This window comes from Bacillus sp. 179-C3.3 HS (assembly GCF_047229225.1).
GTDB lineage: Bacteria > Bacillota > Bacilli > Bacillales > Bacillaceae > Bacillus.
The window spans coordinates 1-99784 of record NZ_JBFEFT010000011.1; the positions used below are offsets into that span (position 1 = coordinate 1).

General features: G+C 40.2%; 103 protein-coding genes and 7 pseudogenes. 77 read left to right on the plus strand and 33 right to left on the minus strand.

Annotated features, from left to right (window positions below; translation table 11 throughout):
• Window positions 1-110 precede the first annotated feature (110 nt).
• The 3 genes from AB1K80_RS08715 to AB1K80_RS08725 all read right to left on the minus strand — a co-directional run bounded on the left by AB1K80_RS08715 (window position 111) and on the right by AB1K80_RS08725 (window position 3300).
• Window positions 111-707, minus strand: a complete 597-nt coding sequence (locus AB1K80_RS08715; protein ID WP_412856230.1) for a biotin transporter BioY — start codon at window positions 705-707, stop codon at window positions 111-113.
• A gap of 116 nt (window positions 708-823) precedes the next feature.
• A complete protein-coding gene (gene ald, locus AB1K80_RS08720; protein WP_412856231.1) occupies window positions 824-1960 on the minus strand; it encodes an alanine dehydrogenase in 1137 nt (378 codons plus the stop codon).
• A 110-nt stretch (window positions 1961-2070) separates the two neighbouring features.
• Window positions 2071-3300: a PucR family transcriptional regulator gene (locus AB1K80_RS08725; protein WP_412856232.1), complete on the minus strand. Its 1230-nt coding sequence runs from the start codon at window positions 3298-3300 to the stop codon at window positions 2071-2073.
• 401 nt (window positions 3301-3701) lie between these two features.
• Between AB1K80_RS08725 and AB1K80_RS08730 the strand changes: the two genes are divergently transcribed.
• From AB1K80_RS08730 to AB1K80_RS08765, 8 genes are all read left to right on the plus strand, one after another.
• The gene (locus AB1K80_RS08730) at window positions 3702-3995 is read left to right on the plus strand and encodes a WXG100 family type VII secretion target (RefSeq protein WP_412856233.1); all 294 of its coding nucleotides are present in this window, start codon (window positions 3702-3704) and stop codon (window positions 3993-3995) included.
• Between the two features lie 94 nt (window positions 3996-4089).
• The gene (locus AB1K80_RS08735) at window positions 4090-4329 is read left to right on the plus strand and encodes an EsaB/YukD family protein (RefSeq protein ID WP_412856234.1); all 240 of its coding nucleotides are present in this window, start codon (window positions 4090-4092) and stop codon (window positions 4327-4329) included.
• A gap of 14 nt (window positions 4330-4343) precedes the next feature.
• Complete coding sequence (gene essB, locus AB1K80_RS08740) at window positions 4344-5657, plus strand: type VII secretion protein EssB (RefSeq protein ID WP_412856235.1); 1314 nt, start codon at window positions 4344-4346, stop codon at window positions 5655-5657.
• Between the two features lie 51 nt (window positions 5658-5708).
• Complete coding sequence (gene essC, locus AB1K80_RS08745) at window positions 5709-10184, plus strand: type VII secretion protein EssC (RefSeq protein WP_412856236.1); 4476 nt, start codon at window positions 5709-5711, stop codon at window positions 10182-10184.
• Window positions 10181-13075: a type VII secretion protein EsaA gene (gene esaA / locus AB1K80_RS08750; protein WP_412856237.1), complete on the plus strand. Its 2895-nt coding sequence runs from the start codon at window positions 10181-10183 to the stop codon at window positions 13073-13075. Before essC ends, esaA begins: the two co-directional genes overlap by 4 nt.
• Before the next feature lie 7 nt (window positions 13076-13082).
• The gene (essA, locus tag AB1K80_RS08755) at window positions 13083-13550 is read left to right on the plus strand and encodes a type VII secretion protein EssA (RefSeq protein WP_412856320.1); all 468 of its coding nucleotides are present in this window, start codon (window positions 13083-13085) and stop codon (window positions 13548-13550) included.
• Between the two features lie 97 nt (window positions 13551-13647).
• Window positions 13648-14394: a (S)-benzoin forming benzil reductase gene (locus tag AB1K80_RS08760; protein ID WP_412856238.1), complete on the plus strand. Its 747-nt coding sequence runs from the start codon at window positions 13648-13650 to the stop codon at window positions 14392-14394.
• 154 nt (window positions 14395-14548) lie between these two features.
• Window positions 14549-15082, plus strand: coding sequence for an HD domain-containing protein (locus AB1K80_RS08765; RefSeq protein WP_412856239.1), 534 nt, complete (start codon window positions 14549-14551; stop codon window positions 15080-15082).
• Here the strand turns inward: AB1K80_RS08765 and AB1K80_RS08770 are convergent.
• Entirely contained in the window at window positions 15079-16563 is a 1485-nt protein-coding gene (locus AB1K80_RS08770) for an esterase/lipase family protein (protein ID WP_412856240.1), read from the minus strand. The genes AB1K80_RS08765 and AB1K80_RS08770 overlap by 4 nt on opposite strands.
• Window positions 16564-16743: 180 nt before the next feature.
• Here AB1K80_RS08770 and AB1K80_RS08775 point away from each other — a divergent pair, with 180 nt between their 5' ends.
• The 9 genes from AB1K80_RS08775 to AB1K80_RS08815 all read left to right on the plus strand — a co-directional run bounded on the left by AB1K80_RS08775 (window position 16744) and on the right by AB1K80_RS08815 (window position 23120).
• Window positions 16744-16980: a YuzF family protein gene (locus tag AB1K80_RS08775; protein ID WP_099681761.1), complete on the plus strand. Its 237-nt coding sequence runs from the start codon at window positions 16744-16746 to the stop codon at window positions 16978-16980.
• Between the two features lie 182 nt (window positions 16981-17162).
• A complete protein-coding gene (locus AB1K80_RS08780; RefSeq protein ID WP_412856241.1) occupies window positions 17163-18266 on the plus strand; it encodes an AI-2E family transporter in 1104 nt (367 codons plus the stop codon).
• 69 nt (window positions 18267-18335) lie between these two features.
• The gene (locus tag AB1K80_RS08785) at window positions 18336-18557 is read left to right on the plus strand and encodes a spore germination protein (protein WP_412856242.1); all 222 of its coding nucleotides are present in this window, start codon (window positions 18336-18338) and stop codon (window positions 18555-18557) included.
• A gap of 97 nt (window positions 18558-18654) precedes the next feature.
• The gene (locus tag AB1K80_RS08790; RefSeq protein WP_412856243.1) at window positions 18655-18876 is read left to right on the plus strand and encodes a spore germination protein; all 222 of its coding nucleotides are present in this window, start codon (window positions 18655-18657) and stop codon (window positions 18874-18876) included.
• 95 nt (window positions 18877-18971) lie between these two features.
• Entirely contained in the window at window positions 18972-19220 is a 249-nt protein-coding gene (locus AB1K80_RS08795) for a YueH family protein (RefSeq protein ID WP_412856244.1), read from the plus strand.
• A gap of 26 nt (window positions 19221-19246) precedes the next feature.
• Complete coding sequence (locus tag AB1K80_RS08800) at window positions 19247-19654, plus strand: YueI family protein (RefSeq protein ID WP_412856245.1); 408 nt, start codon at window positions 19247-19249, stop codon at window positions 19652-19654.
• 60 nt (window positions 19655-19714) lie between these two features.
• Window positions 19715-20266, plus strand: a complete 552-nt coding sequence (locus AB1K80_RS08805) for a cysteine hydrolase family protein (RefSeq protein WP_412856246.1) — start codon at window positions 19715-19717, stop codon at window positions 20264-20266.
• 17 nt (window positions 20267-20283) lie between these two features.
• Complete coding sequence (locus AB1K80_RS08810) at window positions 20284-21753, plus strand: nicotinate phosphoribosyltransferase (protein ID WP_412856247.1); 1470 nt, start codon at window positions 20284-20286, stop codon at window positions 21751-21753.
• A 140-nt stretch (window positions 21754-21893) separates the two neighbouring features.
• Window positions 21894-23120, plus strand: coding sequence for an EAL and HDOD domain-containing protein (locus AB1K80_RS08815; RefSeq protein WP_412856248.1), 1227 nt, complete (start codon window positions 21894-21896; stop codon window positions 23118-23120).
• A gap of 34 nt (window positions 23121-23154) precedes the next feature.
• Here AB1K80_RS08815 and AB1K80_RS08820 read toward each other — a convergent pair whose 3' ends face one another.
• Window positions 23155-23508 (minus strand): inner spore coat protein, encoded by a 354-nt coding sequence (locus tag AB1K80_RS08820; RefSeq protein ID WP_412856249.1) that lies wholly within the window; start codon window positions 23506-23508, stop codon window positions 23155-23157.
• A gap of 503 nt (window positions 23509-24011) precedes the next feature.
• On the opposite strand from AB1K80_RS08820, the gene degQ reads away from it, so the two are divergent.
• The 7 genes from degQ to AB1K80_RS08855 all read left to right on the plus strand — a co-directional run bounded on the left by degQ (window position 24012) and on the right by AB1K80_RS08855 (window position 29461).
• A complete protein-coding gene (degQ, locus tag AB1K80_RS08825; RefSeq protein WP_003213123.1) occupies window positions 24012-24152 on the plus strand; it encodes a degradation enzyme regulation protein DegQ in 141 nt (46 codons plus the stop codon).
• A 149-nt stretch (window positions 24153-24301) separates the two neighbouring features.
• Window positions 24302-25225, plus strand: coding sequence for a polyprenyl synthetase family protein (locus tag AB1K80_RS08830; protein WP_412856250.1), 924 nt, complete (start codon window positions 24302-24304; stop codon window positions 25223-25225).
• Entirely contained in the window at window positions 25203-25376 is a 174-nt protein-coding gene (gene comX, locus AB1K80_RS08835) for a competence pheromone ComX (protein WP_412856251.1), read from the plus strand. The genes AB1K80_RS08830 and comX overlap by 23 nt, the downstream gene beginning before the upstream one ends.
• 13 nt (window positions 25377-25389) lie before the next feature.
• Window positions 25390-27681 carry an ATP-binding protein gene (locus AB1K80_RS08840; RefSeq protein ID WP_412856252.1) on the plus strand — a complete coding sequence of 764 codons (2292 nt, stop codon included), beginning with the start codon at window positions 25390-25392 and terminating at the stop codon, window positions 27679-27681.
• 80 nt (window positions 27682-27761) lie between these two features.
• Window positions 27762-28403: a response regulator transcription factor gene (locus AB1K80_RS08845; protein WP_412856253.1), complete on the plus strand. Its 642-nt coding sequence runs from the start codon at window positions 27762-27764 to the stop codon at window positions 28401-28403.
• Window positions 28404-28426: 23 nt separating this feature from the next.
• The gene (locus AB1K80_RS08850) at window positions 28427-28816 is read left to right on the plus strand and encodes a hotdog fold thioesterase (protein ID WP_412856254.1); all 390 of its coding nucleotides are present in this window, start codon (window positions 28427-28429) and stop codon (window positions 28814-28816) included.
• A gap of 123 nt (window positions 28817-28939) precedes the next feature.
• Complete coding sequence (locus AB1K80_RS08855; protein ID WP_412856255.1) at window positions 28940-29461, plus strand: hypothetical protein; 522 nt, start codon at window positions 28940-28942, stop codon at window positions 29459-29461.
• A gap of 43 nt (window positions 29462-29504) precedes the next feature.
• On the opposite strand, the gene mnhG is transcribed toward AB1K80_RS08855, so the two are convergent.
• Genes mnhG through AB1K80_RS08890 form a run of 7 tightly spaced genes read right to left on the minus strand, consistent with a single transcriptional unit; the run spans window position 29505 to window position 35278 of the window.
• Window positions 29505-29879: a monovalent cation/H(+) antiporter subunit G gene (gene mnhG / locus AB1K80_RS08860; protein WP_412856321.1), complete on the minus strand. Its 375-nt coding sequence runs from the start codon at window positions 29877-29879 to the stop codon at window positions 29505-29507.
• Window positions 29863-30144 (minus strand): Na(+)/H(+) antiporter subunit F1, encoded by a 282-nt coding sequence (locus AB1K80_RS08865; RefSeq protein ID WP_412856256.1) that lies wholly within the window; start codon window positions 30142-30144, stop codon window positions 29863-29865. The genes mnhG and AB1K80_RS08865 overlap by 17 nt, the downstream gene beginning before the upstream one ends.
• Window positions 30144-30623 (minus strand): Na+/H+ antiporter subunit E, encoded by a 480-nt coding sequence (locus AB1K80_RS08870; RefSeq protein WP_412856257.1) that lies wholly within the window; start codon window positions 30621-30623, stop codon window positions 30144-30146. Before AB1K80_RS08870 ends, AB1K80_RS08865 begins: the two co-directional genes overlap by 1 nt.
• 6 nt (window positions 30624-30629) lie before the next feature.
• Window positions 30630-32111 (minus strand): Na+/H+ antiporter subunit D, encoded by a 1482-nt coding sequence (locus AB1K80_RS08875; RefSeq protein WP_412856258.1) that lies wholly within the window; start codon window positions 32109-32111, stop codon window positions 30630-30632.
• Window positions 32104-32445: a Na(+)/H(+) antiporter subunit C gene (locus AB1K80_RS08880; RefSeq protein ID WP_412856259.1), complete on the minus strand. Its 342-nt coding sequence runs from the start codon at window positions 32443-32445 to the stop codon at window positions 32104-32106. The genes AB1K80_RS08875 and AB1K80_RS08880 overlap by 8 nt, the downstream gene beginning before the upstream one ends.
• The gene (locus AB1K80_RS08885; protein ID WP_412856260.1) at window positions 32445-32876 is read right to left on the minus strand and encodes a Na(+)/H(+) antiporter subunit B; all 432 of its coding nucleotides are present in this window, start codon (window positions 32874-32876) and stop codon (window positions 32445-32447) included. The genes AB1K80_RS08880 and AB1K80_RS08885 overlap by 1 nt, the downstream gene beginning before the upstream one ends.
• Complete coding sequence (locus AB1K80_RS08890) at window positions 32873-35278, minus strand: Na+/H+ antiporter subunit A (protein WP_412856261.1); 2406 nt, start codon at window positions 35276-35278, stop codon at window positions 32873-32875. The genes AB1K80_RS08885 and AB1K80_RS08890 overlap by 4 nt, the downstream gene beginning before the upstream one ends.
• A gap of 220 nt (window positions 35279-35498) precedes the next feature.
• Here AB1K80_RS08890 and AB1K80_RS08895 point away from each other — a divergent pair, with 220 nt between their 5' ends.
• Window positions 35499-35708, plus strand: coding sequence for a hypothetical protein (locus tag AB1K80_RS08895; protein WP_412856262.1), 210 nt, complete (start codon window positions 35499-35501; stop codon window positions 35706-35708).
• 74 nt (window positions 35709-35782) lie between these two features.
• Here the strand turns inward: AB1K80_RS08895 and AB1K80_RS08900 are convergent, their stop codons facing one another.
• The 7 genes from AB1K80_RS08900 to malK form a co-directional block, all read right to left on the minus strand.
• On the minus strand, window positions 35783-37120 hold the full coding sequence (locus AB1K80_RS08900; RefSeq protein WP_412856263.1) for a 2-hydroxycarboxylate transporter family protein: 1338 nt from the start codon (window positions 37118-37120) through the stop codon (window positions 35783-35785).
• 173 nt (window positions 37121-37293) lie between these two features.
• Window positions 37294-38253 (minus strand): ABC transporter permease, encoded by a 960-nt coding sequence (locus AB1K80_RS08905; RefSeq protein ID WP_412856264.1) that lies wholly within the window; start codon window positions 38251-38253, stop codon window positions 37294-37296.
• Window positions 38254-39300, minus strand: a complete 1047-nt coding sequence (locus tag AB1K80_RS08910; protein ID WP_412856265.1) for an ABC transporter permease — start codon at window positions 39298-39300, stop codon at window positions 38254-38256.
• Window positions 39293-40828, minus strand: coding sequence for an ABC transporter ATP-binding protein (locus AB1K80_RS08915; protein ID WP_412856266.1), 1536 nt, complete (start codon window positions 40826-40828; stop codon window positions 39293-39295). The genes AB1K80_RS08910 and AB1K80_RS08915 overlap by 8 nt, the downstream gene beginning before the upstream one ends.
• Window positions 40829-40985: 157 nt before the next feature.
• Window positions 40986-42065 (minus strand): BMP family lipoprotein, encoded by a 1080-nt coding sequence (locus AB1K80_RS08920; RefSeq protein ID WP_412856267.1) that lies wholly within the window; start codon window positions 42063-42065, stop codon window positions 40986-40988.
• A 405-nt stretch (window positions 42066-42470) separates the two neighbouring features.
• Window positions 42471-43178, minus strand: coding sequence for a response regulator (locus AB1K80_RS08925; protein WP_412856268.1), 708 nt, complete (start codon window positions 43176-43178; stop codon window positions 42471-42473).
• Window positions 43171-44769: a malate sensor histidine kinase MalK gene (gene malK / locus AB1K80_RS08930; protein ID WP_412856269.1), complete on the minus strand. Its 1599-nt coding sequence runs from the start codon at window positions 44767-44769 to the stop codon at window positions 43171-43173. The genes AB1K80_RS08925 and malK overlap by 8 nt, the downstream gene beginning before the upstream one ends.
• 189 nt (window positions 44770-44958) lie before the next feature.
• Here malK and AB1K80_RS08935 point away from each other — a divergent pair, with 189 nt between their 5' ends.
• Window positions 44959-45516: a DUF5366 family protein gene (locus AB1K80_RS08935; RefSeq protein ID WP_412856270.1), complete on the plus strand. Its 558-nt coding sequence runs from the start codon at window positions 44959-44961 to the stop codon at window positions 45514-45516.
• A gap of 42 nt (window positions 45517-45558) precedes the next feature.
• On the opposite strand, the gene AB1K80_RS08940 is transcribed toward AB1K80_RS08935, so the two are convergent.
• From AB1K80_RS08940 to AB1K80_RS08950, 3 genes are all read right to left on the minus strand, one after another.
• Window positions 45559-45969, minus strand: coding sequence for a thiol-disulfide oxidoreductase DCC family protein (locus tag AB1K80_RS08940; protein ID WP_412856271.1), 411 nt, complete (start codon window positions 45967-45969; stop codon window positions 45559-45561).
• 19 nt (window positions 45970-45988) lie between these two features.
• Window positions 45989-47890, minus strand: coding sequence for a transglycosylase domain-containing protein (locus AB1K80_RS08945; RefSeq protein WP_412856272.1), 1902 nt, complete (start codon window positions 47888-47890; stop codon window positions 45989-45991).
• Window positions 47891-47997: 107 nt separating this feature from the next.
• Window positions 47998-49176, minus strand: coding sequence for an MFS transporter (locus AB1K80_RS08950; RefSeq protein ID WP_412856273.1), 1179 nt, complete (start codon window positions 49174-49176; stop codon window positions 47998-48000).
• Between the two features lie 217 nt (window positions 49177-49393).
• Between AB1K80_RS08950 and kapD the strand changes: the two genes are divergently transcribed.
• Window positions 49394-50011, plus strand: a complete 618-nt coding sequence (gene kapD / locus AB1K80_RS08955; RefSeq protein WP_412856274.1) for a 3'-5' exonuclease KapD — start codon at window positions 49394-49396, stop codon at window positions 50009-50011.
• On the opposite strand, the gene AB1K80_RS08960 is transcribed toward kapD, so the two are convergent.
• A complete protein-coding gene (locus AB1K80_RS08960) occupies window positions 50008-50400 on the minus strand; it encodes a kinase-associated lipoprotein B (RefSeq protein ID WP_412856275.1) in 393 nt (130 codons plus the stop codon). The genes kapD and AB1K80_RS08960 overlap by 4 nt on opposite strands.
• 90 nt (window positions 50401-50490) lie before the next feature.
• On the opposite strand from AB1K80_RS08960, the gene AB1K80_RS08965 reads away from it, so the two are divergent.
• Window positions 50491-50670, plus strand: coding sequence for a hypothetical protein (locus AB1K80_RS08965; protein ID WP_412856276.1), 180 nt, complete (start codon window positions 50491-50493; stop codon window positions 50668-50670).
• Here the strand turns inward: AB1K80_RS08965 and AB1K80_RS08970 are convergent, their stop codons facing one another.
• Window positions 50671-51963 (minus strand): ATP-binding protein, encoded by a 1293-nt coding sequence (locus AB1K80_RS08970; protein ID WP_412856277.1) that lies wholly within the window; start codon window positions 51961-51963, stop codon window positions 50671-50673. It abuts the gene before it with no gap.
• A gap of 137 nt (window positions 51964-52100) precedes the next feature.
• Complete coding sequence (locus AB1K80_RS08975; protein WP_412856278.1) at window positions 52101-53267, minus strand: MalY/PatB family protein; 1167 nt, start codon at window positions 53265-53267, stop codon at window positions 52101-52103.
• An 83-nt stretch (window positions 53268-53350) separates the two neighbouring features.
• Between AB1K80_RS08975 and AB1K80_RS08980 the strand changes: the two genes are divergently transcribed.
• Window positions 53351-53611: a DUF1871 family protein gene (locus AB1K80_RS08980; protein WP_412856279.1), complete on the plus strand. Its 261-nt coding sequence runs from the start codon at window positions 53351-53353 to the stop codon at window positions 53609-53611.
• Here the strand turns inward: AB1K80_RS08980 and AB1K80_RS08985 are convergent.
• A complete protein-coding gene (locus AB1K80_RS08985; protein WP_412856322.1) occupies window positions 53608-54408 on the minus strand; it encodes an alpha/beta fold hydrolase in 801 nt (266 codons plus the stop codon). The two genes, AB1K80_RS08980 and AB1K80_RS08985, sit on opposite strands and share 4 nt — an antisense overlap.
• A 202-nt stretch (window positions 54409-54610) precedes the next feature.
• Between AB1K80_RS08985 and AB1K80_RS08990 the strand changes: the two genes are divergently transcribed.
• The 3 genes from AB1K80_RS08990 (at window position 54611) to yugI (ending at window position 56896) form a co-directional block, all read left to right on the plus strand.
• Complete coding sequence (locus tag AB1K80_RS08990) at window positions 54611-55111, plus strand: Lrp/AsnC family transcriptional regulator (protein ID WP_412856280.1); 501 nt, start codon at window positions 54611-54613, stop codon at window positions 55109-55111.
• On the plus strand, window positions 55112-56305 hold the full coding sequence (locus AB1K80_RS08995) for an aminotransferase (RefSeq protein ID WP_412856281.1): 1194 nt from the start codon (window positions 55112-55114) through the stop codon (window positions 56303-56305).
• A 198-nt stretch (window positions 56306-56503) separates the two neighbouring features.
• Complete coding sequence (gene yugI, locus AB1K80_RS09000; RefSeq protein ID WP_412856282.1) at window positions 56504-56896, plus strand: S1 domain-containing post-transcriptional regulator GSP13; 393 nt, start codon at window positions 56504-56506, stop codon at window positions 56894-56896.
• Window positions 56897-56944: 48 nt separating this feature from the next.
• Here the strand turns inward: yugI and AB1K80_RS09005 are convergent, their stop codons facing one another.
• On the minus strand, window positions 56945-57175 hold the full coding sequence (locus AB1K80_RS09005; protein ID WP_412856283.1) for a DUF378 domain-containing protein: 231 nt from the start codon (window positions 57173-57175) through the stop codon (window positions 56945-56947).
• Between the two features lie 145 nt (window positions 57176-57320).
• On the opposite strand from AB1K80_RS09005, the gene AB1K80_RS09010 reads away from it, so the two are divergent.
• The 10 genes from AB1K80_RS09010 to AB1K80_RS09055 all read left to right on the plus strand — a co-directional run bounded on the left by AB1K80_RS09010 (window position 57321) and on the right by AB1K80_RS09055 (window position 66369).
• Window positions 57321-58484, plus strand: coding sequence for an iron-containing alcohol dehydrogenase (locus tag AB1K80_RS09010; protein WP_412856284.1), 1164 nt, complete (start codon window positions 57321-57323; stop codon window positions 58482-58484).
• Window positions 58485-58605: 121 nt separating this feature from the next.
• Window positions 58606-59778, plus strand: a complete 1173-nt coding sequence (locus AB1K80_RS09015) for an iron-containing alcohol dehydrogenase (protein ID WP_412856285.1) — start codon at window positions 58606-58608, stop codon at window positions 59776-59778.
• Between the two features lie 126 nt (window positions 59779-59904).
• Window positions 59905-61260, plus strand: a complete 1356-nt coding sequence (locus tag AB1K80_RS09020; protein ID WP_412856286.1) for a glucose-6-phosphate isomerase — start codon at window positions 59905-59907, stop codon at window positions 61258-61260.
• A 115-nt stretch (window positions 61261-61375) separates the two neighbouring features.
• The gene (locus AB1K80_RS09025; RefSeq protein WP_412856287.1) at window positions 61376-61597 is read left to right on the plus strand and encodes a spore germination protein; all 222 of its coding nucleotides are present in this window, start codon (window positions 61376-61378) and stop codon (window positions 61595-61597) included.
• 29 nt (window positions 61598-61626) lie between these two features.
• Window positions 61627-62034, plus strand: a complete 408-nt coding sequence (locus AB1K80_RS09030; RefSeq protein WP_412856288.1) for a YugN-like family protein — start codon at window positions 61627-61629, stop codon at window positions 62032-62034.
• 476 nt (window positions 62035-62510) lie between these two features.
• Complete coding sequence (locus AB1K80_RS09035; protein ID WP_412856289.1) at window positions 62511-63188, plus strand: zinc metallopeptidase; 678 nt, start codon at window positions 62511-62513, stop codon at window positions 63186-63188.
• Window positions 63189-63238: 50 nt separating this feature from the next.
• A complete protein-coding gene (locus tag AB1K80_RS09040; protein ID WP_412856290.1) occupies window positions 63239-64531 on the plus strand; it encodes a hemolysin family protein in 1293 nt (430 codons plus the stop codon).
• 117 nt (window positions 64532-64648) lie between these two features.
• The gene (locus AB1K80_RS09045) at window positions 64649-65050 is read left to right on the plus strand and encodes a secondary thiamine-phosphate synthase enzyme YjbQ (RefSeq protein ID WP_412856291.1); all 402 of its coding nucleotides are present in this window, start codon (window positions 64649-64651) and stop codon (window positions 65048-65050) included.
• Between the two features lie 18 nt (window positions 65051-65068).
• Window positions 65069-66100, plus strand: coding sequence for an NAD(P)H-dependent flavin oxidoreductase (locus AB1K80_RS09050; RefSeq protein ID WP_412856292.1), 1032 nt, complete (start codon window positions 65069-65071; stop codon window positions 66098-66100).
• A 20-nt stretch (window positions 66101-66120) separates the two neighbouring features.
• Window positions 66121-66369, plus strand: a complete 249-nt coding sequence (locus tag AB1K80_RS09055) for a hypothetical protein (protein ID WP_412856293.1) — start codon at window positions 66121-66123, stop codon at window positions 66367-66369.
• 21 nt (window positions 66370-66390) lie between these two features.
• On the opposite strand, the gene AB1K80_RS09060 is transcribed toward AB1K80_RS09055, so the two are convergent.
• Window positions 66391-67131 carry a protein-glutamine gamma-glutamyltransferase gene (locus AB1K80_RS09060; RefSeq protein ID WP_412856294.1) on the minus strand — a complete coding sequence of 247 codons (741 nt, stop codon included), beginning with the start codon at window positions 67129-67131 and terminating at the stop codon, window positions 66391-66393.
• A 300-nt stretch (window positions 67132-67431) separates the two neighbouring features.
• Here AB1K80_RS09060 and AB1K80_RS09065 point away from each other — a divergent pair.
• The 13 genes and pseudogenes from AB1K80_RS09065 to AB1K80_RS09125 form a co-directional block, all read left to right on the plus strand.
• Window positions 67432-68337 (plus strand): annotated as a pseudogene (locus tag AB1K80_RS09065) (cache domain-containing protein); the annotation flags it as partial.
• A 114-nt stretch (window positions 68338-68451) separates the two neighbouring features.
• Window positions 68452-69276 carry a methyl-accepting chemotaxis protein gene (locus AB1K80_RS09070; protein WP_412856323.1) on the plus strand — a complete coding sequence of 275 codons (825 nt, stop codon included), beginning with the start codon at window positions 68452-68454 and terminating at the stop codon, window positions 69274-69276.
• Between the two features lie 272 nt (window positions 69277-69548).
• A pseudogene (locus tag AB1K80_RS09075) lies at window positions 69549-70451 on the plus strand (cache domain-containing protein); the annotation flags it as partial.
• Complete coding sequence (locus AB1K80_RS09080) at window positions 70446-71393, plus strand: methyl-accepting chemotaxis protein (RefSeq protein WP_412856324.1); 948 nt, start codon at window positions 70446-70448, stop codon at window positions 71391-71393. The pseudogene AB1K80_RS09075 and the gene AB1K80_RS09080, both read left to right, overlap by 6 nt.
• A gap of 276 nt (window positions 71394-71669) precedes the next feature.
• Window positions 71670-72557: pseudogene (locus AB1K80_RS09085) on the plus strand (cache domain-containing protein); the annotation flags it as partial.
• Complete coding sequence (locus AB1K80_RS09090) at window positions 72552-73499, plus strand: methyl-accepting chemotaxis protein (RefSeq protein WP_412856325.1); 948 nt, start codon at window positions 72552-72554, stop codon at window positions 73497-73499. The pseudogene AB1K80_RS09085 and the gene AB1K80_RS09090, both read left to right, overlap by 6 nt.
• Before the next feature lie 130 nt (window positions 73500-73629).
• Window positions 73630-74676, plus strand: a pseudogene (locus AB1K80_RS09095) (cache domain-containing protein); the annotation flags it as partial.
• Window positions 74671-75621: a methyl-accepting chemotaxis protein gene (locus AB1K80_RS09100; protein WP_412856326.1), complete on the plus strand. Its 951-nt coding sequence runs from the start codon at window positions 74671-74673 to the stop codon at window positions 75619-75621. The pseudogene AB1K80_RS09095 and the gene AB1K80_RS09100, both read left to right, overlap by 6 nt.
• Before the next feature lie 305 nt (window positions 75622-75926).
• Window positions 75927-76823, plus strand: a pseudogene (locus tag AB1K80_RS09105) (cache domain-containing protein); the annotation flags it as partial.
• A complete protein-coding gene (locus AB1K80_RS09110; RefSeq protein WP_412856327.1) occupies window positions 76815-77762 on the plus strand; it encodes a methyl-accepting chemotaxis protein in 948 nt (315 codons plus the stop codon). The pseudogene AB1K80_RS09105 and the gene AB1K80_RS09110, both read left to right, overlap by 9 nt.
• A gap of 252 nt (window positions 77763-78014) precedes the next feature.
• Window positions 78015-78971 (plus strand): annotated as a pseudogene (locus AB1K80_RS09115) (cache domain-containing protein); the annotation flags it as partial.
• On the plus strand, window positions 78963-79916 hold the full coding sequence (locus AB1K80_RS09120; protein ID WP_412856328.1) for a methyl-accepting chemotaxis protein: 954 nt from the start codon (window positions 78963-78965) through the stop codon (window positions 79914-79916). The pseudogene AB1K80_RS09115 and the gene AB1K80_RS09120, both read left to right, overlap by 9 nt.
• A gap of 97 nt (window positions 79917-80013) precedes the next feature.
• Window positions 80014-80538: a type 1 glutamine amidotransferase domain-containing protein gene (locus tag AB1K80_RS09125; protein ID WP_412856295.1), complete on the plus strand. Its 525-nt coding sequence runs from the start codon at window positions 80014-80016 to the stop codon at window positions 80536-80538.
• A 49-nt stretch (window positions 80539-80587) separates the two neighbouring features.
• Here the strand turns inward: AB1K80_RS09125 and AB1K80_RS09130 are convergent, their stop codons facing one another.
• Window positions 80588-81580: a Gfo/Idh/MocA family protein gene (locus tag AB1K80_RS09130; protein WP_412856296.1), complete on the minus strand. Its 993-nt coding sequence runs from the start codon at window positions 81578-81580 to the stop codon at window positions 80588-80590.
• A gap of 353 nt (window positions 81581-81933) precedes the next feature.
• On the opposite strand from AB1K80_RS09130, the gene AB1K80_RS09135 reads away from it, so the two are divergent.
• A complete protein-coding gene (locus AB1K80_RS09135; RefSeq protein ID WP_412856297.1) occupies window positions 81934-83076 on the plus strand; it encodes an AI-2E family transporter in 1143 nt (380 codons plus the stop codon).
• Window positions 83077-83196: 120 nt separating this feature from the next.
• A complete protein-coding gene (locus AB1K80_RS09140; RefSeq protein WP_412856298.1) occupies window positions 83197-84030 on the plus strand; it encodes an undecaprenyl-diphosphate phosphatase in 834 nt (277 codons plus the stop codon).
• A 72-nt stretch (window positions 84031-84102) separates the two neighbouring features.
• On the opposite strand, the gene bioB is transcribed toward AB1K80_RS09140, so the two are convergent.
• From bioB to AB1K80_RS09155, 3 genes are all read right to left on the minus strand, one after another.
• Window positions 84103-85098 (minus strand): biotin synthase BioB, encoded by a 996-nt coding sequence (gene bioB, locus AB1K80_RS09145; protein ID WP_412856299.1) that lies wholly within the window; start codon window positions 85096-85098, stop codon window positions 84103-84105.
• A 151-nt stretch (window positions 85099-85249) separates the two neighbouring features.
• Window positions 85250-85600, minus strand: a complete 351-nt coding sequence (locus AB1K80_RS09150; RefSeq protein WP_412856300.1) for a hypothetical protein — start codon at window positions 85598-85600, stop codon at window positions 85250-85252.
• 265 nt (window positions 85601-85865) lie between these two features.
• Window positions 85866-86243 (minus strand): helix-turn-helix domain-containing protein, encoded by a 378-nt coding sequence (locus tag AB1K80_RS09155; protein WP_412856301.1) that lies wholly within the window; start codon window positions 86241-86243, stop codon window positions 85866-85868.
• Window positions 86244-86609: 366 nt separating this feature from the next.
• Between AB1K80_RS09155 and AB1K80_RS09160 the strand changes: the two genes are divergently transcribed.
• The 17 genes from AB1K80_RS09160 (at window position 86610) to AB1K80_RS09240 (ending at window position 97598) form a co-directional block, all read left to right on the plus strand.
• Window positions 86610-86762: a hypothetical protein gene (locus AB1K80_RS09160; protein WP_412856302.1), complete on the plus strand. Its 153-nt coding sequence runs from the start codon at window positions 86610-86612 to the stop codon at window positions 86760-86762.
• Window positions 86737-86937, plus strand: coding sequence for a hypothetical protein (locus AB1K80_RS09165; protein WP_412856303.1), 201 nt, complete (start codon window positions 86737-86739; stop codon window positions 86935-86937). Before AB1K80_RS09160 ends, AB1K80_RS09165 begins: the two co-directional genes overlap by 26 nt.
• 93 nt (window positions 86938-87030) lie before the next feature.
• A complete protein-coding gene (locus AB1K80_RS09170) occupies window positions 87031-87432 on the plus strand; it encodes a RusA family crossover junction endodeoxyribonuclease (protein ID WP_412856304.1) in 402 nt (133 codons plus the stop codon).
• 50 nt (window positions 87433-87482) lie between these two features.
• Entirely contained in the window at window positions 87483-87635 is a 153-nt protein-coding gene (locus tag AB1K80_RS09175; protein ID WP_412856329.1) for an XtrA/YqaO family protein, read from the plus strand.
• A gap of 122 nt (window positions 87636-87757) precedes the next feature.
• Window positions 87758-88276 carry a sigma-70 family RNA polymerase sigma factor gene (locus AB1K80_RS09180; RefSeq protein ID WP_412856305.1) on the plus strand — a complete coding sequence of 173 codons (519 nt, stop codon included), beginning with the start codon at window positions 87758-87760 and terminating at the stop codon, window positions 88274-88276.
• Between the two features lie 152 nt (window positions 88277-88428).
• Window positions 88429-89076, plus strand: a complete 648-nt coding sequence (gene terS, locus AB1K80_RS09185) for a phage terminase small subunit (RefSeq protein ID WP_412856306.1) — start codon at window positions 88429-88431, stop codon at window positions 89074-89076.
• A complete protein-coding gene (locus AB1K80_RS09190) occupies window positions 89073-90386 on the plus strand; it encodes a PBSX family phage terminase large subunit (RefSeq protein WP_412856307.1) in 1314 nt (437 codons plus the stop codon). The genes terS and AB1K80_RS09190 overlap by 4 nt, the downstream gene beginning before the upstream one ends.
• Window positions 90383-91864 (plus strand): phage portal protein, encoded by a 1482-nt coding sequence (locus AB1K80_RS09195; RefSeq protein WP_412856308.1) that lies wholly within the window; start codon window positions 90383-90385, stop codon window positions 91862-91864. Before AB1K80_RS09190 ends, AB1K80_RS09195 begins: the two co-directional genes overlap by 4 nt.
• Before the next feature lie 4 nt (window positions 91865-91868).
• Window positions 91869-92954, plus strand: a complete 1086-nt coding sequence (locus AB1K80_RS09200; RefSeq protein ID WP_412856309.1) for an XkdF-like putative serine protease domain-containing protein — start codon at window positions 91869-91871, stop codon at window positions 92952-92954.
• The gene (locus AB1K80_RS09205) at window positions 92917-93900 is read left to right on the plus strand and encodes a phage major capsid protein (protein ID WP_412856310.1); all 984 of its coding nucleotides are present in this window, start codon (window positions 92917-92919) and stop codon (window positions 93898-93900) included. The genes AB1K80_RS09200 and AB1K80_RS09205 overlap by 38 nt, the downstream gene beginning before the upstream one ends.
• Window positions 93901-93913: 13 nt before the next feature.
• Window positions 93914-94297: a DUF3199 family protein gene (locus AB1K80_RS09210; RefSeq protein WP_412856311.1), complete on the plus strand. Its 384-nt coding sequence runs from the start codon at window positions 93914-93916 to the stop codon at window positions 94295-94297.
• Window positions 94294-94650, plus strand: coding sequence for a YqbH/XkdH family protein (locus AB1K80_RS09215; RefSeq protein WP_412856312.1), 357 nt, complete (start codon window positions 94294-94296; stop codon window positions 94648-94650). The genes AB1K80_RS09210 and AB1K80_RS09215 overlap by 4 nt, the downstream gene beginning before the upstream one ends.
• Window positions 94647-95144 carry an HK97 gp10 family phage protein gene (locus AB1K80_RS09220; RefSeq protein ID WP_412856313.1) on the plus strand — a complete coding sequence of 166 codons (498 nt, stop codon included), beginning with the start codon at window positions 94647-94649 and terminating at the stop codon, window positions 95142-95144. Before AB1K80_RS09215 ends, AB1K80_RS09220 begins: the two co-directional genes overlap by 4 nt.
• A gap of 4 nt (window positions 95145-95148) precedes the next feature.
• Window positions 95149-95604, plus strand: coding sequence for a phage portal protein (locus AB1K80_RS09225; protein ID WP_412856314.1), 456 nt, complete (start codon window positions 95149-95151; stop codon window positions 95602-95604).
• Complete coding sequence (locus AB1K80_RS09230; protein ID WP_412856315.1) at window positions 95591-95803, plus strand: hypothetical protein; 213 nt, start codon at window positions 95591-95593, stop codon at window positions 95801-95803. The genes AB1K80_RS09225 and AB1K80_RS09230 overlap by 14 nt, the downstream gene beginning before the upstream one ends.
• A gap of 3 nt (window positions 95804-95806) precedes the next feature.
• Complete coding sequence (locus AB1K80_RS09235) at window positions 95807-97153, plus strand: phage tail sheath family protein (RefSeq protein ID WP_412856316.1); 1347 nt, start codon at window positions 95807-95809, stop codon at window positions 97151-97153.
• A gap of 1 nt (window position 97154) precedes the next feature.
• Complete coding sequence (locus tag AB1K80_RS09240) at window positions 97155-97598, plus strand: phage tail tube protein (protein WP_412856317.1); 444 nt, start codon at window positions 97155-97157, stop codon at window positions 97596-97598.
• Between the two features lie 290 nt (window positions 97599-97888).
• On the opposite strand, the gene AB1K80_RS09245 is transcribed toward AB1K80_RS09240, so the two are convergent.
• Window positions 97889-97978, minus strand: a complete 90-nt coding sequence (locus AB1K80_RS09245) for a putative holin-like toxin (protein WP_412856318.1) — start codon at window positions 97976-97978, stop codon at window positions 97889-97891.
• Between the two features lie 151 nt (window positions 97979-98129).
• On the opposite strand from AB1K80_RS09245, the gene AB1K80_RS09250 reads away from it, so the two are divergent.
• From AB1K80_RS09250 to AB1K80_RS09260, 3 genes and pseudogenes are all read left to right on the plus strand, one after another.
• On the plus strand, window positions 98130-98570 hold the full coding sequence (locus tag AB1K80_RS09250) for a phage tail assembly chaperone (RefSeq protein WP_412856319.1): 441 nt from the start codon (window positions 98130-98132) through the stop codon (window positions 98568-98570).
• A gap of 29 nt (window positions 98571-98599) precedes the next feature.
• On the plus strand, window positions 98600-98749 hold the full coding sequence (locus AB1K80_RS09255; protein ID WP_412856330.1) for a hypothetical protein: 150 nt from the start codon (window positions 98600-98602) through the stop codon (window positions 98747-98749).
• A gap of 1 nt (window position 98750) precedes the next feature.
• Window positions 98751-99784: pseudogene (locus AB1K80_RS09260) on the plus strand (transglycosylase); the annotation flags it as partial.

Consider the following 99784-nt stretch of genomic DNA (forward strand, 5'->3'; position numbering starts at 1 on the left):
CGATACATTTCATTCAACATATATACCTTTAAAATAAAAAAGATTGTAGAAAAACATGAGTTTCTCTACAATCTGAAGGTTCCTCCCATGGAGGAACCTTTTTTGTTCATTTATGAAGCCGTTTGCTCTTTTCGAAAGGATGTAGCTTTCGAAACGGAACGGTAAATTTTCGGTGCCAGCATGGCAAGTAAAATCGTAAAGGCATAATCTTTTACCATGAACCAAAGCATCGAGAGCCATATGATTTGGTAGGAGATTGGTGCATTCAACCATATATGTAAGGCAACATACATATAGGTGACGCCAATCACATAGATCACGGTCGTTCCAGTAATGGCTGCCAATAGAAAGCTTGCAAAACCAGGGTTCTTTCTCTTTTCAAGAATCCATCCGGTAAGCCATGCAGCAGGAATATATGATAATACAAATCCACCACTTTTCCCTAAAATCACTCCGAGCCCTGCTGAGAAGCTGGCAAATACAGGTGCGCCAGCGATGCCCACCAAGGCATATACGATCATGGCTAATGCCCCGAGACGTCTGCCAAGTAAGAGTCCCGCAAGCAAACAAAAAAATGGTTGCATCGTGAGTGGAATTCCGCCGACCTGTAAAAATGGGACGACTGATGTGATATTTGCACCAATGGCCATGAGTGCAGCAAACATTCCGACTAACACAAAGTCAGCAGTTCTTGTCTTCTTTTGCATGATGTTTCCCCCTGTCTCATCTGTACAAATAGAGTAATCGGAAGGGGATAGTTTGTCAACCTATTTTTATTTTAGGTTAACAATAAAAACCGCCCAATAAAGGACGGTTTAGGTTCTTATGCTTCTGTCATCGAGGAACGGTCAATGGCATCCATTAATGGGACATAATCAAGCCCGAGGTCATGTGCAACAGCTTCATACGTGATATGTCCATTCATCACATTCACGCCTTCAGCGATCATTTGATTTTCCTTGATAGCCTTTGCAGCCCCTTTGTTCGCAATTTGGAGGGCATAAGGAACCGTGACATTGGTTAATGCGACAGTTGATGTTCTTGGAACCGCACCAGGCATATTTGCGACTGCATAGTGTACAATCCCATGTTTTTCATACGTCGGTTGATCATGTGTCGTGATATGATCGACTGTTTCGACAATCCCGCCTTGGTCAATGGCCACATCTACAATGACGGAGCCAGGTGTCATTTGTTTCACCATTTCTTCTGTCACAAGTGTGGGTGCTTTGGCACCTGGTATGAGCACTGCACAAATCAGAAGATCCGCGTCCCTAACAGCATCTGCAATATTGACGGGATTGGACATTAATGTTTTCATTTGATGACCAAATTGATCGTCAAGCTGTCGTAATCTTTCTGCATTGACATCAATGAGTGTGACATCTGCGCCAAGTCCGATGGCCATTTTCGCTGCATTGGTTCCTACAACACCTCCGCCAATGATCGTGACTTTACCTCTTGATACGCCCGGTACGCCTGCCAGCAAAATACCTTTTCCGCCTTTTGGCTTTTCTAAAAACTGTGCACCGATTTGAGCGGCCATTCTGCCAGCTACTTCAGACATAGGGGTGAGAAGAGGGAGTGATTTTCCGTCCGTTACGGTTTCATAAGCAATGGCTGTGACGCCTGTTTGTTTTAATGCTTCAGCCAGGGAGGGTTCTGCTGCGAGATGCAAGTACGTAAATAAGATGAGTCCTTCTCTAAAATATGCATATTCTTCAGGTAATGGTTCTTTCACCTTCATAATCATATCAGAAGCTGCCCATACATCTTTTGCAAGTGGAACAATCGTTGCACCAACAGATACATAATCGTCATCGTTGAAACCGCTTCCATAACCGGCGTTTGTTTCAATTAAAATCTGGTGTCCAGCAGAAAGTAATTGAGAAGCCGCTCCTGGTGTTAATGCCACACGGTTCTCATTGTTTTTAATTTCTTTCGGAATGCCGATGATCATGTTTATTCCTCCTATGCTTATGTATTGATATTGTATGTTTAGTGTATCCTGAAAGTTTGAAAAATGCTTCGGTTGAAATAAAAAATAAAAAAACGCCTCTTTGTGAAATTTCACAAAGGGACGTTTCTTAGCTTCATATCAAGATAAATCGTCATTTTCTCATTCATATTTTTCAAATCAATTTCTGCGATGTCTGTAATTCGCTTTAGCCGATAATTCAAGGTATTGATATGGATATTTAATTGCTTGGCAGCAATGTTGGCATTACTATCACAGTCAATAAATCGTTCAAGTGTCTCCACCAAATTTGATTGATGCTTCAAGTCGTAATCTTCAAGTTTTGATAAAGAGTAACTTGAATAAGACGACCCTTTCCTCTTCTCCGCAAGCACATCCAAATATTGATAAATGCCGAGTTCAGAAAAGCTGTTTAAACGCTCAGTTTCAATCGGAAAACGATCCTTTGTTTTCAAGACAGCGAGTGCTTCCTTATAGGAAGGTTGGATGTGTGAAATATGATCATAGATCCCACCAATAGCTGCTTGAACGTGATGGATTTGATAGCGATCCGCCAATTGTTGTAACATGCTGTTGGTGAATTGCTTCATATCTTGAAGCGGATATTCCGTTTTTGGCGAAACAAGGATGATCAATTCGCGAAAATCAACAGTCGTTAATAACACTTGTACTCGCTGTGTTGTTTCAAGTAGATAAGACAGCTTCTTTTCTGTCTCCTCTGTGAGCTCATCATGTAGGCGGAAGATAAGAATGGCAAACGTATCCGGGCACCTCATGCCAAGTCTCATAAAGAGATCGAGCATCTCATCTTTTTCATGAATATGACCTGTGAGCATTTTCCAAAAAAGTTCTTGATTTCGCTCTTCTGTTTTTGTTTTTCGAATTTGTAAATTGAGCAATTTGTTTTTAACGGCATTCGCCGCCATCTTCAGTAGTTCCATTTCTTCTTCTGTAAAAGGGCGTGACGATTCTATCGCCCAAATAAACCCGAGTACTTCTTTGTCTTTCCAAATAGAAATGGCGACTCTGCTAGAAAGACCTACTTCGGCAATTTGATCGACACGAAGTGGTACGTCTGTTTTAAGAAGAGTTGGTATGATCCCGTCTTTCCAAAGCCGGTTGATGACCTTTTCTGGTACACGACGGGAGATAATGGTTGAGGTTCTAGCGGGATCAGTGAAATCATTGTGTGTACTGTAGGCTAATAATCGGTGATGAGTATCTTCTATCGTAATTGGACAATGAAGCACATCACTAATTTGATCAGCTACATCCTCTAAACGATCAAGACTATACTTAAACGGATCTGTCTTTTTTTTCATAAAAAATCCCTGCTTTATTGAATATGTCATGTACTTATATTATGAAGAGAAGCAGATCCGTAAATCAATAGAAATGTCATAAAATAAAAAAAAGATTCAAGAAGTGCTAAAAATTCATGGTGATAAAGTAGTTGGCAAGAAATAGTACATTCATAACATAGTAAAAAGATAATAGGAGGAAAGATTCACCTAGATGAAGCTGGTTTTATTGAGAAGAAATGACTAATAATATGTAAAATAATAGATAAACATCAAAAATAGAGTAATTCTATAGACTCATTTTGTAAAATAAAAACAGATTTGTTTGACTGTGTATCATTTCTGTTTTTATAATGATAACGTCAAAAAATAAGTGGATTAGCCCATTATATGGTGGCTAAGCACAGGAGGTAATGAGGAATATGTCAGGAATTATTCGCGTAACCCCAGAAGAACTAAGAGCAACCGCTAAGCAATACGGTGTTGAAAGTCAAGAGGTGTTAAACCAAGTTGATCGTCTAAATAGAATGATCACTGACCTAAAAGGAATGTGGGAAGGTGCTTCTAGTGAAGCATTCGCTGATCAATACGAGCAGTTAAAGCCTTCATTCATTAAAATGTCTGATCTATTAACAGATGTCAGCAATCAGCTTGAACAAACTGCAAATACACTTGAGAGCACTGACCAAGACATCGCTAGCCAAATCCGCGGCTAATCTTAGTCATTTCCTATCTAGTGTAAAATGCAGAAAAAGCGCCGAGTCTGTCAGTTGATATCGGCGCTCTTTCTATTGTGTGAGGTGGAAATTTGTGTATATCGATATTACCATCGACTTAAAAAATTATGATGGTAGTGTGTTTGATTTGAGACTATCAAATTATTTACAGATTAAACAAGTCATTCATATTACCTGGCAAGCCAAACAAATCTCACTGCCGAAACGAGAAGGTGGATGGGTACGTGTCGTCAATAAGAAAGCTGTGTTTTCAGGCGAATATAAGCTGTCAGACTGTGGGATTACGACAGGGGACAGGCTGGAAATACTATGAAAGGACTTTTGTAAATGGTAGATAAAAAGAGTTCCTATTTAGAAGAACAATTAGAAGCAGTCATGAAAAAGGAGGAAGGAACGTATACCTTCATTTTTCAAAAAGAGACCATTAAGCTCTTAGACGGTTTAGAAGCGGCACCAATTAAAGATATCAATCCTTCCTTTAAAAAAGAGATTCAAGTAACTGAAGGTGAGGTCATCATCTCAATTGAACCGCCTTCTTCCTATCAGGAATTCCGTTTCATCCATGCAAAAGATGAAAAAAGCAAATGGATTTTTTCATACCAGCTTGTCGATGCAGTTTGCAAACACGACGTGAAGCGTCTGCATCTCATTGTTTCTCCTGAAAACATCGTTTTTCATCAGGGCTTAGCACCTGCATTTTTGCATTATGGAGTCAAGGAAAGCATTCCACCATACGAAACGGATGAGAATCGTCTTTTAAAAGAGGTCAAAGCTGTTGTCCTACGAGTCGTTGATCACGAATATCAGTTTCAAGAATATTTGACTTACCATGATACGTTGAAATTATCAGAACTGGCAAAAGAGATCAGTGAAGCGAGTTCGTTGGAAGAACTATCGGCTCTCATTCAACAAAAGATAAAAGCCATCGAAACGAAGGAAAAAACGCTCTTAACCATTCCGAAAAAGAAATGGAAAATAGAACGATACATTGGACTAGGACTTCTTGTTCTCTTAATTCCGGCGCTGGTGTATACCGTTTATACATTCTTTTTCGCGATGCCGAAGCAAGAAGCATATGTCGAAGCCAATAAATATTATCTCAACAAACAGTACAGCCAGGTGGTGGATACATTAGAGAAATATCCACCGCATAAAATGCCGGTTTCACTACAATACGAACTGGCCATTTCGTATGTGCAAACGAACCAAGGCAATCTGCTATTAGATCAGCATAAAAAAGAAATTGCAGATACGTATACTTTGCAAACAGATCCGCAATACTTCCTTTTCTGGATTCACATCGGACAAGGAAATAGCAAAGAAGCGCTTGATATGGCGCGGGTACTTGGGGACGATCGTTACATCTTCACAGCACTCGTCGCTTATCGCAATGAAATTCAAAGTGATGACAGTCTATCGGCTGAAGAAAAACAAAAACAAATAGATCCAATCATAAAAGAAATGGAAAAATACGAAGAGAACGAAACGACTGAGACAAGCACCAATGACTCTTCAGACACAGGTCAAACCGAAGAAACAACTGAACAAAAAGAACAGGCGAAACCTGATCAAGAAAATAAAGAAAAAGAATTGAATGAGAAAAAGAAAACCTCTGAGACGAAAAAAGATGAGAAAAAATAATCCTTTCAATACAATTGGCAGTTGGTGCTGTCCTACGAGGAGGTGGAGCGTTTGAGTCTGCTTTGGGTTTTTTATAAGGATGATTATCAAACGGTCCGGTTAGATGAACAGTTCAATCGAGAAGCTGTGATTGGACCTGAACTAGAACATACAGTGACGATTCCGACGATTTCATTTGATGAGGGAGAGATCCGTTTATCTCCAGATGAACAGAAAGACCATTTTCTTGTATATCGAAAAGAACATCAGGAAGGCAGATTACTCCCGAATGAGCCGTACAAGATAGGGGAAATCACCCTCGTTTTAATGGATGCACAGCATGATCAGAATCTTTATTACCTAGGAAATAGAGTAGAAGTTTCCTTTGCGAGTACAGAACAAGATGATGCAGATATATGGAAAGAGCAAGCTCATTCGATGTCTCAAGATGCCAAACAATTCATGCTTGAGCAGATTGAAGGTACTTGGTATGTCATGCCTCAAGATGAGACGATTTATTTGAATGGGAAGAAAATAAACGGACCAGAGAGGATCCAGGCCGGAGATGAGCTGTTCTGGAACTTTTTAACGATTTTATTCAAAGAGAATGATTTATTACAAGTGACAGGATACGAGCCATTTCAAACGCGCTTAGAAAAAACAACACAACCAAGCACGGAAACAAAACAAAAATACCCATTATATAGACGTACACCACGTTTGATCTATGATCTGCCTGATGATCGGGTGTCGTTTAGCTTTCCTTCACAGGAGAGTGAGAATAACAACAGAGGACTATGGCTAGTTGTCCTCCCGCCACTTGTGATGCTTCTTGTCATGGGAATTGTCGCACTAGTGCAGCCACGAGGCATCTTTATTATCGTGTCGATGGCGATGTTTATTATGACGTTAATTACATCGTCTGTTCAATACTTTAAAGAGAAGTCACAGCGTAAGAGACGTGAAGAGAAAAGGCAACGCGTATACTCTCTCTATCTAGAAAATAAGCGGAAAGAGTTACAGGAGTTATATGATCGCCAGCAATACATTCTCAAGTATCACTATCCGTCATTTGAACAAATGAAGTACCTCACGTCAGAAATTAGTGGACGGATTTGGGAAAAGACGCTTGTGAGTGATGACTTTTTACAGTTGCGTCTTGGAACGGGCTCTGTTCCATCAAGCTATGAGTTATCAACGAGTGGTGGAGATTTAGCCAATCGTGATATCGATGATTTAATGGAGCAAACACAACACATGCAGCGCGTCTATCGAGAGGTTAAGGATGTTCCAATTACGTTTGGTCTTGCTGACGGCCCTACAGGATTAATTGGAAAACCAGCAATTGTAAAAAAAGAGCTTCACCAGCTTGTTGGTCAGCTTGCTTTTTCACATAGCTATCATGATTTGAGATTTGTTTTTATCTTTCATGAACATGAGTATGAGAATTGGGAATGGATGAAGTGGTTGCCGCATTTCCAGCTACCCCATACATACGGGAAAGGCTTTATTTACAATGAACAAACGCGAGATCAGCTGCTGTCCTCCATTTATGAAATTTTGCGAGAGCGTGATTTAGAAGAAGAGAAAGAGAAAAAAATCTATTCGCCTCACTTTGTGTTCATCGTGACAAATCATGAGCTCATTGCTGAGCATGTCATTTTAGAATACTTAGAAGGTAGTCGAACAGATCTTGGTATCTCCATTATCTTTGCAGCAGAAACGAAAGAAAGCTTGGCTGAGAATATCTCGACTTTGGTTCGTTATATTAACGATGAAGAAGGCGATATTCTAATTCAGCATAAGAAGGCTGTAAGAATTCCCTTCCAGCTTGATAGACATCAGCGAGATGACAATGAACAGTTTGCTAGAACATTAAGAACGTTAGAGCACCAAGTCGGAATGACCAACTCGATACCAGAGACAGTCTCTTTCCTTGACCTCTTTCATGCCAAACAGGTAGAGGAAATCGGCATTCGAGAAAAATGGTTGACTAGTGAAACAGCAAAATCATTATCTGTCCCAATTGGATATAAAGGGAAAAATGATCTTGTCGATCTGAACCTGCATGAAAAAGCACATGGACCACATGGTCTATTAGCTGGAACAACGGGTTCAGGGAAAAGTGAATTTTTACAGACGTATATTTTGTCGTTGGCAGTACACTTTCATCCGCACGAAGTCGCTTTTCTCTTGATTGATTATAAAGGTGGAGGAATGGCACAGCCGTTTCGAAATATTCCACATTTACTTGGGACCATCACCAACATTGAAGGCAGTAAGAACTTTAGTGAAAGAGCACTTGCCTCAATTAAGAGTGAGCTTAAGAAAAGACAGCGATTGTTTGATCAATATCAGGTGAATCACATCAATGATTATACGAAGCTCTATAAGGAGAAAAAGGCTGAAAAGGCGATGCCACATTTGTTCTTAATCTCTGATGAGTTTGCTGAACTAAAAAGTGAGGAGCCAGATTTCATTAGAGAGCTCGTCAGTGCAGCACGTATTGGACGAAGCCTCGGTGTTCATCTCATTTTAGCCACACAAAAACCAGGCGGAGTGATCGATGATCAAATTTGGAGTAACTCGCGCTTTAAGGTTGCCTTAAAAGTACAAGATGCTTCAGATAGTAAGGAAATTTTGAAAAATAGCGATGCGGCGTCCATTACCGTCACAGGTCGAGGCTATCTACAGGTTGGAAACAATGAGATCTACGAATTGTTCCAATCGGCTTGGAGTGGTGCGCCTTATATGGAGGATGGCTACGGGTCAGAAGATGACATTGCCATTGTGACCGATACTGGTTTGATTCCGTTATCAGGTGTAAGTACAGAACCAAAACAGAAAAAAGAGACCGTGACGGAAATTTCCGCCGTTGTGGATGAAATTGAAAGAATGCAAGAGGAGCTAGGGATTGAGAAGCTTCCAAGTCCATGGCTTCCACCGCTTGAAGAGCGTATACCGAAATCGCGTTATGCGTCGAGCGAAGAACATGTCTTCCATTTTGCGCTTGTGGATGAGCCGGATCAGCAGAGCCAGCACCCGTTGTCCTATCAAATGATGGAAGATGGGAATATTGGCATCTTTGGGTCATCTGGTTATGGTAAATCCATTGCCGCTACGACGTTGCTCATGAGTTTTGCTGAGAGATATTCACCGGAAGAATGGCATGCTTACATTTATGATTTCGGGAATGGAACCCTGCTTCCACTTGCCAAGCTGCCACACACAGCGGACTACTTCTTAATGGATCAAATGCGAAAGATTCAAAAGTCCATGAAGCGTCTGCGTGAAGAGGTTGAATATCGCAAGCGATTATTTAGACAGCAAGAAATGAGTCATATCAAAATGTACAATGCCTTAAACGAGAAGAAACTACCATTCATCTTTATCGTCATTGATAACTTTGACATTGTAAAAGATGAAATGCACGATCTCGAATCTGAGTTTATTCAACTGAGTCGTGATGGGCAGTCACTTGGCATTTACTTTATGATCACAGCGACTCGTGTAAACGCAGTACGTCAATCCTTGATGAACAACTTGAAAACAAAGATTGTTCATTACTTAATGGATCAAGGTGAGGCATATTCAATGATTGGTCGACCGAAATTCAGCTTAGAGCCGATCCCAGGTCGCGTCATCATCAATAAAGAAGAGCTTTATTTTGCCCAAATGTTCTTGCCAGTTGAGGGTGATAATGACCTTGAGTTGTTTGAGCATTTGAAAGAAGACATCCAGCTGCTTCATGATCGGTTTGCAGAGAATGAGAAACCAAGGCCTGTGCCAATGTTGCCTGACAAGCTCACAGTATGGGAGCTTGAAAGCCGTCTAGATAAACGGACAAACCTTTACGATATTCCAGTAGGACTAGATGAGGAATCTGTTGCACCTGTGTACTTTGATCTGAAGAAGAATAAGCATTGTCTCATTATAGGTCAAACACAGCGAGGCAAAACGAATGTCACAAAAATCATGCTCGATCAGCTATTAGAAGCAAAGCCTGAAAAATTAGCAGTGTTTGATTCGATTGATCGTGGTCTATCTCATTATGCAAAAGAAGACAACATCGATTACCTTGAAACAAAGGATGACATCACAGAATGGGCCGAGGAAATTGATCGCATATTTAAAGTGCGAGAAGAGATGTATGTCGAAGCTGTTCGCCAAGGAGAGACAGACCAGTTAGCATTCTCACAAATTGTACTCGTGATAGATGGCATCACACGCTTTCAACAAACGGTCGATTCACGCTTGCAAGACCAACTGGCTGATTTCATGAAATCCTATGCACATTTAGGATTTAGCCTCATTGCGTCAGGGAACCATACAGAATTTAGTAAAGGCTATGATGCATTGACAAATGAAATCAAACAAGTTCGTCATGCAATGTTGCTCATGAAAAAATCAGAGCAAAACATTATACCGCTTCCGTATGCAAGACAAGAACCAGAGATACAGCCAGGCTTTGGGTATCTCGTTGAGAATGGAAAAGAAATTAAAATCCAGGTTCCTTTATGTGCGGTAGAAAGGAAGAGTGTTCAATGACAGAACAGCATAAAAGCTCAATAAAAATGATATCCACCATGATCTTGATTCTGGTTTTGCCGATTTTGTTTTTCAACCTCATAGGGGATGATCCGGCGAAGCAGAAGAAGAATGCCACACGTAATATTGCGGTGGTGAATGAGGATATGGGAGCGAGCGAAAGTGAAAACACTGCTCGCTTTGGACAAGATGTGGTTGCAGCATTATCGGAACGACCTGATTATACATGGACAGTCGTCAATCGGAGTGCAGCAGAAAATGGACTGAAGAACAGAAAATACGATGCAGTCCTCTACATTCCGTCTGATTTCTCAAAAAACGTGCTCAGTTACGATAAAGACCATCCAGAAAAGGCGGCCATTGAATTTTCAATCCAAGATCAGCTCAATGCAGTCAATAAAGAAAAAGTGCAGCGAGAGCTTGAAAATGCCCAAAAGAAAATGAATGAACAAATGTCGACCTTATACTGGAGTTTTGTGTCACAGGAAATTGATCATGTCAGAGAAGAGTTTGAGAATATCGTCGGTAAAGAAGTTGAATTCCAGAATACGATGTATAACTTCTATAAACCAAACTCAAACAAATTATCTGACGCGGTCCAGCAGCAAAAGAGCCAAATTGAAGAATTGAAAAATGCAATGGCTGAGTCACAAAAGCAGTATAAAGACGGCTTGAGTACAACTGAAGAAGCAAAGAGTCAGCTAAAGGATTTCATTCAAGTGGTTGATCAATACCAACAATATCAAGAAAAGAAAAAAGATCTATTGATCAAAGCGCAATCTGCGAGTCAAAAACAAATCCAGCAAGGGCTCAAACAGCTAGCAGACATTCAAAGCCAAAATACCCGCAGCTTTAGCGAGCAAATGAGCGGGCTAAAAACAGATATGAATGACGTGCAAAATCAGCTGAAAACAACGGATAGTGCCATTCAATCTGTTCAAAAGTCGAGAGAAGAAGCCATACCTGTGCAGATGAAAGGATTAACAGCCCTTGTGGAAGACTCTCAAAAAGAGCTGATTAAAGAGTATGAAGCTCAATACCTGGAATACTACGGGAAGAAAATGGAGACATTGCAGGCTAGGTTACAGGTGAAAAGAGATGAACTCATCGATGCACCTGAACAACCGGATGATCCAGGTGAAGATGGGCAAACAGATCAAGATGATGAAAACCCTGAAGAAATCGGCATTAACTTAGATGAGGAAACAAACGAGCTCTCACAAATTTCAACAGAAATGGATGAGCTAGCCGATCAATTGGCTGAACAAGGGACGACACCTCCAACGAATGGGATCGATGGAACACCGAATGATGGATCCCCTCAGCCAGATACCGGAAATACGAATCAATCGAAAGATGATCTAAAAGCACTCTCTCTACGTCTAGAAGAAGTGAAAAAGAACATTCAAGAAAAAGCGACTGCACACAATGATCAACTAAAAAGTAAAGTGAGTCAGCTAAGTAAGGAGCTTGAGGCTCTTTCAAAACAAGTAGAGAAACTTGAAAAGACGATTCAAAGGTGGCTAGATAGATATAATGTGCTTCCAAATGAAATCAAAAATCAAGAAACCTCTATAACAAGAAAGGTGAAAGAGCTGAAACAAAGCAACTCACCAATCTATGGATTCTTTAAGAAAGATCTCTTTGAGAGAGAGTTTAAAACAAGTACAACAAGAACCAAAAAGTTAATGGATTATTCCAATCAGCTTTCACAGTTAGAGATGATGCTCAATCAATTCTATCAACCATCGAATCATTCAGCTTTACTTGACACGAAAAAAGACAGCATTCAGTCCATTCTCACAATCAAACAAGAGGAGACGGATCGCTGGGATACGTTAAAGAATCAGATGCTCACATCGAATGATGATGTGTCTGCATTTATTGATGAGATGAAACAATTTTCAGAGGGCTATGCAGAATATATCACAACTCAGCATGCCAGTATGGAGCAGGAATTAGATACGATCTCTGAAAGTGCGAACAATGTGGCAGAGCAAATGGCTGATCAAGGTGATGCAGTGTATACAGCAGATCTTGCAGGTAGCTCCATTGTGGTCAGTGCCCAAGACTCAATTGGTCAAGAAGTGCTTCGCTTGTCCGAGAACATGAGCTCTTTAACAGACCGCCAAAAAGGTGTGGCTGATTATACGAGCAACATTGAAGAGAGTGTCACGACGGTTCAAGAAAAGGCTGATACGCTCAATGAAAACTGGGGCAAAAACGTTGACTCAACGAAGCTTGTTCAACAAGATTTAAATGGCATTTTAGGCAATACTTTAAGTGATCAAGGGAACAGCAACTATGTGTACAACCACTTAGCCAATCCATTGAAAATCAGTGGTGATGTGCCTGAAGAAAAAACGCAAACTGTACCGCCAGTCGTTATTTTGGTCATTATTATGATCAGCAGCTTATTGATTGGTTATTTTAGCTCGTATTATTCAAACGTTCCAATGCTAGTCAAAGCCGCGCTGTTTGGCCTATTGAATCTAATGGTTGGCCTGATGATCAGCTTATTTGGACTCAATATTTATAAGCTCGCAGATGATCAAGCCATTCAATGGTCAATCTTTACGATCTTGCTATTGGTGACATGTTCTGCCTTTATTCGTACGGCCTTCCTGTTCGGATCAATCGCAGGTTGGATGGCGACAACTGCACTGATCTTCTTCTTTGTAGCGCCGTTAATTGATTTGGTCATGCCGAATTTCTATTTCACAAACCCGGTTACGGATGTGTATATGTCCATTCAATACGGAAGTGGTGACGAATTCGGAATAGGCATCATCGGTTTAATCATTTTAACTGTCGTGTTGATGCTTATACCATTTGTACCAAAGCTCATGAAAGATAAAACAGAGGATCGTGATGTAACACATGAGGCTTAATCTGTTGGTGAAGGGAATGGCACTTTGTGTCATCTCCCTTACTCTCCTCATGCCCACTGTAGCTGCTACTGGAGAAGATACGGATACGAATATAAAGCCAAATGAATACAAGCAAAAGGAACTCAATATTAACTCAGGTATATTGAGGGACCAAACCAAATACGAACAAAGCAAAACAACACCGAATGTAAAAAAAGACATTCAGTTCACTGAACCACCTAAACCTTCAGGCGGACAATTGAGTCCGGATTTATTCAGTGACTTGAAAGAAAATCCGCCTAAAACACCAGCCCGTATGATGGAAGAGATGGACATCTCTTTTAGTGATTCGGCTGCATCAGCACCTTCTGTAGATGATCAAGAAAAGCAAAACTCGGCCATGCTACCGATGATCTTTGGTTTCCTCATTGTCATAGGCATCATCATCATGATTGTCTTGATCCTTAAGGTGAGTGTGAAGGTTGAAAAGAAATAGTCTGCCCCGTCTGTTAAGAGGGGCAGGCTTTTTTATGTAGATCGCTTGATGTCAATCTGAGAAACTACGTACAATAGGGTGGACAAAGGAGGAGATTGTGATTCGAATTTCAATCGTTACAGGAGGATCAAAAGGGTTTGGTCTAGCACTTGTGAAGCGGCTGCTTTCACGTGGTGATCTTGTTTATTCTGCGGCAAGAAGTGTTGCACCAATGTCTCATCCAAAGCTGACTCATTCTCAGGTCGATCTATTGGATGAAAAAGTAGCTAGCGAATGGCTGCGCGGTATACTTTCCCTAGAAACAGTGACAGAAGCGAATGAAGTCCTACTCGTCAATAATGCGGGAATGGTGACACCTATCAAACGGGTAGGGCAGGGAGGGGAAGGAATGTATCATCAACATTACATGTTGAACCTTGTGACCCCGGTCATGCTGAGCCATTTGTTTGTCGAACAGACTCAGTCACTCAAAAGTAAGAAAACGATCGTCCACCTTTCTTCTGGAGCGGCGAAGAATCCATATAAAGGATGGAGTGGGTATTGTAGCTCAAAAGCAGGACTCGATATGTTTATGAGAACTTTACATGAAGAACAAAAAGACGAGACATTTCCTGTAAAGACATTTTCATTTTCACCAGGCACGATCGACACAGATATGCAGGGAGACATCCGAAAAGCAACGAAACAGGATTTTGAACAACTTGATCGTTTTCAGCATTTATATGAAGCAGGCGCATTGAAAAGTCCAGATGAAGTGGCAGGTATTTTGCTTGATCTGTTAGCGAACGACCCAACTGGTGGATGTGTATATGATGCACGTGAGTATGTGAAAAAGCAGTCATGATGACTGCTTTTTTTTCATCTGGTACAAGCAAACAAGCAACCTTTGTTCACAGTGCATAAGCTAATGTTGAGACGTAAATAAAATATGTCAGAACATTTGAGTTTCTATTCAGAATATGTTAGGATGCTAAAAATATAGATAAGGAGGGGGTTCCATGAGAAAGGTGACATTAATGGATGTATACACCCATCCAATCGCCCAAAAATATTTAAATCGTTCGGGGAAAGCTCATGCCATTGCTTGTGCTTATCATGCATTCAAGCTAGCTGTACAAGCTGGAGTCAATCCAGATCTCGCTGTGAAAGCCGCACTCTTGCATGATATGGGTCATTATGAATGGTATACTGCTGGCGGAGAATGGGATTATGAGACATATAGACGGAATGATATTCATGCCATTAAAGGGGCAGAGCGCGCCCACAAATTGCTCATACGTCTCGGCGAGGAGCGAAAAGCAGCCAAAGATGTTGCACTCGCCATCTTGCTTCATACAGATTCTTATTTGCCAGAGGGCGACCTTCATAAGGACACACTCCAGCAAATTGTAAAGAAAGCGGATGAAATGGATGAAGAGCCTGGTGGACATCACCATTACAGGCAAATCGAAGAATCTCTCGCTTTGAAAAAAATTGCGGACTTAGATCAGAAGGTGCAACAGGCACTCGAGCCTATGAAACACTCTGTTTAGTACGGAATGTCACCATGTACCTTTCCGTCCTGATCCACATACAATGTGCGAATCACAGTACGATTAAACGCTGATGTACCAGAAGTGGTGAGGCCAGTGTAATTGACTGTGACTGAATAGGCACCTTCTTGATTCAATTGAGTGGATGATGAAGATCGCATTTTGAATTGGTGATCTTTTTGTTTATCTTTAAAATAGACCGTTTCGACTGTTTTACTTAAGCGTTTGATCAGACTGCTTGAGTGTGTGGATGCATCTCCTGCTTTCATTGCTGCTTTTTTGATTTCCTCATTTAATGGAGAGTCAAAAGAGACAAGCAGCAAATAAGGAGATTTTTTTCCTGAATTTGATCGAACCATCCATTTTCCAGGAACGGGTTTATTGATCTGTACTTGATGTGAAAATGCGCCTTCATATGGGAAAGAAGCTTCTGTGGATGTGAATTTCGTTAAGACATCTCCATTAGGGGCGACGATTTCCAGCTCTGCTTCCTGACTTTGGTTTAACCACTGAATCGATAAACCATTCGTTCCTTCCTCTACATAAAATGCTTCTGTTTTATCTTTTTCACTTTCCCCGCCTCTTACATAAACATCCGTATTCAATTCATTCGTTTCTGGTTCAAGTTCAGAATCGTCTTCTATTTCGGTATTTGCGACATTAGCTCGAAGCTGATTTTGTAACACAGGGAACATGTTTGTGCCGTCTTTGATTGAGAAGTGATCCCATTTTCCTGTTAAAATATTATTTGCGTACGATAGCTTTGTGCTACTCACTGTCACTGCGCCATCGTTTGCTCCAAAGCTCTTTAAATACATGCCGCCCAAATATAAAACCCCGCCAAACCTTCCCCATTCTGAACCTGAATAAGTGACATATTTATGCGGGAATGTCTCTAATCGATCCGTTTCATTTCGGTAAGCAGCCATGATCCCTGTTTGTAGGGAATAAAGTGCTTCGCTTTTTTGGCCAAGGAGCTGCGCTAGCCAACTTCCGCCCTTACTATAAGCTAAATCCGCTAACGGCGTCCCATAATGAGGCGATCCGAGCGTAATGACTTTACTGACATATTGATGGGCATTGTGATAAACAAGTGCGGATTGTGTATCGACTCCGCCTTTACTATGACCGATCACGATGAGTTTTCGCCCAAAAAATTGATAGATTTCTTTTAGCTTTTCTGCTAATAGTTTTCCATTCTTTTTCGAGTCTTGATCAGGATATAAATCTACGAATGCGCTTTCGTATCCATTCTGAACAGCCTGTTTTGCCATATCGTTTTCGTTGAACCAAGTGGAGGAAGAACTATTAATGCCATGGACAAAAACAAGAGGGGGCTTTGATTGATCCTTTTGAATCGGTTCTTCTCCTCTAAACCATTTCCCTGGCGTACCAGGTTCATCTCCAAATGTGCCTGCATACGCATAACTTGCAGAGGATAAAAAGAACATAACAGCAATCATAAAAATTAATTTTTTCAAGATACTTCACCTCTTCAAATGATATAATTTGTTGGCACCACGAAACTATTATACTTCTAAAAAATGTAAAAGAATATCGTTTGTAAAAATATGGTATTAATGTTGTGGGTTTGCTGAGTGACATTCCCATTGTTTAGTGCATACGCTATGGGTAAATACACAAGTAAAGGAGCATGTAGGATGGCACAACAAGGAAGTCCGCAGCTTGTTTCGTTAGTTGATCCATATGTTTATCAAACATTGCAAAAAGTAGTCGGTATGAGATTAATTGTTCAAACAGTGAAAGATACAGTGCGTGGAAAATTGAAGGAAGTCATGCCAGATCATATTGTGATCGAGGCGGGAACAAAATCGGTTTTTTATGTGAGGATCCAGCAAATCGTGTCGGTGATGCCTGACCATAGTGAAAGAGTGTAACAAGCAGACGCATAGCTGTCTGCTTTTTTTATGCTTACTGATGTATATCTGAAGAAAACAAATGATATACCAATTGTTATTATTTTTTCGAAAAATAGGGTTCTAAAACAAGAAGCAGTTGACAGAAGGTGGGTTGAATAGTAGTTTTTTATTAAGATCAAAACGTAACAGGAGGAGCACCTTTGTTAAAATCTAAAGTTCACTTTTGGACATTCCAGATACTGTTAGTTCTACTTATTGTGTATGTATCAACAAAAGTCTCGTTTTTATTTCAGCCGATTTTCTTATTTGCGTCAACACTGTTTGTCCCAATTTTACTTGCGGGGATTCTCTTTTTTATCTTTAATCCCATTGTTCGTTTCTTGTCGAAGAAGATTCCTAGAACCGCCGCAATTCTCATCATTTATCTCCTGTTCATCGGCATCATCACGGTTCTAGTCAATGCGGCTGGGCCTGTCATTGTCTCTCAGGTAGGAGGGCTTGTGAAAAGCTTCCCTGGTTATATCACGGATATGCAGAAATTTATCAATGATTTCTCACATTCTAAAACATTTACCTGGATGATGAATCAAGATTATGTGTCTGTCTCAAAATTTGAGCAGTCCATCGTTTCAACATTAAAAGACTTGCCAGAGAATATTGCATCAAGCATGTCTGCTGTTTTTGGCGTGATTGCCAATATTGCATTAGCTGTGATCACGGTTCCATTCATCTTATTTTATATGCTGAAGGACGGCCATAAGTTTCCGGACAAGCTCGTGCAATTTTTACCTATCCCTTACCGCAAGGAAGGGCTGAAGATTTTCAAAGAATTAAATGATACCCTTGCTGCCTATATCCAAGGACAAATCGTTGTGTGTTTATTTGTCGGTGTCGCTTGTTTTATTGGGTACTTACTAATTGGTGTAAAATATGCGCTGATTCTTGGTATCATCATTGCGGTCACAAATGTCATTCCATATCTTGGGCCATATCTTGGAGCGGCGCCAGCCGTGCTGATCGCCTTTCTTGACTCACCTGGAAAAGCCATCGTGACAGTGATTGTGATTTTGGTCGTACAACAAATCGATGGAAACGTGATTTCTCCATTAATCATTGGGAAGCGATTGAATACACATCCGCTGACCATTATTCTCCTATTGATTGGGGCAGGTAGTTTTGGAGGAATTGTTGGGATGATCTTCGCTGTCCCAGTCTACGCGTTGTTAAAGGCGATTACGTTGAATATTGTCAGACTCATTCAGCTACGTCAGCGCTCTCGAAAAGAGCAACATTTACACGTGTAGGTAGAAGCACAATCATTTCTCTCGTTGCATAAGATGACTTAAATGAGTCAAAAAGGGAGGAAGAGCTAGATGCCTGCAATTATTGGACCCATTCATATTGAATCATTAGGTGGTAACGGTTCGGCTACATTTGGTGATGTACTCGCCATTGCGCCGCTTGCTGTAGACCATTCTAGTGGGGGAGCGGGAGCGTTTAATTCGGGAGACTATATGGCCCTCTCAAGTGATCCAAACGCCACCATGCTATGGGATTTCACTCTACTTGGCCAGCCTCAAGCGTTCAATGCATAAGAAGCAGCTGATGATACGACATATCAGCTGTTTTTTTATTTTAAGACACAGATTGGTGTGTTAGGCATATGATGAGGAGAGAAAAGGGGGTGGAAAGATGCCAGCGATCGTTGGACCAATCCATATTGAACGTTTGCTTGGAAACGGAGCAGCTCAATTTGGAGATGTATTTGCCATTGCGCCTAAAAGTGTCGATCATTCCACTGGTGGCACAGGTACGTATAATACAGGTGACTTTAATCGATTTTGCAACAGCCCGAACGTGACATTTGTTTGGGATGTCAACCTCATCAGTCAACAAAAGAGCTTTAATGCATAGACAGCTTCGAAAAGGATTCCTTTGCAGAAGCTGTCTTTTTTTATGGTACAATAGATATGGAAATAAGAAGACAAAAGAGGTGTCAAAAGAGGCAAATGAAAATCAGGAAAGCACATATCACAAGTGAAAAGCCGAAGACTTACAATGTATATTTACATGAAAATAAAAAAGAATATAAAACACTTGTCGCAGTCCCTGATATTGAATGGAGTATTTCCATTGCATATGAGGATGAGAAACAAATACTTGCACAATCTTTAGAACAATCCTTAATCGCAAGAATGGAGAAAGACGAAGCACGTGAACTGGCGCAAAAAATTGTGCACTGGGTCACAGAAATGTAAATTTTTTATCAGGAGTGGAAGCAGCGATGAAAGAAGAATCCGTCGATTTTTATTTGCAGCAAGGGATATTTGGACATGCTGAAACAAAGCCCGATGAACGAAGAATGTTTCTCGGTTCATTGAGAGAACGCGTCCTGCTTGCCTTAACAAAAGGACAGGTGTCGAGGAATCGACCGTATCAAGAAGTAGAACAAATATTGAAGGCTCATCGACAAGCTACTGTTCTTTTAAATGCAGAACTGTCGTATCAATCTTATTCTCAATATGTGAAAACCGCAAATGCTGCCGGCTGTTCATTTAAAGTTGTGAATCAACTCGAGGCACAATCTCCTTTTGGTCTCGTGATTGCCATGCCGCACGCGATCAATAAAGAACAGGTTTATATAGAAGACGAGCTATTTCAAAAAGCGATTTCTCGTGAATCTGCTGAATAGGTTCCCCTAGTGAAATGAATAGGCTATAATGATTCAAAAGAGACAAATGGAGAGATGTCGATGGGAAAAGCATTGATTTGTATTGATTATACTGTTGATTTTGTTGCGGATGAAGGGAAATTGACTTGCGGCAAACCTGGACAGGAGATTGAATCACATATCACAGAGATCACGTCTTCATTTATCGATGAAGGACACTTTGTTGTCTTTGCGGTCGATCATCATGAAGAGCAGGATCCATATCATCCAGAGACAAAACTATTTCCACCTCATAATATTCGCGGGACTGAAGGAATTGAGCTTTTTGGTAAACTAAGTTCACTATTTCACACGTCAAAGCATTTGAAACACGTCTACTATATGGAAAAAACAAGATACTCTGCTTTTGCAGGCACTCAATTAGAAATGAAACTACGCGAGCGAGGCATTACTGAACTTCATTTAGCCGGAGTATGCACTGATATTTGTGTTCTTCATACAGCTGTGGATGCTTACAATAAAGGCTTTCAGATTGTCATTCATCAAAACGCTGTCGCGAGTTTTAATGAAGCAGGTCACGAGTGGGCACTTTCTCACTTTGAGAATACACTCGGGGCGAAGGTGGTTAAGTAAGGGAAGGAGAATTGAAGTTGGAGAATCGGTTTATTGACGACAGTTTATCACTACATACAGATCTTTATCAAATAAACATGGCAGAAACATATTGGAGAGATGGCATTCATGAGAAGAAGGCAGTCTTTGAACTCTTCTTTCGAAAGCTGCCATTTGACAATGGCTTTGCCGTATTTGCAGGATTAGAAAAAGCGATTGAGTACTTATCAGAATTCTCCTTTACCGAAAGTGATCTTGCTTATTTAAAAGATGAACTTGGATATAAAAGCGATTTCATCGAGTATTTAAGCGGCTTGTCCTTTTCAGGTACACTTCATTCCATGCGAGAAGGAGAAATCGTTTTTGCCAATGAGCCGATCATGCGAATTGAAGCGACACTCGTTGAAGCACAGTTAATTGAAACAGCTTTACTCAACATCGTGAACTTCCAAACATTGATCGCAACAAAAGCGGCACGGATCAAGGGAATCATTGAAGATGAAACGGCCCTTGAATTTGGAACAAGACGTGCACATGAAATGGATGCAGCAATGTGGGGGGCTAGAGCGGCGCTTATCGGCGGTTTCCAAGCGACAAGTAATGTTCGTGCGGGCAAGCGCTTTAACATCCCTGTATCAGGAACACATGCACATGCGCTTGTACAAGCATATCGTGATGAATATACAGCGTTTAAAAAATACGCCGAAACCCATCATGATTGTGTCTTTTTAGTGGATACATATGATACGGTCAGATCAGGTATTCCTAATGCCATTAAGGTAGCGAAAGAATTCGGGGATAAGATTAACTTCATTGGTGTCAGACTTGATAGCGGAGACCTTGCGTATTTATCTAAAAAAGCGAGAGCCATGCTTGATGAAGCAGGATTCCCAGAGGCAAAAGTCATTGCATCAAGTGACCTTGACGAACACACCATCATGAATTTAAAATCACAAGGCGCCAAAATTGATGTATGGGGCGTTGGAACAAAACTGATCACTGCGTTTGACCAACCAGCACTCGGTGCGGTGTATAAACTTGTGTCTATCGAGGAAAATGGGGAAATGACGGATACGATTAAAATTTCATCTAACCCAGAGAAAGTCACCACACCAGGACGCAAGCGCGTGTATCGTATCATCAATCAGTTGAACCATCACTCTGAGGGAGATTACATTGCCCTTGAAGAAGAAGATGTTCATAGTGAAGATAAGTTGAAAATGTTCCACCCCGTCCACACATTTATTAGCAAGTTTGTGACAAACTTTGTCGCAAAAGACCTTCATGTGACCATTTTCGAAAAAGGGAAGCTTGTGTATGATAATCCAGATATTCAGACGATTCAAGCATACGTACAAGACAGCCTTGGGCTCTTCTGGGAGGAATATAAACGAATCAGCAAACCAGAAGAATATCCAGTCGATCTAAGTCAAAAATGCTGGGACAATAAAATGCAATTCATCCATGATGTGAAAAATAAAATCAAAAAAGGCCTTTATGAAGGCTAACCTTATGTGAAAAAGAGAGACCATGTGCACAAATGGTCTCTTTTTTTAATGAAACCGAATGAAATGAAACGAAGAGCGTCATCATTTGGTATACTGAAAACACATCTTGTTTGTCTTCGAATAAAGGAGGATTGGGGCAGTTGAGGGTGTTTGTTGCAAGGCAGCCTATTTTTAATAGAAAAGAACAAGTCGTATCATACGAGCTGCTATATAGAGATAGTGAAACCAACACATATAACGCTGAAGATGGTGATCAAGCAACAACAGACCTCATTATTAACAGTTTTTTAAACATTGGTATCGAAACACTTACAGAAGGAAAACGATGCTACATTAATTTCACCGAAAGCTTGCTATCATCTGATCTGCTGACGTATTTTGACCCACATCAGCTTGTGATCGAGATATTAGAAGATGTCCCCATTACCCCGGCACTGATTATGAGATGCAAGCAATTAAAAAAGTGGGGATATACGATCGCACTCGATGATTTCTTTCTCGATGGCTCACATTGTGATGACAAGTGGCTTCAAGAACTCCTCTATTGCATCGATATTTTAAAAATTGATTTTCTGAAGACAACGAAGGAAGAACGAAAAGAGATCCTGACTACATTCAAAAAATATAGGCTGCGATTCCTTGCGGAGAAGGTTGAGACACGAAAAGAATATGAAGAAGCATTAAAAGCTGGATTCCACTTGTTTCAAGGATATTTCTTTAGTGAGCCGCATGTAATTTCAGGGCGGGCATTGTCGACTAGCTTTCACGCGTATCATCAGCTTTTAAATGAGCTAAGCAAGGAACAGCCGAATATACAGATAGTGACCCATTTTATTGAAAGTGATCTTTCCCTTTCATATCAATTATTAAAAATGCTAAATTCAGGTGGCTTGAGACGTCTTTATCAAATTAAAAGTATTAGACAGGCGATTATTCTACTTGGTTTCAATGAGATTCGGCGGTGGATTTTCATTCTGTCATTTAAAGAATTGAATGTCCAAGTCAACTCAAGCCAAAAAGAAATCATCAAGATGTCGTTCATTCGAGCGAAAACGTGTGAACTCATGGCTAGACGTACCGGAAGAGACAATCCCGCTTCTTATATGCTGACAGGTATGTTTTCATTAATCGATACGCTGGTCAGAGCAGACATCAAAGAGCTTTTAAAAGAATTGCCTCTGTCTGATGAGGTCGGTGAAGCACTCCTAGGCTACGAAAATGATTATTTTTCTGTTTTACAAGTGGCGAAGCAAATTGAACGAAATGAATGGGATCAAGCGATGCTAGATGAAAATTTTCCAAAACAAGAAGCCTACAGTTGCTATGTAGAAGCCATTGAATGGTGTCATAAAATGTTCGAAACGTAAAAAAAGCCGCTCGCGTTAGAGCGGCTTTTCTTTGTCATCCCCAGCGTAAAAGGAGAAACAACCTGCTTGAAGTCAGGGATAAAAAGATGCGAATACCTTCAGGACTGAAGCGAATATCAACATTGCTCTTTACACCGATTTGCTTCAGCATTCTGATCACTGTGGCCGTATCAGAATGTTCAGCAGCTTGCATAATCCGCTGACCAAATGAAAGTGAGTTAGCAATCTGCTGTGTAATGAGTGATGCATCGGTGACGAGTCGCGTCGATTCCTTTGCGGCTCTTTGAAACGAATGGGCATCAACAGGTGGATAGGTGACAGGTGCGCGCTGATGTGCGCTATTCATTGCGGGAAACTGCAAACCAGGATAAGGGACATAGTAAAACAATAGGACACCTCTTCTCTTATCGTAGTGAAATTGGACGGATATCTGTTCTAAATGTATGTAAAAGATCAGAATAAAGAATGAAAAAAACATTCTATGTTTGTACATTCACCATAAAAATAGGTATTTTTGCGGTCGATTTCGGTGATTGTCGTCAAAAAATTGCGGTGTCCACAGTAGTGCCCAACAACTGATCCCGCTTAAGGAAAACCGCAGAAACGAATGGGATCATACGTTCTGTTGTAGGTGATTTAAGCCGAATGTTGCCTTTTTTGTTGTGGAAATGACAGGTTTGCTTTGAATTTGAGATAAAAGTATGATTTGAAAAGTCAGAAAATGATGAAAAAAGACCTATTGAATTTTGCGGTATCACGCATGTGTTTTGTGCATAGTTTTCGGTGAAAAAATACTCAATAGCATTTACACTGTTAGTAACAGATCAAATACTTATGACCCAATCACCATACACAAATACATTGATCTTCCAAAAAAGGAGAGTGGAATCGATGGAAAAGTATGAAATCGAAGAACTTAAACAATTATTATGGAAACTTGAAAACGAAATTAGAGAAACAACGGCTTCTCTTCATAACATTAACAAAAGCATTGATCAATACGACAAATATGAATATGTGAAAATTTCTTAAGACTTGATGAGATCAAGTCTTTTTTTTGTCTTAATACATACAAATAAAGGATATATTATTATATAATTGTTAAATAGTGATGTCAGTGGACAATTGCTTATTTCTTTTTAGTAATATAAGAGAATGGAAGGTGAGGAACAAGTCTAAGTATGCTAAACTATCTAGAGAACAAAAAGATCAAGCAGAATATGTTTGATTTTATTCAACATGCAGTGAAAAATCAAGATTTACAAAAGCTACTTCTTGAATTTACAGATACAAAGAATGAATTTTCTTTTGGCCAATTGGCATACCAGCATTATGAGGCATTTGGGGGTCAAGACAAGCAAGCGATTACAAAACTCGCAGCCGGGATTGAACTTCTCATATTATCAGCCGATATATTAGATGACATGGAAGATCGAGACAATGATGTATATCCTTGGATGGAATGTCAGAGCGGGGTTGCGATTAATGCAGCGAATATTTTATGGGCGACGAGTATTGGTGTCTTCTCAAAACTTCCAAATGCATCAGATCTTTTAACCTATGTGCATTCGTATTCTCTTCAGGCTATGGAAGGCCAACATTTAGATATTGCAGTAACGCCAGAGAATGAGCAGGATTGTTTAAATATCATGAAATTAAAGGCAGGATCGCTATTTGTCTTACCATGTGTGCTTGGTGTGATCTTGGCAACAGGTTCTTTTGAAGAAAAGGTGGAAGAGTACGCTTCCTATTTAGGAATGGTCGAGCAGCTTGAAAATGACTATGTAGCTCTTTTTAATAAAGAAAATATAGATTTTAAAAGAATGCAAACCTTGCCGTTTTTATATTTGAAAAATGAGTTTAATCAATCGAGTTCAGATTTGCTCCGATATTTTAAATCAGATGTTAGAAGCTTAAGTTATGAAGAATTAAAGGATAAATTAAAACAATCTGGTGTTCAACAATATGTATTTATTATGAGAAACGTTCTCTTAAATAAGTTTAAACAATCAATCAAGAAACTACATTTAGAGGCTCCTAAAAAGGAAAATCTGATACTCTTTTTAATTGGAGATGGGCAAGATGAATATTCAAAAACTAGTTAGTTATCTAGTGGATAATCCTTCAGCATTAAAGCAAGTTGAAAATGGAAATGCATCATTACTTCACGTTGATCAACTGACTGCTAACATTATTGTAGAGGGTTTTCAGAAAGAAGATACCATTAGATCAAAAAAATGGAGAGATGCTGGATGAGTATCGAGGTTATATGCAAAAGTTTTACTCGAGATTAACTTTTATTTTAATTATCCTTAGCTTCATCTATGTGATTTATATCTCCTACATCAATGTGTTTAACATCTTTGTAGGAGCAGTCGTTTCGGTGAATAGTGATGGACAACTTGAAATAGTGGATGTCGTAGATTTTACAGATAGTTATTATGCTGGTGTTAGAAAAGGCGACATCATACTTGAAGTGAACGGTAATAAAGAACCAACCGAAGAAGTAAGAAGAGAATACTTAGCAAATGTCAAAAGTTTAGTTGTTGATAGACATGGTGATGAAATTGTAATAGAAAATGTCAGTTTATTAAGTCAAGAAAATCTGTTTATTTACTTAATACCACTCATACTCTATATGATCTGCCTATTTTGTATATTTATGATTTTAAAAATTAATAAATCTAGGAAAAAAGAATCTGCTTATATTCTTGCTCTCTTTCTGTTGGCTATTGCTGTAGCTTATGTAAGTTCAGGTGGCTCTGGTAAAGGGGAATTTATTAGCGGTTTTATCGTCATTTCTACGATGACTAGTGTACCGCCGTTGTATATGCACTTTATATATCAGTATTTAAAAGAATTAGGAACGGAAGTTATAAGTTGGCGTTTGCTTCTTTCTTTGTATGTGGTTCCTATCATAAATATATTTTTGGAAATTTTCTTCAAAGATATGACTTATGCTTCTTTCAATTTACTTTCATTCTTTGTACTTGCGTTTGTTACAATTATTATCACAATAAGGGCTGCTAAAAAGTTGAAAGGTACTGAAATTGGTAATGTCCTTCGTGCCTTTGCACTCATTTTAATCGCTTCATTCAGTCCATTTATGCTATTTTTTATTATTCCTTATTTTTTTGATCAGTATTTTATTTCACCTTATGTTGCAGCATCATTCGGCCTATTAATTCCATTCTTTTTAGTTTATCAATTTATGTCAAACAAGTTGTATAATGTTGATTTCTTTATGGGGAGAATCAAATATTATAGCCTATTGGCCATTACACCAACTATATTAGTGGTTATTATATTTGATTTTATTCAGAAGCCAAGTGCTAACTTCTATACAGTGAAATTTACGATTATCACGTACATTCTTATGTTAACCGTCTTCTACATCAAAGAAATCATCGATTTCCGCTTTCGTCTAAAGCGTTTTTCAGAAAAGCATAATTACCAGGATAGTGTCTTTAAATTTACACAGCTCATTCGTGAAGCGTCATCACTTCATCAAGTGTTATTTCATTTGAAATTCACCATTTTAGAAGTGCTTGTAGTGAATAAAGCATTTGTGCTTGAGGTTAAGATAGATGGACAAATTGAAGAGATTGATGAATCAATAGATGACATTAAGCTATGGGACAAGTATAAAGATCAATTACAAGCGGTTATCGGTGAAGTAGGCAAAATCATCGAAATTGATAAAGGATTTGTGATGAAGATTGGCGAACGAGGCGGTCACTCCTTTGTGATGTGTTGTTTATCTAATTTGCGAACGCCGAAGCTGACGAGAGATGAGATTTCTTGGCTCAAGACGCTAGCATTCTATACTAGTGTCAGCTTAGAAAATGTCGTGAAAATTGAAGAACTTATGGAGCATTTAGAGGATCTAAAACAACGTGAAGCCAATCCGGCTTGGCTGAAAAAGATCATGTTTGCCATGGAAGAAAAGCAGCGCTCGGATCTAGCAAGGGATCTTCATGATTCGGTGCTGCAGGATCTGATTTCTTTGAAAAGACAGTCAGAGATGTTTTTAACCAATTTCCAAAATGACCAATGCCCAACTTCTATTGAAAATTCACTGATTTCATGGAATGAACAAATGTCTAAAGTGATTCAAACGACAAGGGAGACATGTCATGAACTTCGGCCGCAGTTGCTCTATGATTTAGGTTTAGTGAAGGCTATATCGAAGCTGACTTCACAAATTCAAGAGGAAGCGCCGTTTCATATTCGATTGAATACGACCCGCTTGGATAAAGAGCTGGATATTGATATCGACTCACAACTGAATATTTATCGAATTGTTCAAGAGCTGTTATCCAATGCGTTAAAACACTCTCATGCGACACAAGTCTTAGTGATGCTGATTCGTATTAAAGACCAGTTGGTACTTCACTATGAGGACGATGGAGTGGGTTTTGATGCAAGTCAGCTGGATCAGCATACGATGAGCATGGGTCTTTCGGGAATAAAGGAGAGAGTCAGGGCGCTAAATGGAAAGCTTCAGATTCATACAGCACCAGAAAAAGGACTCAACGTGAAAATTGAAATAGAATTGTAACGATTTATTAAGGATAAAGACTTGGCATTGGCCAAGTCTTTTATATAAAATGGAAGTGAGTGATTTAAAGGGAGGAAGACATGAAGAAGATATTGGTCATTGATGATCATCCGGCTGTCATGGAAGGCACCAAAAGCATATTAGAATCCGATCAGCAGTTATCAGTGGATTGTTTAAGTCCTGATGCAGAGGCCGCCTTTTTAAAGACGCATGACTTTTCCATCTATGATGTCATTTTGATGGATTTAAATCTCGGGGACATCAATGGAATGGACATTGCGAAACAAATACTTGAAACACATCCACATGTAAAAATTATCATTTATACAGGATATGAAGTAGATGATTATTTTGAAGAAGCGATTCGGGCGGGATTGCATGGTGCAATTAGTAAAACAGAGACAAAAGACAAAATTATTGAATACATACATCGCACATTGCAAGGAGAAGTAGTGATTCAGCTATCCTATTTAAAAAAGTTAATTTCACAACAACAAGAAAAGCCAGAACAGGCGCAGCAGACAGACCATGAGCTGTTAACAGAGCGAGAATGCTTGATTCTGAGAGAAGTAGAAAAAGGGTACACGAATCAAGAAATTGCCGATGTACTTCATTTGAGCAAGCGCTCCATTGAATACAGTTTGACCTCCATCTTTAACAAGCTGAATGTAGGATCTCGAACAGAAGCCGTGTTAATTGCAAAGTCTGAAAGTGTGCTGTAAATGTGTGAAGGGAGAGGATCAAGATGGATGTGAGTGCATCAAATACTCTGCTTGAGGCACTTGGGATTGAAATTGTAGAATGCAATCAATCACGCTGCGTTGCGACAATGCCAGTTGATCACCGAACAAAACAGCCATTTGGCTTATTGCACGGAGGAGCTTCGGCTGCTCTAGCAGAAACAGTGGCGAGCATGGGAGCTGCTGCACATTTAGACTTAACGAAGCAGGTCTGTTCAGGTATTGAAATCAATGCCAATCATTTAAAGTCTGTACGTGATGGAGTGGTGACAGCGACAGCTGTACCTGTTCATGTAGGACGGCGTACGATGGTATTCCAAATTGATATCAAAGATGATCGAGATCGGCATATCTGTACGTCAAGATGTACACTCGCTGTCATTGATCGCATATAAAAAAGCTCCCGGTACAGCGGAAGCTTTTTTTAATTATAAGACTCTGAATCATAAAAAATTTTACCTAAATGTATGTTCGATTGTTCTTTGTAAATGGTGCAAATTAAAAGGAAGTGATTGATTATGAAATGGGGCAAAGCCAAGAAACGCTTAATGAGTTTTGTATGTGAATCTTTGCGCGAAAGAGTAGATGTGCACGTGATGAACTATCGAAAAGCACACGACCAGGTCGGTAGAGCTGTTATCACTGTTGATAAAATAGAAATGGTCAGTATGTGTTCAATTACTGCCGGAAGAGAAGAATATGATAGAGAAAGAGCAATTCGTATTCAACTAGACGATTTTAGCTATGATGATGTGTTGAATAATAGAGCGATCCAGGAACAAGCCTATGAACAATTGAAAATGGAAGGTATTTATTCACAATATGATTTCTTTTCTGCTTTGGAGGAATATTTTCATTCCCCCATTGAAGTATCATTAAAATCGAATGATATGCTGATCAAAATATTGTGTATTTTGGACCGTCGTGTCGGGAAAAGAACGTTACGTAAAATGAAAGAATCAATTTCAGAAGAAAAAACAGTCGTTCAGGATTTTTATACATTACGTTGTGACGCAGAAAATAGACATTGTAGCGCATAAAAAAAACAGAACTTCCATCATCAGAAGTTCTGTTTTTCCGTTTTTATAAATAAGAATCCTCTTTGCGCTTAATCACAAAGTTGCGGAAACCGCCATAATCATCTTGCACACTTCGTTTATCAAGTTTGACCCCAGTATTGTAAGCGGCTCTTCCGATCAAGTGAGCGCCGACTGGTGCGGTCAGGAAGATAAAGACGACCCCTAGTAGGATTTTTGCAGAGAACACACCTGAAAGAAACCAGCCGTGAAAAAACACACCAATTAAAATGAGAACCACACCAAGTGTTGATGCTTTTGATGCCGCGTGCATACGTGTGTATACGTCGGGTAAGCGAAGCACGCCAATGGCTGAGATGAGACAAAGGATCGCGCCAAGTAAGATAAAGAAAATGACGATGGCTTTAGCGATGACGATCATTTTCAATCACTTCCCCTTTCTCAAGGAATTTAGAAAAAGCGACCGTGCCAATAAAAGCAAGGATGCCAAGCAGTAAAATAATTTCAAAGAACATCGTCGTTCTAAGCAAAATCGAAACAATGGCTGTCATCCCAATTAAATTGATACCGACCGCATCAAGCGCACTCACGCGATCAGGGATTGAAGGCCCTTTAATGATCCGAATGACAAAAAGCAGGGTGGATACAGCAAGGATGCCAAGTGCAATTTGTAAAATGATATCCATTACTTACCGCTCACCTCCAAGATTGCCTTTTCAAATGATACCCGAATATCATGAATGGCTTTTTGGGCATCTTCAATATCCATTGCATGAATGTATAAGATGGAACGATCATCTGATATATCAATGACCAATGTACCTGGCGTCAACGTAATTAAGATGGACAAGACGGTGATTTCCCAATCACTTTTGAGGTCTGTACGAAAGGCAAAGATACCAGGCTTAATTTCAAGTTTTGGAGAGACAACGGTCTTTAGGACACTTAAGTTTGCAAGTAGCAGCTCTCTAATGAAAATGATCACGAGCTTGATGATGGCATAAAGAGCATAGCCGTAAAAACGTTGCGGGAAGAATCGCCGTAGCATAAAAATGGCGATCATCCCTAATACATAGCCTGAAATAAAGTCGGCGGATCTAAAAGAATCATTGATAAACATCCACGTAAAGGCGAGGAGAGTGTTTAGTAATATTTGAAAGGCCATGTTCATCTACTCCTTCAGCACAGCTTGAATATATTTTTCTGGTGTTGAAAGCATTTCAGCCGCTTGATTGATATAAGGCGCAATGAACTCTGTGCCTAACCCAATCGCAAGCGATAGGATGACTAGTAGCACCCCTGGATACACCATTCCTTTAATGGAAGGCTTCCTTCTTACAGGTAAATCCTGTTCCTCGCCCCAAAATGCTAGCATGAAAATTCTCATGACAGAATACAGGACAAGAAGACTAGAAAGGAGGACAAGGATGGAAAACGTCATGTGACCTGCAGTGAATCCACCTTCGACAATTTTTAGTTTTCCGATAAATCCACTGAATGGTGGAATGCCCGCAAGTGATAAGGCTGATAGGAAAAACATCCAGCCGAGAAGGGGCTGAGATTGAATGAGTCCACCCATTTTTTTCAGATAATTGGTGCCAGCATATACAAACAATGCACCTGCTAGCATAAATAAGGCTCCTTTGATGACCATATCATGAATGAGATAATAAATGGCTCCTTGGAGTGATGCAGGCGTGTTGGCGGCGATCCCAAACAAAATGACGCCAACGGCGGTGACAATGTTATAAATCACAATCTTCTGTACATCAGAATAGGCAATGGAACCAATGACACCGAAGATAACCGTCAAGACAGCTAGCCAAGCAATGAGTGTATGGGTGAATCCTGTATCATGTATAAAGATTAACGTAAAGACCCTAGCGATGGCGTATAAGCCTACTTTGGTTAGTAATGCGCCAAAGAGAGCTGAAATCGCTGCAGGTGGTGCATGGTAAGAACCTGGTAGCCAGAAATAAAGCGGGAAAATACCTGCTTTTAAGCCGAATACGATGAGGAACAGAACGCCAATCACCGTGATTAAGCCGGTTTGTCCTGATTCAGCTATTTTCACACTTAAATCAGCCATATTTAATGTTCCTGTGACGGCATATAAACACGCCACACCGACAATGAATAATGCAGAGGAGATGATGTTAAACACAATATATTTCAATGACTCACGAAGCTGAGGCTTTGACCCGCCTAATACAATGAGCATATAAGACGCCATCAGTAGTAATTCAAAGAAAACAAATAGGTTAAAAATATCCCCGGTTAAAAAGGCACCAGTGACGCCAGCTAATAAGAACTGTACGCCAGAATAGTAAAACAGTTGCTCTCTTTCTTTCCCAATCGTTTGAAAAGAGAAGAGAATGGTGACAAGCCCGACAATTGAAGCGGTTAAGACGAGCAGTGCCGCAAACTGATCGGCGACAAGTGCAATGCCAAATGGGGCTTTCCATCCCCCTAAATTAAGGGTTTGGATGCCGTTTGTAAAAATCGTTTGAACCAAATAGACGTTACAAATGATAGCCGAAAGAGATGCAAAGACACTAAATCCTCTTGAGAGCTTGATATGTTTATTCATAAATATCAACAGTGTAGCAGATAGTAACGGAATTAAAATGGGTAGGATCACGAGATTATTCATGTTGATCATTTCCTCTCATTTGATCCATGTCATCTGTTCGTAGCTCTTGGAAGGCACGGAAGGCCATCACGAGCAAAAAGGATGTGACGCCAAAAGCAATGACTATGGCCGTTAAAATTAGTGCTTGTGGCAATGGATCTACATAGGATGTGAGCCCCTCTTGTAAAATAGGAGGCGCTCCTTTTTTTAAGCCGCCCATTGTTAATAGAAGCAAATGGACGCCATGACTTAATACGGCAGTACCAACGATGACCCGAAGAAGGCTTTTTGAAAGCATTAAATAGGTCGCTGTCATAAAGATAATTCCAACGATAATCGACATTAAAAACTCCATTATTCCTTCTCTCCAATCGTTTGAATAATGGTCATGGTGACACCAACAACAACCAAATAAACACCTATATCAAACAGAACGGCTGTTGCAAGCTCAGTTTCCCCTAAGACTGGCAATTGGAAGTAACCAAACGTATGGGATAGGAAAGGTGCACCGAAAAGGAATGATCCCATTCCAGTCAGGATGGCAATAAGCAGGCCGAATCCTGCTACGTAAATAAAATTAAATGGCAGGATACGTCTCACTGTTTTCAAGTCATAAGATAGGAGCAGGAGGACAATCGCGCCAGCACTCATCAAACCGCCAATAAATCCTCCGCCAGGGTTATTATGACCTGCAAGGAACAGATGGAATGAGAAAAGCAATATGATGAATGCGGTGATTTTAGTCGTGACTTGTAAAAGCATATCATTCGTATCAATTTTTCTCATCGCCGCACACCTCTCTTCCGTTTCCTTTGTGTTTTTAATAAACCATAAATACCGAGTGCTGCAATGGCGAGCACTGTAATTTCAAACATTGTATCAAAGCCTCTAAAATCAACGAGAATGACATTGACAATATTATCTCCGCCGGCAAGCTTGTAGCTATTCTCGATAAAATACGATGCGATCGTATCAAGTGATTGCTGACTTGTAGAAGCGAAAGCCAGGCAGGTCACCATGATACCTACACCTAATGAAATGATAAAATTCGTTAATTTAAAGCTTCTCGTTTTTTCCTTCAAGTTTAGCCTTGGTAAATGATAGAAGCACAGTAAAAATAGTGCCACAGATATCGTTTCGATAATCAACTGTGTGAGCGCAAGATCAGGTGCTCTAAAAATCACGAAGAACAATGACAGTGTGTATCCCATGGCACCTAATGCGATGATGGCTGTTAATCGTGAACGAGCGAACACTGTTGTAACAGTCGCCGCCACCATGACAAGCGAAAGGACGATCTCATAAACGCCAATTGGTGCAGCGTTCTCTGTCGAAAAGGAGAATGCTTGCTGATAAATCATGACACCGCCAAGCATGACAATCATGAATCCAAACACATACACAAGATAATCCCGAAGGAATCCAGTCATATAGCTGTTTGTCAGTTGATATGATCCTTTTTCTAATCCAGAAAGTGAACGATCATATAGTGCATTAAATGACCATTTCTCTTTAAATATGTTGTAAATTGGACGCCATTTCGATAATGTCAAATATCCGATAATCCCAAGCACGACGACCCCAATTGTCATATAAAGCTCTGGTTGAGGTCCGTGCCACGCTTTAATTTCCACAGCAAACCTCGTACCAGGTTTAATTGCTTCCGGGATAATCGCTGCTATTGCCGGTTCAATAATCGAATAGGCAAGAATATTTGGGAAAAAGAAAAATGTCACCACGAGTGAAGCAAGAATCATCGGAGGGATGAGCATACCAATCGGTGCTTCATGCGGTTTTTTCTCTAATTGATCCAATTTGAGACGACCTCTAAATGTTTTAAAGACAAGCATCATACTGTAAATGAACGTAAACACACTCGCTAGCCAAGCAACAGCTGGGAAGATTGCCCCCCATGTGGATACGTCGGTGAAGCTGATGTCAGAGATTCGAATCATACTAGTGAAAAACATCTCTTTACTTAAGAAGCCATTAAATGGTGGAAGTCCAGCCATTGAGAATGTACCAATTAACGTAATTGTAAATGTGATAGGCATGATCGTCATTAATCCGCCTAACTTCCGAATATCACGTGTACCTGTTTCGTGATCAATGATGCCAGCCGCCATAAAGAGACTCCCTTTAAAAGTGGCGTGGTTGATTAAATGGAAGATAGCAGCAAGAACGGCTGCGCCAAAAAAGGCTGTATTGTTTTCATGAATCGCTGCTGCGCCTACGCCAAGCATGAGCATAATCATTCCGAGCTGACTGACGGTAGAAAAGGCCAAGATGGCTTTCAAATCATTTTGCCTCACAGCATGGAATGATCCCCAGAATAGTGTGACAAGTCCGACGATTGAGATGGTCCAAAACCAAGTCTCTGATACGGCAAAAATAGGACTGAATCTGGCGACAAGATAAATGCCGGCTTTTACCATTGTGGCTGAGTGCAAATAGCTGCTCACAGGGGTCGGTGCTTCCATTGCATCTGGCAACCAAATATAAAAAGGGAATTGGGCAGATTTTGTAAAGGCACCAAGTAAAATTAGGATCATGGCAGGGATAAAATAAGGTGATGCCATGATGAGATCAATCTGATTGATCGCTTCACGAATACTGAAAGAATCAGTGATCAGATAGATGAGGATGAAACCACCAAGCATAGCTAATCCGCCAAATACGGTAATCAGCAGTGACTTTGTCGCACCGTAGCGTGATTGCTTCCGCTTATACCAATAGGCAATTAAGAGGAAGGAAGAGATACTCGTTAACTCCCAGAATAAGTAGAGAACGACCATATTGTCAGAGAGAACAACACCAAGCATCGCGGTCATAAACATTAACAAGTACGTATAGAAGGAACCAAGTTGTTCTTTTTCCTTCGATAAGTAAAAGATACTGTACAAGACAACAAGTGCACCTATACCTGTAATCAATAAGGCAAATAACAGGCTAAGACCATCTAGATAGACAGTAAAATTCATGCCTAGTGAAGGTATCCAATCAGCCTGGGCAAACAATGTTTGATCATTTGAAGTGAGACTGATCATTTGGATAAAATAGACAAACAAAAGAATGGGTAAGATGAGTACAAACCATCCTGTATGTATGCGCCTTACATATTTAAAAAGGAAAGGTACGACAAAGGCAAGTAAAAATGGTGATAGGATGGCGAAGTGAATAAGCTGCAAGAATATAAACCTCCTTTAATCAATTTAAATTCACGTTCTAAAGAACTGGTAATTTAAATTATATCGTAAATACAGCCTTAGTGCATGGGTTTAAAGTGAATTAAAGCAAAAAAAGTGCTGTTTTTGAGTTCTCTTGACCCCCAAATAATTTTATCAAAAATTCATCTTATTGTATATTGTTTTGTATTTCGTACATGCTTTTCTTAAAGGAGCTGATCATATGAAGCGCAAGATCGGAATCAGCATAAGCATATTGTGTACCATTTTAGGAGGAGCATTCCTCATTGAGAGAAATGAGCAAAAAAGGTGGCAGGAAGAAAGCGAATGGCCGCTTTTTTCAGAGCATCTTCTCCACATGACCTATCAAGAGGCGAAACAGTATCCTTATCTACCTCGAGAGTATTTACGCAGTGTACTAGCTGATGATTGATTTTCTATAGGATAAAAGGAATGTAAAAAAGCATGTGCTCTATAGGAGAACACATGCTTTTCGTATTGTTTGTCTTAACTGAACATTCTAAGTAAGATCGTTGCACAAATGACAGTTGCAGCTCCGCCAAGACGTGTAGATACTTGGGCGAAAGGCATAAGTCCCATTCTTCCAGAAGCTGAAAGGATGGCTACGTCACCAGTACCACCAAGACCACTGTGACAGCCAGTCACAATTGCAGACTCTACTGGATACATGTTCATAAATTTACCAACAAAGTAACCTGAACCGACCATTGCAACAACAACAGCGATACATACACAAATAAATGGAATAGAAATCACAGAAGCCACATCATCAAGTGGAATATATAGAATTCCTAGACCAACCATGAGCGGCCATGTAAAGCTTTTTGAAACAAACTTGTAAAATTGCTGAGAACCATTTTGTAGATGCTGAGGCATCACATTTAAATATTTGATTAATGCAGCAAGAACAATCATCAAGATTGGACCTGGAATATGAACAAAGCTCTCTAACAAACCACCAAAAATGAAGGTTGTACAAGCAACGAGCACACCTGCACCCATCAAACCGAAATCAACTTTTGCATCCATGTCTGGTTGCTCGAAGATTTCATTTGCTTCTTTTGATTTGACAAGACGACCATTCCCGTTAAGTTCAGGACGCTTTTCTCCAAGCTTCTTCATTGCGCCAGCACAGATGATGGCAATGACGTTACCGATTACGGCAGCAGGAATCAATTGAGAAATTAATGATTCTGCTGATACGCCAAGAATTTGTGAGTATGCAATAGATAATGGCAAAATACCTTCTCCAACACCACCTGCAATAATCGGTACGATGATATAGAAGAATGAATGGTGTGGTGTATAACCAACTAACAGACCAACGAGAATTCCCGCAGTCACAGCCGCAAGCGTACCTACTACAAGAGGAACAAACATACGAATAAGTCCTTGTACTAAAACAGTTCGTTGCATTCCAAGAATACTACCTACTACAAGAGCAGAAATATAGAAGTAAAGGAAGTTAGACTCTTTCATCAGAGACGTAACCGCTTCCAGAGAGTTAGAATTCATTACGTTAAAGAAGACCAAAAATGATGGTACGAATAAAGCAAGAATCGCTGGTCCACCAATATCTTTTAAGATTGGAATACGTTGCCCCACATCTCCGAGGAAAATCCCCAAAATCATAATAACAGCGAAACCGCCAAGCATATTTGCTGGAATTTTATTAAAATAAGCGGCAGTTAAAATAATTGCTGCAAGTACTAAATACACAGGAAGATCAATCACACCAATTTTCCAAGTGATGATCTTTTGGAAAACGCTTTTATTATTGTCAGAATCGTTTGTAATCGATTTCAATTGTCGTGCATTAGCCACATAAACACCCCCAAATGTTATTTGTTTCAATTGTAGAAGATAAAAAGACACTCATCTATTTATTAAACTAAATTAAGTATAATAAAAGTAAAATAAACATAAGGACTACTGGTTTTATCATACAAAAATCCCCTGAAGATCCGTTGTCTTCAGGGGATTTATTTGAAATGTATTTATCGTTTTCCTTTTAAATAAGGTGTACCTAGGGCTTTCGGTGCATCTGCACGACCGATGAACCCAGTCAATGCGATGATGGTGAGCACGTACGGTGCAATGAGCATGTACACATTCGGTATATCTTGAAAAAGTGGTAAAAGAGACCCGATGATACTTAAACTTTGTGCAAAGCCAAAGAATAAAGCAGCTCCCATCGCACCAAATGGATGCCATTTACCGAATACAAGCGCCGCTAATGCAATAAAGCCTTGACCTGTAATCGTTGAATGTGAGAAATCAAGGGCGATGGTAGACGCATATACAGCACCGCCAAGACCGCCAAATAACCCACTAATCAGAACTCCAATGTAGCGCATCCGGGAAACGTTGATCCCCATTGTATCAGCTGCCATTGGGTGCTCTCCGACTGCACGTAGACGAAGGCCAAACGGCATTTTAAATAAAACAAACCAAGCAACAGCTGCTAAAGCGAGTGCGAGTATAGAAGTATAATACACATCGCTAAAGAAAATGTCTCCGATAATCGGGATGTCATGTAAAAGAGGAATGTCCCCTTTATAGAAAGGTGCAGTAATTTTATCCGTTTGGGCTTTTCCATAAATGAGCTTGACGACAAACAGTGTAGCGCCAAGTGCGAGCATGTTTATGGCAACCCCAGATACGGTTTGGTCTGCACGAAACGTAATGGTCGCAACAGCGTGGATGAGTGAGAACAAACCGCCAATCACCATCCCGACAAGAAGACCAAGCCACGGGGTCAAAGCGCCAAACGTATCTGCAAATAATAAGTTAAAAATTATACTGGAAAATGCTCCGACGACCATCAAGCCTTCAAGACCGATATTGACAACACCTGATCTTTCCGAAAAGACGCCTCCAAGAGCGGTTAAAATAAGTGGTGCAGCATAAACAAGTGTTGCTGGGACAATGATTTCAAGAATTTGCAGAAATCCCACTTATTTTCCCCCCTTTTTCTTCAATTGTTGAATGACTAGACGGATCATATAGCTTGAGGCGACGAAAAGAATAATGATCGCAATGACAATGTCAACGACTTCAGTAGGTACGCCAGATTCAAGCGGCATATTGAGTGCGCCGACCTTTAATCCACCAAGCAATAGTGCTGCTAGAACGACACCAATTGCAGTGTTTCCGCCTAATAACGCGATGGCGATTCCATCAAAACCAACACCAGTGAATGAGCCTTTGATTGCGGCGTATTCAAATGTACCAAGACCTTCCATCGCACCGGCAAGACCTGCAAATGCACCAGAGATGAGCATGGCATAAATGATATTGCGGCGAACGTTCATCCCTGCGTATTGTGACGCCTGTTGATTCATGCCAACAGCTCGTAATTCAAAACCTTTAGAGGTTTTTTGAATAATAGCCCACATGATGATGGCGGCAAGAATGGCCACAAAAATTCCGTTGTGCATTCTAGAGAAATCGGTGATTTCTTCAAAGAATCCAGAACGAAGGGATGCGGTTTCAGCAATTTTTTCTGTTTTATCTTTATGATTCGTTAAAATATTTGAAATGATATAGTTGGTCACGTGAAGCGCAATATAGTTCATCATGATCGTGACGATGACTTCATGGACATAAAAACGAGCTTTTAAAAAACCAGGGATAAAGCCCCATAAGGCACCTGCAACAGCAGCTGTCATTAAAGCGAGTGGCAAGTGAATATAGGCTGGTGCATCAACGGCTGTTCCAACCCATACTGCAGCCACCCAACCAATCAGTAATTGCCCTTCTACACCGATATTAAAGAGCCCTGTCCGAAAAGCAAAGGCAACCGCAAGCCCTGATAAAATATAAGGTGTCACTTGTCTAATGGTCTCTCCCATATAATACGTTTCACCGAAGACACCATTCCAAAGGGCAGCGTATCCATCGATGACACTATAGCCGCTTGCAAGCATGATAATGGCTCCAACGAGAAGGCCAAGTACAATGGCGACAAGTGGAACAAGCATATTTTTTAAGCGATTAGACATGAACTTCTTTCCCCACTTCCTGTTGCGTACTTCCAGCCATTAATAAACCAAGTTCTTGCTCTGATGTTTCTTTTGGATCAACAATGGCAATGATTTTCCCTTCAAATATGACAGCAATTTTATCACTGACATTCATAATTTCATCTAGCTCAAAAGAGATCAGAAGCACGGCTTTTCCGGCGTCCCTTTGTTCAATTAAGCGCTTATGGACAAATTCAATGGCACCAACATCAAGTCCGCGTGTCGGCTGAGCGGCAATGAGTAAATCAGGATTGCGATCCACTTCACGGCCGATAATGGCTTTTTGTTGGTTTCCGCCTGAAAGTGCACGCGCTTCTGTATATTCACTTGGCGTGCGTACGTCATATTCTGAGATAATGCGTTTTGCTTTTTCATAAATGTTTTTCATACTCATCAAGCCAAACTTAGAGTATGGACGTTGATAATACGTTTGTAAGGAAATGTTTTCCCCGATTGAAAAATCAAGCACTAAGCCATGCTTGTGACGGTCTTGAGGGATATGCCCAATACCAGATTCAGTGACCTTCCGCGGGGGAAGATTATGAATGGCTTTGCCGTTTAGCATGATGGAGCCTGATTCTGTTTTTCTTAGCCCTGTAATGGCTTCAATCAGTTCAGATTGCCCATTGCCATCTACACCAGCGATCCCGACAATCTCGCCAGCTTTCACAGAGAGATTCAAATGTTTCACTGCTTCAATCCCTCTAGCATCCTTTACCATCAAGTCTTGAATTTGTAGGACTTCCTCAGCTGGAGAGGCAGGTGTTTTATCTGTTTTAAAAGAGACTTCACGGCCGACCATTAAGCTAGCAAGTTCATCTTTATTCGTGTTGGCGACATCAAGTGTTCGGATCCCTTGACCTTTTCGAATAATGGTCACGCGATGACAGGCATCCATAATCTCTTTTAATTTATGGGTAATTAAAATGATGGATTTCCCTTCATTGATTAAATTTTTCATAATTTGTATGAGTTCTTTAATCTCTTGGGGGGTTAATACGGCGGTTGGTTCATCGAAAATTAAGATATCTGCACCGCGATAAAGTGTTTTCAAGATTTCTGCACGCTGTTGCATTCCGACAGAGATGTCAGCCACTTTTGCGGCGGGGTCGATTTTCAGACCATAGCGGTCGGAAAGTTCTTGTACTTGCTGTATGGCTTGTTCTTTGTCGATCTTTCCAAGCTTTTTTGGTTCTTTCCCTAAGATAATATTTTCAGCAACAGTGAATGTATCAACAAGCATGAAGTGCTGATGCACCATGCCGATACCTAAATCAGTCGCATCGTTTGGGTTTGTGATGTGAACAGTTTTTCCGTGTACCTTGATTTCACCTTTTTCAGGCTGATATAGTCCGAAAAGCACGTTCATGAGCGTTGATTTTCCTGCGCCGTTTTCACCAAGCAGCGCATGAATTTCGCCCTTCTTTAGCTGTAACGTAATGTTATCGTTCGCTACAATGCCAGGGAATTCTTTGCGTATATTCAACATTTCAATGACATAATCCACAGGTTTAACCGCTCCTTTTTTAGGGTGCTGATGAAGATAAAAACTAGCAAAAGAAAAGCTGCAAAACAAGGCTGCAGCTTTTCTTTCACCACCTTTGACATCAAGAGGAGGTAAAGGAGAGGCAAGGGGATAAGGCACGCTTATCCCGATGCACAAATTAAGCTTTAAAATCTTTTAATTCATCACGTGTTGCAGGGATTTTCACTTCACCCTTGATGATTTTTTGTTTCCATTCTTCTACTTTCTTTAATACATCTTTGTCAAGGTTGTCTTGAGATGGAGAAATATCAACGCCGCCTTCTTTCAGACCGTACGTGATCACTTCACCGCCAGGGAATTTCCCATCTTTCGCTTTCGTTGTTAAGTCTTGTACCGCTGTGTCTACTTTCTTAATCATAGACGTGAGGGTAACACTTTGTTTTGTTCCAGGAACTTTTCCTTCGTCATATTGGTCTTTATCCACACCAATGACCCACACTTTACGATCTGGATCTGCTTTTTTCAGGTTTTTCGCTTCTGTGAAGACACCAGTTCCTGTGCCACCAGCTGCATGATAAATGATGTCAACACCAGATTTGTACATACTTTCAGCTGTTGCTTTCCCAATATCCGCTTTATCAAATGCACCTGCATATTTTACTTCAACTTTCGCTTTCGGGTTAGCCGCTTCAACACCTGCACGGAAACCTACTTCAAATTTTCTGATCAGTTCTGAATCCATCCCACCAACAAAACCAATTTTGTTTGATTCTGTAGAAAGGGCAGCTGCAACACCTACGAGGAATGATCCTTCGTTTTCGTTAAACATAATGCTGGCAACGTTGTCTTTTTCTACGACAGCATCAACGATAGCGAAATGATTCTTCTTACGTTGATCAGCGATTTCCGTAATTGAATCTTGCATTAAGTATCCGATGCCGTAAATAAGGTCAAATTTTTCACGAACCAATTTGTTTAAGTTTGTTGTATAGTCAGCATCTGATTTAGATTGTAAATAATCAAATCCGTTTTTACCTTTTGTTAAATTGTTTTCTTTACCAAATGCCTGTAAACCTTCCCAAGACGATTGGTTAAAAGATTTGTCATCGACACCACCGATGTCTGTGACCATGGCAACTGTGAATTGATCTTTATCTTTTTTGTCACTGCTGTTTGAGCCGGAGTTGCCGCATGCTCCAAGGATGGTTCCTGCTGCTACGACTAAGGACAATGCTAGTCCAATTTTGCGCTTCTTCAAAACATAACCCCCCATAAAATTTAAAAGTTTCAGAATAGTCTCGCGAAAAAGACCGAATCTTATTCTCTCCAATTGTGTACGCTCTCGGAATGGAAAGGGTATTTTATCCTTCTTTCTTATGAAAATGAAACGAGGAGAAGAGAAGAAGTAAGACATCAGACTTATATCTCGTTGAACTAATCAATCATAATTTATCACTTCCGATCGAATAAATAAATAGAAATTTGATTTATTTTTAAAAAAATGTTAAAAGGCATTTTTCTTGTCTTTTTATGTGAAGAAATATGATATAATGCCGCTTTTATGATTTGCTCTATAACAGTAAAACTCCTGATATCAAGGGATTTACTACAACATATGGCATAAAAAAACATCTGCCCTTTGTGAAGGGTCAGATGTGTCATATTACAGGTAATGCTGAATCAAATTCATCTGGCTTGTATTGAGTTTATATTGAAAAACAGGTCGCCCGATTGTTCCATAAGCCATTTCGACGTCAACGACTTCGATATCTTCTAGGAATTTCAAGTATTTTCTAATGGAGACTTGAGAGATTTCTGTATGGTTGGCTAGATCTTCTGTTGTGAAAACTTGTTGTTCAAATGAGCGAATGCTTGTCCAAATGAGTTTGAGTGTGCTTTTTGTGAGTCCTTTTGGTAGAAGGACTTTTTCCGTTTCCGCTTTTTTGTGGAAGAGTTTCGCATCTAAATCACTTTGTGAGATGTTGTTCCTGCTTTGATAGAGTGTATGTTTTCTTTTATATTCTATAAGTGCTGATTGAAACCGTTCGAATTCAAACGGCTTAATTAAATAATCAATTGCTCCATGTCGCATCGTTTGTTGGACGACATCCATTTCATTGGCAGCAGATATGACAATTACGTCGACGAGATGATTGTTTTGCCGAATTTCTGATAAAAGCGCCAGCCCGTTCTGCCCAGGCATATAAATGTCGAGTAAAACGAGATGAATGACTTCATTTTTTAATAGGTCTAGGGCCTGCTGAAAGGATGGCGCAATCCCTTTTAATTCAAATCCATCTATTTGACTGAGGTAGCGCTTGTTCAGCTCCCCAACCATTGGATCATCTTCTACTATTAACACATTAATCATGTGAATCCTCCTTTTGCTTGTACGGAATACGGAGACTAAAGGTCGTTCCTTCTCCTTTTTCACTTGTCACGATCATCTGTCCATTCAGTTTTTTGATGTTTTGGTCAACGAAGTAAAGCCCAAATCCTCTATCTTCTCCTTTTGTAGAAAAGCCTTGATCAAACATCATGTCCTGTTCTTCTTTTGTAAGACCGGTACCCGTGTCCGTGATCTCAATATGAAGTTGCTCTTGAACGAAGCGGAATGAGATCGAGATGTTTTTCACTTCTGTATGTGATACAGCATCGAGTGCATTATTTAATAGGTTACCAATCACGGTGATAAGATCATGCGTTAGTGCTGTATCTTCTGCATTTGGAACTTTGGTGCTACAGATGACTTCTAAGGAAGCTCCTTGTTCTCGTATGAAGCTTTGCTTTCCTAATAAAAATCCTGCTAAGACAGAGTTTTTGACATGATTGATGATTTCATTGGTTTCTGTTTGCTGATAAATCGCAATTTCTTTTATATAGGTGCCAAGGTCATCATAGTTTTTGAGCTGTACCAAACCTAAAATGACGTGTAACTTATTCATAAATTCATGGGACTGGGCACGAAGGGCATTGGCATATACTTTGACACCGCTTAGTTGCTCAGCAAGGTGCTTCACTTCTGTTTTGTCACGGAAGGTTGCGATGGCACCGACAATGTCATCCTTTACTGTAATCGGTACTTCATTAAAAACAAGTTCTAGCCCGTTCACTCGCACATCACGATCAAGCAATGGTTTGTGCGTTTCGATCACTTGTTTTAATCCACTTGAAGGAAGGAGCGTTTGAACGTCCTGTTCCACCGGCTCAACTGTGATGCCCATATTCCGAAAGAGCCGCTTGGCTTCCGCATTGGCGAGCTTGATTTTACCGTGCTGATCGACGGCAAGAATGCCTTCTTTTGTTGATTCGAGCATAGCGCTTCGTTCCTTTAATAATGTCGCAATTTCGTCTGGCTCCAGTCCAAACATGATCTTCTTCACTTTTCGTGCGACAAGGAGTGCACCCATAATACCGGATAGAAGACTAATAGTGATGATGAAATAAAGCGGAAGTAAGCTTTGATGAATAATCAAGTCAATTTCCTTTAACGTGATTCCTACGGCGACAGCACCGAGCTGTTTGCCGTCTTGATTATAGACTGGAACGAATGCTCGCATGGATCTTCCAAGTGTCCCTGATGCCGTACTAATATGTTCTTTTCCTTGTAATGCAAGTTTCTCATCACCGCCAGCAAATGGCTTGCCAATTTTCTGTTGATTGGGATGGGTTTTACGAATCCCTTTCATATCCATTACAACAACGAATTGGGTTTTGGTGATGCGTTGTACACTTGTTGTATATTGACGCAGCGCTTCGTATGAGTGCTGTTCTAATGCTTCCGCTGTGATTGGCGCCTCTGCGACCATTTTGGCAGTGGAGAGAGCAATATCACGCTCTTGCTGGTGAATATTCTTAGATGTGACAGACCATATCGTAAAGAACGTAATACAAAGAGAGATGAGAACAACGATACAGACAAAGATCGTGAGCCTTGTTTGCAGTCTTAAAGTTTTTTTCACGAGTATACCCCTCACGCTCAATTTTTTCGTAATAGTAATACTTTAACGGTAAAATGTATCTTTGTGAAGGATTGCGCGTATAAAATTCCATCTTTGTCCGTTTGATTCCAATTTGTGCTATGAAAGTATCTTGTCAATCCGAATTAAGTGAGCCATAATAAGTGTGAGCTTATGAGAAAGGATCTATTTATGAAAAATACATACTTAACTGGGTATTTCCCGCTAATTTCCATTTTGTTATTTAGTTCTGCTTTTTCAATATTCACAGTTGGATTCACGACTGAATTCTTGAATCAAGCTGGCATTTTAAAAGGAATGCTGGAATTCTTTTCGGAACAGGGGATCCGGCTTGCTCTTTTTGCTGCATTTGCACTCGTATATTTTATGATATTATCCGCTTTAAAACTGATTGCAGATACGGTGCTAGAGTTGGCACTACTCTTTTTTGCAAGGGATCCTGAAGGGGAGAACTTAAAGAAAATTCGCATTGCCTCCATCGTTTACTTGTTTGCTAGTTTACTTGCATTTCTATTAACGCAACACATTACGCTGCTTGTTGGCCTGTTAGCTTTAGCGAGCCTTGTTTATTTTATTTGGGTGATTGTTCGTGTTTATCAATCACTGTCTATGTTCAATTTAATTGGATTTATGTTATTTGTTTTATTGTTTTGGGCGACGTTTTTAATTGGCATTTTGTACTTATTTATTAAGCTTTATAACAGTGTGATGGCAAGCCTGCCAGCGTAAACAGATAAAAGAAAGCATCCTCCGGATATGGAGGATGCTTTTTTATGTGAGAAATCGTTTCTTGATATTCGGTGTAGGCATTAAGCAGGACGTCTTTTGACCAAACCATTTGTAGCGGTTTTTAGCGATGCGGTTATAAAACCAATCGCGGATTGGCCGCGGGATGGCAAGGAGTACATAGCTCCAACGATAGATGCCTTTTAAATGGCGTGCTACTTTTAAGACCCCTGTTGATTTCATATAAAGTGTTCCCTCTTCGATATAAATGAATGAATTGAATTCATTTAAGGGCAAACCATGTTCTTTTAAAATGCGTTGTCCCGTATCTGATTGAAGGGAAGCAAACATCATGCGTTCATTCGGATCGTGCTTGATGACAAATTGAACAGCTCCGCTACATACATTGCAGATTCCATCAAATAGAATGAGATGGGATGGATTAGTGAAAGACATGGTCAGACCATCCTCCTAGTTATCTAGCGTATTGCATGGTATTTTTCCAAATACGTAAATGCGGGCTTGAGCCATAAATGGATTCAACTGTTCCTCGATCTCTTCCGACCCATACACCCATCGTATATTGATCTGTTAGTCCAACGAACCAAATGTCTTTGTAGTCATTTGATGTTCCAGTTTTACCACCGATATAAGGGGCCTGGAAATTGGCCTTTTTCCCTGTTCCGCTTTTCATAACGGAGGCAAGCAGTTTTCGCATTGTCTCATTGGTCCGCTGTGAATATACTTGTTTCGGTTTGTTTTTCCACTTGTAAAGGGTTTTTCCATTTAAGTCTGTGACCTTTGTAATCGAGTGGCTTTGCGTGTAGGAGCCATCATTACCAAAGACCGTATACGCATCAGTGATTTCAAGAGGCGAGAAGCCTTTCGTAAATCCTCCAAGTGCGGATGGCAGGCGATAGTCATCTGCTACAAGGTGTTCGAATGAGAATTTTTCCAAGTAGCTAAAGCCTTTTTTGACACCTACTGTATCCAGCAATCGAATCGCAGGGGTATTATAGGAATGTTTAAAGGCTGTTTCAAGAGTCACCATTCCGTAATTTTTTTGGCTATAGTTTTGCGGACAGTATCCACTGCTGCAAAACTTCCCAGCACTCACGGTACTTGATGCTGTTGCACCGGTTTGGTCAATATAAGGCCCGTAATCCAGAAGTGGCTTGATGGCCGATCCAGGTTGTCTGATCGCTTGATAGGCATAGTTGAAATCAAACTTTTGATAATTCTTTCCGCCAGCAAGTGCCACAATTTGATGCGTTTGATGATTAATGACCGCAGAGCCCCCTTGAACCCCTTGGTATGGCAACTGTGCATTTAACTGATAAACAGCTCTTTGTTGCAGGACAGGGTCAAGTGCTGTATAGATTTTAACACCATCCTGTAGCAGAGCGCTGACCTTTTCAGATAACTCTTTTTGGATGGCTTTTTTCGCTCCAGCTGTTTTGGCCTTTTTCAATCGTTTTGTAAAGCCTTCTTGTTGAGACACAAGATCCGTAAATTCCTCATTCGCATATGTCACATAATCAGGGTAGAGATTTTTCTTCTCACTTAACGACAAGGTGATTTTTTCTTTGATCGCCTTTTTATATTCCTTCTTCGTGAGGACGCCGTCTTTTTCCAAAATACCGAGCAGTCGTTCTTGGCGCTTTTTCGTATTTTTAAACTTTTTCAAAGGATCATATAGCGTCGGATTATTTGGTATGGCAGAAATAAAGGCCATCTGTGCAACCGACAATGAACTGAGCGGCTTATCAAAATAATAATTAGCCGCTGAACCAACACCGTAAACCCCATTGCTAAAATAAATCGTATTTAAATAGCTTTCGAAAATTTCATCCTTTGAGAATTTCCGCTCTAATTCATATGAATAGAGGAGTTCAGTAAATTTTCGGGTAAACGAACGTTCATGACTTAAATATAAGTTACGAGATAATTGCTGTGTGATGGTACTAGCGCCCTGACTGATGTCATTGTTTTTGACATTCGCGGCAAGGGCCCGAACAACCCCCATAAAGTCAATGCCTTTATGGTCATAGAAGTTACGATCTTCTGAACGGAGGAACAGCTCCTTCACATGATCAGGAATTTTATCGTATTCCACAAATACACGGTTCTCATCATTCGATACGATCTCTGAGATAAGAGAACCATCCCGATCATACACATAACTATTTTGGGCAAAATCTATCTTTTCCAGCTTGATTTTTTGATCAAGCACTTCGTTAACAGGTTTTACACTTGCAGCTTCTTCCTTTGATAGATAAAACGTCAGAAGAAATAATGGAATCAAAGCAACAAGTAATAACCAACCAATCATTGCACGAAACATGAGGTCACTCACTTTCTTCAGATTTCTAGCCATATCGTACCATTCTTTTGCGAATACGAGAAGGTTCTTTTGAGAAAAGAATGGGCATGAAGTCTACATAAGAGAGAGTTTGGTATAAAAAAGAAGTATCTGATGGCACGTCAGATACTTCTTTCTTTTGCCTTGGTATGGGAGCGTACCGCCCATAAAAATAATGCGCCAAACAGGAAAATACAAGAAGTCACATAAAAAACGGCTGGAATCCCGTAGTGACTTGCCACAATTCCCCCGATGACGGGACCGATCACATTCCCTAGAAAGCGGAAGCTCACATTGTATCCAAGGATTTCGCCTTGCATATTGGCAGGTGCTTTGATTCGAATGTACGCAGTCGTACATGGGATGATGCCGCCAAGCGCCATTCCATATAGAAAACGGAAAAGGACTAGTAGGCTATAGGAATCGACCATCGCTTGTGGAATGAATAAAATGGACGAAAGGATCAGAAGGGCTAATAGCACTTTATCATGTCCGATTCGATCCCCAAGATCTCCCCATTTTCGTGTAAACATCAGATTTCCAAGTCCTGTAGCGGAAAATGCTAGCCCAGCAAAAAAGGCGATATTGTCCGGACCATGTAAATCATGAATGTACAGAGCTAACAATGGTTGAATACTAAAGTTCCCCACTTGCGTAATAAACGTCAATAGCATTGTGACAATGAGTAAAGGTTGCTTCAAAATATGAACAAGAACATCTTTTCTAGAATAAGAGATGTGTTTCGATTCTTTTGATTGGATGGGCTGTTCTTTGACACCGAAGAAAATCACGATGCTCGAAAGATAAATGACGGCAGCGGTTAAAAAAAACGTATAAATGAATCCAACACTGTCTGCCATAAATCCGCCCATTAATGGCCCAAACAATCCGCCAGCGACATTACTCATCTGCATTGTCCCTAGCGTTCTACCGGCAGTTGCCTTTTCAGTTTGAGCCGAGATAAGAGCCATTGAAGTGGAGATAAAGCCTGTTACAAGCCCCATAAATAGACGCAATGCAAACAACTGATAGACGGTTTGGACGAGTCCCATTAATAGAATGCTTGTGGCGATTCCAATTCCATTGATGAGTAAGATTTTTTTATAGCCATGCCGGTCCCCAATTCGTCCCCAAATAGGCGAAATGAGAAAAGCCGTTAAAAACGTGACCCCAAAGACATAGCCACTCCAGCTTTGGACGAATTCATTTGAATAGCTGCTATCAAGAGATTCTATGTATAGTGATAAAAAAGGAACGATCATTGTAATACTCGCAGATACAAAAAAGTTCACAAACCACATGATGTATAAGTTCTTCTTCCTGTTTGTGATACAGACCACCTTCTTTATTTATTTCGTGTTCCTTAATAATTATAAAGGAAAGTAAACGATCTTTCATCTTATGTAGGTTGGGCATAGTGAATCTGTATTATTTTCGTGAAAATGAAGTGATTTCAAAGTCCGTCTTAATATAATGATATCAAGGTGCTAAAACAGACGAGAAAGTGAGGTGAGATGATTGGAACAGAAGACGCTGCTTGTGGTCGATTTTGAATTTACGATGCCTGATGGAAAGTATCATCCGCAAAATTTTTTCCCTGAAATTATTGAGGCAGGTGTAGTGAAGGCGACGAATGACACCATCATAGATACCTTCTCGAGTTACGTCAAACCGAAAAAATTTCCCAAGTTGACGAAGCGTTGTAAATCATTTCTCGGCATTACGCAACAGGATGTAGAGGGGGGGATGTCATTTGAAGCGTTTATCGATACGATGGTGCTGCTTGATGGGGGAGAAGGTTGTGAGATTATTACGTGGGGAAATATGGACATGAAGGTGCTGAAGCAAAACTGCATGCATAATCATATTGCTTTTCCGTTTAAGGGGAATCTACGGGATCTCGCTTTTGAGTATAAAACGTTCTTTGGTGACAGAACGTTGACAGGACTTCGAACAGCGGCGAAGGAATATGGAAGTGAAGGAGCTGGTAAGCATCATAAAGCACTCGATGATGCCATGACAACTTATCAGCTATTCACCCTTTTTGAAAAAGACAGAGCCTATGTGGAAAATCCGCAAACAACGAAAATAGGTGAACTCATTGATTTCTCCCAATTTTTTGAATCGACAGATTAGCGAGCGTCTTCTGGAAAATAGTCCTTTTCAAGAGAAGCCAGGCAGGCTCTAGATTTATCCGCCCATTCTGAGTCATCTGAGTGAAGTGCTTCTTTCAATTTATTTATGGCTTGTTTTAATGACGCTTTGTAATCTGGGACTTCGCCATCGTAAGGCTTGACCATATGATGAGGAATATTTGTTTGTTCATTGAATGCCAATGCACGTCTTTCCTGAAAAAAAGGCACATCCGCTTGTTTTGGGTGATGAAGGTCGCCTTGGGTAGGGTGGGTGAGTACAGCTTTCACTTGAACAAGATATGCCGCTTGTTTGACCGCAGTGACTTCTCCAATATACGCTCCTGTTTTGTAAAAGCCTTTGACGATTTGTCCAATTTGAATGTCTGTCATGTGAAATTCCTCCATTTCCTTCTCGTAGGAAGGTATTTCATTTCTTTTATCCAATATAGTGAAGTAAACGAGCAAAAGGGGGAATGGTGAATGATATCATTCATCGCACTTTTTCTACTGTATTTTCCTGAAGATAAAAGGGAATACATCCCGGCAGCAATCACCACGGTGCTTTTCTTTACTGCTGCATTTATTTGTTTTCGTCTGATCGTGCGTGCTTCTAAGAAGCAGGAGCAGAAGGATGAAAAGTGGACAAAAAAAATGGATTGATCATTTTCTTCGTGTATCTTCAGGAAATTTCACAGTGACGGTTGTCCCAGAATGCAGGGAGCTTTTAAAGCGAATGGTTCCATGGTGATTTTCGATAATGGAAAAGGTCACCGTTAGCCCAAGTCCAGTCCCTTTGTTTTTCAATGTGTAATAAGGTTCGCCAAGTTTTTTCATTTGGCTTTCTGTCATACCGACGCCATTATCAACGAAATAAAGGCATACTTTATGATTCTCTTTTGAAGCAAAAAGCTCAATTTTTCCCTCATGTTCTGGCGCTGCTTCAATGGCATTTTTGATTAAATTAATTAGTACTTGTTTGATCTTCGTTTCATCCCCTTGTATGTATAAATCAGGTTCAATCGATTGGTGGATCGTAACTGATTTAAAGTTCGCATAGGAAGTCATGAGTGATGCACAGTCTTCCAGCAATTTGGAAAGATTCAAAGATTCGATTTGATAATAGTTTTGTTTCGCGATATCAAGATAACTTGTAATAATGTCTTGGGCACGATCTAGCTCTGACAGAACAAGGTTTTTATAATCTTTATTGGTCGATGGTTCCTTTGCATTGTCACTCGAAAAAAGCAATTGAATAAATCCTCTCACCACTGTCAGTGGATTCCGCACTTCATGGGCAACGCTTGCAGCCAGTTCACTTACAATGGTTAGCTTCTCTGATTGGACGAGCTGTGTTCTCATTTGTGCATTTTCTTTGACGAATTCAATAGAGTAAATGCTTAGTACGAGAAAGAAGATGTAGTAAAGGGTTGAGAAAAATAGCTCAAGGAACTTTTGCTGCATAATAAAAGCGGGGCTATAATCCAATATGCTGACAACAAACAGCCCAATGTAAATAATGACCCCTTTAGAAAGGCCGATGAGCACCCCGTATACGAGTTTTTTCAGCTTCGCGTATTGTCGCCATTTTCGGTAGAAAAGGAACGGAATCAAAAAGTATATGGGAACAACGATCATCCCAACCCATAGGAAAGAGCCATACATAATGAATTTCACAAATGAACTAGCCAAGATCGCCACGATTCCAGTCATGTAGCCTCCGTATAAAATGGCAAGGACAAGGGGAATCGATTGAAGCCCAGTTTGTAAATCTAACACGGAACCAACCGGATACATAATACATAGTGCTGATGAGATCGATGCAAATATTGTAATGAGCAGTTTATTCGTTCTTGGGAAATGTGCAGGGGTCCGGCTTAGCCATAGTGCATGATATATAAAAATTGGAAATAGAATAAAAGATACATGGAGCAGAAAATCCTTGAACATTTCCATTTCAATGCTCTCCTCGTCATGAATTGTAATTCTTTTCATTATATCATTTCATTAAAAAAGTAGATATGTTAATAGAAGGGTTTTTTCATTAAAAAGAACACCCGTTAGGATGTTCTCTCTGTACTGTAATGATCAGGTTAAGGAGTGAATGCTCGATGAAGCCGTTTCAAGCCTTCTTTTACGGTTGAAGCAGGGCAACCGAGATTCATCCGAATAAAACCGTCTCCTTCATGTCCATACACGTGGCCATACTCAAGAATGACTTTCCCCTTTTTAAGTAAATTCCGCTTCAATTCTGCCTGTGTGAATTCGTAATCACGAATGTCTAACCATAATAAATAAGAAGCGTCCGGTTTCATATAACGCATATTTGGCAGATGTTCATCAATATACGCCATCGCCATTTTCATGTTGTTTTCGAGATAAAGAACAAGTGAATCGAGCCACTCATCACCATGACGATAGGCTGCTTCCATTGCAGGAATTGCGAATGCATTCAGTGATCCTAGCCCGTTTCGCTGCATTTCATTGGTGAAAAGGGTTCTTCTTTCTTCATCAGGAATGATGATGGCTGATGCTTGAAGTCCAGCCAAATTAAATGTTTTACTTGGTGCAAGACAAGTCACCGTAATGTGTGCTATGTCGTCAGATAGACTAGCAAACGGTATATGCGGTTTACCTGAGTGCATTAGGTCGGAATGGATCTCATCTGAAACGACCGTGACACCATGCTTGACGCAAAGTTCACCTACTCGTGTTAACTCTTCTTTTGACCAAGCTCTCCCAGATGGGTTATGTGGATGACAAAGGAACATCATCTTTGCTTGTGGTCTGCTTAGTTTTTTCTCTAAGTCATCAAAATCCATCATGTACCGATTGTTTTCTATCTTTAAAGGATTGGTTAAGACAAGACGATGATTCTTCTCAATCATTTGATAAAAAGGAGTGTAAACAGGCGATTGAATAATGATCTCATCGTTCGGATCTGTATAGGCTTGGACGGCTAAACTAAGGGCTGTCACCACGCCTGGTGTAAATGTCACAGCATCTGTTTGAATCGACCATCCATGTCTTTTTTTTACCCACCCAGCAACTGCTTGCTGTGTCTCCTCGTCCTGAAATGCATAGCCAAATATGCCGTGATCTAGTCGTTCTTTCAATGCATCAAGCACGACTTGTGGCGCTTTAAAATCCATATCTGCTACCCACATAGGGAGCGCATCCGTTGTCAGATATAAAGACTCTGCTAAATCCCATTTAACGGATTTTGATCCTTTACGTATGAATTGTTCGTCGAAATTCATGAAACCCACCTCTAGCTATTTTTCAACCATTGTTGGTTGTGCTAAAATAAACATCACAAAAATTATTATAAGCGGTGATCCCCATGAAAGATAGTCAAGCTGTAGAAGAGATGATCCAACTCATAAAGACATGGGACCCTTTCCATTATGGAGAGGATTTTTATGAAACGGAGCCTGTTGATGTCATTAGCGCTTTATATGATACAGAGGATCCAGTCTCATTAGCAAAAGAGATTCAAGCCATTTACCATCATTCATTTGAACAGCTTCTCCCAATAGAGAGCTGTCAAGAGATAGCGAATCAACTCATTGTCATAAGAGACGCCCAATCTTGCACACGCTAAGACAGGCTGAAATTGCCGATTTGATCGGATACGAAGACCGGATTTTCCTCTGGAATGAGGTGACCGGTTTTTTTTAATGCATGTAAAGTAGAATAAGGCAAATCTTTGTGGAGTCTTTCTCCAACTTGAAGCGGAACAATTCGATCTTCCTCGCCCCAAATGAGTAAGACAGGTGTCTCCATATTTCTCAGCACATCTGACGTCAGATCACCTTCCCGGTGACGGACCAACCGTAATAGGCCTCTAAAGATTTTATCATCGGAAAAAGGCTTTAAATAACCATCGACCATTTCCTGATCAATAATGGAATGATCATGCACAACATCGGTTAAGTTTTTCATAATGCCTTGTTTTAAAAGCTTTCTTTTCAAAAATAAATAAAAATAAGGAATATACGTGCTATATACAAGCGATCTTTTGGATTTGTTTAAATAGCCTGAACTACATAAGAGAACCGCCTTTTCAAATATATCCGGTCGTTCCGATGCAGCGTATAACGCAATCTGTCCTCCCATTGAATGCCCGACTAAGGTGGCATTTTTGATTTGCAAATAACCTGCCAGCTCAATGATGATTTTTCCCATGTTGCGATAGCTATAAATAAAGGTATCGGATTTTTCAGATTGTCCGAATGGAGGCAGATCAATCGCAATCAAATGAAAGTCTTTCTTTAAAAGTGGAATCAGCTTTCGATAGCTGAAGGTAGAAGAAAAAAGACCGTGAATTAAAATGAGTGTTTTTTTCCCTTCGTTTGGATAATGCTCGTAATAGATATCTACTCCGAATTTGCTTCTCATATAGGCTGTTTGAACAATGTCCACATTTATCACTCCGATACTGGATACTCAATCTCTATTATAGGTGACTGTATTGTACCCTAAAAAGTGGTGATTAAACTACAAATTGAATTGTCTCCTTCTTAGCAAAATGGGAAAAACGTGCTATAATGTTCAGAAGATTTTTTAAAACTAGTTTTTACATTCTGAGGTGTGAATTGAAATGAAACTAACAGAAAAAGAAACTGAAATATTAGAGATTTTAGATGAAAACAGTCGCGCAGATTTAAATACAGTTGCAAAAATGGCAGGTGTGACAGTTGAAGAAGCCGAAGCCATTATTCAAAAACTTGAAGATCAAAAAATCATTATTGATTACTCGACCATGATTGATTGGCGAAAAGTAGATGGACAAGAAGGCGTCACAGCGATGATTGATGTCAAAGTAACGCCTAAAAGAGGCGTCGGCTTTAATGAAATAGCTGAACGGATTTATCGGTTCCAAGAGGTCGAGTCTGTGTATTTAATGTCAGGTGCATATGATCTATCAGTTGTCATACGCGGGAAATCAATGTCCGATGTTGCTCGATTTGTTTCTGAAAAATTATCGACGCTCGATTCCGTTGTTTCAACAACAACCCACTTTATTTTGAAAAGATATAAGCATGATGGGAAAGTGTTTGAAACAGGGGACGATGACAAAAGAATCGTGGTGTCACCGTAAATGAAAAAGTCTTATTTATCTGATACGGTACAGAGTATTCAGCCGTCAGGTATTCGAAAATTTTTTGATTTGGCTGCGACGATGGATGGGGTCATCTCCCTTGGTGTCGGCGAGCCAGATTTCGTGACCGCGTGGAATGTGAGAGAAGCAAGTATTATGTCATTAGAGCAAGGGCTGACTTCATATACAGCAAATGCAGGGCTGTTATCTTTACGAAAAGAACTGAGCCATTATTTAAATAAGCGGTTTCAGATTGATTACAGTCCAGAAGAAGAACTGATCATCACAGTCGGAGGAAGCCAAGCCCTTGATTTGGCCTTTCGCGCGATTTTAAATAGCGGTGATGAAGTGATCATTCCAGAGCCATGTTTTGTTGCCTACGGTGCATTGACAACACTTGCTGGCGGGGTGCCTGTCTATTTAAGCACGACTGCTGAAAAAGATTTCAAGGCAGATGCGGCTGACCTACGTACGAAGCTGACGCCAAAGACAAAAGCCATCCTATTATGCACGCCATCAAATCCAACAGGGTCTGTCTACTCTAAAGAAGAACTTGAAGACATTGCCCAGTTTGCAAAAGAGCACGACCTTTTAATCATCACAGATGAGATTTATGCTGAGTTGACGTATGACGAAACGTTTACAAGCGTTGCAGCCATCCAAGATATGAAGGAAAGAACGATTTTAATTTCAGGCTTTTCAAAAGGGTTTGCGATGACAGGTTGGCGTTTAGGATATGTTGCAGCACCGCCTGAACTTCGTGAAGCGATGCTGAAGATCCATCAATATTCTATGATGTGTGCACCTTCCATGGCACAATATGCAGCAGAAGAGGCCTTAAGAAATGGTCTTGAAGATGTAGAGAAGATGAAAAAGAGCTACAGACGCCGCCGTAATTTGTTCGTCGGCTCACTTAATGAGCTTGGGCTGACATGCCACCGGCCAAATGGCGCATTTTACGCTTTCCCATCCATCAAAAGCACAGGCATGACGTCAGAGCAATTTGCGGAAGAGTTGCTACTTAGTGAAAAAGTAGCGGTTGTGCCTGGAAATGTATTTGGTCCAAGCGGGGAAGGGCATATTCGTTGTTCGTATGCTTCTTCACTAGAACAGCTTCAAGAGGCACTTTCAAGAATTCAACGGTTTATGCAAAATAGACAATTGACGGAAGAAGTACCTGCTATCTTAAAATAAAAAAAGGCATCAATCCAACTGGACTCATGCCTCTCAAATTAGGGGGGAATACTAGAAAGCATTCTGTTTTCATGTATTCCCCCTTTTGATGTCATCTAAACCCATCTTAAAAAATATTTTGCGTAACTGACCGTTCTATGATATAGTTTTTAATTGCGTATAAACGAATATTAAAACATTTATTTAGGAGTTGTTATCATGGCGACAAAGTTTGAAGTAGGCAGTGTTTACACTGGTAAAGTAACAGGATTACAAGCGTATGGTGCGTTTGTTGCATTAGATGAAGAAACTCAAGGACTTGTGCACATTTCTGAAGTGACACATGGCTTTGTAAAAGACATTAACGAGCACCTTTCAATTGGTGACGAAGTTCAAGTAAAAGTTCTTTCTGTTGATGAAAAAGCTGGTAAAATCAGCCTTTCTATCCGTGCGACACAAGAAGCACCTGAAAGAAAAGAAAGCAAACCAAAGAAACAAAGAACACAGCAAGTGAAAGAAGAAGCTGCTGCACCACAAGGATTCAATACACTTAAAGATAAACTTGAAGAGTGGATTGAGCAATCAAATCGCAAAGACTTAATCAAGAAATAATAAAAAAGGGCTGCCCATGTTGGCAGCCTTTTTGTTGTCTTTTTTACCTTAACGAACCTCTGGATTCGGCTCGTTGACAGCTTCTTCACTTGGTTTAAACAATAGACCAAGGTTAATGAGGCCTGCGATTCCAACAAGACCATAAATAATACGTGACAATGCAGAACCTTGACCGCCAAAGATCGCTGCAACTAAGTCAAATTGAAAAAAGCCGATTAGTCCCCAGTTAATAGCACCGATAATCGTGAGCACGAGGGCAATACGCTGAATAGCGCTCATCGTGATTCCTCCTTTCGCTACAGCATCAATACATTTATATTTTGCAGAATTTCAGCCAAACTATGCGTAAGAAAATGGATTGAAGCAAATTCCTTTACAATTGGAAGGAATGAGGCGCATAATGTAGCGCGAAGGAGGAGATCACATGAATCAATTTACATATTGGAATCCAACGAAATTAATCTTTGGCAAGGGCGAAGTGTCCGCTCTTTCAAATGAACTTAAACATTACGGAAAAAACGTATTGCTTGTATATGGTGGAGGTAGCATTAAACGGAACGGCCTATACGACCAAGTGGTTGACATCTTAAAAGAATCTGGAGCAGTCATCACGGAGCTAGCAGGTGTAGAGCCAAACCCTCGTTTAACGACTGTGAGAAAAGGTGTTGAGCTTTGTAAAGAGAATCAAATCGATTTTATTCTAGCAGTGGGCGGTGGAAGTGTCATTGATGCAACGAAAGCCATTGCAGCTGGAGCGAAGTATGATGGAGATGCTTGGGATATTGTGACGAAAAAACATGTTCCAATGGAAGCAATCCCATTCGGTACGATCTTAACACTTGCCGCTACAGGTTCAGAAATGAACGCTGGATCCGTCATTACAAACTGGGAAACAAATGAGAAATATGGTTGGGGAAGCCCGGCTGTATTCCCGAAATTCTCCATTCTAGATCCTGTTAATACATTCACTGTGCCAAAAAACCACACAATTTACGGAATGGTTGACATGATGTCACACGTATTTGAACAATATTTCCACCACACTGAAAACACGCCATATCAGGATCGCATGTGTGAAGGGCTTCTTCGTACAGTCATTGAAACGGCGCCGAAGCTGATCAATGATCTTGAAAATTATGAACTGCGTGAAACCATTTTATTTACGGGTACGATCGCTCTGAATGGCATGCTTTCAATGGGGGCACGTGGTGACTGGGCATCTCACAATATTGAGCATGCGGTATCAGCTGTCTATGATATTCCTCATGCTGGTGGACTCGCGATCTTGTTCCCGAACTGGATGAAGCATGTGATTCAAGAAAACCCGGCTCGCTTTAAGCAATTAGCAGTCCGTGTATTCGATGTGGACCCTACAGGAAAAACGGACGAAGAAGCAGGACTTGAAGGAATTGAAAAATTAACTGCCTTCTGGACTAGCTTAGGTGCACCAAGCCGTTTAGCCGATTATGACATTACAGATGAAAAAATTGATTTAATGGCAGATCGTGCAATGGCACGAGGCGAATTTGGTCATTTTAAAAAGCTAAACAAAGAAGATGTAGTAGCGATTTTGAATGCATCATTATAATCGAACATCCAAAAGATAGCTGCTTGCGAGCGGTTATCTTTTTTGAATTCAGCGTGTACATATGTTACAGTAGTCTTTCATGTTTTTTGGATATATTTGTTATAGGGAGTTGTAGAAAAAGATGGAGAACTTTATTTATTATAATCCAACGAAATTAATGTTTGGAAAAGGACAACTAGACGGACTTAAAAGCGAACTCGCTCGTTACGGAAAGCGGGTGTTACTTGTATATGGCGGAGGCAGTATTAAGAAAAATGGTCTTTATGATAACGTGATCAGCGCGTTACATGAAGCAGAGGCTGAAGTATCTGAGCTGTCAGGTGTTGAACCAAACCCTCGCCTCACAACAGTGAAAAAGGGAATCGACATCTGCCGAAATGAGAACATTGATTTCTTGTTAGCCGTTGGCGGTGGAAGTGTCATTGACTGTACTAAAGCCATTGCAGCTGGAGCGGAATATGACGGGGATGTTTGGGATATTATCTCAAAGAAAACGACCGCTCAAAAAGCATTGCCATTTGGCACAGTATTGACACTTGCAGCGACAGGCTCAGAAATGAACCCGGACTCTGTGATCACGAACTGGGAAACAAATGAAAAATACGTGTGGGGCAGTTCAGTCACTCATCCTGCTTTTTCAATTTTAGATCCTGTACATACGTATTCTGTGCCAGAGAATCAGACGGTGTACGGTATGGTTGATATGATGAGCCACGTGTTTGAACAATACTTCCATAATGTCAAAAACACGCCTCTACAAGATCGGATGTGTTTTGCTGTTCTTCAAACTGTCATCGAGACAGCACCAAAGCTGCTTGAAGACTTACAAAACTATGAGCACCGTGAAACAATCCTTTATGCAGGAACCATTGCTTTAAATGGCACGCTGCAAATGGGCTATTTTGGCGACTGGGCGTCTCATACGATTGAGCATGCGGTATCCGCTGTTTATGACATTCCGCATGCAGGCGGACTTGCGATCATCTTCCCAAATTGGATGCGCCACACACTTGATCATAATGTAGAGCGTTTTAAAAACCTGATGCTTCACATGTTTGACATTGAAACAGAAGGAAAATCAGATCGTGACATCGCACTAGAAGGAATCGACAAGCTGTCAGCCTTCTGGACTAGCCTAGGTGCACCGAGCCGATTAGCGGACTACGATATTGGGGAAGATCAACTAGACAAAATCGCTGACATTGCAGCAAAAGAAATGGAATATGGCGGTTTTGGTAACTTTATGAAACTAAATCGTGCTGACATTTTATCAATTTTAAAAGCCTCTTTATAATCTGGGTCGCCGCTTCTCTTCATGAGGAGCGGCTTTTTGCTACATCAATGACGATCACTTGATTTCAAAAGCTAGTTCCGATAAAGTGAAAGGGATAGAACTATCGTAATGGAGGGCTTACAAGCGATGACACATATTCAATTTGACTACTCGAAAGCGTTACCTTTCTTTCAAGAACATGAGCTTACATATTTAAATGATTTTGTTAAGGTTGCCCATCATAATATTCATGAGCAAACAGGGGCAGGCAGTGATTATTTAGGATGGGTTGATTTACCGAAGCAATATGATCGTGAGGAATTTGCCCGCATTAAAAAAAGTGCAGAGAAGATTAAATCTGATTCTGACGTCTTACTTGTTGTGGGGATTGGTGGTTCATATCTTGGCGCACGTGCGGCCATCGAATTTTTAAACCATTCTTTCTATAATACGTTGCCAAAAGGCAAACGTAAAACGCCTCAAATCATATTCATTGGAAACAACATCAGTTCTTCCTATTTAACAGATGTGATGGATCTCTTGGAAGACGCAGATTTCTCTATCAACGTGATTTCTAAATCTGGTACAACGACTGAGCCAGCGATTGCATTCCGCATTTTCAAAAAGCTTCTCATTGAAAAGTACGGTGCTGAAGAAGCGAAAAAACGTATTTATGCAACAACAGACAAGGCACGCGGTGCATTGAAAACGTTAGCGAATGAAGAAGGATACGAATCGTTCATCATTCCTGATGATGTAGGCGGACGTTACTCTGTCTTAACGGCTGTTGGTTTATTACCAATCGCTGTGAGCGGTGCTGACATTGATCAAATGATGGAGGGCGCTGCAAAAGCAAGCGAAGATTTCTCTTCATCTGAGCTAGCAGACAATGCGGCATATCAGTATGCTGTTGTTCGGAATGTCCTTTACAATAAAGGAAGAACCATTGAAATGCTGATTAACTATGAGCCAGGATTGCAATATTTCGCAGAATGGTGGAAACAATTATTCGGCGAAAGTGAAGGGAAAGATGAAAAAGGAATCTATCCTTCATCTGCAAACTTCTCAACAGACCTTCATTCACTCGGTCAATATGTGCAAGAGGGAAGAAGAGACTTGTTTGAAACAATTGTGAATGTAGACAAGCCTCGACATGAACTAGTGATTGAAGCAGAGGAACAAGATCTAGATGGTTTGAATTACTTAGCAGGAAAAACGGTTGATTTCGTTAATAAAAAGGCATTTGAAGGAACAATGCTTGCCCACACAGATGGAAAAGTTCCGAACTTGATTGTGACAATTCCTGAAATGGATGCTTATACATTCGGATACCTCGTGTATTTCTTCGAAAAAGCATGTGCGATGTCTGGTTACTTATTGGGCGTCAATCCATTTGATCAGCCAGGTGTAGAGGCATATAAGGTCAATATGTTTGCTTTATTAGGAAAACCGGGCTTCGAAGAGAAGAAGGCAGAGCTTGAAAGCCGTCTAAAGCAATCATAAAAACAAAAAAGCACACCTTTTCAAAAAAGGTTGTGCTTTTTTGTTTTCACTTGATGGTTCTGTGCAAACAACCGCTCACTTTGTACATACAATAATCAATGGAGGAGGGGAAGACATGAGAACCAATCATATTTATATCCGAGACATTTCGGGACAGGCGATCGTCAATTTTGGCAATATCGGGCGAATCAGTCCAATGAGTGCTACCAAGGAAACATCAGGAGCAGGTACTGCGAATGAAAGCAGTTCGTCGTCATCGGAACAACCCTTGATCGATGCCGCTTTTACAAACAATGTACAAATCACAAGAGGGAGAGGTATGAATTCTTCTGTTTAACGAACCCTATACGAAAAGGAGGGTTCCGTATGATCCATGTACCATCAAGGCTGACAGGTGAAAGCTTTTCACTTTATCATTTGGAAGAAATCATGAAGCCGCTTGGCTACGTCATTAATGGCAATTGGGACTACGACCATGGATATTTCGATTATAAAATTGATAACCGTGAAGGCTACACCTTTCTTAGAGTTCCATTTACAGCGACAAAAGGGCAGCTTGACGAGCCTGGTGTCGTCGTGAAAATGGGACATCCATTTCTCTTAAAGCATGTATATCAAGACAAATTAGATGATCATGCAATGGTTGGGAATTTAGGCGCATCATTTAACCAATTCCAAGAACCGAAAGAGAAAGATGGAGATGTACCACATGTTTATACTGAAATTGGCTTTTCGTTGGTTAAGGAGTTAGAAGATGCATTGCTTTACGGATAGCACTTTTGTGAGGGACTCATTTGTTGGTCCTTCTTTTTTGTATGATCATCAATAACGGGCTCCCTCTTTGACTGGTGAATTTCAATATGCTTGATGAGGAAATATTTTGCCATGATCATCATGTATTGAAACAGATACCATATCTTAAACTAAGGATGAGAAGGGGGAATTCGAATGTCGTTTTTGCTGAAGACCATACTTCTTTTTTTCGGTGCACACCTGCTGTCATCCGCGGTGCTTTTATTGGTATTTGACTTAAATGCTGTGAATCATTTCATGAATGGATTCTCATGGATAGGTTTTTTTGAAGATATTTATGGCACTGCCACATTTTATACCGCATGCATAGGCGTTCTTTTTTTTATAATTGGAGCGTTGTTTCCACTTAAAAAGACCTAGTGCCTTTTGCTGTACACGTGACATAAAAGTCATTAAAATTGTAAGTAAATCTATAAAATAAAAGGAAGCTGATATGCATGCTATTTTTTTATTTTTTAACATTCGCCGCATTGGGATTATCATTTTGGGCACAATTTAAGGTGAAGAATAATTTTCAAAAGTATTCTAAGGTCGAAGCGTCCAGTATGAAAACGGGTGCTGAAACCGCTCGATATATTTTAGATCGCAACGGGTTATATGACGTACCTGTTGAACCGGTAAGAGGGACTTTGACTGATCATTACGACCCGACACAACGTGTGGTTCGTTTATCTGAACCCGTTTATCATGGCCATTCCATTTCGGCCATTTCAGTCGCATCACACGAAGTTGGACATGCCTTGCAGCATCAGGAATCATATGGTGCGCTTGTCTTGAGACATAAGATCTTCCCTGTTGTGAACTTTGCATCTGGTGTTGCCCCAATGCTTTTCCTAGGTGGATTATTGCTAGGCAGCCTTAACTTAATCGGGATTGGCATTATTTTGTTTTCAGCTGCTGTCTTCTTTCAGCTTGTGACATTGCCTGTTGAGTTTAATGCAAGTTCTCGTGCAAAAGAAATTATTGTTTCAGAAGGAATCATTAGAAGCAGTGAGGAAAGAGGCGTTAACAAGGTATTGAATGCAGCAGCGCTTACGTATGTTGCAGCCGCCCTTGTGTCGTTATTTGAATTGCTTCGTTTTGTAATGATCTTCCTTAGTGGCCGTAATGATTAATTGACGCCAAAGGAGGTGAACCCTTACCAATCATAGGTAAGGGGTTTTTTTTGTATATTTTAAATGTGTTTTTAGTCATTCTACTCATTGCGGCGACAGCATTCTTTGTTGCCACTGAATTTGCGATTGTGAAAATTAGAGGTTCCAAAATCAATCAAATGATTGAAAGCGGAGACAAAAAAGCGATCCATGTTCAGAAGCTCATTTCCAATCTCGATGAATATTTATCCGCATGTCAATTAGGGATTACCATCACTGCTTTAGGTTTGGGGTGGTTAGGAGAACCGACTGTCGAACACTACCTTCACCCAATTTTCGAAAAGCTTCAGATTCCTTCAGCGTTGACAGATATCTTATCATTTATCATCGCATTTGTGATCATTACTTTTTTGCATGTGGTCATTGGGGAGTTAGCACCCAAAACCATTGCCATTCAAAAAGCAGAGGCGGTCAGCCTTGTGGTGGCAAAGCCACTCATTTTTTTCTACAAAATCATGTATCCTTTTATCAAGACGTTAAATGGTTCTGCACGTGCGATTGTGAAACTATTAGGGTTCCACACTGTGAAAGAGCATGAGGTGGCGATCAATGAGGAAGAATTGCGACTCATTCTGTCTGAAAGCTACGAGAAGGGTGAAATCAACCAGTCTGAATACAAATATGTGAATAGAATATTTGAATTCGACAACAGGGTGGCAAGAGAGATTATGATTCCTCGAACAGAGATTTCAGCCATTGACATTGAACAGTCGCTTGATGATGTCACACATTATATGCTGAATGAAAGATATACTCGCTATCCCGTGATTAAAGATGACAAAGATCACGTTGTGGGTGTGGTTCACAGCAAAGATGTGTTTAAATCAAGCTTTTTACAACAAGAACTCTCCATTGAAGATTTAATGCGTCCAGTGATCAGGGTGATTGAAAGTACCCCTATTCAAGAATTACTGATATTGATGCAGAAGGAACGGATTCATATGTCAGTTCTTGTGGATGAATATGGTGGAACAGCTGGACTCGTGACTGTAGAGGACATATTAGAAGAAATCGTCGGTGAGATTCGTGATGAATATGATCAAGACGAAACACCTCATATCGTGAAAAAAGGGGACTACCACTATGTCATGGATGGAAAGGCACTAATTGATGAGGTAAATGAATTATTGGATCTGGCGATTGAGAATGATGATCTTGATACGATTGCTGGGTGGATGATGACACATAAAATTGATTTCGCCGTAGGAGATACGATTGAAGCTGAAGGCTGTGAATTTAAAATATTGGATGCAGAAGACCATCATATACGAACCATCGAAGTGAAAAAAATTCATTTTTCTTAAAACCTCGCACTTGTTGACGAGGTTTTTTGCTTGGTAAACTTTAGATGTGAAGAGAACGGTTCAGATTGTGCAAAAAGGGTATGATTTTTATACACGCAACGAAAAGGAGCAGCTTTCATGAAAAAAATTCATTTGCAAACAGACAGTCGTGATCAAATGATCGACGTGACAGAGGAAGTCCGTCAATATGTGATTGAAACAGGCGTCAAGAATGGGACAGTGATCATTTACTGTCCTCATACAACAGCCGGGATCACCATCAATGAAAATGCGGATCCAGATGTGAAACGAGACATGCTACGCCGGCTAAATGAAGTATTTCCTTGGGACCATACAAAGGATCGCCATATGGAGGGAAATACAGCGGCTCACATGAAAGCGAGTTATATGGGGGCATCGCAGCATGTGATAGTCAATAACGGGGAGCTCGTTCTTGGGACGTGGCAGGGAATTTATTTCTGTGAATTTGATGGCCCACGGCATCGCCAATTTTATATGCAGTCGTCATCAAATGAATAGTGAGAGAGGGGAATAGGGATGGGGACATTTACATCATTATTACGAATCAAACACGGGATCATACAAGCACCGATGGCAGGTGGGGCAGTGACGCCAGAACTTGTGGCGGCTGTTTCTCAATTTGGGGGATTAGGAAGCTTAGCAAGTGGTTACGTGCAGCCAGAGAAAATGAGGGAGCAGATTCGACAGGTGAAACGGCTCACTAGTTGTCCGTTTCAGGTCAATGTCTTTGTGCCAGAACCAATTCCGAAGATCAAAGCAAAAGATCTCATATTCTGGAAGGATCGACTACCTGTTTTGCCAGAAGCAGACGGACTGCCAGATGAACAAACCTTATGGGATGACTTTGAACAGAAAATAAACATTCTTCTAGAAGAGCAAGTACCGATTGTTTCATTTACATTTGGCTGTCCAGATGGAGAAACGATTCGTCGCTTGAAGCAAAATGACTCCCTTTTAATCGGAACGGCTACAACAAAAAAGGAAGCGTTGTTGTTAGAAAAAGAGGGGATGGATGCAATTGTGCTTCAAGGGAGTGAAGCTGGGGGACACCGCGGCACCTTTTTACCGGCAAAGGGTGATGCGCTGCAAGGAATGATCAGTCTCCTATTTGACGTGAAGCCATGCTGTCAGCTTCCTTTGATTATGGCTGGCGGCATAGTAGACCGAAGAGATGTACAAGCAGTTCTTCCATTAGGAGCGGATGCCGTTCAAATCGGTACACGTTTTTTAGCAAGTAAAGAGAGCGCTGCCCCCGATGTGTATAAAGATGCCATTTTACAAGGAGAAGGCAGTGACACAGTGATCACCAAGCTTTTTTCTGGAAAAAAGGCAAGAGGGTTGATGAATCAGTGGATGGAGGAAGAAAGGCTACATGAAAATCACACCCTACCTTATCCGATACAGCATATATGGACAACACCAATGAGAAAAGTCGCAGCCGCAGAGGGGAATCCTCATCAGATGTCGCTTTGGGCAGGGCAAGGTGTGGGTCGTATCCATTCTATTTTAACTGTCAAAGACATCATGCTTGAGTTAACGGAAGCATAATACGATTGGTGGTGTCACAAATGGAGATGATTAGACATTCGTACCGAAAAAAAGGTCAAATCGAATTCGTTTTTGATAAATTTCCTCATACTGCAGCCGTTCTGACTCCTATTCGGCACTATTATTTTGTCCGTTATGTGAAATGGAGTCAACACGATCCGCCCGTCACAAGACAAGATTTAGAAGAAATGGAGATCCTAGCGAACAAAATGCTTGGAACAATCCAAGATTACCGGAACCGCAAGGCATACAAAGGCCACTTGTCATAACCAATAGACAAGTGGCCTTTTTTAGCTGCCGAACATTTGTCTAAGGTAAATGACATCCATTCGGGTCGTCTGAGGAAGTAAATAAGCTGACTGTATTGCACCAGGTCGCCTTCTGCTATTTAATTTATCGATGATCTCTGCAGCTGTTAAAATCCCAAGTCCATGTCCGTAATATTGATCTTCTCCTAAGTAAATGACATTTTCCCCACGCCATTGAGACTGTTGATAGCTAAACTCAGGATTCTCAAAATAGAGACAATCCCCATAAATAAAATCATTCCCTCTTTCTGTATAGATTGACAATGTATCATAATGCCAATCATAGAGCGTGAGCGTACGCAATCTTCGGTTAAATTTTTCATCCCCAATCGTTTGTAGAACCCCCATATAAAAGACGATCACGATAGCCGTTGCACACTCGAAAGCATACTGAGCGCCATTTTCAAAAATATCTTTGATCCCTCTGGATGGCTCTACCCCATAGCGTAATTCGAGAGCACCCGCCTCTGAAACGCGCCAAAATGTCTCATTTGCACGAGATCGCTGAAAGATGGCAAAAGAGACCCCACTTTTATTCAAATCTCTAGCGGCATTCATGATGTTGGATCGTAAAGTCACTTCAAACAACAAGTCAGATATATGCCTATAGCGGAATGAATCATTTGAGGCTTGTAGCTGCATCAAAATGATCCGTTTTTGTCCCTCTAACTGAAGCGCAGCCAGTTCATGATTAGTCACTGGCCGTCCTGAAAGAATAATCATATCAAAAGCGCCTCCTTTTTTATTAGCGTATGCATGAGGCTTGGGGAAGGAACCCATTTGTGAAAATGAACAAAAAGTCATCCTTTTTAATTGAAAAATATGAAAAAAATACAATTTTGTCCGATATATAAGATAACGTCTAAAAGGAGGAAAAACATGAAAAGCGTAATAAAATGGTTGAAGAAACCATCAATTTCTAAAAGATTAATTATTTCATTCATACTCGTTCTTGTTGTGCCAATCATTACTCTAAGTGCGATTTCATATCAGATTGCCAAGCAAGAATTAGATGAAGAAATCATGTATGGCGCCGAGACAAGAGTGAATGAGCTGAATGACATGATTGAGCAAAAACTGTTGAACAAAGAAAATGCAGTGAGGCTATTTACGGAAACATCTAATGCAGCCAATTTCAAGAAAAAAAATCAGCGTGAACTTTATGAGCATTTTGAGATATATAGCAAAATCAATGAAGAGGATGTTGTAGGGTTCTATGCAGGTAGTAAGAAGGGTGAATTCATCCAGTTCCCTGACGTAGAAATGCCAAAAGGATATGACCCAACGACACGCGACTGGTATAAAGCAGCCATGGATGATCCAAAAGGGGAGCCGGTGATCACAAACCCTTATATTTCAGCAACGACAAATGGCATGGTTGTCACGATTGCACAGCGATTAAAGGATGGATCTGGTGCGATCGGAATTGATATCGATGTCCAAGATATCGTCGATAAGATCAAAGAAATAAAAATTGGCCGAGAAGGCTACCCATTTATTTCAAATAAAAATAAACAGTATGTTGCACACCCTGAAGAAAAATCAGGTACACAGGTCACACAAAATATTTCATCTATCCTCTATAGTGGGGAAGAAGGAAAAGCGAATTATGAGAATAAAGGAGACCAAAAACGACTCGTTTATGTCACGAATGATTTAACAGGTTGGAAAATTGCTGGAACAATGTTTGTAGCAGAGACAGAAGAAGCAGCACAGCCAGTTTGGAATTCTGCCATTATTCTTTTAATTACTTCGTTTATTCTCGGCGGTATTGCAATCTTCTTCATTGTTCGAACGATCACGATTGGATTAAGAAAGCTTGTTGATTTCTCAAACAAAGTGAGTGAAGGGGATTTAACAGAAACCCTTGAAAGCAACTCAAAAGATGAAATAGGTGATCTCACAAGAAGCTTTAGCATGATGAGTGAATCACTTCGTGAAGTCATTCAGGCTGTTCAGCAATCTGTTGAAAATGTGGCGTCTGCTTCTGAGGAACTGACAGCAAGTGCAAGTCAAACGAGTCAAGCAACAGAGCATATCACCATGTCGATTGAACAATTCTCAAACGGCAATGAAGCCCAAAATGAGAAAGTCGAATCAAGTACGAATCAACTTGTGGCGATGAATGAAGGATTACAAGGAATGTCACACACTTCATCTGAAGTCGCAAAAGTATCACAACAATCGACTGAAGCGGCAGGTCAAGGTGGTCGAATCGTTGAAAGTACAGCGAATCAAATGAAGCATATTGATACATCTGTTCAAGAAGCTGAACAAGTTATGAAAGAATTAGAATACAAGTCTAAGGACATTACGAGTATTTTAAATGTCATTAACGGAATTGCCGATCAAACGAATTTACTCGCGCTCAATGCGGCTATTGAAGCAGCAAGAGCTGGTGAATCGGGTCGAGGCTTCTCAGTCGTGGCAGAGGAAGTCAGAAAACTGGCTGTACAATCTGCGGATTCCGCGAAAGAAATTGAAAAGCTGATTCAAGAAATTGTGTTAGAAATCTCCAAATCTCAAGATATGTTCAAAGCTGTCAATCGAGAGGTAAACGCAGGACTCGGCATGACAGAAGAAGCAAAAGAAAGCTTCCAGAACATATATGAGGCAGCGGAAGGTATGGCGGAAAAACTGACCCAACTAAATGATACAGCAACCGATTTATCTAGTGGCTCTCAGCTAGTTTCACAAGCCATGCAAGAAATGCGTGAAGTGTCGAGAGAGAGTGCTGCGAACATACAAGATATTGCGGCATCGGCAGAAGAACAGCTTGCATCCATGGAAGAAATCACATCATCCTCTGTGACCCTTTCAAACATGGCGGAAGAACTAAAAGACTTAACAAGCCGATTTAAAATTTAATCAAACTCTATAAAAAAAGTATCCATATTTGGTGGATACTTTTTTATTTACCGAAATTCACTTTATCATCTCCAAAAATATGACTTTTACCCGATAATCATGATAGATAGAAAAGGGGGAAAGTGGACATGACAACGATCATCCAATGGTTCAAAAAACCATCCATTTCAAAAAAACTAATTATGACTTTTTTGTTGGTCCTCATCTTGCCAACGTTGGTTCTCACAATTAGTTCATTTATCACATCAAAGAACGAACTAGATAAGCAGATTATGGGCAGTGCCATGAGTCAGGTCAATACGTTTGATACGTTAATCAATGAGAATATTGGGAACAAGGCGGAGGCTGTTCGTCTTTTCGCAGATACTCTAAAAGCATCTAATATAGAAGAAAAAAATAGAAATAATACGATTCAACAATTGCAACAATATGGAACAATTAATAAAAATGAGGTCGCTGCTTTCTATGCAGGATCTGAAAAAGGATTATTTATGCGTTACCCTGTACAAAAAATGCCTGATGATTATGATCCAAGGAAACGTCCGTGGTATCAAGAAGCGATGAATGCGGAAAATGGCAAACAAGTGATCACAAAACCATATGTAGCCGCATCAACTGGTAAAATGGTCATCACCATCGCGGAAAAAATGAAAGATGGTTCAGGTGTCATCGGGCTTGATATGGAAATCACTAGCCTGCTAGAAAAACTAAAAGACATCAAAATTGGGCAAAAAGGCTATGCCTTCATCATGGAACAGGATCAAACGGTTTTAGCTGACCCATCTCAAAAAACAGGAAGCAAGGTCGATAAAAGCCTCGGCGATATTTTGTATCAAAAGAAAGAAGGACAAGGTGAGTACACCTTTAAAGGAATCGATAAAAAGGTTGCCTATGTCACCAATGATTTGACGGGATGGAAAATAGGCGGAACAATGCTCGTATCAGAAGTCGAAGATGCGGCGAAGCCTGTATTCAATACCGCCATTATCGTGTTCAGTGTGACACTCATTGTAGCGGGAATCCTCATCTTCTTCATCGTTCGCTCGATATCTGGTCGACTAAAGAACCTTGCCAAATTCTCTGAAAAAGTAAGCAAAGGTGATTTGCGCGATCAGCTAACAATCAAATCAAATGACGAAATTGGACAAGTGGCAACAGGCTTTAATACGATGATTGACTCATTACGATCACTCATCGGAGCTGTTCAATCTTCAGTAGAAAATGTGGCATCTTCATCAGAGGAATTGACAGCAAGCGCAGAACAAACAAGTAAAGCAACCGAGCACATTACATTATCTATTGAACAATTCTCTAGAGGAAATGAAAGTCAAAATGATCAAGTGGAAGCGAGCACCGGCGAGTTAGAAGAGATGAATCGAAGCCTACAGGAAATGAATGAGACTGCACAGTCCATCACCAATTCATCCATCAAATCAACAGATATCGCTGGAGATGGCGGTCAACTGGTGGAAAAAACTGCTTCACAAATGAACGTCATTGACCAATCCGTGAAAAAAGCAGAAAACGTCATCAATTCGTTAGAAAGTAAATCAAAAGACATCACACAAATACTCGGCGTCATCAATGGAATTGCCGATCAAACGAATTTACTTGCGCTCAATGCGGCCATTGAAGCAGCCAGAGCAGGTGAATCGGGCCGAGGCTTCTCCGTCGTGGCAGAGGAAGTCAGAAAACTGGCTGTACAATCGTCTGATTCCGCAAAAGAAATTGAAGATCTCATTCAAGAAATTGTGTTAGAAATTGGGAAATCTCAAGAAATGTTTAAAGCGGTCAACCGAGAAGTAAACGCAGGACTCGGCATGACAGAAGAAGCAAAAGAAAGCTTCCAAAACATCTATGAGGCAACGGAAGGGATGGCGAAAAAACTCACTGAATTAAACGCTACGGCGACCAATTTATCCAGTGGTTCTCAGCTTATTTCTCAAGCCATGCTTGACATGCGTCATGTATCGAGAGACAGTGCTGCGAACATCCAAGACATTGCGGCATCAGCGGAAGAACAACTCGCATCAATGGAAGAAATTGCCTCATCTTCTGTCACGCTATCAAATATGGCGGAAGAACTAAAAGATTTAACCAGTCAATTTAAAATTTAATCTGAATAATCTAAAAGTATCCAAAGACCTACTTTGGATGCTTTTTTTAATTATATTACATTTCGGGACTCTAAAAATATGACTTCCAGCCGATAATAATTTTAGTAAAGGAGGAGAAATATGACAATGTTTATTCAATGGTTCAAAAAACCATCTATATCAAAAAAACTAATTATTACTTTTTTACTGGTCCTCATTTTGCCAACTGTGGTCCTTTCAATTAGTTCATTTTTCACATCAAAAAATGAATTAGAAAAGCAGATTATGGGTAGTACCATGAGTCAGCTTAATACGTTTGATGCGTTAATTAATGATAATATTGGAAACAAATCGAAGGCTGTCAGCGTTTTTGCTGAGAAATTAAAAGCATCCGATATTATAGAAAAAAATAGAAAGGTGACCATCGAAGAATTTGCACAATATGGAACAATTAATGAAAGTGAAGTTGCTGGGTTCTATGCAGGTTCTGAAAAAGGATTGTTCATGCAACATCCTGTTGAAAAGATGCCTGATGGGTACGATCCAAGAGAGCGTCCTTGGTATCAAGAAGCGATGAGTGCCAACGGTGAGCAAGTGATCACAAAGCCATATCAATCTTCATCAACAGGTAAAATGGTCATCACCATCACGCAAAAAATGAAAGATGGCTCAGGTGTCATCGGGCTAGATATGGAAATCTCTAGTATTCTAGAAAAATTAAAAGACATTAAAATTGGGCAAGATGGTTATGCTTTCATCATGGAAGAGGATCAAACCGTTCTAGCGGATCCATCTCAAAAAACTGGAAGTAAAGTAGATAAAAGCCTTGCCGATATTCTGTATCAAAAGAAAGAAGGTCAAGGTGATTATACCTTTGAAGGAATCGATAAAAAGGTGGGGTATGTCACCAATGATTTGACAGGATGGAAAATAGGTGGAGCAATGCTCGTATCAGAAGTCGACGATGCGGCGAAGCCTGTGTTTAATACAGCGATTATCGTATTCATCGCGACACTCATCGTAGCAGGAACCATCATCTTCTTCATCGTACGCTCCATATCTGTTCGATTAACGACCCTTGCTAAATTCTCGGAAAAAGTAAGTAGTGGTGATTTACGCGATAAGCTAACAGTCAATTCAAATGATGAAATTGGACAAGTTTCCAATGGCTTTAATACGATGGTTGACTCACTAAGATCACTCATCGGTGCTGTCCAATCCTCAGTGGAAAATGTGGCGTCATCATCAGAAGAACTGACTGCAAGTGCAGAACAAACAAGTAAAGCAACAGAACACATTACCTTATCCATTGAACAATTTTCAAATGGAAACGAAGCGCAGAACGAGAAAGTTGAAGCAAGCACCAATCAGCTTGTGTCGATGAATGAAGGAATACAAGGAATGTCACATACTTCATCTGAAGTCGCAAAAGTATCACAACAATCGACTGAAGCGGCAGGTCAAGGTGGTCGAATCGTTGAGAACACAGCGAATCAAATGAAGCACATTGATACGACTGTTCAACAAGCTGAACAAGTCTTGAAAGAATTAGAAGACAAGTCAAAAGATATTACGAGTATTTTAAGTGTCATTAATGGCATTGCCGATCAAACGAATTTACTCGCGCTCAATGCGGCAATTGAAGCAGCAAGAGCTGGTGAATCGGGTCGAGGCTTCTCTGTCGTGGCAGAGGAAGTGAGAAAACTGGCTGTACAATCAGCGGATTCGGCGAAAGAAATTGAAAACTTGATTCAAGAAATCGTATACGAAATTTCCAAGTCTCAAGATATGTTTAAAGCCGTGAATCGAGAAGTACACGCAGGACTCGACATGACGGAAGAGGCAAAAGAAAGCTTCCGAAACATATTTGAGGCAGCGGAAGGTATGGCGAAAAAACTGACCCAATTAAACGATACAGCTGGCGAGCTATCAAGCGGATCTCAGCTCGTTTCACAAGCCATGCAGGAAATGCGTGAAGTGTCAAGAGAGAGTGCAGCGAACATACAGGATATTGCGGCATCAGCTGAAGAACAGCTTGCATCAATGGAAGAAATTTCGTCATCCTCTGTGACGCTTGCAAATATGGCAGAAGAACTAAAAGATTTAACAAGTCGATTTAAACTTTAATCAATTTTTATGAAAAAGTATCCAGATTTGTCAGGATACTTTTTTATTTTTTCAAACATTCATTTCGAGTCTCTAAAATAATGACTTTTATCCGATATTAATCTCAGATAAGCAAAGGAGGAAAGTAAAAATGAGAAAGATCATTCAGTGGTTCAAAAAGCCATCTATTTCAAAAAAGTTAATCAGCACCTTTTTGTTGGTCCTGATATTGCCAACACTGGTCCTCTCCATTAGTTCATTTATCACATCGAAGAATGAACTAGAAAATCAAATTATGGGCAGTGCCATGAGTCAGGTCAATACGTTTGATGCGTTAATTAATGACAATATTGGCAATAAAGCAGAGGCTGTTCGTTTTTTCGCAGACACTCTACAATCTTCTAATATTCAAGAAAAAAATAGAGATGCAACCATTAAACAACTGCAACAATATGGAACAATTAATGATCAAGAAGTCTCTGCCTTCTATGCAGGATCTGAAAAAGGATTGTTCATGCAATATCCTGTAGAAAAGATGCCTGATGGGTATGATCCAAGGGAACGACCGTGGTATCAAGATGCAATGAAAGCAGAAAACGGTGAGCAAATCATCACAAAGCCATATCCTGCTGCATCAGGTGGCAAAATGGTCATCACCATCGCAGAAAAAATGAAAGATGGTTCAGGTGTCATCGGGATTGATATGCAAATTGACAGCCTGATTGAAAAGCTAAAAGACATCAAAATTGGGCAAAAAGGCTATGCCTTCATCGTAGAACAGGATCAAACTGTGATTGCAGACCCAACTCAAAAATCAGGCAGTAAAGTAGATAAAAGCATTGCTGATATTCTGTATCAAAAGAAAGAAGGACAAGGTGATTACACCTTTAAAGGAATTGATAAAAAGGTTGCTTATGTGACCAACGAATTAACAGGCTGGAAAATTGGTGGGACGATGCTCGTATCAGAAGTCGAAGATGCAGCAAAGCCCGTGTTCAATACAGCCATTATCGTATTCATTTCGACACTCATCGTAGCAGGAACTCTAGTATTCTTCATCGTTCGCTCCATATCCAGCAGATTAACTAACCTTGCCAATTATTCGAAAAAAGTAAGCAGTGGTGATTTACGAGATAAGCTTCCAGTTCAATCAAATGACGAAATTGGACAAGTCGCCAAAGGCTTTAATACGATGATTGACTCATTAAGATCTCTCATCGGTGCTGTCCAATCCTCAGTAGAAAATGTGGCTTCTTCATCAGAAGAACTGACCGCAAGTGCAGAACAAACAAGTAAAGCAACAGAACATATTACATTATCGATTGAACAATTCTCTAGAGGAAATGAAAGCCAAAATGAAAAAGTGGAAACAAGCTCCGGCGAGTTAGAGGAGATGAATCGAAGCCTACAAGAAATGAACGAGGCTGCACAATCTATTACCACTTCATCCATTAAATCAACAGATATCGCAGGAGATGGCGGACAACTTGTGGAAAAAACCGCTTCACAAATGAATGTCATTGACCAATCCGTGAAAAAAGCAGAAAACGTCATCAACGCACTAGAAAGTAAATCAAAAGACATCACACAAATACTTGGTGTGATCAATGGTATTGCTGACCAAACGAATTTACTTGCGCTCAATGCGGCAATTGAAGCAGCAAGAGCTGGTGAATCGGGTCGAGGCTTCTCAGTCGTAGCGGAGGAAGTCAGAAAGCTCGCAGTTCAATCTTCAGACTCTGCAAAAGAGATTGAGAACTTGATTAAAGAAATCGTCCAAGACATTGATGTATCACAAGAAGTATTTTCTGCGGTAAACCATGAAGTTCAATCAGGATTAAGCTTTACTGAACAAACGAAAGTAAGTTTCCATGATATTTTTGAAATGACAAAAGAAATTTCAGATCAGCTACAATCAATGAATCAGACTGTTGTTCAGCTTTCAGAAGGCTCTGCACACGTTTCAGAAGCTGTACGTGAAATCTCAGAGGTATCACGTGAAAGCTCAGCAAATATTCAAGATATCGCGGCTTCAGCAGAAGAACAATTAGCATCAATGGAAGAAATTAGTTCTTCCTCTGCTACACTTTCTTCCATGGCAGAAGAATTACGTGACTTAATTAGCAAATTTAAAATCGAATAGAAAAAAAGAAGAGCCTCGAGGCGGAGGCTCTTTCTTGTTTATACCAATATAGTAGGTAATTATGACTATTTTTGTGTTTTATTAGATATAAAACTTGTAAAAATAATTCTTTTTGCCTATAACTATAGTAGTTAGTTTAATAACAAATCAAAAGGAGTAAAGAAATGAAGAAAATCAATTTATTTAAGCAATTTACGATGATAAAGAAATTAATTACCGCTTTTTTATTCATCCTTCTTGTTCCCATTCTTGTATTGGCAGCGTTCTCTTATCAAGTGGCGTCTGACTCTCTACATGATGAAATTATGTCTAGTGCTGCAAATGGCGTTCAGCAATTAAATGAATCTATTAATAAAGAGGTTCAGCCCAAAATTGATATCATTACATATTTATCACAATCTTTAAAGAAAGATGAACTAAAAGCAAAGAACAAAGAAATACTTCTAGTGCAATTAGAGCAAATGGTAAAGACAGATGAAGATGTGGTTGAGGCGTTTGTCGCAGATGAAAATGGTAAGCTCACTGAATACTCCGAGGTCCATAAAGGCAGCGCAAAAAGTGCAAAAAATGAAGAATGGTTTCAACAATCGATGAAAGAGCAAGACGTGATCATCTCAGATCCTTTTGTTGACAAGTCATCTGATGACCTGTTCATCACAATATCAGAACAATTGGCAGATGGTTCTGGTGCCATCGGTATCAATATGCGTCTCAATGAAGTGATCAAGGATACATTTAGTATTAAAATTGGGAAGGAAGGCTATGCCTTTGTGACCACATCAGATCAACGGTATATTGCCCATCAAACAGAAAAGACTGGGGAAAAAATGACAGGCGATTTTGTCTCACAGATGTTTAGCAAAAAGGAAGGCAGTTATGAGTATGAATACAATGGTCAGCCAAAGTTCATGTTCTTTGCTACCAATGAGAGCACTGGCTGGAAGCTAGGTGGGACAATGTATGAGAATGAAGTAAAAGAAGCAGCACAACCGGTGCTTCATTTAACTTTGATCATTCTTGCGGCATCCATTGTGATTGGCGGAATCGCTATCTATTTCATCATTTCATCCATTCGAAAACCAATGATAGCGCTATCTGAATCAGCTGAAAGAATTTCACAGGGAGATCTCACGCAGCAAATTGAAGTACGTTCTAATGATGAAGTAGGCAAACTGGCACAAAGCTTTAACAATATGTCAGCAAAGCTGAAACAAGTCATTCAAGCTGTCCAGCAATCCGTTGAAAATGTGGCGGCTTCATCCGAAGAATTGACGGCAAGTGCGGGACAGACTACGCAAGCGACAGAGCACATTACATCATCTATAGAACAGTTCTCAAACAGTGCTGAACATCAGAATGATATGATCGAAAAGAGTTCTGTACAGCTGAACGAAATGGACCGCAGTTTATCACGTATGGTCGAAACAATCACTCATATGACGGAGTCATCCGTTGAATCGAGCAAAACCGCCGAGGGTGGTGGAGAACTCGTACAAAAAACAGCAGGTCAAATGCAAACTATTGAACAAGCTGTCAAAGAAGCCGAGCTTGTCATTGCCGGCTTGGAAAAGAAATCAAAGGACATAACTAGCATTCTTGGTGTCATCAATGGCATCGCAGATCAGACAAATCTGCTTGCCTTAAATGCAGCGATTGAAGCAGCAAGAGCAGGTGAAGCTGGAAGAGGATTCTCAGTTGTCGCAGAAGAAGTTCGCAAGCTGGCCGAGCAATCAGGCAGTTCTTCAAAAGAAATTGAAAGCCTGACGAACGAGATTGTGGAGGAAATTGAAAAATCACAGAAAATGTTTAGACAAGTAGCAGGCGAAGTTCAATCTGGTTTACAAATTACAGATGAAACAAAAGTGAGTTTTGAGAAAATCACCCATAAAACATCTGAAATGACAGAAGAAATGAAACAAATCAATGAATCTGCATTGAAGCTTACTGATGGCTCGAAGGATATGTCACAAGCTGTACATCAAATCGAAGAACTATCACGTGCTAACTCTGCAGGCTTCCAAGATATTGCGGCTTCAGCAGAGGAACAACTCGCATCAATGGAAGAAATCAGCTCCTCCTCCGCCACTTTATCTCAAATGGCAGAAGAATTAAGAGAGATCATTAAACAATTTAAAATATAGTAGAACAAATGAAACACCTGACATCAACTTGTCAGGTGTTTTTCTAATACCTTCATAAATTTTGGGTATTATGAACTTTTTTTAACTTAAATTAGATAAATAAGTAAACAACCTAGTAGGACTTCCGATATATATACTATCTTACTAAAAGGAGCTTTCATCTTGACGAAATTCATACAGTATTTCAAAAAGCCATCTATTTCTAAAAAACTGATACTCTCATTCTTATTTATTCTGTTATGTCCGATTATTGTGTTGGCGTTATCTTCCTATTATACTGCGAGCACTTCATTACATGATCAAATCACACTCAGTGCAAAAGAGAACGTACAACAGTTAGATCAAAATATTACAAAGGTTGTCGAAGGAAAAACTGAGGCTGCTGAATTTTTCAGTCAATGGATTACAGAAAAAAGACTGAAGCAAAAAGGAACGAAGGATATTCAAGGTCGATTTGAACAGTTTATGAGTATGAATAAAGACACTGAAGGGATCTTCGTCGCTTCGAGTGATGGCAAAGTATTTTCTAGATATCCAAATAAACAGATGCCGGCTGATTATGTTGCCACGGAAAGAGATTGGTATAAGGATGGCTGGGCGAAAAACGGAGAACTGTCTATCTCTGCCCCATATCCAACCGCATCAACAGGTACGTTAGTTGTCACAATTTCTAAGAAATTAGAAGACGGTTCTGGTGTCATTGCCATGAACCTAGACATTGCGAATCTCGTAAAAGAGTCAAATAATGTTAACATCGGAAAAGAAGGATATGCCTTCATCGGAAGTCCTGATCGTACGTTTGTTGCCCATCCTACGAAAAAAGCAGGTACAAAATTATCTGGTGAATGGTTAGAGACGATGTATTCACAAGATAAAGGATCTTTAAGCTACTTGTTTGAAGGAAAAGAAAAACAAATGGAATTCACAACAAATAAACTCACTGGTTGGAAAATTGTCGGTACGATGTTTATGAGTGAAGTGGAAGAAGCAGCACAGCCAGTCTTTAATATGGCGGCTATTATTTTAGTCGGCGCCCTGATCATTGGCGGCATTCTGATTATCTTTATCATTCGTTCGATTACAAAACCGCTTTCTATGCTTGTCACTTCTTCAAAGAAGATCAGTGAAGGAGACTTGACAGAGAAAATTGATGTTCGTTCAAGAGATGAAATTGGTCAGCTTAGCGAAAGCTTTAATGAAATGAGTGAGTCACTAAGAGATGTCATTCAGGCCGTACAGACATCTGTTGAAAATGTGGCATCCTCATCTGAAGAACTGACAGCAAGCGCAGGCCAAACAACCAAAGCGACAGAACATATTACATCATCGATTGAAATATTCTCTAACGGGAACGAAAACCAAAGTGAAATGGTCGAACAAAGTGCAAACCACTTGAAACAAATGAACGAGGGCCTAAATGAAGTAGCGCAAACCTCTGATGTGATCACAGCATCGTCTGTACAGTCAAAAACAGTGGCAGAAACAGGTGGACAGCTTGTTGTGCAAACAGTTGGCCAAATGCAAACAATCGATCATTCAGTCAAAGAAGCTGAAAGTGTCATCAACGGCTTAGAGCATAAATCAAAAGACATTACGAACATTTTAGGTGTCATCAATGGGATTGCAGATCAGACAAATCTACTCGCACTCAATGCTGCTATTGAAGCTGCACGTGCTGGAGAATCAGGTAGAGGCTTCTCGGTTGTAGCGGAGGAAGTTCGGAAGCTTGCGGTTCAATCATCGGATTCAGCAAAAGAGATTGAAAAGCTTGTCAAAGAAATTGTGTCTGAAATTGAAACATCACAAAACATGTTCAAGTCTGTGAATGAAGAAGTGAAAAATGGACTTGCGATTACAGATCAAACGAAAGAAAGCTTCTCACAAATTAACCAGCAAACAGCAGAAATCGCAGCCCGCATTAACGAAATGAATACAACAGTACGAGAGCTTTCAAAAGGCTCTGAACAGATCTCGAAGGCAGTGAACGACATTGCTGATGTATCGAGAGAAAGTTCTGCAAGTATTCAAGACATTGCCGCATCGGCTGAAGAGCAGTTAGCTTCAATGGAAGAGATCAGTTCTTCTTCCACAACGCTCTCTCAAATGGCTGAAGAATTACGTGACTTAACGAAAAGATTCAAGATCAACGAATAGATTAGCAAGTGAAAGTGGTTCCCATAAGGGGAACCGCTTTTCTTTTTAAGTGAAAATCCAATACAATAGAGGAGATAGAATGAAAAGGAGAGATCACATGCGTTTATCTGATAAAAAGGTCATTGCGTTTGTAAGTGATGATTTTGAAGATTTGGAGTTGTGGTATCCGGTTCTTCGCTTGAGAGAAGAAGGGGCTACCGTTCAACTTGTAGGTGAAAAAGCAAACCATGAGTACATTGGAAAGTATGGTGTCCCTGCCGTATCAGATGCTGATTTTTATTCAATTTCAGCTGAAGAGTACGATGCAGTTCTCGTTCCTGGGGGATGGTCTCCAGATAAACTGCGCCGTTATCCAGAGGTATTAAATATCGTCCGCACGTTTGATTCACAAGACAAACCGATCGGACAAATTTGTCATGCCGGTTGGGTACTGATTTCTGCGGGTATTCTTCAAGGGAAAAAAGTGACAAGTACCCCAGGGATTAAAGATGATATGACCAATGCTGGGGCGATCTGGCTAGATGAAGCCGTCGTTGTAGATGGACATCTCGTATCAAGCAGACGTCCGCCGGATCTACCGCCATATGTCAAAGCATTTGCGGATGTGTTAGCAGCGAAGTAACGTAGGTAGGACAGAGGGCAATGTGTTTGTTTTGCCCTCTGTTCAATTATTAAAATGCCGTTTGGTCCGCAGGATACACGACGCCCATTTGTCGTCTTGCCTCGTCCATCACGGTCATCGTTTGAATAGATAAGTCAAATGTATTGATCGGGGACTGTCCCTTCTTCTGTTGAATACATTTGATAAAATGGTCTATTTCATAATACATAGCTGGATGATCGTCCTTGAGAGAAAGGTCTTTTTGATGCCCATTTTTATCATATATCGTGATACGAGAAGGGCGATGGAATTGGTCGATGACCATAGTTGCATCTTCTCCTTGAATTTCCGCAGATAAATGGGAATTTGAGATTTTGGAATGAAAAAGGAGTACTTGATGCTGGTCATATTGCAAGAGTAACGACCCATTTCCATCCACACCAGTAGGAAGCTTATAACCGTTTGCTGACATTTGATTTGGCTGTCCAAATAAATAAATCGTTGGAAACACAAGATACACACCAATATCCATTAACGACCCATTTGAAAGATCAGGACGAAAGGCATTTGGGATGTTCCCATTTCGAAGATCATCATATCTTGAAGAATATTTACAGTAATGTGCAATCATCTGCCGAATGGGCCCTAGTTGATCCAGATGTTGTTTGATTTGAAGGAAATTAGGCAGAAATGTGGTTTTCATCGCTTCCATGAAACAAACTTGATGTTTTTTAGCGACAGCTATCATCTGCTCCACTTCTTTTCGATGAGAAGCCAATGGTTTTTCGCAAAGGACGTGTTTTTGATGTTGCATCATCAAGATGGCTTGCTCTTTGTGAAAAGCGTTTGGACTGGCAATATAGACAGCATCAAACACATCACTTGCCGCCATTTCATGTAAATCTGTAAACACGGTTTCAATCCCATATGTGTTGGCAAACGCCTGTCCTTTTTCAGCAGAGCGTGAATACACAGCTGTGCATGAAAAATCCGCAATGCCGACACTGGATTGTAAAAAACGATCTGTAATCCAGTTCGTTCCGATGACTGCAAATCGAATCATGTTTATCCACTCCTTTTTCTTTTTTTTGATGATATAAGTGAGAATATGAATTTTATACAAAAGTAGCTGAAACCTTTGCTTATGCTACTCCGTCATACATAAAGGATATAAATGTACGAAAAGTGGATACTTTCTTCTCTCATTCGGGTAATACTGAACAAAAGGGGAAGGAGAAAACGAATATGAAGCGTATCCTGCACATAGGAAGTACATACGTTTAATCACTTTTGTTTTTAGCAGGATGTGAGCGATGTCCATTGCCAAATCAGAAAAAATGCTGAAACAATCATGACGATTTCATGATAAAGTAGTGTACAATTTATTTATAAATAGCCCGTGTTTGGAGGAACAATATGAATTCTATGCAAATGTGGAGCAGTCGATTTAAAAAGTTTTTTCTTGATAACAAGTTTGTTCTGTTTTTACTCATCCTTTTACTGATAGGATTGAATATCCTTGTTTTCACGAAAACATCTTTTATTTTCACACCGCTCATTGTACTTGTTAAAACCATCGCTTTGCCAATTATTTTAACAGGGGTTGTGTATTACTTATTAAACCCGGTTGTCAACTTGTTAGAGAGATTGAGAGTCAAGCGAATCTATTCTATTTTACTTTTATATATTGTTATCATTGGAATCATCACAGTGACGATTGTGTCCATTATACCGTTTTTACAAGCACAAACGATGAGTCTCTTTCATAACCTTCCGAAATACGTTGATACAGTAGAAGAACAAATTAGACAACTAACAGGTAGTAATTTCATTAACCAAGTACAAAACACGATGAATTTTAACGTGTCAGAATTAGTCAGTAAAGCGTCCAGTCAAGCGACGAAGATTTTGGAGAGTACCTTCACAGGTGTAGGGACATTCTTAGGCGCACTGACTGAAATCATCATCTCGATCGTGACAGTCCCGTTCATTCTCTTTTATCTATTAAAAGACGGGCAGAAGCTACCTGATTATTTTCTGAAATTCATCCCGAATAAGCTAAGAGAACATACCCATGTTGTCCTTCACGAAATGAACCACCGCCTTAGCTCATATATTCGAGGTCAGATCATTGTCAGCTTCTGTATTGGTGTTCTGCTCTTAATTGGGTACATGATTATCGGCTTAGATTATGCCTTACTGTTAGCGATTATTGCGGCGTTTACGAGTGTTGTGCCTTATCTTGGCCCAACCATTGCCATCACACCAGCGATTGTTATTGCCCTTGTCACGTCACCCATTATGCTGTTAAAATTGATCATTGTTTGGACAGTCGTTCAGCTGATTGAAGGGAAATTTATTTCTCCACAGGTCATGGGGAAAAATCTCCATATCCATCCGATTACCATCATTTTTGTTCTATTGACAGCAGGTAAACTCTTTAACGTCGTAGGTGTGATTGTCGCAATTCCTACGTATGCTGTGTTGAAAGTCATCACGACTCATTTATTTGATTGGTTCAAAATGCGATCCAATCTATATAAAGAAGAAAAGTCATAATCGTTTTTTGAAAAAAATATAGTATCATAAAGACGAGCTTTCGAAAAAGAAAGCTTGTCTTTACGTGGACATGAGAGATGTAACCTGTTCAAAAGACCAGAAGTGAAAGGAAAGAAAATCATGAATTTATGGGATTTATTCGTGGCACTGATTTTAGGAATTGTTGAAGGCTTAACAGAATATGCACCTGTCTCGTCAACTGGACATATGATCATTGTCGATGATCTATGGTTAAAGTCGAAGGAAATCATTGCGCCAGAAGCGGCAAATACATTTAAAGTTGTGATTCAGCTAGGGTCTATTTTAGCCGTTATGATCGTATTTAAAGATCGTATTCTAAACTTATTAGGTTTAAAGAAAAACATCACAGAAGAACAAAAGCGCAGTGGACATAAGCTAACCATTGCCCAAATTGCTGTTGGACTTGTCCCAGCCGTTATTTTAGGATTCCTCTTTGAAGATTATATTGATAAATATTTATTTGACGTCAGAACGGTCGCAGTCGGTCTAATCTTAGGAGCCATCTTGATGCTTGTGGCTGACTGGATCAACAAACAAAAAACAGAGACACGCTCCGTTGATAACATGACGTACCGCCAAGCTCTTTATATTGGACTGTTTCAGTGTTTGGCCTTATGGCCTGGATTTTCACGTTCAGGTTCAACCATCGCTGGTGGCGTTATTCTTGGGTTGAATCACCGCGCTGCGGCTGACTTTACATTTATCATGGCCATGCCCATTATGGCAGGTGCAAGCTTCCTAACACTTGTGAAAAATGCCGAATATTTAACAGCAGACATGCTTCCATTCTTTGGCGTTGGCTTTGTCAGTGCGTTTATTGTAGCTTTGTTCGTTGTTCGCTTCTTCTTAAAATTGATTAATAAAATCAAACTTGTGCCCTTTGCGATTTATCGAATCGTACTAGGTGTCTTATTATTTATTCTGTTTATGTAAATATGAAACTACTCTGTTAAAGAGTAGTTTTTTTGTTGCAAAAAAGCCTGCCAGATATTCGGCAGACACTTTTTATAGGGCACATTCTTCAATCTCGAAACCTAAATCTTCAATAATCTGATGATCAGTTTGAACTTGTTGCCCTTTTGTGGTTAAATAATCGCCTACAAAAATAGAATTTGCAGCGTAAAGGGCAAGGGGTTGTAGCGTCCGTAAATTAAATTCTCTTCCGCCAGACACTCGAATTTCCTTTGTTGGATTGATGAATCTCATCAATGCCAGAACCTTCAATGCTTTGATCGGGTGTGTTCGACTTTGGTGTTCAAGTGGCGTGCCCTCGATGGCATGTAGAAAATTCACAGGAATTGAATCCGCATCAAGTGCCCTGAGTGCGAACGCCATTTCAACAATCTGCTCATCGGTTTCTCCCATACCAATAATGACACCTGAGCAGGGGGACATACCCGATTGTTTCACTTGCTGGACGGTTGCGATCCGGTCGTCATATGTATGAGTGGTTGTGATTTGTGCATGATGATCATGATGTGTATTCAGATTGTGATTATAACGATGCACACCAGCTTCCTTTAATCGCAGTGCTTTTTCTTCATTTAGTAAACCAAGACAGGCACATACCTTTAACGGCATGGTCTCTGTAATCTCCTTAACAGCCGCGGTCACCTCGTCTAATTCACGGTGTGAAGGGGCTCTGCCGCTTGCTACAATACAATAAGTCCCCGCTTTTCTTCTTAAAGCCTCACGTGCCCCTGCCACAATAGTCTCCTGATCTAGCATGGTATATTTTTCAACCGGTGCTTTTGACACAATCGACTGTGAACAATATCCACAATTTTCTGGGCAGTAACCACTTTTTGCATTGAAGATCATATTTAACTTCACCTTTTTTTGAAAAAAGTGATATCTCACCCGATAGGCTGCATGCATGATCGGCAACAGCTCATGGTCATCGGCTTCAAGGATATCTACCCCTTCTTGTTTAGATGCCGGCTCATTTCGAATCGCTTTTTCCGCTATTTCTCCCCATGATAAAGCCGCTTGTTTCCCCATAAAATCCCCCTTAATATGTTAACCTGTTTTAATTAAAAGTTAACATAAGGTGTATGCGATGGCAAGTAAGTGTTAATTTTGTCATTCTTCATACAAAGGAAAAAGGCGATGAACAAGATGTCATCGCCTTTTGAATGGAGAGAATGTGTCATTAACGTACTGTAATGTAGTTAATGACACGTTCTCCGAGTGAATTATAGTATGAAACAGTCACAGAACCACGTTGTACAGCGCGAATCCAAGTGAAGTTCGGAGCTGTTTGGTCTAATTGAATGGCATAAGTTGCACCAGTCACAGAAATTTGACTAGCTGGAAGAGACACAGCGATAGAAGAACCTACTGAAAGCGTACGGTTCACAGTAATCACTTTATTCATAATAGGAGCTTTTGCAATAACTGGTTCTTTTGGCTGTGCAGCTGCATGTGCACCTTCAGCCTGGAAGAATGTAAGGGCGCCAAGAGCAGCTAAAGACAACGTACAAGCTTTCATTGATTTTTTCATAGTAACACTCCTTTTTTTGGTATAAACATATATTAATAATTATAGAATATTATGTCAATAATAATATGTAATAAAAAGTATAATTTTGGTGAAAAACGTCACATTTTATGTAGGAGGTTCGGGGGGAATTAAATAAAAGATATGATTTTTTTGTCATGTTCCGATGTACATAAAGAGAAAAAAGACATAAAAAAAGCTGGGAATGCACCCAGCAATGTGTATCGTTATAAAAAGAGAATAAGACGCAACAATGGAAACAGATCCTTTATTCACTGTCCGGTTGTTTTAGCTGCCGGCCTTTTTGTTTCTCTTTCTCTCTAATGTAATGAATAAAATCGATGGTTTGTCTCTTCGCTTCTTCAGAAAAGTCTGTTGCAGCTTTAAAGGCAATTTGCAAGTCAGGATCGTTTGCAAGATCGTATCCTGGTACGCTCTTGTCTTTACCTGTAAGAAGATAATCCGTCGAGACCCCGTATAAATCCGCAATTTTTACGATCATATCTCCGTCTGGTTTTCTTAATCCATATTCCCAATTCGCATAGGTCGACATCGCTTTCAGTCCGAGTTTTTTGGCAACAGTTGACTTACTCCATCCATGCTTCTCTCTTAATTCAGTTAATATCTTCCCAGTCATATTATTCATTGGAAACACCTTTTTTTATGTGATGTGTAAATTTTATCACGAATTACACGAAAAAGATAAATATATACACAAAAAGAATAAAAAATGATTGACTTACTCTTTTCGTGTATATTATTATAATGAATATCACTTACACGTTTTGAGTAACGAATGAACATGCAAATAAAATATGTATGAGAACAACAAATAGAACAAGGAAGACATAGACGTTGATTTCGGGAAGAATTCATGCTTTCTGCCAGACGAACGTCGGAAGATAAGCAGATGATAGGTGATTGAAATATTGATGCTTAAAATTTTTTAACTAATTGTTACACGAAAAGAGTAAAAAGGAACGTTGAATGAAGTAGAGAGGAGAAGATTCGTATGAATATTGAGCATCCGATGGTAACGCAAATGAATGAATTTGGATATCCAAAAAGGTACTGGTCGTATGAGATGAAACGATCTGGTGATCGAAAAGAAGTGGAAGACGGTCAGGAGGAATGTGAAGATGACGAGACATCAGCTAATGTTTGATTCCCGTAAAGTAGCGCAGCTTTGTTTAGTACAAGCGGGTGGATGGATGATGATCCATGAACATGAGCCGATTTTTGTTTTTTCAACGGCAGAAGACAAACAGACATACAGGGCACTCATGGCAGCGCAAAACATACACACAAAAATAGAAGGAGGAAAGACATGGAACGACTGAAGCAAATCATGACATTGATGAAATGTTTGCACAAAGCGAGTAAAAAAGAAGAAGTCATTCGTCAATGGGAAAAGGACGACGGGAGATCGTAACGTGGTCATCCATCTAATTTTTAAAACAGCGCATCATCTCACAAGAAAGTTATTCATCCAGAAAATGAAAGAGGCTGTAAAAGCGCAATGTACACAAAAGATAAAAGGCGCATTATCACTTGAGATTCGTTTGTTTTACAGCATGCCATATGACATATCGAGCTGTCACATGAAACGGACGCATGCTGAAAGAGGATTGATACGTCCAACAAACATAGACATCTACCAGCCAAACAGACAGGATATGCAAGACGCACTTGGCTCTATTGCTGATGATGCCGCATTACAGATAGTAGATTTAAGAGTGTCACAGTTTTATAGTTTACGTCCAAGAGTTGAAATGATTTTAAATACATTGGGTGACGGCGTGGGGCCATCACAAAAAAGGGAGACCATCACATGAACGAGCCAAAGCAACTTTTTATTCAAGACAATCAGACAGTCATTGGTGAAATGGAAAATGGGAAGATTCAAGTCATCGTATTAGATGGAAATGGTGGAACAGCATATCAACTAGAGGTACCTGAACATGGAAAAACGATTATTCAAACGGCAAAAGGGCATTTTGCTAGAGTGGATCACGAAATTGGTTTTAAAATCAGCTAGCCTGATGAACAACAACATCATAAGTCCAAGACGGAAAGCCTGCGGACACTGATCAACACCCTACGAAAGGGGATTGATTGGTGTCCGTTTTTTTTATGCAAATCAAAAGGGAGCGATAAGACATGCAAGACCTGTTAATCGAATATAAACGAGCTTTGAAGGATGCTAGAAAACGATACGAGCCGCTTAGAGAAAAGGAAGACAAACAACTGACTGATCAAGACAAGCACGATAAAAAAATCATTGCCAGTATGGTTAGTGACCTAGAATACGTGGTGGAATGGCTTCAAATTGGTAGGCAGCCTGGCGCGCGCAGAGGGTTAGATAGACGTTCTGTTTATCAACGGACGATGCTTGCAGATCCAGAAGTGTTAGAGGCATTATCACATGAATATACCCTCATCCAAGAAAAAGAAAGAGAAGTAAGCGAGCGGGACAAAAAACGCATAGAAGAAGCTTTATCTGTTTTAACAGATCGAGAAAAAGACGTATTTTATATGCACACAACACAGGGCTTGTCGTTTAGCGAGATTGCTATGATGCTAGATGTCAAAAAAGGAACAGTCCAAAAACAGATGGAGAGAGCCCGAGCAAAAATGTCTAAAAAAATCCAAGAACGCCTATTCCAAGCTGCTGAATAGGCGTTTTTTTCTTTTTAAAAATAAATCCAGCAGGGCTTGTCTTACAGTTGCCACCTATAGATAGAAAGACCAAACGGATGTTTGCTAGCCCAGCACAAATGATTCCTTTCAATGAATCATTCGAACTTAAAGGAGGCGGCAGGTGAATGTAAATGAAACATAAACGAATGAATGCAGAACAGGATTATATGAAAGGGATGACCTATCAGCAGCTCGCTGATCAATACAACGTCTCTATTCATACAGTCAAATCATGGAAAAGACGCTATGGATGGCAAAGACCAAAAGCACCATCTAAGCAAGCACATTCCATCTTTCATCAATTTTTTTCAGATGAAACGATTGAGATTATGGAGAGAATGGATGGACGCACATCACTTGATTTAATCTGGGATCAAATTCAAATTCAATACGCGGCGATCATTCGAGCGCAGCGCATCATGTTTGTAGCAGATCAAGATGACATGATCAAAGAGGTGAAAAAGGCGACATATACGCCTTCATCCTTAGAGAAAGAAACAGTAGATGGAATACAGCCGGAACCAACGATCGAGGCGGAAGAATTCGCATTCCAATTCTCATGGGACCGGCATGCGACTTTTTTAAATGCCCAATCTCGTGCCATGGGAGAGCTTAGACGACTGATTAAACAGTTTGAGGAACTCGCACATGCGAAGGATGAGCGCAGGTTGAGGCTGAAACAAATTGAACTGACGATCGAAAAAACAAAAAAAGCTGTCCGTGAAGAAAAAGAGGAAGACCTTCACATCATGATCAAACGAAAAGAGGATCAATCATGACACCGATGATTGAAAAAGAAGTCAATCCTCACTTTGAGCACTTTCTATTTGATTGGAATCAAAAGTTTCAATTTTTAGTAGGTGGCTATGGTTCTTCAAAAAGCTATCATATTGCCTTAAAGCTCATCTTAAAGCTACTTGAAGAAAAACGGACAGCACTCGTCATTCGAGAGGTGTATGATACGCACCGAGAGTCGACATATTCTCTACTACAAGAGATCGTCCATGATCTTGGCATCGGTCATTTTGTGAAATGCCGTAGCTCGCCGCTTGCACTGACGTTCAGAAACGGCAGCAGTATTTTATTTAAAGGCCTAGATAAGCCAGAGAAACTGAAATCGATCAATAATATCTCCCTCATTTGGATCGAAGAATGCTCAGAGATTTCTTATGACGGATTTAAAGAACTACTTGGGAGGCTGCGGCATCCCTCATTAGAGCTATATATGATGTTATCGACCAACCCTGTTGGTCAAGATAATTGGACGTACAGACATTTCTTCCGGGATGAACAGCTCAAGAGGTTTGTTCTTGACGACGAGACATTATACAAAAAACGAACAGTCGTTATCAAGGATACTTACTATCATCACTCCACAGCAGATGACAACTTATTCTTGCCTAAAAGTTATGTGCATCAGCTGGATGAGCTGAAAGAATATGATCCAGATCTCTATCGAATTGCGCGAAGGGGTTATTTCGGAATCAATGGCACAAGGGTTTTTCCTCAATTTGAGGTGAGAGCCCATTCTGACGTATTAGAAGCCATTCAACAAATTCAAAAGCCGCTCAAACGGGCAGGCATGGATTTCGGATTTGTCGAATCGTACAATGCTTTAATTCGTTTAGCCGTTGATCATGAAAAAAAATATCTCTATATTTACTGGGAATATTACGACCGTGGGAAAACAGATGATGAAACCGCTCTAGACTTGAAAGAGTTCATCCAATCAAAGGAATTGATCAAGGCAGACGCAGCAGAACCTAAAACCATTCACTACTTTCGCCAGCTAGGATTTCAAATGATTGCAGCACATAAATTTCAAGGCTCTCGCTTGCAATATACAAAAAAGATCAAACGGTTTAAGAAAATCATTTGTTCTGATATGTGCACGAATACGATCTATGAGCTTCAATCATTAACCTATCAAGCGGATAAAGACGGACGACTGCAAGAAGATGAATTTCAAATCGACCCGCACACATTATCGGCGATCTGGTATGCACTGGATGATTATGAAGTAACTGATTTGAAAGAGACTGCTTCGAAGCGTGTCCGTCCAAATAGAGAGAGGAGGTCTATACAATGAACCAAGTCAAAGCAACGATTATGAAAGCAAGTATATCTGATCATACAAAACAAATGTATGAAGATGAATTTTCATATGAAAAAGATGACATTGTTCCGCCATCTTACCATATCAGTGAATTGAAAAGGATGGCAGAATATTCAACGATCCTTCAGCAGTGTATTGATGCATATAAAACGAATATTTTAGGTTTTGGTTTTGGCGTAGAATACGCATTCGATTTTAATGCGGAAGGGGTCCAACCAGCAAAAAAGAAAATAGCAGAGAAGGAATGGACAAGGCTTGAAGAATTTACAAAATACATGAACTATGATGAATCTGCTGATGTGATATTCGGGTATGTCCTCGAAGACCGTGAGAAAACAGGAAATGGTTTTTTAGAGGTGCTCCGAGATGGACAGGGGAAACCAGCAGGGGTTGAGTACTTAGATGCACTTCACATTCGTATTTGTAAACTGGGTGAGCCTGTAGATGTCACCTTCCGATATACGGAAAATGGTGAGCTGAAAACGATGAATCGGAAGAAACGCTTCCGTAAATATGTACAGATGATTAATGAAAAGAAAGTCTTTTTCAAAGAATATGGTGATCCTCGCATTCTAAATTGTGAAACAGGACGATACGACGATGCCACCCCAGAATCACTTAGGGCAACAGAGGTCATCCATTTTAAAATCGGTAGCGGGACATACGGAATTCCTCGCTGGATTGGCAACATTGTCAATATGTATGGCGCGCGCAAGGCAGAAGAGCTGAATTATCTTTATTTTAAACAAGGACGGCATGTACCAGGTGCGATCATTGTTGAAAACGGGATGCTATCAGAGGCCTCCTACCAACAGCTTCAGGATTATATGGACGATATCGAAGGAACTGATCATGCCCATAAATTTCTATTGCTGGAAGTAGAAGGACTCCCAACTGAAAAAGGGCTGACAGGTGAAGAAGATGTGTCAAATGTGAAAGTGAATTTTAAATCGTTAGCGGAAATCTTGCAAGAGGATGCGTTGTTTTTAGAATACGATGAAAAAACAAGAGATAAAATCCGTTCCGCTTTTCGATTACCACCTATATACACAGGGGAGTCTCAGGATTATAACAAAGCGACGGCAGATACTGCCCGTAAAACAACAGAAGAGCAAGTGTTTCAGCCAGAGCGGCACCTGATTACAGGAAAGCTTAATACGCTTTTCTTACCAGACCTTGATTTATGGCATGTTCGCTTCTTATTAAATGGTCCTGACTTTAGAGATCCGTTAGAGATTGCCAAGGTCTTAACACCGTTTGTTCAAGCTGGAGCCGTTTCGCCAAACGATTTAAGAGACTTGGCGGGGCGTATTCTTGGAAAGCCTTTAGAGGAATGGCCTGAAGAACAATATCACCGGCCCTTAGATAGCCGCCTGCAAGTAGTGAATGAATCATCACAACGAGCAGAGGGGATAAATGAAAGTACTTCTGCTTCATTTGAAAGGGGGTGAACATATGCCAAGAGAATTAAGAAATGCAAAGATTACCCATGTCTCATATGTCGACAAGGCAGCCAATCAAAAGAAATTCTTCTTCATGAAGGCCAAGAGAAAACCAGACTTTCAAAAGAAGGTCAGTGTGTTGACAAAGGCCGAGGACGCACATCGTCTTGTATATGGTGTTGTATATGAACCGAATACACCAGATGCCCATCAAGATTTTATGTCTGCCAAGGAAATTGAAAAAGCAGCACATGGCTTTATGAAAGATGCCCGTCACATTGACAAACAGCATGATTTTCAAGCCGGAGTTGGTGAGGTTGTGGAATCATATATTGCTCCTGCGGATTTTGAAGTAGGTGGAGAGCTGATTCAAAAAGGCTCTTGGGTACTTGTGACGAAAGCATCACAAGAGATTTGGAACCAAATTCAGCAAGGCCACATTACTGGCTACTCAATGGCAGGAACGGCTGACATCATGGATATAGAAGAACAGGATGAGCTTCGATCTCTAGAAACAAATGAGAGAGGGCTTTTTTCTTTGCTGAAAAATTTCTTTTTGAAAGAGGGAGGTGCAGACATGTCACAACCATTTTGGAGCGCGATCGACCATTTGCTGGAAACACTACAAATGAGTGATAGCGATGAGTCTAGCGTAAGAGAAGCGCTTGAACAATTAATCCCAATTGTCCAAGACGTTTTACAAGCAGATGATGTTCTTCAAGTGATTGGAGAAAGACCAGCATCCGTTCAAAAGCTTGAGGCTACATTAACGACTGATCAAGTACGAGAGCTGGAAAAAGCAAAGCAATCGATTGAGAACGTGCTACAACAAGCAGGGAAACAAGAGGAAGAACAAGCAGGTGAAGAAGCTGTCCATAAAGTACTTGGTCAAGCGATTGGTCCAATTCTTGATCAGCTGACCTCATTAGAGAAATCAGCTAGCAAAGATACATTAGCGATTCAGCATGTGCTAGAGGAGAAGCTTTTGCCGATTTCAGAGCGGATTCACATGCTTGAAAAAGCACGAGGTCTTTCAAAGCAAGCAATCCATGAAACACAAAATGACACAACAAAACCCGTATGGGACGGCTTACTATAAGCCTAAAAAAGGAGGAAAAAGCGTGAGAAATCAAGAGTTGATTCACAAAGCTGAAATGACACTGGCTAGCTTAAAAACTGGCGGTCTCATGAATGCAACCCAATCCAATACATTCATTAGAATGATGCAAAATACCCCAACTGTTTTAAATGACGCACGGATCATTCCAATGGAGAGTGATTCACAAAAAATCGAAAAAATAGGCTTCGGACAGCGCATTTTGCGACCGGCTGAAGAAGGAAAAGCACTTGTTGCAAAGGATCGTGTGGTTCCAGAGACAAGTACCGTTCAGCTGAATGCCAAAGAAGTGATCGCAGAGATTCATATGACGTACGACAGCATTGAAAACAATATTGAGAAAAACGGGATTCAGCAGACCATTATGCAAATGCTGGCAGAACGCGCAGCAGTAGATATTGAAGAGTTGATCGTCAATGGCGACACGACTTCCTCAGACCCATTTTTAGCACAAATGGATGGCGTCAGAAAACAGGCGGTATCCCATATTGTCGATGCAAATGGGGAAGAAGTGAGCCGCCAGTTGTTCAAACAGGCGTATAAAGCCATTCCTTCAAAATACTTACGCGTTCCACAAGACTTTCGTTTCTACACATCTCCAAGTCTAGAGGTTGAATGGAAAGATCAAGTAGCGAATCGCCAAACAGGGCTAGGAGATGCGGCGATTCAAGGTGGACTGTCCTCAGCATTCGGTGTTCCGGTCAAAGGAATTGCCAATATGCAGCCATATGATGAAGCGGGAGCAGATGTATCAGATATTCTGCTAACACACCCTAAAAACATCATTGTTGGTTTCTCTCGCAATATCCGAATTGAAGTAGAAAAGGATATTCGTAGCCGTAAATTTATTATTGTTCTCACTGCAAAGCTCGACAGCAAATTTGAGGAAGAGGACGCTGTAGCAAAAGTGATGAAAGTGAAAGAGTAGGTGACAACAGGCGATGTTCATTTCTGCTGAAGAATTACAAGCCTATTCTGTGTTTGATCGTGTGAAGAATCGTTCCGTAGAACGGCTAACTGCGGATATTGTCGAAGCTGAAGCTGCGGTATTCCAAATCGTCGGTCACGATTTTTCAAACGAAAAATATCAGCCTCTACCTGAAAAAGCAAGAATCGCCTTATTAAAAATGGCACAGTACTTTGCCATGCTAAATGATGATGAATCCATGATCAAAGGCATGACATCTGAAAAAATGGGCGACTATTCATATGCAAAGGCTGCCAATCAAGTAAAGGGTAAGCCTAATGTGTACGCTCTTCTTACAGACTTTATTGAACCATCTACGGCAGCTGGAAGTGCCAGATGTAAGGTGAGATCATTATGAGTTATGATGCACTATTAACGGATCGCTGCGACCTTTTTCATCTTGAAGAGAAGCAGGCGGTGAAAAGTAAGTTTGGGATTCCGACAGGGGATTTACAAAAGGTGCTCTCTTATCCTGAGACACCACACGCCAAGAATCTAGCTTGCTATGTCATAGAGAAAAACCAATCCATTGTGCAAGAAGAACCAAACACAGTCATTTATCAATCCTATCTTGTTCATTTTCCAATGACGAGTGATATTCGACTGCATGACAAAATATTGTGGAATGGGATCTCACTCACATTACAACAACCGAAAATAGTGAAGAATCATCACATTGAAGTGATGGCCATCAGGAAGGAAAACCTATGAAAATCAAAGGACTTGACCGACTGCTAACAAATCTACAAGAGGCAATTGATGGCGGCTTACAAGCTGAGTATCAAGAGTGGTTATCCGAGATGGGCCTGCAATTTTTAGATATTGTACAAGATGAATTAATGAAGGAAAAGTCTGTGGATACGGGGCGTCTTCTACGATCTTTCCAAAAAGGGGATAAGGAAAATCATTTTCTCATCACACAGGGTGGTCTAACACTAGAGGTCGGGACTGCACTTGACTATGCATCCTATGTCAATGATGGACATGCGACCTCTTCTAATGGAGAGCGAAGATGGGTGCCTGGCAGGTGGATTGGGAATCGATTTGAATATGATCCGAATATGAGCACTGGGATGATGCTTGCATCTCAATGGATCGAAGGGACTGGCTATTGGGATCATGCTTTCATGCTATATGTGCAAATGTTTGAAAGCTCACTCGATCGAAAGCTTCAAAGCTATATAGATCGACATTTTGGGAGGTGATGGAATGAATCAAGAAGTCGGGGCAATCATGCATTATATTTACACACACTTTCCAGTGAAAATGTATGATCGTCTTTTGCCGGAGCGCTTTCAAGTTCCTTCTGTTTATGTACCGCCAGTGACCGTTATCAGCGGTCCAGATACGGTGTCTACCTTTATGAAATCATATTCGCTTCAAGTGAAAATATTTCATGTGGATACTGAACAGGCGCATGATGCGGCAGAAATGGTCGTCGATGCATTGCTTGCTGATCGTCAAATCATTCAGATGATCAGTGAAGACGGAGAAGTGCTTGATGATTATGTCCGCATAAAACGAGTGGAAACTAGAATCCTAGATCAAGGCGTGGCAGCGATTGTCCTGACATGGGATAGCAGCTATTGGTACAGCCGAGACAAACAACCGAGCCTTGAAGGTATCAACTTTTCAGATGGGGTGATCAAACGTGAGCAAGACTAAAAACGCACAGCTCGATCAAGCAGTTGGCGAAGAAAAAGAATTTGGCTTTTCATTTGAAGCCTTAAAAGAGCACAGTAAGGATCTTTTTGGAGTCAAACCAGAGATCCTTGAGGGTGCTCTTTTTTATATCAAACATCAACCAATTACAAAAACAGAAGCAAAGAAGCACATTGATGCTTTTTTGTCCAAGGAGGTTTAAAGGATGAACGGAGGCAACTTTATACCAGGTACAGAGAAAAAGCGTCCTGGCATTTACTTTAATTTTAAAACAACAGCAGAACAACGCATTACTTTAGGCGAAAGAGGTACGGTCGCACTCCCTATTGTTATGAGCTGGGGAGAACCTAAAACCTTTATTTCCGTTTCCGATATGGAAGATTTAAATAAAAAAGTGGGACTCAATATTGATGATCAATCACTTCTTCTTTTCCGTGAAGCGAAGAAAAAAGCACAAACAGTCTTGCTTTATCGTTTAAATGAAGGGGTACCTGCCAAAGCTGAAATCGGCGAAAAATTTGTCATTACGGCGAATTATGGTGGTCTTAAAGGAAATGAGATCACAATCCAAGTGGCTGAAAATGTCCTTGATAACACGAAGCGAGATGTCATCACTTATCTGGGAACAGACATCGTCGATAAACAGGTGATCACTGATGTAAAAGACCTTGTGAAGAACAAGTATGTTCAATTTTCTGGTGAAGGTGAAGCCGTCATCACAGCAGGTGTCACACTAAGCGGGGGGAAAAATGGTGTAGCGAGTGTTGCGGATTACACAGCTTTCTTAGAAGCGGCAGAAACGGAATACTTTGATGTCATTGCGCTTCCAGTCGATAACAGTGTGCAATTAAAAGCGACTTTTGCCTCGTTCATTCAGCGTTTGCGTGATCAGCAAGGACGTAAGGTGCAAGGGGTTGTCGCCAACTATGCTGCTGACTCAGAAGGCATCATCAACGTCACAAGTGGTGTTGTGTTAGAAGATGGTACAAAACTGACACCTGCACAAGTGACAGCATGGGTCGCAGGTGCAAGCGCAGGAGCGAACTTCAATCAATCACTGACATTTGTTGAGTACGAAGGAGCAGTCGATACGTTAGAACGCCATGACAATGATCAAGTAGAATACCGCCTATCACAAGGGGAATTCCTCTTTACTTTTGATGCGCGAGACCGTACGGTGAGCGTTGAAAAAGATATTAACTCCTTAACAAGCTTTACAGCTGAGAAAAATCAGCAAATGGCAAAAAACAAAATCATTCGTGTCCTAGATGCAATCAACAATGATCTCACATTTGAATTGAAAAATTTGATTAAATTACGCAAAGCCAATGGCACTGACATTCCAGCATCTGATGATGGAGTACAACTTGTGAAAACACTGATTACACAGTATCTCACACAGCTTCAAGATGGAAGCGGCATTACAGGCTTTAATTCAGAAACAGATATCGTCATAGGTCTTAATGAAGATCGTGATGGATTTATGATTGATCTAGCTGTTCAACCAGTAGACGCAGCAGAAAAATTCTATTTCAATGTGGAGGTGAAGTAAGATGGCTTTTAAAGCGCAAAATACAATTTCAGGTAAAGAAGGTCGTCTTTTCTTAGAAGGTGAGGAGCTTGCATTTATCAAAACCTTCGAAGCAAACGTGGAAAAAAATAAAGCAGAGGTAAACGTCATGGGCCGCCGAATGACTGGTCATAAAACTACGGGTGCCAACGGAACTGGAACGGCAACGTTCTATAAAGTCACATCACGATTCGTACAATTAATGCTCAATTATGTGAAAAAAGGGGAAGATCCTTATTTCACGATACAGGCTGTGCTGGATGATAAGTCAGCAGGCCGAGGCACAGAGCGTGTGACATTATTTGATGTCAACTTTGATTCAGCAAAAATTGCAGGACTGGATGTCGATTCAGAGGCACTTGAAGAAGAGGTTCCATTTACATTTGAAGACTTTGATCTGCCTGAGAAACTGAAGAATTCTTTCTAATGACCTTAGAAAAAGGCATTACGAATGACGTAAAATAGATGTTGTTTTTATTTTATTCAACAATATGGTATAATTTTTCATAGTTACAAAGTAGCTGCAAAAGAGTTGCTGTGTAACCTCAAAAAGTTTCTTAGAAATATGTTTACACGCAAATCACTTTGCATAAAATAAAAAGAAGCCAGGATGCGTCAACATCCCGGCAATGTACAATTTGGCCCTCAAGGGGCTGGCTTATCGTATAGGTTCTTTAGGTAGACTTTCCCTTTAACCTTCCACAGCTCAAGGGGAGTCTATTTTTTGTCTATATACGTCAACAGGGTAATGATAAATGACCCAAAAGCAAGCATTAACATCAGTGCTTGAAATGTTGACCTGAGCATCATCCCCCTTCCTATCGGGGATGAGCCAGACGCCCTTGAGCAAGCCGTTCGATTGTACGATTTATATTATACATGAAAAGATTGGAAGCACATTCAAAAATGGATGTGCTTTTTTGCATTCAAAAAAACAAAACAAAGGGAGTTTTTAAACATGAGCGAAAAACAAACATTTGATCTTTCATTCTTTATGCCAGGACAAACAGTAGAAGCGGAAGAAGTGAAAGTACCAATTTCTAAGCGTTTCATTGATAAAAAGGGAAATGTCATTCCATTTGTTTTCAAAGCGATCACAACTGAGCGCATTGATGAGTTAGAAAAAGAAACCACAACCTTTAAAAATATCAAAGGCAGAGGACGTGTGAAAGACTTAGACAGCCAGCGCTTCTATGCACGGATTGCCATTGAATCAACCATTTATCCAGATTTCCGCTCAAAGGAATTGAGAGAAGCTTACAGCACACAAGATCCAGTTGAAGTAGCAAAACGTGTACTGTCTGTCGGCGGAGAATACGCAAACTGGTTAAACAAAGCCATCGAAATCAACGGCTTCGAAGATGAAATTGAAGATCTAGAAGACGCAGCAAAAAACTAATAAAGGATGGGGATAAAGAAGCCGTGTTTATGTATTATGCGATGCACGAGCTTCACTACTCCCCATCAGAACTACTAGATTTATACGAAGCACCAAGACAATTCAAAGCATTCCTATTCGGACTCATTAGTTACAAACTAGAAGTACTAGAAAAAGAAGCGAGGAAAGGAGGGAAATAAACTGGCGAAACTCACTGCACGATTTGAATTAGAAGACCGCGTGTCGAAAAAGCTTTTACGCATTCAAAAACGGTTTAAAACATTTGAGAAACAACTAAAGCCATTTAGAAAACCTGTCAAAATCGGCTTGGAAATTGATGAAAAGAAGTTAAGAAACTTCAATTCATCTCTTCGCAAGATGTCCGTAGTATCCATGAGACTAGATGATGGAATTTATCGTGATCTAAAATCGTTAACAAATCAGCTGAACATGATACCGAAACAAATGGTCATAACCATTCAAGCAAAGGGATTAGATGTTATTAAATCCAGTATAGATCGCTTGAAACAAATAGAAACAAGTCCAACCCTGCTGACGTTCAAAATGAATGATCAGTTGTCAGGAAAAATGTCATCGATCAAAAAATCAATCCTTCAGCTCATGAACAGAACGTACTATATGAGATTAAATATGGTTGACCAAGCCACCGCTGCAATTCAACGAATCAAAAAGACACTCAAAAGCTTGACAATGTCTAAACACGAAATCAGAGTATCTGTTCAAGACAATGCAAAGAGTAAGTTGAAAAAACGAGATCAGACAGAGTCTGTTGTGAAAGAACAAAACATAAAAAAAGAGCCTGAGGCTCTTAGTCCGTCGGTTAAAAAGGATGAACCTAAACAAAGTTGGCTTCAGAGCCTTGCCAATAAAGGATTAAATGAAATTCAAAAATATGCAGGTGACGTTGCAGACAAAGTGAAAGAAAAATTGAGTCCTAGAAAGTTTTGGGATGAAAAGGCACTTCCTTGGGTTGAAAATAAAATAGAAGAGTACAAGCAAGATGTGATCGGAAGAATTAAAGAGAAAATTAAATTTAATCCTGAAAAAAAACTCGATCAATTGGTGAAGACTGGATTAGATCGACTCTTAGGTGCAAGTGAAAACAACAGTACCACTCCGGCGCCAACAACAGCGCCAACAACAGCGCCAACAACAGCGCCAACAACAGCGCCAACAACAGCGCCAACAACAGCGCCAACAACAGCGCCAACAAC

Excerpts from the sequence above, each read along its gene's own strand:
- AB1K80_RS08715 (WP_412856230.1), bottom strand. The coding sequence starts at position 707 with ATGCAAAAGAAGACAAGAACTGCTGACTTTGTGTTAGTCGGAATGTTT.
- ald (WP_412856231.1), bottom strand. The coding sequence starts at position 1,960 with ATGATCATCGGCATTCCGAAAGAAATTAAAAACAATGAGAACCGTGTG.
- AB1K80_RS08725 (WP_412856232.1), bottom strand. The coding sequence starts at position 3,300 with ATGAAAAAAAAGACAGATCCGTTTAAGTATAGTCTTGATCGTTTAGAG.
- AB1K80_RS08730 (WP_412856233.1), top strand. The coding sequence starts at position 3,702 with ATGTCAGGAATTATTCGCGTAACCCCAGAAGAACTAAGAGCAACCGCT.
- essB (WP_412856235.1), top strand. The coding sequence starts at position 4,344 with ATGGTAGATAAAAAGAGTTCCTATTTAGAAGAACAATTAGAAGCAGTC.
- esaA (WP_412856237.1), top strand. The coding sequence starts at position 10,181 with ATGACAGAACAGCATAAAAGCTCAATAAAAATGATATCCACCATGATC.
- AB1K80_RS08765 (WP_412856239.1), top strand. The coding sequence starts at position 14,549 with ATGAGAAAGGTGACATTAATGGATGTATACACCCATCCAATCGCCCAA.
- AB1K80_RS08775 (WP_099681761.1), top strand. The coding sequence starts at position 16,744 with ATGGCACAACAAGGAAGTCCGCAGCTTGTTTCGTTAGTTGATCCATAT.
- AB1K80_RS08785 (WP_412856242.1), top strand. The coding sequence starts at position 18,336 with ATGCCTGCAATTATTGGACCCATTCATATTGAATCATTAGGTGGTAAC.
- AB1K80_RS08790 (WP_412856243.1), top strand. The coding sequence starts at position 18,655 with ATGCCAGCGATCGTTGGACCAATCCATATTGAACGTTTGCTTGGAAAC.
- AB1K80_RS08795 (WP_412856244.1), top strand. The coding sequence starts at position 18,972 with ATGAAAATCAGGAAAGCACATATCACAAGTGAAAAGCCGAAGACTTAC.
- AB1K80_RS08800 (WP_412856245.1), top strand. The coding sequence starts at position 19,247 with ATGAAAGAAGAATCCGTCGATTTTTATTTGCAGCAAGGGATATTTGGA.
- AB1K80_RS08805 (WP_412856246.1), top strand. The coding sequence starts at position 19,715 with ATGGGAAAAGCATTGATTTGTATTGATTATACTGTTGATTTTGTTGCG.
- degQ (WP_003213123.1), top strand. The coding sequence starts at position 24,012 with ATGGAAAAGTATGAAATCGAAGAACTTAAACAATTATTATGGAAACTT.
- AB1K80_RS08830 (WP_412856250.1), top strand. The coding sequence starts at position 24,302 with ATGCTAAACTATCTAGAGAACAAAAAGATCAAGCAGAATATGTTTGAT.
- comX (WP_412856251.1), top strand. The coding sequence starts at position 25,203 with ATGAATATTCAAAAACTAGTTAGTTATCTAGTGGATAATCCTTCAGCA.
- AB1K80_RS08840 (WP_412856252.1), top strand. The coding sequence starts at position 25,390 with ATGCAAAAGTTTTACTCGAGATTAACTTTTATTTTAATTATCCTTAGC.
- AB1K80_RS08845 (WP_412856253.1), top strand. The coding sequence starts at position 27,762 with ATGAAGAAGATATTGGTCATTGATGATCATCCGGCTGTCATGGAAGGC.
- AB1K80_RS08850 (WP_412856254.1), top strand. The coding sequence starts at position 28,427 with ATGGATGTGAGTGCATCAAATACTCTGCTTGAGGCACTTGGGATTGAA.
- AB1K80_RS08855 (WP_412856255.1), top strand. The coding sequence starts at position 28,940 with ATGAAATGGGGCAAAGCCAAGAAACGCTTAATGAGTTTTGTATGTGAA.
- mnhG (WP_412856321.1), bottom strand. The coding sequence starts at position 29,879 with ATGATCGTCATCGCTAAAGCCATCGTCATTTTCTTTATCTTACTTGGC.
- AB1K80_RS08865 (WP_412856256.1), bottom strand. The coding sequence starts at position 30,144 with ATGGATATCATTTTACAAATTGCACTTGGCATCCTTGCTGTATCCACC.
- AB1K80_RS08870 (WP_412856257.1), bottom strand. The coding sequence starts at position 30,623 with ATGGCCTTTCAAATATTACTAAACACTCTCCTCGCCTTTACGTGGATG.
- AB1K80_RS08875 (WP_412856258.1), bottom strand. The coding sequence starts at position 32,111 with ATGAATAATCTCGTGATCCTACCCATTTTAATTCCGTTACTATCTGCT.
- AB1K80_RS08880 (WP_412856259.1), bottom strand. The coding sequence starts at position 32,445 with ATGGAGTTTTTAATGTCGATTATCGTTGGAATTATCTTTATGACAGCG.
- AB1K80_RS08885 (WP_412856260.1), bottom strand. The coding sequence starts at position 32,876 with ATGAGAAAAATTGATACGAATGATATGCTTTTACAAGTCACGACTAAA.
- AB1K80_RS08895 (WP_412856262.1), top strand. The coding sequence starts at position 35,499 with ATGAAGCGCAAGATCGGAATCAGCATAAGCATATTGTGTACCATTTTA.
- AB1K80_RS08910 (WP_412856265.1), bottom strand. The coding sequence starts at position 39,300 with ATGTCTAATCGCTTAAAAAATATGCTTGTTCCACTTGTCGCCATTGTA.
- AB1K80_RS08925 (WP_412856268.1), bottom strand. The coding sequence starts at position 43,178 with ATGATTAATGTGTTAATAGTAGAAGATGATCCAATGGTTGGGGAGCTG.
- AB1K80_RS08935 (WP_412856270.1), top strand. The coding sequence starts at position 44,959 with ATGAAAAATACATACTTAACTGGGTATTTCCCGCTAATTTCCATTTTG.
- AB1K80_RS08940 (WP_412856271.1), bottom strand. The coding sequence starts at position 45,969 with ATGTCTTTCACTAATCCATCCCATCTCATTCTATTTGATGGAATCTGC.
- AB1K80_RS08945 (WP_412856272.1), bottom strand. The coding sequence starts at position 47,890 with ATGGCTAGAAATCTGAAGAAAGTGAGTGACCTCATGTTTCGTGCAATG.
- AB1K80_RS08950 (WP_412856273.1), bottom strand. The coding sequence starts at position 49,176 with ATGTGGTTTGTGAACTTTTTTGTATCTGCGAGTATTACAATGATCGTT.
- AB1K80_RS08960 (WP_412856275.1), bottom strand. The coding sequence starts at position 50,400 with ATGACAGACATTCAAATTGGACAAATCGTCAAAGGCTTTTACAAAACA.
- AB1K80_RS08965 (WP_412856276.1), top strand. The coding sequence starts at position 50,491 with ATGATATCATTCATCGCACTTTTTCTACTGTATTTTCCTGAAGATAAA.
- AB1K80_RS08970 (WP_412856277.1), bottom strand. The coding sequence starts at position 51,963 with ATGGAAATGTTCAAGGATTTTCTGCTCCATGTATCTTTTATTCTATTT.
- AB1K80_RS08975 (WP_412856278.1), bottom strand. The coding sequence starts at position 53,267 with ATGAATTTCGACGAACAATTCATACGTAAAGGATCAAAATCCGTTAAA.
- AB1K80_RS08980 (WP_412856279.1), top strand. The coding sequence starts at position 53,351 with ATGAAAGATAGTCAAGCTGTAGAAGAGATGATCCAACTCATAAAGACA.
- AB1K80_RS08985 (WP_412856322.1), bottom strand. The coding sequence starts at position 54,408 with ATGAGAAGCAAATTCGGAGTAGATATCTATTACGAGCATTATCCAAAC.
- AB1K80_RS08990 (WP_412856280.1), top strand. The coding sequence starts at position 54,611 with ATGAAACTAACAGAAAAAGAAACTGAAATATTAGAGATTTTAGATGAA.
- AB1K80_RS08995 (WP_412856281.1), top strand. The coding sequence starts at position 55,112 with ATGAAAAAGTCTTATTTATCTGATACGGTACAGAGTATTCAGCCGTCA.
- yugI (WP_412856282.1), top strand. The coding sequence starts at position 56,504 with ATGGCGACAAAGTTTGAAGTAGGCAGTGTTTACACTGGTAAAGTAACA.
- AB1K80_RS09005 (WP_412856283.1), bottom strand. The coding sequence starts at position 57,175 with ATGAGCGCTATTCAGCGTATTGCCCTCGTGCTCACGATTATCGGTGCT.
- AB1K80_RS09010 (WP_412856284.1), top strand. The coding sequence starts at position 57,321 with ATGAATCAATTTACATATTGGAATCCAACGAAATTAATCTTTGGCAAG.
- AB1K80_RS09015 (WP_412856285.1), top strand. The coding sequence starts at position 58,606 with ATGGAGAACTTTATTTATTATAATCCAACGAAATTAATGTTTGGAAAA.
- AB1K80_RS09020 (WP_412856286.1), top strand. The coding sequence starts at position 59,905 with ATGACACATATTCAATTTGACTACTCGAAAGCGTTACCTTTCTTTCAA.
- AB1K80_RS09025 (WP_412856287.1), top strand. The coding sequence starts at position 61,376 with ATGAGAACCAATCATATTTATATCCGAGACATTTCGGGACAGGCGATC.
- AB1K80_RS09030 (WP_412856288.1), top strand. The coding sequence starts at position 61,627 with ATGATCCATGTACCATCAAGGCTGACAGGTGAAAGCTTTTCACTTTAT.
- AB1K80_RS09035 (WP_412856289.1), top strand. The coding sequence starts at position 62,511 with ATGCTATTTTTTTATTTTTTAACATTCGCCGCATTGGGATTATCATTT.
- AB1K80_RS09045 (WP_412856291.1), top strand. The coding sequence starts at position 64,649 with ATGAAAAAAATTCATTTGCAAACAGACAGTCGTGATCAAATGATCGAC.
- AB1K80_RS09050 (WP_412856292.1), top strand. The coding sequence starts at position 65,069 with ATGGGGACATTTACATCATTATTACGAATCAAACACGGGATCATACAA.
- AB1K80_RS09055 (WP_412856293.1), top strand. The coding sequence starts at position 66,121 with ATGGAGATGATTAGACATTCGTACCGAAAAAAAGGTCAAATCGAATTC.
- AB1K80_RS09060 (WP_412856294.1), bottom strand. The coding sequence starts at position 67,131 with ATGATTATTCTTTCAGGACGGCCAGTGACTAATCATGAACTGGCTGCG.
- AB1K80_RS09070 (WP_412856323.1), top strand. The coding sequence starts at position 68,452 with ATGTCGATTGAACAATTCTCAAACGGCAATGAAGCCCAAAATGAGAAA.
- AB1K80_RS09080 (WP_412856324.1), top strand. The coding sequence starts at position 70,446 with ATGATTGACTCATTACGATCACTCATCGGAGCTGTTCAATCTTCAGTA.
- AB1K80_RS09090 (WP_412856325.1), top strand. The coding sequence starts at position 72,552 with ATGGTTGACTCACTAAGATCACTCATCGGTGCTGTCCAATCCTCAGTG.
- AB1K80_RS09100 (WP_412856326.1), top strand. The coding sequence starts at position 74,671 with ATGATTGACTCATTAAGATCTCTCATCGGTGCTGTCCAATCCTCAGTA.
- AB1K80_RS09110 (WP_412856327.1), top strand. The coding sequence starts at position 76,815 with ATGTCAGCAAAGCTGAAACAAGTCATTCAAGCTGTCCAGCAATCCGTT.
- AB1K80_RS09120 (WP_412856328.1), top strand. The coding sequence starts at position 78,963 with ATGAGTGAGTCACTAAGAGATGTCATTCAGGCCGTACAGACATCTGTT.
- AB1K80_RS09125 (WP_412856295.1), top strand. The coding sequence starts at position 80,014 with ATGCGTTTATCTGATAAAAAGGTCATTGCGTTTGTAAGTGATGATTTT.
- AB1K80_RS09130 (WP_412856296.1), bottom strand. The coding sequence starts at position 81,580 with ATGATTCGATTTGCAGTCATCGGAACGAACTGGATTACAGATCGTTTT.
- AB1K80_RS09135 (WP_412856297.1), top strand. The coding sequence starts at position 81,934 with ATGAATTCTATGCAAATGTGGAGCAGTCGATTTAAAAAGTTTTTTCTT.
- AB1K80_RS09140 (WP_412856298.1), top strand. The coding sequence starts at position 83,197 with ATGAATTTATGGGATTTATTCGTGGCACTGATTTTAGGAATTGTTGAA.
- bioB (WP_412856299.1), bottom strand. The coding sequence starts at position 85,098 with ATGGGGAAACAAGCGGCTTTATCATGGGGAGAAATAGCGGAAAAAGCG.
- AB1K80_RS09150 (WP_412856300.1), bottom strand. The coding sequence starts at position 85,600 with ATGAAAAAATCAATGAAAGCTTGTACGTTGTCTTTAGCTGCTCTTGGC.
- AB1K80_RS09155 (WP_412856301.1), bottom strand. The coding sequence starts at position 86,243 with ATGAATAATATGACTGGGAAGATATTAACTGAATTAAGAGAGAAGCAT.
- AB1K80_RS09160 (WP_412856302.1), top strand. The coding sequence starts at position 86,610 with ATGAATATTGAGCATCCGATGGTAACGCAAATGAATGAATTTGGATAT.
- AB1K80_RS09165 (WP_412856303.1), top strand. The coding sequence starts at position 86,737 with ATGACGAGACATCAGCTAATGTTTGATTCCCGTAAAGTAGCGCAGCTT.
- AB1K80_RS09175 (WP_412856329.1), top strand. The coding sequence starts at position 87,483 with ATGGAAAATGGGAAGATTCAAGTCATCGTATTAGATGGAAATGGTGGA.
- AB1K80_RS09180 (WP_412856305.1), top strand. The coding sequence starts at position 87,758 with ATGCAAGACCTGTTAATCGAATATAAACGAGCTTTGAAGGATGCTAGA.
- terS (WP_412856306.1), top strand. The coding sequence starts at position 88,429 with ATGAAACATAAACGAATGAATGCAGAACAGGATTATATGAAAGGGATG.
- AB1K80_RS09190 (WP_412856307.1), top strand. The coding sequence starts at position 89,073 with ATGACACCGATGATTGAAAAAGAAGTCAATCCTCACTTTGAGCACTTT.
- AB1K80_RS09195 (WP_412856308.1), top strand. The coding sequence starts at position 90,383 with ATGAACCAAGTCAAAGCAACGATTATGAAAGCAAGTATATCTGATCAT.
- AB1K80_RS09200 (WP_412856309.1), top strand. The coding sequence starts at position 91,869 with ATGCCAAGAGAATTAAGAAATGCAAAGATTACCCATGTCTCATATGTC.
- AB1K80_RS09205 (WP_412856310.1), top strand. The coding sequence starts at position 92,917 with ATGACACAACAAAACCCGTATGGGACGGCTTACTATAAGCCTAAAAAA.
- AB1K80_RS09210 (WP_412856311.1), top strand. The coding sequence starts at position 93,914 with ATGTTCATTTCTGCTGAAGAATTACAAGCCTATTCTGTGTTTGATCGT.
- AB1K80_RS09215 (WP_412856312.1), top strand. The coding sequence starts at position 94,294 with ATGAGTTATGATGCACTATTAACGGATCGCTGCGACCTTTTTCATCTT.
- AB1K80_RS09220 (WP_412856313.1), top strand. The coding sequence starts at position 94,647 with ATGAAAATCAAAGGACTTGACCGACTGCTAACAAATCTACAAGAGGCA.
- AB1K80_RS09225 (WP_412856314.1), top strand. The coding sequence starts at position 95,149 with ATGAATCAAGAAGTCGGGGCAATCATGCATTATATTTACACACACTTT.
- AB1K80_RS09235 (WP_412856316.1), top strand. The coding sequence starts at position 95,807 with ATGAACGGAGGCAACTTTATACCAGGTACAGAGAAAAAGCGTCCTGGC.
- AB1K80_RS09240 (WP_412856317.1), top strand. The coding sequence starts at position 97,155 with ATGGCTTTTAAAGCGCAAAATACAATTTCAGGTAAAGAAGGTCGTCTT.
- AB1K80_RS09245 (WP_412856318.1), bottom strand. The coding sequence starts at position 97,978 with ATGCTCAGGTCAACATTTCAAGCACTGATGTTAATGCTTGCTTTTGGG.
- AB1K80_RS09250 (WP_412856319.1), top strand. The coding sequence starts at position 98,130 with ATGAGCGAAAAACAAACATTTGATCTTTCATTCTTTATGCCAGGACAA.
- AB1K80_RS09255 (WP_412856330.1), top strand. The coding sequence starts at position 98,600 with ATGTATTATGCGATGCACGAGCTTCACTACTCCCCATCAGAACTACTA.